Source organism: Rhodococcus sp. IEGM1428, assembly GCF_050321865.1.
Lineage (GTDB): Bacteria > Actinomycetota > Actinomycetes > Mycobacteriales > Mycobacteriaceae > Rhodococcoides.
Genome location: NZ_JBNQFW010000001.1, coordinates 1,671,406 through 1,786,748, shown reverse-complemented (window position 1 = coordinate 1,786,748; position 115,343 = coordinate 1,671,406). Strand labels below are relative to the sequence as shown.

Annotated in this window: 106 protein-coding genes, 1 pseudogene and 1 riboswitch (2 of these 108 only partly in view); of the genes and pseudogenes, 53 read left to right on the top strand and 54 right to left on the bottom strand. The window is 63.9% G+C overall.

The annotated features are described in order from the left end of the window. Positions 1 to 1,585, top strand: the 3' portion of a protein-coding gene (locus ACQR3T_RS08210; protein ID WP_428692977.1) for a TerD family protein. Its footprint begins 407 nt before the window's first position; only the last 1,585 of its 1,992 coding nucleotides appear in the window; its start codon lies off the left edge, out of view; it ends in the stop codon at positions 1,583 to 1,585. Positions 1,586 to 1,731: 146 nt separating this feature from the next. Further along, the gene (locus ACQR3T_RS08205) at positions 1,732 to 2,196 is read left to right on the top strand and encodes an SRPBCC family protein (RefSeq protein WP_037173634.1); all 465 of its coding nucleotides are present in this window, start codon (positions 1,732 to 1,734) and stop codon (positions 2,194 to 2,196) included. A gap of 68 nt (positions 2,197 to 2,264) precedes the next feature. Here the strand turns inward: ACQR3T_RS08205 and ACQR3T_RS08200 are convergent, their stop codons facing one another. The 5 genes from ACQR3T_RS08200 to ACQR3T_RS08180 all read right to left on the bottom strand — a co-directional run bounded on the left by ACQR3T_RS08200 (position 2,265) and on the right by ACQR3T_RS08180 (position 7,992). Beyond that, positions 2,265 to 3,083 carry an Fpg/Nei family DNA glycosylase gene (locus ACQR3T_RS08200; protein WP_428692976.1) on the bottom strand — a complete coding sequence of 273 codons (819 nt, stop codon included), beginning with the start codon at positions 3,081 to 3,083 and terminating at the stop codon, positions 2,265 to 2,267. 106 nt (positions 3,084 to 3,189) lie between these two features. Further along, entirely contained in the window at positions 3,190 to 3,558 is a 369-nt protein-coding gene (locus ACQR3T_RS08195) for a VOC family protein (RefSeq protein WP_032377986.1), read from the bottom strand. Next, complete coding sequence (locus tag ACQR3T_RS08190; RefSeq protein WP_428692975.1) at positions 3,555 to 5,165, bottom strand: MFS transporter; 1,611 nt, start codon at positions 5,163 to 5,165, stop codon at positions 3,555 to 3,557. The genes ACQR3T_RS08195 and ACQR3T_RS08190 overlap by 4 nt, the downstream gene beginning before the upstream one ends. A gap of 66 nt (positions 5,166 to 5,231) precedes the next feature. Further along, positions 5,232 to 6,053, bottom strand: coding sequence for an alpha/beta fold hydrolase (locus ACQR3T_RS08185; RefSeq protein WP_428692974.1), 822 nt, complete (start codon positions 6,051 to 6,053; stop codon positions 5,232 to 5,234). A gap of 121 nt (positions 6,054 to 6,174) precedes the next feature. After that, positions 6,175 to 7,992 (bottom strand): sensor histidine kinase, encoded by a 1,818-nt coding sequence (locus tag ACQR3T_RS08180; protein ID WP_428692973.1) that lies wholly within the window; start codon positions 7,990 to 7,992, stop codon positions 6,175 to 6,177. Between the two features lie 75 nt (positions 7,993 to 8,067). Between ACQR3T_RS08180 and ACQR3T_RS08175 the strand changes: the two genes are divergently transcribed. Beyond that, positions 8,068 to 8,436, top strand: a complete 369-nt coding sequence (locus tag ACQR3T_RS08175) for a response regulator (protein ID WP_428692972.1) — start codon at positions 8,068 to 8,070, stop codon at positions 8,434 to 8,436. A 7-nt stretch (positions 8,437 to 8,443) separates the two neighbouring features. On the opposite strand, the gene ACQR3T_RS08170 is transcribed toward ACQR3T_RS08175, so the two are convergent. Together ACQR3T_RS08170 and ACQR3T_RS08165 are read right to left on the bottom strand one after the other, a co-directional pair. After that, positions 8,444 to 9,112: a response regulator gene (locus tag ACQR3T_RS08170; RefSeq protein WP_032377981.1), complete on the bottom strand. Its 669-nt coding sequence runs from the start codon at positions 9,110 to 9,112 to the stop codon at positions 8,444 to 8,446. Between the two features lie 53 nt (positions 9,113 to 9,165). After that, the gene (locus ACQR3T_RS08165; protein ID WP_428692971.1) at positions 9,166 to 9,606 is read right to left on the bottom strand and encodes a carboxymuconolactone decarboxylase family protein; all 441 of its coding nucleotides are present in this window, start codon (positions 9,604 to 9,606) and stop codon (positions 9,166 to 9,168) included. A gap of 147 nt (positions 9,607 to 9,753) precedes the next feature. Between ACQR3T_RS08165 and ACQR3T_RS08160 the strand changes: the two genes are divergently transcribed. Further along, positions 9,754 to 10,173 (top strand): hypothetical protein, encoded by a 420-nt coding sequence (locus ACQR3T_RS08160; protein WP_428692970.1) that lies wholly within the window; start codon positions 9,754 to 9,756, stop codon positions 10,171 to 10,173. A gap of 701 nt (positions 10,174 to 10,874) precedes the next feature. Here the strand turns inward: ACQR3T_RS08160 and ACQR3T_RS08155 are convergent. From ACQR3T_RS08155 to ACQR3T_RS08145, 3 genes are all read right to left on the bottom strand, one after another. Further along, positions 10,875 to 12,938 (bottom strand): AMP-binding protein, encoded by a 2,064-nt coding sequence (locus ACQR3T_RS08155; protein WP_428692969.1) that lies wholly within the window; start codon positions 12,936 to 12,938, stop codon positions 10,875 to 10,877. A gap of 222 nt (positions 12,939 to 13,160) precedes the next feature. Continuing rightward, a complete protein-coding gene (locus tag ACQR3T_RS08150) occupies positions 13,161 to 14,483 on the bottom strand; it encodes a flavin monoamine oxidase family protein (protein WP_428692968.1) in 1,323 nt (440 codons plus the stop codon). 28 nt (positions 14,484 to 14,511) lie between these two features. After that, positions 14,512 to 15,909 (bottom strand): serine/threonine-protein kinase, encoded by a 1,398-nt coding sequence (locus tag ACQR3T_RS08145; RefSeq protein WP_428692967.1) that lies wholly within the window; start codon positions 15,907 to 15,909, stop codon positions 14,512 to 14,514. A 156-nt stretch (positions 15,910 to 16,065) separates the two neighbouring features. Between ACQR3T_RS08145 and ACQR3T_RS08140 the strand changes: the two genes are divergently transcribed. From ACQR3T_RS08140 to ACQR3T_RS08105, 8 genes are all read left to right on the top strand, one after another. Continuing rightward, positions 16,066 to 17,319: an EAL domain-containing protein gene (locus ACQR3T_RS08140; protein WP_032377977.1), complete on the top strand. Its 1,254-nt coding sequence runs from the start codon at positions 16,066 to 16,068 to the stop codon at positions 17,317 to 17,319. Between the two features lie 356 nt (positions 17,320 to 17,675). Then, entirely contained in the window at positions 17,676 to 18,662 is a 987-nt protein-coding gene (locus tag ACQR3T_RS08135) for a fumarylacetoacetate hydrolase family protein (protein ID WP_428692966.1), read from the top strand. Next, entirely contained in the window at positions 18,659 to 19,783 is a 1,125-nt protein-coding gene (locus ACQR3T_RS08130) for an FAD-dependent monooxygenase (protein ID WP_428692965.1), read from the top strand. Before ACQR3T_RS08135 ends, ACQR3T_RS08130 begins: the two co-directional genes overlap by 4 nt. Continuing rightward, a complete protein-coding gene (locus ACQR3T_RS08125; RefSeq protein ID WP_428692964.1) occupies positions 19,783 to 20,799 on the top strand; it encodes an amidohydrolase family protein in 1,017 nt (338 codons plus the stop codon). The genes ACQR3T_RS08130 and ACQR3T_RS08125 overlap by 1 nt, the downstream gene beginning before the upstream one ends. Further along, a complete protein-coding gene (locus ACQR3T_RS08120) occupies positions 20,796 to 21,734 on the top strand; it encodes a VOC family protein (RefSeq protein ID WP_428692963.1) in 939 nt (312 codons plus the stop codon). Before ACQR3T_RS08125 ends, ACQR3T_RS08120 begins: the two co-directional genes overlap by 4 nt. After that, positions 21,731 to 22,705: a fumarylacetoacetate hydrolase family protein gene (locus ACQR3T_RS08115; protein ID WP_094618467.1), complete on the top strand. Its 975-nt coding sequence runs from the start codon at positions 21,731 to 21,733 to the stop codon at positions 22,703 to 22,705. Before ACQR3T_RS08120 ends, ACQR3T_RS08115 begins: the two co-directional genes overlap by 4 nt. Further along, the gene (locus ACQR3T_RS08110) at positions 22,698 to 23,423 is read left to right on the top strand and encodes an SDR family NAD(P)-dependent oxidoreductase (protein WP_094618466.1); all 726 of its coding nucleotides are present in this window, start codon (positions 22,698 to 22,700) and stop codon (positions 23,421 to 23,423) included. Before ACQR3T_RS08115 ends, ACQR3T_RS08110 begins: the two co-directional genes overlap by 8 nt. Then, positions 23,420 to 24,397, top strand: coding sequence for a cyclase family protein (locus tag ACQR3T_RS08105; RefSeq protein ID WP_032377971.1), 978 nt, complete (start codon positions 23,420 to 23,422; stop codon positions 24,395 to 24,397). Before ACQR3T_RS08110 ends, ACQR3T_RS08105 begins: the two co-directional genes overlap by 4 nt. Here ACQR3T_RS08105 and ACQR3T_RS08100 read toward each other — a convergent pair. Next, positions 24,390 to 25,337, bottom strand: a complete 948-nt coding sequence (locus ACQR3T_RS08100) for a LysR family transcriptional regulator (RefSeq protein ID WP_032377970.1) — start codon at positions 25,335 to 25,337, stop codon at positions 24,390 to 24,392. The two genes, ACQR3T_RS08105 and ACQR3T_RS08100, sit on opposite strands and share 8 nt — an antisense overlap. Before the next feature lie 65 nt (positions 25,338 to 25,402). Then, complete coding sequence (locus tag ACQR3T_RS08095; protein ID WP_428692962.1) at positions 25,403 to 26,596, bottom strand: MFS transporter; 1,194 nt, start codon at positions 26,594 to 26,596, stop codon at positions 25,403 to 25,405. A gap of 167 nt (positions 26,597 to 26,763) precedes the next feature. Here ACQR3T_RS08095 and ACQR3T_RS08090 point away from each other — a divergent pair, with 167 nt between their 5' ends. Together ACQR3T_RS08090 and ACQR3T_RS08085 are read left to right on the top strand one after the other, a co-directional pair. Then, positions 26,764 to 27,396: a GyrI-like domain-containing protein gene (locus tag ACQR3T_RS08090; RefSeq protein ID WP_428692961.1), complete on the top strand. Its 633-nt coding sequence runs from the start codon at positions 26,764 to 26,766 to the stop codon at positions 27,394 to 27,396. 13 nt (positions 27,397 to 27,409) lie between these two features. After that, positions 27,410 to 28,681: an MFS transporter gene (locus tag ACQR3T_RS08085; protein ID WP_428692960.1), complete on the top strand. Its 1,272-nt coding sequence runs from the start codon at positions 27,410 to 27,412 to the stop codon at positions 28,679 to 28,681. Positions 28,682 to 28,699: 18 nt separating this feature from the next. Here the strand turns inward: ACQR3T_RS08085 and ACQR3T_RS08080 are convergent, their stop codons facing one another. The 3 genes from ACQR3T_RS08080 to ACQR3T_RS08070 are packed head-to-tail and all read right to left on the bottom strand — an operon-like array spanning position 28,700 to position 30,675. Beyond that, positions 28,700 to 29,119: a VOC family protein gene (locus tag ACQR3T_RS08080; protein ID WP_428692959.1), complete on the bottom strand. Its 420-nt coding sequence runs from the start codon at positions 29,117 to 29,119 to the stop codon at positions 28,700 to 28,702. A gap of 58 nt (positions 29,120 to 29,177) precedes the next feature. Further along, positions 29,178 to 29,495 (bottom strand): hypothetical protein, encoded by a 318-nt coding sequence (locus ACQR3T_RS08075; protein WP_428692958.1) that lies wholly within the window; start codon positions 29,493 to 29,495, stop codon positions 29,178 to 29,180. Positions 29,496 to 29,514: 19 nt separating this feature from the next. Then, a complete protein-coding gene (locus ACQR3T_RS08070) occupies positions 29,515 to 30,675 on the bottom strand; it encodes an NAD(P)/FAD-dependent oxidoreductase (protein ID WP_428692957.1) in 1,161 nt (386 codons plus the stop codon). 79 nt (positions 30,676 to 30,754) lie between these two features. Here ACQR3T_RS08070 and ACQR3T_RS08065 point away from each other — a divergent pair, with 79 nt between their 5' ends. Then, the gene (locus ACQR3T_RS08065; RefSeq protein ID WP_032377967.1) at positions 30,755 to 31,318 is read left to right on the top strand and encodes a dihydrofolate reductase family protein; all 564 of its coding nucleotides are present in this window, start codon (positions 30,755 to 30,757) and stop codon (positions 31,316 to 31,318) included. Positions 31,319 to 31,333: 15 nt separating this feature from the next. Here the strand turns inward: ACQR3T_RS08065 and ACQR3T_RS08060 are convergent, their stop codons facing one another. Then, on the bottom strand, positions 31,334 to 31,630 hold the full coding sequence (locus tag ACQR3T_RS08060; protein ID WP_032377966.1) for a DUF503 domain-containing protein: 297 nt from the start codon (positions 31,628 to 31,630) through the stop codon (positions 31,334 to 31,336). A gap of 97 nt (positions 31,631 to 31,727) precedes the next feature. Here ACQR3T_RS08060 and ACQR3T_RS08055 point away from each other — a divergent pair, with 97 nt between their 5' ends. The 4 genes from ACQR3T_RS08055 to ACQR3T_RS08040 are packed head-to-tail and all read left to right on the top strand — an operon-like array spanning position 31,728 to position 36,593. After that, positions 31,728 to 32,402 (top strand): GntR family transcriptional regulator, encoded by a 675-nt coding sequence (locus ACQR3T_RS08055; protein WP_032378522.1) that lies wholly within the window; start codon positions 31,728 to 31,730, stop codon positions 32,400 to 32,402. 57 nt (positions 32,403 to 32,459) lie between these two features. Next, positions 32,460 to 34,283, top strand: a complete 1,824-nt coding sequence (atzF, locus tag ACQR3T_RS08050) for an allophanate hydrolase (RefSeq protein WP_428692956.1) — start codon at positions 32,460 to 32,462, stop codon at positions 34,281 to 34,283. Next, positions 34,280 to 34,993, top strand: a complete 714-nt coding sequence (locus ACQR3T_RS08045; RefSeq protein ID WP_428692955.1) for a cysteine hydrolase family protein — start codon at positions 34,280 to 34,282, stop codon at positions 34,991 to 34,993. The genes atzF and ACQR3T_RS08045 overlap by 4 nt, the downstream gene beginning before the upstream one ends. A gap of 10 nt (positions 34,994 to 35,003) precedes the next feature. Continuing rightward, a complete protein-coding gene (locus ACQR3T_RS08040) occupies positions 35,004 to 36,593 on the top strand; it encodes a regulator (protein WP_428692954.1) in 1,590 nt (529 codons plus the stop codon). 41 nt (positions 36,594 to 36,634) lie between these two features. On the opposite strand, the gene car is transcribed toward ACQR3T_RS08040, so the two are convergent. Beyond that, complete coding sequence (gene car, locus ACQR3T_RS08035) at positions 36,635 to 40,162, bottom strand: carboxylic acid reductase (RefSeq protein WP_428692953.1); 3,528 nt, start codon at positions 40,160 to 40,162, stop codon at positions 36,635 to 36,637. A 317-nt stretch (positions 40,163 to 40,479) separates the two neighbouring features. Between car and ACQR3T_RS08030 the strand changes: the two genes are divergently transcribed. Then, entirely contained in the window at positions 40,480 to 42,276 is a 1,797-nt protein-coding gene (locus ACQR3T_RS08030) for an acyl-CoA dehydrogenase (RefSeq protein ID WP_428692952.1), read from the top strand. A 27-nt stretch (positions 42,277 to 42,303) separates the two neighbouring features. Further along, positions 42,304 to 43,065 (top strand): SDR family NAD(P)-dependent oxidoreductase, encoded by a 762-nt coding sequence (locus ACQR3T_RS08025; RefSeq protein ID WP_037173652.1) that lies wholly within the window; start codon positions 42,304 to 42,306, stop codon positions 43,063 to 43,065. A gap of 6 nt (positions 43,066 to 43,071) precedes the next feature. On the opposite strand, the gene ACQR3T_RS08020 is transcribed toward ACQR3T_RS08025, so the two are convergent. The 3 genes from ACQR3T_RS08020 to ACQR3T_RS08010 all read right to left on the bottom strand — a co-directional run bounded on the left by ACQR3T_RS08020 (position 43,072) and on the right by ACQR3T_RS08010 (position 44,855). Beyond that, positions 43,072 to 44,334 carry a cupin domain-containing protein gene (locus ACQR3T_RS08020; protein ID WP_428692951.1) on the bottom strand — a complete coding sequence of 421 codons (1,263 nt, stop codon included), beginning with the start codon at positions 44,332 to 44,334 and terminating at the stop codon, positions 43,072 to 43,074. Continuing rightward, positions 44,331 to 44,588, bottom strand: coding sequence for a hypothetical protein (locus tag ACQR3T_RS08015; RefSeq protein ID WP_032377961.1), 258 nt, complete (start codon positions 44,586 to 44,588; stop codon positions 44,331 to 44,333). Before ACQR3T_RS08015 ends, ACQR3T_RS08020 begins: the two co-directional genes overlap by 4 nt. Positions 44,589 to 44,690: 102 nt before the next feature. Beyond that, positions 44,691 to 44,855: a hypothetical protein gene (locus tag ACQR3T_RS08010; protein WP_428692950.1), complete on the bottom strand. Its 165-nt coding sequence runs from the start codon at positions 44,853 to 44,855 to the stop codon at positions 44,691 to 44,693. A 44-nt stretch (positions 44,856 to 44,899) separates the two neighbouring features. Here ACQR3T_RS08010 and idi point away from each other — a divergent pair, with 44 nt between their 5' ends. The 12 genes from idi (at position 44,900) to gcvP (ending at position 55,569) form a co-directional block, all read left to right on the top strand. Next, positions 44,900 to 45,523, top strand: coding sequence for an isopentenyl-diphosphate Delta-isomerase (gene idi, locus ACQR3T_RS08005; RefSeq protein ID WP_428692949.1), 624 nt, complete (start codon positions 44,900 to 44,902; stop codon positions 45,521 to 45,523). A gap of 10 nt (positions 45,524 to 45,533) precedes the next feature. Next, on the top strand, positions 45,534 to 46,169 hold the full coding sequence (locus tag ACQR3T_RS08000; RefSeq protein WP_428692948.1) for an NUDIX hydrolase: 636 nt from the start codon (positions 45,534 to 45,536) through the stop codon (positions 46,167 to 46,169). 59 nt (positions 46,170 to 46,228) lie between these two features. Continuing rightward, a complete protein-coding gene (locus ACQR3T_RS07995) occupies positions 46,229 to 46,831 on the top strand; it encodes a CDP-alcohol phosphatidyltransferase family protein (protein WP_032403481.1) in 603 nt (200 codons plus the stop codon). Between the two features lie 125 nt (positions 46,832 to 46,956). Beyond that, the gene (locus ACQR3T_RS07990) at positions 46,957 to 47,808 is read left to right on the top strand and encodes a DUF881 domain-containing protein (protein ID WP_428692947.1); all 852 of its coding nucleotides are present in this window, start codon (positions 46,957 to 46,959) and stop codon (positions 47,806 to 47,808) included. Continuing rightward, complete coding sequence (locus ACQR3T_RS07985; RefSeq protein WP_371832100.1) at positions 47,808 to 48,248, top strand: small basic family protein; 441 nt, start codon at positions 47,808 to 47,810, stop codon at positions 48,246 to 48,248. Before ACQR3T_RS07990 ends, ACQR3T_RS07985 begins: the two co-directional genes overlap by 1 nt. 3 nt (positions 48,249 to 48,251) lie before the next feature. After that, positions 48,252 to 49,001 carry a DUF881 domain-containing protein gene (locus ACQR3T_RS07980; RefSeq protein ID WP_428692946.1) on the top strand — a complete coding sequence of 250 codons (750 nt, stop codon included), beginning with the start codon at positions 48,252 to 48,254 and terminating at the stop codon, positions 48,999 to 49,001. 40 nt (positions 49,002 to 49,041) lie between these two features. Next, on the top strand, positions 49,042 to 49,446 hold the full coding sequence (gene gcvH, locus ACQR3T_RS07975; RefSeq protein WP_032377956.1) for a glycine cleavage system protein GcvH: 405 nt from the start codon (positions 49,042 to 49,044) through the stop codon (positions 49,444 to 49,446). 212 nt (positions 49,447 to 49,658) lie between these two features. Beyond that, positions 49,659 to 50,156, top strand: coding sequence for an oxoglutarate dehydrogenase inhibitor Odhl (gene odhI / locus ACQR3T_RS07970; RefSeq protein ID WP_032377955.1), 498 nt, complete (start codon positions 49,659 to 49,661; stop codon positions 50,154 to 50,156). After that, positions 50,153 to 50,890, top strand: a complete 738-nt coding sequence (locus tag ACQR3T_RS07965; RefSeq protein WP_032377954.1) for a MerR family transcriptional regulator — start codon at positions 50,153 to 50,155, stop codon at positions 50,888 to 50,890. Before odhI ends, ACQR3T_RS07965 begins: the two co-directional genes overlap by 4 nt. 97 nt (positions 50,891 to 50,987) lie before the next feature. Continuing rightward, complete coding sequence (locus ACQR3T_RS07960) at positions 50,988 to 51,461, top strand: bifunctional nuclease family protein (RefSeq protein ID WP_032377953.1); 474 nt, start codon at positions 50,988 to 50,990, stop codon at positions 51,459 to 51,461. 394 nt (positions 51,462 to 51,855) lie between these two features. After that, positions 51,856 to 52,413, top strand: a complete 558-nt coding sequence (locus ACQR3T_RS07955; RefSeq protein WP_428693092.1) for a MerR family transcriptional regulator — start codon at positions 51,856 to 51,858, stop codon at positions 52,411 to 52,413. Between the two features lie 11 nt (positions 52,414 to 52,424). After that, positions 52,425 to 52,522, top strand: a riboswitch (glycine riboswitch). Positions 52,523 to 52,716: 194 nt separating this feature from the next. Next, entirely contained in the window at positions 52,717 to 55,569 is a 2,853-nt protein-coding gene (gcvP, locus tag ACQR3T_RS07950; protein WP_428692945.1) for an aminomethyl-transferring glycine dehydrogenase, read from the top strand. A 60-nt stretch (positions 55,570 to 55,629) separates the two neighbouring features. Here the strand turns inward: gcvP and ACQR3T_RS07945 are convergent, their stop codons facing one another. From ACQR3T_RS07945 to ACQR3T_RS07905, 9 genes are all read right to left on the bottom strand, one after another. Beyond that, a complete protein-coding gene (locus ACQR3T_RS07945) occupies positions 55,630 to 56,769 on the bottom strand; it encodes a metallophosphoesterase (protein WP_428692944.1) in 1,140 nt (379 codons plus the stop codon). A gap of 3 nt (positions 56,770 to 56,772) precedes the next feature. Then, positions 56,773 to 58,437: a substrate-binding domain-containing protein gene (locus ACQR3T_RS07940; protein ID WP_428692943.1), complete on the bottom strand. Its 1,665-nt coding sequence runs from the start codon at positions 58,435 to 58,437 to the stop codon at positions 56,773 to 56,775. Between the two features lie 67 nt (positions 58,438 to 58,504). Beyond that, positions 58,505 to 60,679: a malate synthase G gene (locus ACQR3T_RS07935; protein ID WP_428692942.1), complete on the bottom strand. Its 2,175-nt coding sequence runs from the start codon at positions 60,677 to 60,679 to the stop codon at positions 58,505 to 58,507. A gap of 67 nt (positions 60,680 to 60,746) precedes the next feature. Beyond that, the gene (locus ACQR3T_RS07930; RefSeq protein WP_428692941.1) at positions 60,747 to 61,658 is read right to left on the bottom strand and encodes a 3-methyladenine DNA glycosylase; all 912 of its coding nucleotides are present in this window, start codon (positions 61,656 to 61,658) and stop codon (positions 60,747 to 60,749) included. Further along, entirely contained in the window at positions 61,659 to 62,801 is a 1,143-nt protein-coding gene (locus ACQR3T_RS07925) for a hemolysin family protein (RefSeq protein ID WP_032377948.1), read from the bottom strand. It abuts the gene before it with no gap. After that, positions 62,794 to 64,173 (bottom strand): hemolysin family protein, encoded by a 1,380-nt coding sequence (locus ACQR3T_RS07920; protein WP_037150354.1) that lies wholly within the window; start codon positions 64,171 to 64,173, stop codon positions 62,794 to 62,796. The genes ACQR3T_RS07925 and ACQR3T_RS07920 overlap by 8 nt, the downstream gene beginning before the upstream one ends. A gap of 345 nt (positions 64,174 to 64,518) precedes the next feature. Continuing rightward, entirely contained in the window at positions 64,519 to 65,955 is a 1,437-nt protein-coding gene (locus ACQR3T_RS07915) for a GuaB1 family IMP dehydrogenase-related protein (RefSeq protein WP_032377946.1), read from the bottom strand. Between the two features lie 11 nt (positions 65,956 to 65,966). After that, on the bottom strand, positions 65,967 to 66,866 hold the full coding sequence (locus tag ACQR3T_RS07910; protein ID WP_428692940.1) for a DMT family transporter: 900 nt from the start codon (positions 66,864 to 66,866) through the stop codon (positions 65,967 to 65,969). Next, entirely contained in the window at positions 66,863 to 68,107 is a 1,245-nt protein-coding gene (locus ACQR3T_RS07905; RefSeq protein ID WP_428692939.1) for a DEAD/DEAH box helicase, read from the bottom strand. The genes ACQR3T_RS07910 and ACQR3T_RS07905 overlap by 4 nt, the downstream gene beginning before the upstream one ends. A gap of 262 nt (positions 68,108 to 68,369) precedes the next feature. On the opposite strand from ACQR3T_RS07905, the gene ACQR3T_RS07900 reads away from it, so the two are divergent. Then, the gene (locus tag ACQR3T_RS07900) at positions 68,370 to 68,831 is read left to right on the top strand and encodes a DUF4262 domain-containing protein (RefSeq protein WP_428692938.1); all 462 of its coding nucleotides are present in this window, start codon (positions 68,370 to 68,372) and stop codon (positions 68,829 to 68,831) included. Positions 68,832 to 68,897: 66 nt separating this feature from the next. Here ACQR3T_RS07900 and gndA read toward each other — a convergent pair whose 3' ends face one another. The 4 genes from gndA to ACQR3T_RS07880 all read right to left on the bottom strand — a co-directional run bounded on the left by gndA (position 68,898) and on the right by ACQR3T_RS07880 (position 73,945). Next, positions 68,898 to 70,349 carry an NADP-dependent phosphogluconate dehydrogenase gene (gene gndA, locus ACQR3T_RS07895; protein ID WP_428692937.1) on the bottom strand — a complete coding sequence of 484 codons (1,452 nt, stop codon included), beginning with the start codon at positions 70,347 to 70,349 and terminating at the stop codon, positions 68,898 to 68,900. 184 nt (positions 70,350 to 70,533) lie between these two features. Beyond that, positions 70,534 to 72,270 carry a DEAD/DEAH box helicase gene (locus tag ACQR3T_RS07890; protein ID WP_428692936.1) on the bottom strand — a complete coding sequence of 579 codons (1,737 nt, stop codon included), beginning with the start codon at positions 72,268 to 72,270 and terminating at the stop codon, positions 70,534 to 70,536. A 278-nt stretch (positions 72,271 to 72,548) separates the two neighbouring features. Then, complete coding sequence (locus tag ACQR3T_RS07885; RefSeq protein WP_032403466.1) at positions 72,549 to 73,505, bottom strand: M56 family metallopeptidase; 957 nt, start codon at positions 73,503 to 73,505, stop codon at positions 72,549 to 72,551. A 23-nt stretch (positions 73,506 to 73,528) separates the two neighbouring features. Next, positions 73,529 to 73,945, bottom strand: coding sequence for a BlaI/MecI/CopY family transcriptional regulator (locus ACQR3T_RS07880; protein ID WP_032377940.1), 417 nt, complete (start codon positions 73,943 to 73,945; stop codon positions 73,529 to 73,531). Positions 73,946 to 74,146: 201 nt separating this feature from the next. Here ACQR3T_RS07880 and ACQR3T_RS07875 point away from each other — a divergent pair, with 201 nt between their 5' ends. After that, positions 74,147 to 75,448 carry an alpha/beta hydrolase gene (locus ACQR3T_RS07875; RefSeq protein ID WP_428693091.1) on the top strand — a complete coding sequence of 434 codons (1,302 nt, stop codon included), beginning with the start codon at positions 74,147 to 74,149 and terminating at the stop codon, positions 75,446 to 75,448. Between the two features lie 128 nt (positions 75,449 to 75,576). Continuing rightward, entirely contained in the window at positions 75,577 to 78,099 is a 2,523-nt protein-coding gene (locus tag ACQR3T_RS07870; RefSeq protein ID WP_428693090.1) for a bifunctional lysylphosphatidylglycerol flippase/synthetase MprF, read from the top strand. A 6-nt stretch (positions 78,100 to 78,105) separates the two neighbouring features. Here the strand turns inward: ACQR3T_RS07870 and ACQR3T_RS07865 are convergent, their stop codons facing one another. The 3 genes from ACQR3T_RS07865 to ACQR3T_RS07855 form a co-directional block, all read right to left on the bottom strand. Next, the gene (locus ACQR3T_RS07865; protein WP_428692935.1) at positions 78,106 to 78,975 is read right to left on the bottom strand and encodes an ABC transporter ATP-binding protein; all 870 of its coding nucleotides are present in this window, start codon (positions 78,973 to 78,975) and stop codon (positions 78,106 to 78,108) included. Then, complete coding sequence (locus ACQR3T_RS07860) at positions 78,972 to 79,967, bottom strand: FecCD family ABC transporter permease (RefSeq protein WP_230592516.1); 996 nt, start codon at positions 79,965 to 79,967, stop codon at positions 78,972 to 78,974. Before ACQR3T_RS07860 ends, ACQR3T_RS07865 begins: the two co-directional genes overlap by 4 nt. Positions 79,968 to 80,068: 101 nt before the next feature. Continuing rightward, a complete protein-coding gene (locus ACQR3T_RS07855; protein ID WP_428692934.1) occupies positions 80,069 to 81,544 on the bottom strand; it encodes an iron chelate uptake ABC transporter family permease subunit in 1,476 nt (491 codons plus the stop codon). A 179-nt stretch (positions 81,545 to 81,723) separates the two neighbouring features. On the opposite strand from ACQR3T_RS07855, the gene ACQR3T_RS07850 reads away from it, so the two are divergent. The 8 genes from ACQR3T_RS07850 to ACQR3T_RS07815 all read left to right on the top strand — a co-directional run bounded on the left by ACQR3T_RS07850 (position 81,724) and on the right by ACQR3T_RS07815 (position 88,971). Continuing rightward, positions 81,724 to 82,485 (top strand): hypothetical protein, encoded by a 762-nt coding sequence (locus ACQR3T_RS07850; RefSeq protein WP_032377936.1) that lies wholly within the window; start codon positions 81,724 to 81,726, stop codon positions 82,483 to 82,485. A gap of 223 nt (positions 82,486 to 82,708) precedes the next feature. Beyond that, positions 82,709 to 83,170 (top strand): PaaI family thioesterase, encoded by a 462-nt coding sequence (locus ACQR3T_RS07845; protein ID WP_032377935.1) that lies wholly within the window; start codon positions 82,709 to 82,711, stop codon positions 83,168 to 83,170. Positions 83,171 to 83,175: 5 nt separating this feature from the next. Continuing rightward, positions 83,176 to 84,444 carry a DUF6986 family protein gene (locus ACQR3T_RS07840; protein ID WP_428692933.1) on the top strand — a complete coding sequence of 423 codons (1,269 nt, stop codon included), beginning with the start codon at positions 83,176 to 83,178 and terminating at the stop codon, positions 84,442 to 84,444. Positions 84,445 to 84,529: 85 nt separating this feature from the next. Beyond that, a complete protein-coding gene (locus ACQR3T_RS07835) occupies positions 84,530 to 85,162 on the top strand; it encodes an urease subunit gamma (RefSeq protein ID WP_052065074.1) in 633 nt (210 codons plus the stop codon). Beyond that, positions 85,162 to 86,883, top strand: coding sequence for an urease subunit alpha (locus ACQR3T_RS07830; protein ID WP_428692932.1), 1,722 nt, complete (start codon positions 85,162 to 85,164; stop codon positions 86,881 to 86,883). Before ACQR3T_RS07835 ends, ACQR3T_RS07830 begins: the two co-directional genes overlap by 1 nt. Continuing rightward, complete coding sequence (locus ACQR3T_RS07825) at positions 86,883 to 87,539, top strand: urease accessory protein UreF (RefSeq protein WP_032377933.1); 657 nt, start codon at positions 86,883 to 86,885, stop codon at positions 87,537 to 87,539. The genes ACQR3T_RS07830 and ACQR3T_RS07825 overlap by 1 nt, the downstream gene beginning before the upstream one ends. 52 nt (positions 87,540 to 87,591) lie before the next feature. After that, positions 87,592 to 88,296: an urease accessory protein UreG gene (ureG, locus tag ACQR3T_RS07820; protein ID WP_032403459.1), complete on the top strand. Its 705-nt coding sequence runs from the start codon at positions 87,592 to 87,594 to the stop codon at positions 88,294 to 88,296. Positions 88,297 to 88,302: 6 nt separating this feature from the next. Further along, complete coding sequence (locus ACQR3T_RS07815; RefSeq protein ID WP_032377931.1) at positions 88,303 to 88,971, top strand: urease accessory protein UreD; 669 nt, start codon at positions 88,303 to 88,305, stop codon at positions 88,969 to 88,971. Between the two features lie 85 nt (positions 88,972 to 89,056). Here the strand turns inward: ACQR3T_RS07815 and ACQR3T_RS07810 are convergent, their stop codons facing one another. The 6 genes from ACQR3T_RS07810 to dapA form a co-directional block, all read right to left on the bottom strand. Then, positions 89,057 to 90,460 (bottom strand): NAD(P)/FAD-dependent oxidoreductase, encoded by a 1,404-nt coding sequence (locus ACQR3T_RS07810; protein WP_428692931.1) that lies wholly within the window; start codon positions 90,458 to 90,460, stop codon positions 89,057 to 89,059. 107 nt (positions 90,461 to 90,567) lie between these two features. Beyond that, complete coding sequence (locus ACQR3T_RS07805; protein WP_428692930.1) at positions 90,568 to 91,368, bottom strand: HugZ family protein; 801 nt, start codon at positions 91,366 to 91,368, stop codon at positions 90,568 to 90,570. A gap of 22 nt (positions 91,369 to 91,390) precedes the next feature. Further along, entirely contained in the window at positions 91,391 to 92,068 is a 678-nt protein-coding gene (locus tag ACQR3T_RS07800) for a GAP family protein (RefSeq protein ID WP_428692929.1), read from the bottom strand. A 19-nt stretch (positions 92,069 to 92,087) separates the two neighbouring features. Then, on the bottom strand, positions 92,088 to 92,642 hold the full coding sequence (locus ACQR3T_RS07795; RefSeq protein WP_428692928.1) for an isochorismatase family protein: 555 nt from the start codon (positions 92,640 to 92,642) through the stop codon (positions 92,088 to 92,090). A gap of 42 nt (positions 92,643 to 92,684) precedes the next feature. Beyond that, complete coding sequence (locus ACQR3T_RS07790) at positions 92,685 to 95,069, bottom strand: ATP-binding cassette domain-containing protein (protein WP_428692927.1); 2,385 nt, start codon at positions 95,067 to 95,069, stop codon at positions 92,685 to 92,687. Positions 95,070 to 95,075: 6 nt separating this feature from the next. Further along, positions 95,076 to 96,020 carry a 4-hydroxy-tetrahydrodipicolinate synthase gene (gene dapA / locus ACQR3T_RS07785; protein ID WP_428692926.1) on the bottom strand — a complete coding sequence of 315 codons (945 nt, stop codon included), beginning with the start codon at positions 96,018 to 96,020 and terminating at the stop codon, positions 95,076 to 95,078. A gap of 72 nt (positions 96,021 to 96,092) precedes the next feature. Here dapA and ACQR3T_RS07780 point away from each other — a divergent pair, with 72 nt between their 5' ends. Beyond that, positions 96,093 to 96,992: a LysR family transcriptional regulator gene (locus tag ACQR3T_RS07780; protein ID WP_037173691.1), complete on the top strand. Its 900-nt coding sequence runs from the start codon at positions 96,093 to 96,095 to the stop codon at positions 96,990 to 96,992. Here ACQR3T_RS07780 and helR read toward each other — a convergent pair. The 6 genes from helR to ACQR3T_RS07750 all read right to left on the bottom strand — a co-directional run bounded on the left by helR (position 96,953) and on the right by ACQR3T_RS07750 (position 103,755). After that, positions 96,953 to 99,130, bottom strand: coding sequence for an RNA polymerase recycling motor ATPase HelR (gene helR / locus ACQR3T_RS07775; RefSeq protein WP_428692924.1), 2,178 nt, complete (start codon positions 99,128 to 99,130; stop codon positions 96,953 to 96,955). The genes ACQR3T_RS07780 and helR overlap by 40 nt on opposite strands. Before the next feature lie 290 nt (positions 99,131 to 99,420). Next, positions 99,421 to 99,837 (bottom strand): hypothetical protein, encoded by a 417-nt coding sequence (locus ACQR3T_RS07770; RefSeq protein WP_428692923.1) that lies wholly within the window; start codon positions 99,835 to 99,837, stop codon positions 99,421 to 99,423. 225 nt (positions 99,838 to 100,062) lie between these two features. Continuing rightward, on the bottom strand, positions 100,063 to 102,258 hold the full coding sequence (locus ACQR3T_RS07765) for a sensor domain-containing protein (RefSeq protein WP_428692922.1): 2,196 nt from the start codon (positions 102,256 to 102,258) through the stop codon (positions 100,063 to 100,065). 218 nt (positions 102,259 to 102,476) lie between these two features. After that, on the bottom strand, positions 102,477 to 103,139 hold the full coding sequence (locus tag ACQR3T_RS07760) for a class I SAM-dependent methyltransferase (RefSeq protein ID WP_428692921.1): 663 nt from the start codon (positions 103,137 to 103,139) through the stop codon (positions 102,477 to 102,479). Positions 103,140 to 103,181: 42 nt separating this feature from the next. Then, positions 103,182 to 103,376, bottom strand: coding sequence for a hypothetical protein (locus ACQR3T_RS07755; protein WP_428692920.1), 195 nt, complete (start codon positions 103,374 to 103,376; stop codon positions 103,182 to 103,184). Positions 103,377 to 103,593: 217 nt separating this feature from the next. Beyond that, positions 103,594 to 103,755 (bottom strand): hypothetical protein, encoded by a 162-nt coding sequence (locus ACQR3T_RS07750; RefSeq protein WP_428693096.1) that lies wholly within the window; start codon positions 103,753 to 103,755, stop codon positions 103,594 to 103,596. On the opposite strand from ACQR3T_RS07750, the pseudogene ACQR3T_RS07745 reads away from it, so the two are divergent. From ACQR3T_RS07745 to ACQR3T_RS07725, 5 genes and pseudogenes are all read left to right on the top strand, one after another. Next, positions 103,735 to 103,860: pseudogene (locus tag ACQR3T_RS07745) on the top strand (tetratricopeptide repeat protein); the annotation flags it as partial. The gene ACQR3T_RS07750 and the pseudogene ACQR3T_RS07745 overlap by 21 nt on opposite strands. A gap of 25 nt (positions 103,861 to 103,885) precedes the next feature. Beyond that, complete coding sequence (locus ACQR3T_RS07740) at positions 103,886 to 104,203, top strand: hypothetical protein (protein WP_428693095.1); 318 nt, start codon at positions 103,886 to 103,888, stop codon at positions 104,201 to 104,203. Between the two features lie 105 nt (positions 104,204 to 104,308). After that, on the top strand, positions 104,309 to 105,493 hold the full coding sequence (locus ACQR3T_RS07735; RefSeq protein WP_428692919.1) for a GNAT family N-acetyltransferase: 1,185 nt from the start codon (positions 104,309 to 104,311) through the stop codon (positions 105,491 to 105,493). Between the two features lie 78 nt (positions 105,494 to 105,571). Beyond that, complete coding sequence (locus ACQR3T_RS07730) at positions 105,572 to 105,916, top strand: nuclear transport factor 2 family protein (protein ID WP_428692918.1); 345 nt, start codon at positions 105,572 to 105,574, stop codon at positions 105,914 to 105,916. Next, positions 105,913 to 106,752: an SDR family NAD(P)-dependent oxidoreductase gene (locus ACQR3T_RS07725; RefSeq protein ID WP_428692917.1), complete on the top strand. Its 840-nt coding sequence runs from the start codon at positions 105,913 to 105,915 to the stop codon at positions 106,750 to 106,752. Before ACQR3T_RS07730 ends, ACQR3T_RS07725 begins: the two co-directional genes overlap by 4 nt. 13 nt (positions 106,753 to 106,765) lie before the next feature. On the opposite strand, the gene ACQR3T_RS07720 is transcribed toward ACQR3T_RS07725, so the two are convergent. The 4 genes from ACQR3T_RS07720 to ACQR3T_RS07705 all read right to left on the bottom strand — a co-directional run bounded on the left by ACQR3T_RS07720 (position 106,766) and on the right by ACQR3T_RS07705 (position 109,651). Continuing rightward, positions 106,766 to 106,891 (bottom strand): hypothetical protein, encoded by a 126-nt coding sequence (locus tag ACQR3T_RS07720; RefSeq protein ID WP_428692916.1) that lies wholly within the window; start codon positions 106,889 to 106,891, stop codon positions 106,766 to 106,768. Further along, the gene (locus ACQR3T_RS07715; protein WP_428692915.1) at positions 106,888 to 107,772 is read right to left on the bottom strand and encodes a TolB family protein; all 885 of its coding nucleotides are present in this window, start codon (positions 107,770 to 107,772) and stop codon (positions 106,888 to 106,890) included. The genes ACQR3T_RS07720 and ACQR3T_RS07715 overlap by 4 nt, the downstream gene beginning before the upstream one ends. A 125-nt stretch (positions 107,773 to 107,897) precedes the next feature. Then, on the bottom strand, positions 107,898 to 108,353 hold the full coding sequence (locus ACQR3T_RS07710) for a hypothetical protein (RefSeq protein WP_037173700.1): 456 nt from the start codon (positions 108,351 to 108,353) through the stop codon (positions 107,898 to 107,900). A 26-nt stretch (positions 108,354 to 108,379) separates the two neighbouring features. Continuing rightward, on the bottom strand, positions 108,380 to 109,651 hold the full coding sequence (locus ACQR3T_RS07705; RefSeq protein WP_428692914.1) for a DUF6745 domain-containing protein: 1,272 nt from the start codon (positions 109,649 to 109,651) through the stop codon (positions 108,380 to 108,382). A 259-nt stretch (positions 109,652 to 109,910) separates the two neighbouring features. On the opposite strand from ACQR3T_RS07705, the gene ACQR3T_RS07700 reads away from it, so the two are divergent. The 3 genes from ACQR3T_RS07700 (at position 109,911) to ACQR3T_RS07690 (ending at position 113,365) form a co-directional block, all read left to right on the top strand. Next, positions 109,911 to 110,111, top strand: coding sequence for a hypothetical protein (locus ACQR3T_RS07700; protein ID WP_428692913.1), 201 nt, complete (start codon positions 109,911 to 109,913; stop codon positions 110,109 to 110,111). Positions 110,112 to 110,534: 423 nt separating this feature from the next. Beyond that, positions 110,535 to 112,127 (top strand): TPM domain-containing protein, encoded by a 1,593-nt coding sequence (locus ACQR3T_RS07695; protein ID WP_428692912.1) that lies wholly within the window; start codon positions 110,535 to 110,537, stop codon positions 112,125 to 112,127. Positions 112,128 to 112,273: 146 nt separating this feature from the next. Beyond that, positions 112,274 to 113,365: a diguanylate cyclase domain-containing protein gene (locus tag ACQR3T_RS07690; RefSeq protein WP_428692911.1), complete on the top strand. Its 1,092-nt coding sequence runs from the start codon at positions 112,274 to 112,276 to the stop codon at positions 113,363 to 113,365. Positions 113,366 to 113,472: 107 nt separating this feature from the next. On the opposite strand, the gene ACQR3T_RS07685 is transcribed toward ACQR3T_RS07690, so the two are convergent. Continuing rightward, positions 113,473 to 115,110 carry a cation:proton antiporter gene (locus tag ACQR3T_RS07685; RefSeq protein ID WP_428692910.1) on the bottom strand — a complete coding sequence of 546 codons (1,638 nt, stop codon included), beginning with the start codon at positions 115,108 to 115,110 and terminating at the stop codon, positions 113,473 to 113,475. Between the two features lie 206 nt (positions 115,111 to 115,316). Then, positions 115,317 to 115,343: the 3' portion of a tellurite resistance TerB family protein gene (locus ACQR3T_RS07680; protein WP_027497122.1), read on the bottom strand. Its footprint extends 429 nt past the window's final position; only the last 27 of its 456 coding nucleotides appear in the window; the start codon falls outside the window, past its right edge; its stop codon occupies positions 115,317 to 115,319.

The window sequence follows — 115,343 nt, the reverse complement described above, 5'->3', positions numbered from 1 at the left end:
ACGTGCGTTGGTGTTCGGAGAGGTGTATCGGCGGAACGGAGCGTGGAAGCTACGCGCGGTCGGGCAGGGCTGGGAATCCGGATTGGGTGGTTTGGCACAAGACTTCGGCGTAGACGTCGACGACAGTGAGCCCGAAGCGTCAGTGAACGATGTGGTCGTTGTCGAGGTCGCGGACTCGCACGTGCAAGCCGTCGACACGACCGGTGAGATCGTCGACGTCTCGGTTGTCGATGTCGAACCCCCGAAACGCGGCGTTCGCACCAAGAAGCCGATTGCCAAGAAGGTCGCGCCGCCTCAGTTCACCCTGGCCGGGGGAGAAGGGTGGCAGACGGCTCGCCTGTTCTCCGTTTCCGGTGTCGGGTCCGGTGAGGAGCAAGAGAAGAGGGCCACCTCGGCACTGATCGCGACGATGCAGGCGGTTCGTCCGTTCGCTCGCGCCATCTGCGCACACGCCGGAGCGCCGTCCGGTCCCTTCGAGGGATATCTCGAAGTGCAGTTCGTCAAGGGCGAGGGCAAGGTCATTCCCGACGGTGTGTTCCGAGTATCTCGCGCGGGCCAAGTGTGGACCGCGTTGCTGGAAGTGAAGACCGGCACCGGCAAGCTACAGAAGGAGCAGCTCGAGAACTACCTCGACGTCGCGAAGCGTCACAGGTACGAGACCGTTCTGAGTTTGTCCAACGACATACCGGCCTCCGCCGGTGAGCTCCCGGTCCAGGTGAACAAGACCAAGCTGAACAAGGTATCGCTGCGGCATATCTCGTGGTCCGAGGTTATCCACGAGGCTCGAATGTTGTTGTCACACGGTGACCTTGCCGATTCACTGCAGGTATGGATTCTGAGCGAGTTCGTCCGATATCTGACGCACCCGAAGTCCGGCGCGACGGAGTTCGTCGACATGGGTCGCCACTGGGTGACAGTTCGTGACTCCGTCACCGCCGGTACCCTCCGTTCGAGTGATGTCAAAGCCATGTCGGTGGCGAATACATGGGCGTCGCTGTCCAGGCACCTGGCGCTGCGGATGACGGCCGACCTCGGCGTTCCGGTGAAGCACCACCTCCCGAGGAAGTTCAGCGGAGATCCCCAAGCGCGCAACGAGTACATCGTCGAGCAGCTCGTTGTCTCCGGCTGCCTTGCGGCCACGTTGCGCATCCCTGATGCCGCGGGAGATGTCACCGTCGAAGCAGACATGCGCACCAACAAGATTCAGTGCCGGACCGCGATAGACGCGCCGCCCGACGGGACTGCTCTTCGACGCGCGTCGTGGCTACTCAAGCAACTGAAGAACGCTCCCGCCGACATCCTGGTCGAGGCCGTGTTCGCAGACCCGGGCGAAGTGTCGTGCGAGAACCTGGCGACCGTGCGAGCGGATGCCAAATCGTTGACTGCAGGCCGAGTCAGCGAGCTGCAGTACTTCACGCTGACGTCACCGACCAAGATGGGCAGCAAGCGCTCCGGATCGGCGGCCAGTTTCATCGGCAGCGTGACCGACGGTCTCGACGCCTTCTATCGGGATGTGGTGCAGCCTCTGAAGCCATGGGTTCCTTCGGCACCGGAAGTTAGTTCTGTCGAGACTATGGATGACTGAGTAGCCGAGATGTCGGAGTGCCCCACGACGGGATGCGCCACAACCGACCCGTCGACTACACGGTTGAATGTTCCGTCGGTTCAGGTCAAACCAGTTAGGTGCGAACGTCATGATTGAGGATGACGCGCAGTGGGCACCCGGTACGCATGACAGACAATGCCAAAGTCACAGTCGAACGCACCATCGAGGCACCCGTCGACGCAGTATTCGACGTCCTGTCCAATCCCGAGCGTCATCAGGCGCTCGATGGGTCAGGCTTCGTACGCAGCGTGGACCACGCCGATCGGATTCAGAAGGTCGGCGAGAAGTTCACGATGAACATGCAGGGCGATCACATGGGCGGCGAGTACCAGACCGACAATGTGGTGAGCGGCTACATCAAGGACAAGCTGCTCGCCTGGAAGACAGCACCCGCCGGCAACGAGCCTCCCGGCTGGGAGTGGTTGTGGGAGTTGGAGTCGCAGGGTCCCAACGAGACGTTGGTGCGCCATACCTACGACTGGTCCAAGGTCACGGACAAGAAGCTGCTCGAGCAGATCAAGTTTCCGTTGGTGACAGAGGATCAACTGAACGACACGCTTGCTCGCCTCGCAGTGGAAGCGACGTCCTGATCGACTGAGATAGAGATCGATCGACAATGAAGGCCGGCCCCTCGGGGCCGGCCTTCTGTATGTCCCGTTCAGGCCTGCTCGCGTGAGCACCACCAAGTGGTACGTCCGCCGACTGTCCCGCGAGTCATGGGCGCACCACACCGAGGACATGCCGCATCCGCCTTACGGAACGGAATGATCTCGCCGGTGTGCACGCCACCCTTCTTGATCGCCGATCTGATCGCGCGACGCAGAATCACCCGAAGCTCGTCGAGTTCCTCTGTCGTCAGCGACTTGGCGCGTCTGGACGGCGATTGTTCGCTCTGCCACAGCACCTCGTCGGCCAACAGATTGCCGACTCCCGCTATCGCCGCTTGATCGAGCAGTCGTGCCTTGAGAGGTGCACCGCTGGAACCGATTCGGTGCCGAAACTCGTCGCGCATGATCTCCGCGGCATCCGGGCCGAGAGCCTCGATGTCCGGCTCGAGTCTAACCCGGCCGAGGCGTCGCTTGTCGAAGAGCCGAAGCTGGCCGCCATCGTCGAACGTCATGGAGAAGCGTGTCCACTCCGGCTTGTCTGTTGCACGCTCACCGACGTGAGGATCGCCTCCGCCGTACTTCGACGTCCGCTCGCCGTCGGGAGCGGTGACGATGATGCGTCCACCCATGCCGAGATGAATGCCCAGCGTCGGTCCGGGGGAGCCGTCGGCCGTGACGGTTTCGCACCACATCGCCTTCCCCCGTCGGCAGGCCTCGGTGAGCTTGCCGCCTGTCAGGGCGCGGGCAATGTCTCCAGGCGTGTGTGGTCGACACTCGAAAGTGTCGGTGTCATCGATGTCGACTATGACGCGACCGAGTGCCTTCTCGACAACCTGACGGGCGTTTTCGACTTCGGGGAGTTCGGGCATGCATCCGGTGTACCCAATTCGTCAGCAGTATGCGCGGATCCGTCGATCCGAACGCTGAGTTCCAGCGGGGTCGATGGGCGTCGGGATCGTCGGTGACGGCTGGATCTCAGTGGACCCGACGCCGTTGCCTGAAGCCGATCAGGTTGCCGAAGGGATCGAGTACCTGGCAGAGCCGCTCGCCGGTGAACACGGTCTTGGGTCCCCGATGCGCGACGCCTCCGCGGCTGACGCAGTGTGCGACCACCGCGTCCACGTCGTCGACATCCCAGTAGGACACCGAGCCGGCTGTCCCTCCCGGCCGGTTGTAGGTGTCGGTCAGGTGGACGGTCAAACGCGTTCCGGATACGTCGAAGGCTGCGAGTTGCGGATGCTCGTCGACGGGGTCACTTCCCAGCAGCGCTCGGTACCACTCGACGGCGGCGGGGAGATCCTCGGCGAAATAAAAGACGTTTCCTACCCCGGAGATCGAGGTCATGATCTTCCTTTCCTGTTGGTGCGCAATGGAATCGCAATGTCGTGTGTCTCGGTTTGGGTGGCTTCTCCGACCGCGTGGGCCAACGCGTTCTGCATCACTTCGTGGTCGGATCCGGTCCATCGCTCCTCTCGTTGACGCCGGTACTGGTTCCAAGACTGGATGGTGAATTGCTCGACCATCGTGTCGTCCACGTCCAGGCTGCGGTACAGGTTCCAGGAATACGCACCTGTTCGTTTCCGTGCGGCACCCACCGGTGCCATCGACGAGATGAAATCATCGGCAGCATCTTTCATGACTCGATAGGTGATGGTGACGCGCACCGGTCCGTCCTCGGGCACGGGTTCGAGCAGAACCGTAGGGGTGGGCCATGCAACGGAGACAGCTCGGTCGAGAGTCCCCGTCTCGGGGTGCAAGGGGAGCACCGCGACACTGGCCGCCACCACTACGAGGACACCGACCGCCACCGCCAGTGCATCCACTATGCCGATTCTCGACGCCAGCCAGCCCCACGCCAGTGAGCCGACAGCCTGCGCGCCCATGAACACCAGCAGGTACACCGACATTCCGCGAGCCCGCACCCAGGACGCAAGCGACAGTTGGATCGATGCGTTCAGTGCTGTCAAGGTAGTGATCCACGCGATGCCCGAGACTAGCAGCGCCGGAACCACCAACCACAACGGTAGCCACGCAACTGCCGCCATCCCGACTGCGTACCCGACGGCCGAACCGATGAGGAGGGTGTTCGCGCCGAAGTTCTTCCTCAACACGGGCGTCAGCGCGACGCCCGCGATGGCTCCGACACCCAGGACACCCAACAGCATTCCGTACCCGACGGCCCCGAGCCCGAGGACCGCCGACGATGCCGACGGAAGAAGCGCCCAGAGCGCGGACGCCGGAAATGCAAACAGCGCCGAGCGCAGGATGATTCGCCGAATCACCGGACCGGATCGGATGTAGCGCACCCCGGAGACGATCGACTCTGCCAAACCCTCCCGGTCCACGACGACGTTGCGGGGGCGCCTCCACGCGATCAAGACACCCAACGTGGCCAGGAAGGACACCGCGTTGATGGCGAACACGAAGGTCGGACCGGCGACGGCTACCAGGACTCCGGCGAGTGCCGGCCCGATCGCTCTCGCACCGTTCACGGTGACGCCGCCCAGCGCGGACGCGGCCGGAATTTGCTCACGCGGAACCAGTTCCGGCTGAATCGCTTGCCACGCCGGAGCGGACAGAGACGACCAGCAACCAAGGACGAACGTGCACGCGAGCAGTCCCCACGGCGACAGGATGTCGGTCCATGCGAGTGCGGTGAGAATGCCTGCAGTGAGCATCGATGCAAAACCGACGACTATCAGGAGGACCCGGCGATCGAGCGCATCGGCCAACGCCCCAGCCAACAGGGCCAACAGTAGCGTGGGGAACAGACTGGCCGTTTGTACAGCGGCGATGACGGTGGTCGACGCTTCTCGCTCGACCAGAAACCACTGCGCGCCGACCGTCTGCATCCACCCACCGATGTTGGAGACCAACTGCGCGATGAACAGGCTGCGGTACATGGTGTTTCGTAGCGGAGCCCATGCCGATGTACCAGCAATCGTGTTCATTGATCGTCTCTCTCTTTCCGAGATGGACCCAGGTGGCGACGGTGGTCGCCACCTGGGCGGTTCTGTCTACTTCGAGATGAAGGCGAGAATGTCTGCGTCCAGTGCCTTCTGGTAGTTGCCGTAGATGCCGTGCGGCGCGCCGGGGTAGACCTTGAGGGTGCCGTCCTTGACGAGCTCGACAGTCTTCAGTGCTGCCGCGGCGATCGGAACGATCTGGTCGTCGTCACCCTGCGCGATGAACATCGGAACGGTGAGCGCTTTGAGATCCTCGGTGAAGTCGGTCTCCGAGAAGGCCTTCACACAGTCGTAGGCAGCGGACAGGTTCACCAGCATGCCCTGACGCCAGAAGTCGTCCTTGGCTCCCTGCGAGACGTTCGAGCCCTCCCGGTTGGCTCCGAAGAACGGATCGGCCAGATCCCTGTAGAACTGCGAGCGGTCGGTGAGAACGCCGTTGCGGATATCGTCGAGGGCTTCGATCGGGGTGCCCTCCGGGTTCGATTCCGACTTCACCATGATGGGAGGAACTGCGCCTGCGGTGATGATGCGAGCAACGCGACTGCCACCGTGCTGTGCGGCGTAGCGCACCACCTCGCCGCCACCGGTCGAGTGGCCGATGAGGGTGAGCTCCTGTAAGTCGAGTGCCTCGACCAGCTCGGCGAGATCCTGTGCGTACGTGTCCATGTCGTTGCCGACGGACGTCTTGGACGACCGCCCGTGTCCGCGGCGATCATGGGCGATGGCGCGGTAGCCGGCGTCGGCGAGCAGTTTGAGTTCGAGCTGCCATGCGTCCGAGGACAACGGCCAACCGTGACTGAGCAGCACAGGCTTTCCGGTGCCCTGCTCGGTGTAGTAGATCTGGGTTCCGTCGGTGGTGGTGATGTACGGCATGGTGTGCTCCTGCGTGTCGGTGTTCCTTCGGGGTACCGACTACATTCGTCCGAGGCTGCATCGAAAGCGTCGCTGCTGGCGTCCAACTCGGGGGAGTGGATACCGGCGTCGGCACTACCGGCTACCCGGTAGTGAGGCCGATCCGCACCGAGAGCACGGTGCCGACACCGGGCGGACTGGTGATGGTCAGAGCTCCACCGACCGCGGCCACCCGATCCTGGAGGCCGATCAGACCCGACCCGTTGTTCGGATCCGCGCCGCCCCGACCGTCGTCGACCACCGAGAGTTCGAGGTTCCCGTCGATCACGCGCGCCGTGATCTCGACGTCCGTGGCACCGGCGTACTTCGCGGTGTTCGTCAATGCCTCGGCGACAACGTAGTACGCCGCTACCTCCACGGATTCGTCCAAGCGAGAGGGGATATCGGTGGTGAGGGAGACCGGCACAGGGCTGCGCCGTGCAAGGGTCTTCAGCGCGGGGGCCAATCCACCGCGGGAGAGGATCGCGGGGTGGATGCCGCGCGATAGCTCTCGCAAATCGGTATGCACCTGAGACAGAGTTTCGACACTGCGTTCCAAGCTGTCCCGCAATTCGCCGAGGTGTCCGGGAACCGCAGCTTGAGCAACCCGCAGCTCCATTCCCAACGAGACTATTCGTTGCTGCGCACCGTCGTGTAGGTCACGTTCGATACCGCGTCGCGCCTGGTCTGCCGCGGCGACGACACGAGATCGGGACCGCGTCAGCTGGAGCCGTGTGTCGTGGTTGTAGACGGCGGTGGCGATGAGGTCGGCGAAGTCGGTCAATCGATCTCGCACGCCATCGCCCTCGAAGTCCCGAACAGTGGTGGTGCCGAGAATGATTGCTCCCCACGTGGCACCGTCCACGGAGATCGGTACGCCCTCGGACTGCAGAATTCCTCGACCGTCCAGCCGAACCGCGATGTCTCCTGTCGCAGTGGTGAAGTCGATAACAGCGGGTCGGCCCGTCTCCGCAACGATGGTGGCGACATTGCGGCCACCGAGCGGCAGCTGGTCGCCGACGGTCAGTGAGTGTTCGACGTCGTCGCGGTGGGCCACGATCGTGTAGTAGCCCTGTGCGTACCGCACCACGCAGACGTGTTCGTTGTCGAGACCGTCGGCCAGTTCGTGTGCGACGGCCGCGAAGACATCGTCGGGTTCGGCGCGCAGCGCGACCAGGGTGGCAACTCGTCGCAGCGACGTTTGTTGTCGCGCAAGTGCAACGGTACGGCCGTGCATGTCTTGGCGCTCGCGCGCGGCGGCCAGCAGAGCCTCTAGTGATGGCACGACCCGTCGGATGCGGCGAGACACCGTCGGATCCAGATTCGCGGGTACGACGAGGGACGCCGTCACGACCGGCCCGTCGTGCATCAGGATCTTCTCCTGATCCGACGACACGGGAGCGTCTTCGGATCCCAACGCCGCGTAGGGCAGGTCGAGTACGGCAGCCAGTCGGCTGCTGGCGGCGTCGAGCATCTCGGGCGTGTAGTCCGAGCGCAACATCGTTCGCGCGAACAATGCGAGCAGGTCTGCTTCACGGCGTCGTTGATCGGATTCGGCTGCGCGCAAACGTGATTGACCGACGAGCATGTTGGTGAGCAGTGCCAACGCAAGAAAGACGATGACCGCAGGGACGAGGCTTTCACTACTCTCGATGACGTGGATGTAGGCGTATGCGGCAGCGCTTGCCGCCGACGTCGCAATCGACAATCGGAAGCCCCAACCCGCCGACACCACCAAAACGCCGAACAGGAAGACGGCTCCGAAGGCGTTCTCGGGGGCAACTCGTTTGAGGAGCAGCACGATGAATACCTCGGCCCCGATCAAAGCAACGGCCAGTACCGCTCCCCACACAACCGGGGGCGAGCTCGGTCGCAGAATGAGGGTCGTGAGTCGGTCGCGGAGTGCGGCGTCGGCGGTCATCGCCGAATCCGGGGGTCGATAGTACCGTTAGCCGGAATGCCGGGCCCCGCGATTTCTGACACCCTCGATGGAGTGATGTCTTTTGGCCTGCGGTGTTTGATAGTCGACGACAGCGACGCGTACTGCGTCGCTGTGAGTCGGTTGCTCGAATCGGCGGGCATTGTCGTGGTCGGAACGGCATCGACATTGCTCGACGCAGTTCGCGCCGCACAGTCGACACACCCCAGTCTCGTACTGGTCGATATAGATCTAGGCACCGACAGCGGCTTCGACGTCGTCGAAGCGCTCGATGCGGTAGCCCTGACACCGAAGCCGGCCATCATTCTGGTCTCCACGCACGACGAGGACGACTTCGTGGACCTGGTAGAAACGAGCTCGGCGGTCGGGTTCCTTCCCAAGTTCGAACTCTCGGCCGCCGCCATCGACACCATGCTCCGCCCATGACCGGGTGTCATCCGACGGTGTCGAGGTAGAGGATCACGGCCCGTACCCGACGATGGTCGTCGGCAGTCTCCGCCAGATCCAGTTTGGTGAGAATGCTGCGCACATGTTTCTCGACGGTTCCCTCGGTGATCCACAGACGCTTACCGATGCCGGAATTCGACAGTCCCTCGGCCATCAACGTCAGAACGTCGCGTTCGCGAGTACTCAATGCGCCCAACGGGTCTCCGCGACGCTTCGCCGCCACCAACTCGTAGACCAGCGCCGGATCGATCACCGATGCGCCGGCAGCGACGCGATCGATCGTCGAGACGAAATCGGCCACATCGGTCACCCTGCTCTTGAGGAGATATCCGATGCCCTTCGCGCCGTTGTGTCCACTGTCGAGAAGCTCGAGTGCATGGTCGACCTCGACGTGTGCGGACAGCAGCAACAGCGCTACGTCCGGGAATTCGGACCGAATACGCAATGCCGCGTCGAGCCCCTCGGCGGTGTAAGACGGTGGCATCCTGATGTCGATGATCGCCAGGTCGGGTTGGTCTCGAGTGAGCAGCGCCAGCAGTTCCTCGGCATCGCCGGCTCGGCCGACGACGCTCAGACCCGCCTCGGTGAGCAGGCTGGACATGCCCTCACGCAGTAGTACGTCGTCGTCTGCGATCACCACTCGAATGTCGGACATCGTGCTCCCTGGACCGCGTCGATTCGCAACATCCTAAGCGAAAGGGTGTGCCGTCATCGGTCGTTCGACCCACGTGCGGGACCGAGTGGTCCTAATTCGGCGTCGAGCACTTTCTGTACGACGCGCATCGCAGCGAGCGCGGCCGGTGCTCCGCAGTAGCCCGCTGTGTGAATGACGGTCTCGGTGATTTCCGTTCTGGTGAGGCCGTTGCGAAGCGCTCCGCGCACGTGGCCTGCAAGTTCCTCGTTCGCTCGCAACGCGATGAGGATTCCGAGATTGAGCAGACTGCGGCTGCGGTGATCGAGTCCGGGGCGCGTCCACACACCTCCCCACACCGTGTCGGTGACGAAATCCTGCAGTGCAGCGGAGTCGGTGTTCTCGGCATCGGCGAAGGCCCGCTCGACGAACTCTTCACCCATCACGTGTTGCCGAATGTCGAGTCCGTCCTGGAAGCGCGGGCCTCTGTTCTCGGTGGAGAATTGGTCGTCGATCATGCTGCTGCCTTTCGTCTGCCGTGGTGTCGTCAGATCATGTCAGGCGCAGATGGGCGAGGTCTCGATTCGGCCGCGACCCTTGTTCCAGCGATGAAGGGGGTGGAGTATCGAACACGCTCGCTTACCGAACCTTTGGAGGCTGCCTACATGAAACATGTTCGTGCACTTGTATTTTTCGCATCCGTTGTCCTCGGGTCGGCTCTGGTGACGGTGGGTACTGCGTCCGCGGCAACAGCAGTACCCTTTCAGATCAACCCTGCGCCGTTCGGAAATCCCAACGGAAGTTTCGATGCGCCCTCGGTTCGATGTATCGCTGTCGTCGGAGAGCAGGCCGGCACGATCAGAATCACCGGTGGCAAAGAACGCGGGTGGGGCTGCCTCATCTCGTCCCAGGTGTACTGGGTCAACCTGTCGAGCGGGGCGGTCGGCACCGCCGTGACCTCGGCGGGCCTGCAGGGCTTCGTTCCTGAAGCGACCCTGGCGACCGGTCCCGGTCAGGTTGTGATCACGATTGTCTCGAACGGCGGCATCGTCACTCCGGGCCTGGCGACGGTGTCCGTTCCGTAGGGGTGACCTATTCCCGCGACGCGTCGGGTCGACCTGTGTCCGTAGGTGGGTCGCCACGATCGGGTGGGACAATCCCCGGCTTGCGTGTAGCTCCCATGAACGCCGAACCGCCGACCGAGCTTTCGATTCCGTGAAAAGTTCCGCTTCGCATCCTGGCGCGAAGTAAGCGCGCGATCGCGACGAAGACAACAAGAACCGCGACGACGGCGGCGACCACCAACGCAGTGTCCACAGCGGCCCTCCCTGTTCGTCCGTACTCCCTACCGTCGGACATCGTCGCGTCGCTGTCGAACGCCTATGGATCTGTCGAGCTCGAGAACGCGGCCGATCCGATCAGCGACGACCAGTCGATCCGTCGTCGTGCGGGGACGCGTATTTACCGGGTGGTTGTTCCTCGCGAGTGGCTTCGAGGAACAGCTGGAGAAAGGACGAATGTTCGGGGCGTTTCTGGGTGGATTTCTTTCCGTGAGGCTCTTCGGATTGCTGTCGCATTTCGATTCGCGCCCTCCCGTATCGGCTGCTCGGAGAGCTCACGTCATTGCTGACTCCGGCAAACAGTCTCAGATTTTGAATAGTCAAACAACTGAGATAGTACCGAAGTGCCGAGGAGAACGACCGACTACCGATGTTCGGCGGCGGCGAGGAATGTTGTTTCGACGATTGTCAGGAGGCGAATCCGGTCGGTCGTAGGCCCACAGGGTTCACATTCCGGCGGCAGTCGGGGGTTCGATCAGCATTCTCTTGATGACCTTGCCGGTCGCGGTGCGGGGGAGTTCGTCGAGGAACGTGATGTCCCGCGGAACGCAGAAGCGGCTCAGCCGGTTTCGAATGTAGGCACGCACCATGTCTGCATCGAGACCTGCGGCGCCGCGTCCGACGACGAACGCTGCAAGACGTTGTCCGTACTCGCTGTCGGGCACACCGACAACTGCGACCTCGCCGACCTGGGGGAGATTGGCGATTGCATCCTCGACCGGTCCCGGGAATACGTTCTCGCCACCGGAAATGATCATCTCGTCGTCCCTGCCGCACACGAACAACCGCCCGTTGCAGTCGATGTACCCGAGATCTCCGGTGTCCATCAACGCGGCTCCACGTGCAGATGCGGTGGGCGGAGGTTCGGCGTTGGTGTAGCCGTCGAACAGCATGTCGTTCCCTACGAAGATTCGGCCGAGGCTTCCCACGGGTAGGGTCGCACCCTCCGCATCGAGCACCGCGATCGTCGTACCGAGCGGTGGCCGTCCCGCGGTGCCTGGGGAAGCTCGCAGGTCGTCGGGGGTAGCGATCGTGGCCCACGAGACCTCGGTGGAGCCGTAGAAGTTGTAGAGAACATCACCGAAGACGTCCATGAATCGGCTGACGGTCGATCCGGTCAGGGCAGACCCGCTGCAGGCCACGACTCGGAGACTGGAGGTGTCGTACCGAGATCGCACCGCCTCCGGCAGATCGAGGATGCGCTGAAGCATGATCGGCACGGCTATCAAAGAGGTGCAGCGGTGCGTCTCGATTGCGCGCAGACAGTCTTCTGGATCGAACCGATCCTGGAGAACTACCGTTGCGCGCAGGGGCGTGCTGATCTGCAGTGCAGCCAACCCCCAGCTGTGAAACATCGGGGCCGCGATGAGCATCCGCTCGTTCATCCGGAGAGGCATTCGCGACAGCATGGCCGCGATGGTGCCGAAGCCCCGTGGTGTGGGACGGAGTGCGCCCTTCGGCGACCCGCTGGTCCCCGATGTCAGGACGACGACCGATCCGGGGCGATCGGGTCTGACGAACGTGGCGGACGGCGATGCGACGAAGTGCTCCAAGGTACGTCGACGCGGAACGGCGGTGTGCGCGGAGAGGCTGACTCGGGTGACGTCCTCCGGGAGGTACCGAATCATCGTGTCGAATTCGTCGTCCAAGAACAACATCCGAAGCTGGTGGCGGGCGGCGATCGCCTCGATCTGACGGGCCGCGAGGCCGGTGTTGAGTAGCACTACCTCGACGCCGAGCATGCCGCACGCGACGGTGCATTCGATCATCGCCGAGTGGTTTCGGGCCAGTATCCCGACGGTGCTTCCCGGGCGAATGTCGGATGCTGCGAGACCTGCAGCGATGCGATGCGACCGGTGGTGGATCTCCGAGAACGTGCGGGTTCCACGGTCGTCGATCACGGCGATCTCATCGGGTGACTTCGCTGCCGCTGCCGCGAATCCGCCACCCAGAGTGAAGCCCCACTTCGACAGGGAGTTCAACTGTCTGTACGCGCGGTCGGGGCGCGCAGCACGAACGACACCGGTCGCGACCATCGTCTTCAGAATCGCCAGTTGTAGCGACCGCGAGTCTCCACTGTTCGACACTATCGACGTCGGGGTACCGGAAAGAGAATTCTCCAGTCTGCGAAGACCCCCCACGACCCAATCTACGACAGCGCGGTTGTGTTCGGGCTGGGGTGCATACGCCCCGCCGAGACCTGCCCTGAACACGGTCACGTCGATCTTGGTCTCGCCGGCCGATCGTCTCGTCAGGGTGAATCTGATGAAGCCGCCGGACTCGGTGTGCTCGATCGTGATGATCGGTTGATTACGCCGGTTCACCACGAGCTCGAGGTTGTGCTCGACGCCGCCGACGCCGCATCGATACCCGGTGGCGGTGTCACGCAACGTGCAGTATTCGAGACCGGCGAAGTAGCGTGGGAACAACTCGACCGCGCTCAAGACCTCGCACACCTGCTCGAGGTCGTGTGCGAACACAACCTTGCAGTCGATGACGTCCGAAACCATTCCCCACCCCTGTACCCGCCGAGGCGGACGACAACGCCGCATCAGCACCGACCAGGGGATGGCGGCGAGCGCTTGGAACGGGTCATCCGCCTGGATGAAATCGCTATGGTAATCCCGGTGCACGGTTTCGGGGGTGGAATCGGCCGAACTCGGTTCTCGACAGCCGACAACTCGGTGCGAACCCTGAGCGCCCGATCGTTGCGAGACTTCTGACGCGTCCGACTAGGTCCAGACGTCGCTGAACGGAACGGTACGGCCCAGGATTCGTTCTGCGGCGCGATGGCCCGACTTCATTGCTGCGGTGACCGTTGCCGGGTCGTCGGTCCAGGTGGCCTCACCCGCGAGATGCAGCACACCTCCGATCGGCGTGGCGAGATCGTCGTGATCGCGAGTCCGGGAACCGACCGTCATGTAGGAGTACGAACCGTACGAGAACGGATCGTCCTGCCACCGAGTGACATACACACTGTCCGGCGGGACGACGCGGTCGCCGTAGATGCCACGCAACGTGCGGATGATCGAGTCCCCGATACGTTCGTCCGACCAGTGTCGGGTCTGCTGTGCACAGGGCCCTGCTGCGAACGTCAACAGCGTGGGTCTGCCATTCGGCTGGGTCACGTCGTACCACGAGTGCCACCAGCGCCCGGCTTCGCCCTGCTGCCGTATTGCGTAGACGTTCTCGTCCCAGAACTTGACCGGGAACCGGAGGAACACTTTCTCGAAGGCGTTCATGTCGAGCCGGTCGAGAGCACCCGAAACTGGTTCTGGTAGCGGAGGTTCGACGGTAAAATTCGGCGACTTCAGTACCCCGATCGGCACTGTCACCACGGCGCGATCAGCCGAGAACGAGCCTGCTGCGGTTGTCACGACCACTCCCTCGTCGCCCCAGCGGACCTGCGTGACCTGATGTTCGAGTCGGACGTCCAATCCCTCGGTGAGACAGACGGCGAGTTCGTCGTAGCCGTCGGGAAACACGACTTCGTCGCCGTCGATGGCGTCGTCGTCCAAACCGTGTGCGTCGAGATCCCCCTGGGCTACCCCCAGCTGTTCCTCGGCTCGATGGCCGAGAAATTCGCGCACTCGGTCCAGGCGGTCGATGTCCCAATTGAGTCGAGTCAGAGTCGCTTCCACCGCATCACCGAACGATGTCCGTGGAGAGGCCTGGTCAACGGTCCTGGCGAACAGACCGTCGAAGTCGTGAACGTCGGCGGCGAATCGTGCGGCGGCGGACTCGCTCAACCTGACACCGGTAGGGGAGTAGTACGCAATGGGTCGGCCATCGGGTTGATAGCTACCCACGGTGAACTCGACTGTCTGCATACCGAAAGCTCGCACGGCGTCGGCGAGGGGGTTGTCGTCGATCCCGTGAATCCAGGACGCACCGACGTCGAAGGGGTTGCCGTCGCCGCGCACCGTCCACACACGACCGCCCACGCGATCGCGAGCCTCGAGAACCACTACTCGCCGACCCTCACCGTGCAGAATCCTGGCTACGGTTGCACCGGAGATTCCCGCTCCCACCACGATCGTGTCGAAATGGGTCATAGCTGCTCCGATCACGTGGTGGGCCTGCTCAGTTTCCTCGACCGGGATTGCCCGGACCTGAATTGCCGTTGCCGGGGTTTCCCGGACCCGAACTGCTGTTTCCGGGGCCTGAATTGCCGTTGCCGGAGTTGCCGGGGCCTCCGTTGCCGGGGCCCGAGTTGCCGTTGCCGTTGCCGTTGCCGTTGCCGTTGTTGGTGCCGGGGCCTTCGTTCTGCTGTGGTGCGGCTGGTGCGGCGGGTTGGACCAGCACCGGATTCGACGACGGTGTCATTTCGGCGTCGGTCGGGTTCGAGAAGATGGTTGCCGAAGGCTGCGGCAACTGCGTCGTGGGCACCGCGATCGTCGACTCGTTCGGTATCGGTGTCGCCGGTGTAGCAGGCACCTGACCCGGGTCGTCGCTCGCGCTGGACGCGATCCAGATGATGCCCGCTCCGAGCGCAAGGACGAGCGCGGCCGCCGCCCCAGGAACCATCCACCGTCGACGCGGAGGACGGTGTGCGGTGCCGACCGGGTCAGCAGCCGCAACCACGTGTGTGCGCTCGACAGGTATCACGGCAGTCGGGGGGAGCGGGGTTGCACTTCGGAGGATCCTGCGCAGTCGGTGCGCGACCGCAGCTGCGTCCGGGCGGTCCTCCGGCTGCCGAGACGTCATGGCCGTCAGCAGCGAGTGCCACTCCGGCCCGAGCTCCTGGGGAACGGCGGGATCGCGGTGCAGTCGCGCTACCGCGGCGGCCACCGCGCTGCCCTCGAATACCATTGTGCCGGTGAGGCACTCGATGAGAACGAGGCCGAGCGTGTAGATATCGGTCGGCGGTCCCGCAGACGTACCGGTCGCCTGTTCCGGGCTGAGATAGTGCGCGGTGCCCACTGTGGTGCCGTGCTCTGTGAGTCGATCGGAGTCGACGATGCGGGCGATGCCGAAATCGGCCAGTTTCGCGCACTGCCCCGCCCCTGAGTCCGGGACGTGCGCGATCAGGATGTTGGCTGGTTTGATGTCTCGGTGCACCACACCCCGGTCGTGGATGTACGCGAGCGCCTCCGCCAGCTCGCTTCCGATGCGCGCGACGTGGACGGCGTGCATCGCCCTGTTCTGGCGAAAGCTGTTCAGCGTCGGTCCGTCGATCAATTCCATCACCAGATAGGGCGACGGAATTCCTGTGGCGTCCGGCGCAGTCCCTGCGTCGTACAACGTGACCAGGCCCGGATGCGACAGCGACGCCAAGGTTCGAATCTCCGCGTCGATCCGTCGAACCGTGTCCACCGGCTCGCCGTGGCGGAATATCTTCACTGCCACGGACCTGCCGAGGACCTGGTCTTCTGCGTGCACCACGTCGGCCATCGCGCCGCGCCCCAGCACTGCGCCCAGTCGATAACGATCCGCGAACAGACGATCCTGAGCAGCGCGGAAACGGGCATCCTCCTCCATCGTGATTCACCCGCCGTTCGTCGACTACTCCGAGCACCTTATAGCCAACCGATCGTCGTTCGGAGTGCAGTCCGTTCTCGACACTGCGGTTCCGTCGGGCATGATGATTCACCGGGTGGGGGACAGACCGAGCAGGCGTCGAGGAAGGTCCTACCCATGCGTCCCCAATCGACGAATGCGCAGATATCGCCGATGTCGATCGACATCACGTCGGCTTACCAGCCGATAGTGTCTTTGGACGACCGCGCCGTGGTGGGGTACGAGGCCCTCGTGCGGACCAGGGGCGACGGTCCGTCCATTGCTCCGCCGGAGCTGCTGCGCGTTGCACGGGAGCAGCGTGTGACCGCCGACTTCGACTGGCGGTGCAGAGCGAGCGCCCTGCACGGTGCCGTCGAGGCCGGTTATCCCGATGAGCTGGCGCTGTTCGTCAACGCCGAACCCACCGCACTCGACAGTCCGCCACCCGGAGACCTCCTGCCGCTGATCGCCGAGGCAGCGCGGCTGTCGATCACCGTCGAAATCACCGAACGAGACCTGATGGGCGATCCGGCCGGTCTGCTGAGGGCGGCCGAGCACGCCCGAAATTTGGGTTGGCGGGTCGCAATCGACGACGTGGGTGCAGACTCGTCCAGCCTGGCGTTGATCCCGTTGTTGCGCCCCGACGTGATCAAGCTCGATATGGCCCTCGTGCAAGAGCGTTCGACCGACCAGACCGCTGCCATAGTCGCTGCCGTCGCCGCCGAGGCCGAGCGAACCGGTGCCCTCGTGTTGGCCGAGGGAATCGAAACCGACACACACGAAAGCTGCGCACGCGACATGGGTGCCGTTCTGGGGCAAGGTTTTCTCTACGGCGCTCCGGGGCCACTACCGGACTTCGACGACGTTTCCCACCACGCTGGATCGCTCGAGCTCGATGCGACTGTCACCGTCCGCGCTCCGGTCGCGGTAACACCCTTCGGTCTCACCCACCATCTCGGTGCCCGCAGGCATGCCGAGACAACGTTTCTCGAGGCCATCGAGAACAGCCTGCTGAACAGTGCGTTCGGCACCGGACCGTCGACGGTCGTGTTGACAACAGTGAACGTGTCGAACCGGCTGACGCCCGTACGTGCCGCCGTCCTCGACGAGCTGGCTGCGCGCACCGCTCTCGTGACAGTTTTCGGCTCCGATCCAGCGTTGATGCAGCACCGCTTTCGGTCGGTGCCGGTGAGGGAGAACGAGCCGTTGGCGCTGGAGCGCTCGACAGTGATCGTGGCACCGATGTCGAGCGCGGCATTGATCGCTGTCGAATGTGGTGTCACGGACGATGGCGCGACGCTCTACGACTACCGCTTGACCTACGACCGCGACGTCGTACTCGACGCGGCCACAGTGCTCCTCAGGCGAATTCCTGCTCGGCTCACGCCATGATTGCCTGATCCCTTCGGTCGAATTCAGGTAAACATCAACTAGAAAAAGGTAAGCGGCTTCGATTGCGCTCCCCGTGCTGTGCACTCGTAGGTGTGAGCTCTCACCCCCTCGGCAGCGACTTTCTGGCCGCGGATGGAGGCGACACTCAGCTCCATCGAGACTGCGATCAACAACGCGTTCGATCCGATCTCCACTGTGTGACGGCTCGAACCGAACCGAACCGAATCGAATCGACGAGACTGGCCAAGGTATCAGTCTCGCCGATTTCGGCTATCAGCTATATCTCTTTGACTGATGTTCCATAGTGATCGACAGTGGTGGTAGTCACATACACGCCACAACGAAAGTCGGCCTTCGTGGACATTTCAACGATTTCTCTCCCCATCTTCGCGGTTGGGACCGCTGCAACGGGCGGCAAGCCGCACGCCGTTCTACTGAAGAGCGGTCGGCTGCTGGATCTCGACTCGGTGGCAGATCGGCTCGGCCTTTCGGCACCCATCACGACCCGTGATCTGCTCGACGTCTGGGATCGGGTACTGCCGGTCCTGCGTTCCTTCGACGATGCAGACGGACAATGGACCGACGCCTCCGATGCCACGGTGCACGCGCCGGTCGAACCCCGCCAGATTCTGCAAGCCGGAGCCAACTACCGCACTCACGTCATCGATCTCGCGGTCAAGCACGCCGACACTGCCGACGGCAGGACCGAGGACGAGGTTCGCGCCGAGACCGCGGCCATGATGGACAAGCGTGCGGCGGAGGGCGAACCGTATTTCTTCGTCGGGTTGCCCTCGGCGATCACCGGGCCGTACGACGAGGTCGTTCTGCCTCCCGGCACGTCCAAGAACGACTGGGAGCTCGAACTCGTTGCCGTCGTAGGACGTTCGGGTTACCGCTTGCATCGGTCCGAGGCTCTCGACGTGGTCGCCGGCTATACGATCGGAAACGACCTGACCACGCGTGAGTTGGTGTTCCGGCGCGATATGCCCGAGATCGGCACCGACTGGCTACGGGCGAAGAACGCACCGGGCTTCCTGCCCCTCGGTCCGTGGATCGTGCCGAAGGACGACGCGGGCGACGTCGCGCAGATGCGGCTGACCCTCGAACTCGACGGCACGACAATGCAGGACGAATCCACCGCGGACATGCTCTTCGACGTGGCCGCACTTGTCTCTGCCGTCTCACAGACGGTACGACTGCTGCCCGGCGACCTCGTTCTGACGGGCAGTCCGGCCGGCAACGGAATGCACTGGGGTCGGTTGCTGCGCGACGGCGACGTGATGACCTCCACCATCACCGGTCTCGGCTACCAGCAGACACCGGTCGTGGGAAGCGCGTCATGACATCGGTCTTGGTCATCGGAGCCGGAATTGCAGGGTCGGCAGTGAGCATCGCACTGGCTCGAGGCGGAGCGTCCGTGGACGTCGTCGAGGCCGCGCCACGGTCGAGCGCGAGCGGATCCGGGATCACGTTGCAGGGCAACGCGTTGCGCGCACTGCGAGCGCTCGAGGTGTGGGACGACGTTCGGGCCTGCGGCTACGGATTCGACACCATCGGGATCCGCGCCCCCGACGCCGACGGCACTGTCATCGTCGAGATGGACGACGCCCGCACCGGTGGGCCGGATCTTCCGGCCGGAATGGGTATGGAACGACCCGTTCTCGCCGGGATACTGCACGAGGCTGCCGAACGCGTGGGAGCCAAGATTCGATTCGACACTGTCGCCAATGGATTGGCGCACAGCGAGACCGGTACATCGGTTACATTCTCGGATGGCACCGAAAGCCATTACGACCTGGTGATCGGCGCGGACGGAGTGCGGTCGTGGACGCGCCGCACACTCGGGATCGAACTCGAGACCGAGCGCACCGGAATGGGCATCTGGCGTCTGGTCGGACCACGTCCGGCAAGTGTCGTGCGCACCGAGCTCTATTACGGCGGAGCAGCTTTCATTGCCGGCTACTGCCCGACCGGTGAGGACTCGCTGTACGCCTACATCGTCGAGGCCGCGCAGGACCACACGCATTCGACGGCAGAGGAACGCCTCGCGGTGATGCAGAACCTGGCCGCGCAGTATCACGGGCCCTGGGACGAGATCCGAGAGCAACTGCGCGATTCGACGAAGATCAACTACACCTGGTTCGAGAGCCACGTCCTCGAGGGACGGTGGCATCGAGGCCGCGTCGTGCTGATCGGCGATGCGGCACATTGCTGTCCACCCACCGTCGCTCAGGGCGGGGCGCAAGCGCTCGAGGACGCACTGGTGCTCGCCGAGATGGTGCTCGCCGCCGACGCCGTCGACGACGCGGTTCTCGATGCCTTCGTCGCGCGCAGACTACCCCGTGCGAAACAGGTGGTGGAGGCATCACGACAGATCTGTACCTGGATGCTCGAGTCCGATCCTCACACAGACGTACCCGCTGTGATGGGGCGCGTGTCCGCACTCGTCACCGAGGTGCCCTGATGCATCCGATCATCGACGTCCACGCACATACCATCGTTCCCGAGGTCGAGGCCGTGGTTGCAGGCCACCCTGGCCTGGTTGCGCACCGCGCACTCGATGCGCTGCGCAACGGTGCCGAGTCGCAGCAGGTTTCGGGCCGGATGGTGGCGTCGAAGATTCCGCAGCTCACTACGATCGATCGTCGGCTCGCGGACATGGATGCCGCAGAAATCGACGTGCAGGTGGTGTCTCCCTCGCCCTCTCAGTATCACTACTGGGCCGATCGAGAACTGGCCGAAGTGGTGACGGCGAGTGCGAATCGTGGAATCGCCGCACTCGTCGCGGAGGAGCCCAGCCGATTGACCGGTCTGGGACTGATCGCGCTGCAACATCCGGATACAGCCGTCGATGCGCTCGACGATGCTGTGCTCACCTGTGGTCTGGCCGGTGTGGAAATATCCTCGTTCGCACCGGGTGTGGAGCTGTCGGACGAACGTCTCGAGCCGTTCTGGAGCCGAGCCGCGTACCTCGGTGCAGTGGTCTTTCTGCACCCTTTCGGATGTTCGCTGGACGAGCGCCTGGACAAGTACTACCTGTCCAACACAGTGGGGCAACCGGTGGAGAACGCGGTCGCCCTGTCCCATCTGATCTTCTCCGGTGTACTCGATCGCCACCCGGACCTGAAAGTCGTTGCCGCGCATGGCGGTGGATACCTTCCCGCGTACCTGGGCAGATCCGACCATGCGTGGCGGGTCCGACCCGAGGCTCGGCGCTGTGTGCTCCCGCCGAGTGACTATCTCGGGCGCATCGCGTTCGACAGCCTCGTCCACGGTCCCGGTGCGTTGCGTGCGCTGATCGATGCCGTGGGGCCACAGTCCGTGGTTCTGGGCTCGGACTACCCGTTCGACATGGGCAACGAAAACCCGGTTGCCGAGCTACGCGCGGCCGATCTCTCGGCCGACGTCGCCCGATCCATTCTCAGCGGCAACGCCGATCGCCTCGGATTGTCGCCTGCATCAACAGGAGTGAACTCATGAACGAATACGCCTTCACGCACCTCCGTCATGTGGATCTCGCAGTACCGGACTTCGACAAGCAGCACGACTTCTACACTCGTCAGTGGGGGCTGACCGCGGTCGGAACCGACGGCGACATCACGTATCTCGCCGCCGAAGGTTCACCCGAGCAGTACGTGGTTCGGATCCGCAAGGATTCCGACAAGCGACTCGACCTGGTGTCCTACGGGATGTCGGACGCCGCAGCGGTGGACGCCTTGGCGGAGCGCCTCGCGGTGGGAGGAGTGCAGTTGGTGAACGAGCCGAACACCCTGCAGACCATGGGCGGCGGATACGGGTTCCGATTCTTCGACATCGACGGTAGGACGATCGAGGTGTCGTCCGACGTGGCCGTGCGCCGACATCGCAAAGTCGAAGAGGGCGAATCCATTCCGGTTAAACTCTCGCATGTGGTTCTGAACTCGCCCGACCCCGAGAAAACCGTGGAGTTCTACGACAGGTGGTTCGGCTTCAAGCTTTCCGACACCCTGATGCATCCACGGATGGGCAACATGATGTGGTTCCTGCGCACCAACGCGCAGCACCACAGCATGGCCGTCGCCCGCGGACCGCACGTTTCACTGCACCACGCGTCCTTCGAGCTTCGTGGGCTCGACGAATACATGCGCGGCACCGGCCGGATGCTGAGGGCGGGGGTGGAGAAGATCTGGGGCCCCGGCCGTCACCAGGCCGGAAACAACACCTTCTCCTACTTTCTCGATCCCAACGGAAACACCATGGAGTACACGACAGAACTCGAGACTCTCGACGAGGACACATGGCATCCCCATCTACTCGACTTCTCGCTGCCGGAGGTCTCCGACCAGTGGGGCACCGCGAATGCGATGAACGAATTCGTTGCCACCCGATCCTTCAACGATCCGGACAAGGGTCTGTTCGTGGCGCCGCCGGCATGATCCTCGCAACGTACGTTCACGGCGGCGAGGCGACGGCCGGCGTCGTCGCCGACGGCATGGTCCACTCGTTGGACTGCACCATGGCCGAGATGCTCGCGACAGGACTGCCCGCGGCGCTCGAGGCAGGAGCGCGGGCGGTCGGAGCGCACGGGGTTCCGATAGCGGATGTTCGCCTCCTTGCACCGTTGCAGCCGTCCACCATTCGAGACTTCGTGACGTTCGAGGAACACGTCGAAGGAGTGCGCCGCAGCGTCGACGGTCAGGCCGGTGTGGTCGACGCGTGGTACGAGGCACCTCGGTTCTACTTCACCAACCCGTACACGGTGCACGGGACCGGCGATACCGTTTGTCCGCCGGAAGCATGTGTCGATCTAGACTTCGAGCTGGAAGTCGCTGCGGTGGTGGGCAAATCGGGCTCCAGCGTGTCCGTGGACGATGCCGGTGGGCACATCTTCGGATACACGATCCTCAACGACTGGTCGGCTCGCGACATTCAGCGACGCGAGATGCAGGTGAGCCTGGGGCCCGCGAAGGGCAAGGATTTCGCCAACACGCTCGGCCCCTGGATCGTCACGGCCGACGAGTTCGACGCATATCGCATTGAGGACGGATTCTTCGAGGTCGGCTGCTCGGTGGAGGTCAACGGTGAGGAAATCGGACGTGATTCGCTCGCGAACATGGGGTGGACCTTCGATTCCATGCTGGCCTACGCCTCACGTGACTCCTGGGTACATCCGGGGGACGTGCTGGGCAGTGGAACAGTCGGCAACGGTGGGTGTCTGGCCGAACTGTGGGGTCGCAGGGGAGAGCAGAGTCCCGAGCCCCTGGCCTTCGGGGACGTGGTGACGATGACGGTCGACGGAATCGGATCGATCACGAACATCGTCGGCAGACCGCGATCGACGCCGCGCGTGCCGCCGGCGAGGCGTCCCGATCGTGAGCAGAATCGAGCACGGACGAGTCATGTCTGATCTGACGGGACGGGTGGTCGTGGTCACCGGTGCCGATGGAGGCATCGGACATGCGGTGGCCGCGTGCGCGCGGGACCACGGCGCGACGGTCGTCGGGGTGGACCACGTAAGCGGATTCGACGTGACGAGCGAGCAGGATTGGGCCGCGCTGATGGACTCGATCGACGGCCCCGTACACGGGCTGGTGAACTGCGCGGGCATCACGTGGCGATCCCGACTCGCGCACGTGCGGCCCGACGACATGGCGAGGATCTACTCGGTGAACGTGATCGGAACCCTGCTGGCTGTCCAGGCCGTCGGGGCTCGAATGCCCTCGGGCAGTTCGATCGTGAACGTGGGATCGCTTGCGGCACTGACCGCGCACTACCCGGTCGCCTACACCGCAGCCAAATGGGCCTTGCGTGGATTGACCAAGGCTGCCTCCCTCGAATGGGGATCACGAGGTGTGCGAGTGAACATCGTGCATCCGGGATTCATCGATACCGCGATGACCCGCTCGGCTCCCGGGGTCTTTCGCGAGGCATCGATTGCGGAGACACCGCTGGGTCGAGCAGGCGAACCCACGGAAGTCGCGCGAGTCGCTGTGTTCCTGCTCGGAGACGAATCGTCGTTCGTCACGGGTGCGGAAATCCCCGTCGACGGCGGAGCGAGTTCGCACGGCGGCGTCAAATCCATCGCGGACGCGCTCCGCGCCGAGAATCGAAAGGAATCGACATGAGCGATGTCTCGCTCGATCGAACCGATCCCGAAGGTGAGATCGCCGCCGCGGCTACGCGAAACTCGAACTGGGGCAGATGGGGTGAGACCGACGTCCTGGGAACCATGAACTTCCTCACCGACGAGATACGCAGCGATGCAGCGAGTCTCGTCCGCTCCGGCGTGTCGTTCTCGCTGTCTCAGAGCTTCGACATGGACGGCCCTCAGCGCGGCTGGCGGCGGCGAACCAATCCGGTCCATACGATGCTCGACACCGGTACCGACGCCGTCAGCGGAATTCAGGGCTTCCCGCACGGACTCGGGGGAGCGGACGACGTCGTGTCGATGCCCCTGCAGTGCTCGACGCAATGGGACGGGCTGGGGCACATCTTCGATCACGGCAAGGCGTGGAACGGACGCGACGCCGACAAGGTCGTCACCTCGCTCGGCGATGCAGTGACCGGAATCGAAACCGTAGCCAACGGTATCGTCGGACGCGGAGTCCTGCTCGATGTGGGTCGGCACTGTGGTGAAAGCGGGGAACTACCCGACGGGTTCGCGATCACCACAGCGCATCTGCATTCCACCATCGAAGTGCAAGGACCATCGTCGACGGTCCGGCGGGGAGATCTGGTGTTGGTCCGTACCGGGCAGCTCACCCGCGCGCGCCGCTGCGGTTGGGGTGAGTACGCGGGCGGTCCGGCACCGGGTTTGTCGTTCACGACCGCAGACTGGTTGCATGACAGCGAGATCGCCGGAATCGCAACCGATACTTGGGGGTTCGAGGTTCGGCCGAACGAGTTCGACGTGGCGTTCCAGCCGCTGCACCAGGTGGCGATCCCCAACATCGGCTTGTTCCTGGGCGAGATGTGGGACCTCGATGCCCTGGCGGAGCACTGTGCGGGGGACGGTACTTACGACTTCTTCCTTACGGCCGCACCGATTCCGGTGACGGGTGCGGTGGGGGCTCCGGTGAATCCGATAGCCGTCAAGTAGGCCAGGGGGCGTTGGGCTCGTCGGTAGCCATCGAGGCTGCTCGGGTGACCAGATCGCGGAGAAACAGGTGTTCGGGATCTCGCTCGTAGACCGGATGCCACCACATGGCCTCCACCAGTTCCCCGACGTCGACGGGGCATGCGACGGTCCGGAGACCGATGTTCAACGGCAGCAAGTGAACCAAGCGCTCCTGCAGTAGCGCGATTCGCTTGCTGCCGACGACGAGTTGGGGCACTGTGAGGAAGCTTTCGGTGATCACCTGCACGGTCGGCTCGATCCCGAGCATGCGCAACTGGCGCGCAGCAGGCGTCGATGCGGTTTGACCGTGATAGACCACGACCCAGGGCGATGTTCTCAGATCGTCCGTCGTCATCGATTCGCCCACGTCGTCGTTGTCGGACGAGAGCACCATCACCCACCGATCCCGGTACAGATCGCGGTGGGGGAGATCGGTGACAAATCCATGCGGAACCAGCATGAGGTCGGATCCGAGTAAGGAATGCTCGGCGCGGGCAACCAGGTCCGGACTGGTAGGGCCGAATCGCAAACGCGCTCGCGGCGCGGCCTCGGTAAACAGACCTGCCAGTGTGTCGCCCAGAACTCCGATCCCGTAGTCGCTCACCAGAATACTGAATTCGCGAGTACTCTCCGCCGGGTCGAAATCAGGCTGTGCGGAGAAGACGCGTTCGACGCCGTCGAGGGCGAGGCGCACACGTTGCCGTAGCTCGGCAGCCAAGGGACTCAGGTGATACTCGTTGCCCACGCGGTAGAGCAGGTTGTCGTCGAAATGCCTGCGCAGCCGGCCGAGTGAGGCCGACAGCGCAGGCTGGCTCAAGCCCAGTTGGTTCGCTGCCTTCGTCACGCTGCGATGCTGAAGCAGCGCATCGAGTGAGACGAGAAGATTGAGATCCAAATTGGCGACACTGTGCACTTCCCGCATGGTGCAAGCCTATCTCTGCTCGACTGCGTGAAGCAGCGGGTTCGGTATCTGGGGCGCAGCGGATGTCACGGTTGTAGCGACGGTTTCCGTACGAACTGCGAACTGCGGAGGAGGAGCGCAGTGAGCACAGCCAGAACTCCCAAAGCTGAAAGGGCTGCGGTCAATCCGCCCAATGCGAGCGCAAAGGCCAGAACCACGAGCGGGCTGAGGAATTGCCCCAGGAAGATCGAAGCGGTGAACGCTCCCGTACCGCGAGCTCGTTGCGCGAACTCCAGCCCACCGATTACCCACATCAGCAGGGTCGGCAGCAGCATTCCCGATCCGCCGGAGGCAACGATTCCTCCGGCGGCAACCATCGCTGCACTCGGGGCAAGCCCCACGACAACCAGTCCAACACCGGCGACCCCGAATGCTATGGGCAGCAGTACTTTCGTGCCACGGTCGGAGATCCGTCCGAACACGAAGGCAGCCGCCGCGGTCGCTACCGCGACGATGGCGCTGATCGCCCCGATCGTCCCCGGGTTGTCGATACCGACGTCGTCGAGTTTGAGCGGTATCTGGACGATCGGTGTGTAGAAGACGGCCCCACCGAACAGGGTGACGGTCAGTGGCAAGGCGAGGGGACGCCATGCGAGGCCGTGCACCGTGCAGGCCTCCGTATCTGCGTTGGGTTGCCACAGCGCGAACGGCACGATGGCGGCGAAGACGACGCCCACCGAGTAGAGCCAGAACGGTGTCCGCCACGTGTCCTGCGCCAACATCCCACCGAGTGCGATGAAGACGACTGCCGACAACGAGGTGAACGCAATCTGCAGTCCGAAGTACCGGGCCCGCTGTTTCCCCGTGAAGTAGTCGGCGATCAGGGTGGTGCAGCACGTCATGATCCCGGCTTCCGCAATTCCCACCCCGAGACGGGAGAGGACGATGAGAAGCAGGGAATCGAGCAGAAGTGGGGCGATGCCGCACACGGAATACAGGACGAGGGCAACGGTGAGTAATCGTATGCGGCCGAGGCTGTCCGCGATTCGTCCCGCCGTAAACGCGAGAAGACCGATCATCAGCGCTGGAGCGGTAATCGTGAGTGGCACGAGCGCATTCACGCCAGCGGTCTCGGAGAAGTGCTCGAGCATCTGCGGTTGCAGCGGCGCGAGCAGAACAGCCCCGAGAACGGGTAGGCAGCTCATCGATACGAGAAACAGCCCGTGGCTGCGGCCGGCCTGCCTCTCGGTGGATTCGAGTCCGGATCCAAGGTGTGTCATCGACGATCTCCAGGAAATAGAGTGAGGCGCATCACGGTCGAATCACAGTCTCGGACGCACCGGGCGATCAGGGAAGTAGTGATCGCTGACGGTGGGTATCAATCGAATCTATGGGGCCGATCGGACTGGACGAGTGTGAGCGAGAACTCGATCGAGGGAGGCGAGCGATGAAGGTCGATTTCAAGAAAACCCTCGACGCATATTCGGCGCGACACAACACCTTTCGTATCCTCGTCGTTCCGCCGCTGACCTACCTGATGATCGACGGACACGGCGATCCGAACACCGCTCCGGAGTACGCCGAAGCAATCGGGGCGCTCTACCCGGTGGCGTACGCACTGAAGTTCGCCAGTAAGAACAACCTCGCCCGCGACTACGTCGTCCCGCCGCTCGAGGCGCTGTGGTGGGCCGAGAACATGGTCGCGTTCACCACTGCCCGCAACAAGGCCGAGTGGAACTGGACCGTCATGATCATGGTGCCCGACTGGATCGATCGAACGATGTTCGAGGCGGCGGTGGCGTCCGCCGGCGCGAAAGGCACGTCCGAGGCGTCGACCAGAGTTCGGTTGGAGACCCTGAACGAGGGACTCTGCGTGCAGACGCTGCACATCGGGTCATACGACGAGGAGACGCCGGTGCTGGCCGAACTTCACGATCGGTACATCCCCGATGCCGGACTGACGATGACCGGCCGACACCACGAGATCTACCTGAGCGATCCGCGCCGGGTCGAGCCCGCGAAACTCCGGACTGTTCTCCGTCAACCGGTTGTGCGTTCAGCGGGGTCGACGACGCTCTGACACGATGGCCGACATGACCAATGCGGTGCGTCCGGCTTCGTTCACGGCCGGAACCCTCACCTTGCTCGGGGCTCTCTACTTTGCGCAGGGACTGCCGTTCGGATTCTTCACCCAGGCACTCCCGGTTGTGCTGCGGGAGTCGGGATTCTCGTTGGTGAAGATCAGTGCCACCGGTGTGCTGTTTCTGCCCTGGGCGCTGAAATTTCTCTGGGCGCCGTACGTCGATCGCTACGGATCCAGACGGCGGTGGCTGCTGTCTCTGCAGTGTGCGGCTGCGGTGGTGGCTCTGGCGTTGTCGCTCCTCGACCTGTCGTCGACGTTGCGTTGGTTGTTCGTCGGCATCTTCGTCATGAATGCTCTCTCTGCCACACAGGACATCGCGACCGACGGCATCGCGGTCAGAACGCTGACCGCGGCGCAGCGAGGGCTGGGCAACGGCCTCCAAGTCGGTGCCTACCGAATCGGAATGGTGTGCGGCGGTGGACTGCTGTTGTGGCTGTTCACCTTTGCCGGGTGGCGGGTGCTGTTCGTCGCGATGGCATTGCTCATCGCATTGACGACTGTCCCGGTGTGGTGGATGCGCAGGCAACTCGACGCGGCGGATGCCGCCTCCGATCGGCACACCGAATCGGAATCGCCGGTTCGGCTTGCTGTTGCCTGGTGGTCCAGGCTCCGCAGGCCCGGCATGGTGGCGTTCATACTGCTGATCATCGGGTTCAAATTCGGAAACTCGATGGGATCGGCACTGGTGGGCCCGTTCCTGTCGGACAGTGGATTGTCCCTGCCGCAGATCGCGCTGGTCGAGGGTGGCCTCTCCTCGGTGGCAGCGCTCGGGGGTGCGGCCCTCGGGGCGTGGATGACCTTCCGGCACGGACGTCGCCGGGCGTTGCTGATAGGCGGAGTGAGCCAGACCATGAGCCTTGCGTTGTACGTCATCGCCTCCCTCGGCATCGGCGGATTTCCACTGCTGATCACGGCGAACATCACCGAGCACGTGCTCGGTGGGGCGGCCACGGTCGCGGTGTTCGCTCTCATGATGGACGCATCGGAGAAGCGTTTCGCAGGAAGCGATTACACGTTGATGGCCTGTGCGGTCGTCTTCGCGCAAGGAGCGGCAGGAATCGCAGCCGGTGTGGTGGGAGACCTGTTCGGCTACACAGCGATGTTCGGTTCTGCCCTGGTGTTGTCCGGTATCGGCTGTGCAGCATTGCTTGTCGCACTCGACCGTGGCTGGGGCCCCGAAGGTCTCCGGCAGGTTGTCCCTCCGAAGACCTTCGCCGGCTAGGGACGATTGAACCGGCGCTCAGCTACCGGGTGTGGATCCCGCGATGTTCACCATCCACTGCACACCGAACTTGTCGGTCAGCATGCCGAACGTATCGCCCCACGGAGCCTTGTCGAGGCCCATGGTGAATTGCGCATCGACGGCCAGCTTGTTCCAGTAGCCCGTCAATTCGTCCTCGTCGTCGCCGCTGAGCGAGACGCTCATTGCGCTACCGGGAGTGTGTTCCATCGAGGACGGCGTGTCGGCGCCCATCAGGGTGAATCCGTTGGGAGTGGTCAACTGGCCGTGCATGATCTTGTTCTCATCGGCGGGATCCTCGCTGGCGTGGGCCTCGCCGAGCGTGGTGGCAGTGAGCTCACCCCCGAAGACGGACCGGTAGAACTCCATGGCCTCGCGGGCGTTGTCTCGAAACGAAAGATACGGATTGAGAATGGACATGGCTGGCTCCTTTTCGCTGATGTACACCGACGGCATCCGTCGAAACGGTAGACCGGCGTTACGACGAAAAGTCACCGGAAGAGGTATCGGTGTCTTCCGGCGTCGGTACTGCGGACTCCCATCTGGCCCGTCGTTCGTCGTCGGACTGCTCCCACCACGGTGTTCCCCGTTCGCCGAGAGCGACCTTGGTCGCCTGTACACCTGCGCGAGATTCCGGGGCACCCGACGTGCGTTTGACCTCCCTGCGCCATGCCATGAGGATCGACCGCAGTTCTGCGTTCCGATCCTCGGGTATGTCGGGATCCGTTGCGCGCCAACGTCGGCCCTTGATCACGATGTAGTGACCGTCTTCGGTGTGTTCCGGTTCGTCAGCCATGAGTCCACCCTGCCACGGGTCAGCTGCTCAGGTACTGCGGAACTTCGATCGCGTCCAGTCCGAGGGCCACGGCAGCGCGAGCGGTCACCGACCCGACGAGATTGCCGGTTCCGTTGTAGCCACCGAACGCGATCACTCCGTCATCGACGTAACCACACAACGGCCGCCCGTCCGCGGTGAACCCCACCGACGCTGCCCACCGTGCGTTCACGGAGACATGTTCGCCGGCAAACAACTCGGCGAGCGAGTCGAGGTAGTTCTGCACTCGGGCCGTCGGTTCGCTGGAGAAGGTCCACTCTTCCTCGACGAAAAAGTCGCGGCCACCCCCGACGTACAGGCGTCCCGAGGCGTCCTGCTGTGCGTAGTCGTACCCCCACCGTCCGTACACGGGACACGGCAACCGACCCGCCGTGACAGGAGCGGTGGCGAGCATCTGGAGGCGGGCCGTCCGAACTCGACCGTCGAGCTGGGGGAGTACGCGTTCGAGGCGACCGTCCACTGCGACCAGTATCAGATCGCAGCGGATCACCCCGGTCGGCGTCGTCACTGCTCCGGGCTCGATGCCGACAGCGGGTGTGTACTCGTGGAGCCTGGCGCGACCGGCAAGCGCTGCCGCCATTCCGAGTGCGCGACGGGCAGGATTCATCACCGCATCGTCGGGCAAAAAGACGCCGTCTCCCAGCTCGCCCGAATACTCTTCGACGGCAATATTGTTCTCGCGCAGGCACTTCACCAATTCCGCGCAGTCCCGCGCATCGGCGGGGTCGGCCTGCGTATCCGGGACGCCCGCAAGCCTGATGGACCCGGTGCGCCGGATAACGGACGATCCGAGCAGCGCTTCCAACGAATCGATCTCGGCGAGGGTCGCACGATAGAGATCGACGGCGCACGGCCCCCACATCGACAGTGCGGTGTGCAGAAACGTTGCGGGGCCGCCCAGCAGAAAGCCGCCGTTTCGACCCGCAGCACCGGCTGCGACTCGCCCTGCATCGATCCCGACGACGTCGAGGCCGCGGCCGAGCAGGTCAGCGACAGCGGCCAGGCCCGAACCGCCGAGACCGACGACGCAGACGTCAGCAGAGCAGTCGCCGTCCAACGTGGGCAAGCCCCGCCAACCGGACACCGCGGAATCGTCGTCCCACGCCGGACGGGACATGTCGATGGGGACGGTGCCGATCATGCCGACGATGGTATCCGTCGACCGGCACTGCATGGTTTACGATTCCGGCACCCGACACCCTTGACTGTGAGGACCGCCAATGCGCACTCTGATCGTGACCGCGTTCGTTTCGCTCGACGGCGTGATGGAAGGACCCGGTGGCGAAGCGGGCTACCGCAACTCCGGGTGGACGTTCCAGGACATCGAGTTCGACCCGGCGGCTTACGAAATCAAGGGCCGTGAGCAGAGCGAAGCGTCGGCGCTGCTACTCGGCCGCACCTCGTACGAGGCCTTCGCACCGATTTGGCCGACGATGGACGATTTCGCCGAATACAATGCCATGCCCAGATATGTGGTGTCGACCACGCTGGAGCAGGATGATTCACGTTGGCCCGCAACCATTTTGCGCAGTGTCGACGATGTCGCGGAGCTCAGGAACACCGACGGTGGGCCCATCTCCGTGCACGGTAGCGCCACATTGGGCCGGAGTCTTGCCGATGCCGGTCTGGTCGATCGGTACCACCTACTGGTGTTCCCGCTCCTGCTCGGTGCAGGAAAGCGGCTGTTCAGTGCGGCGGACAAGGACACCACGCATCTCGAATTGGTAGAACACGAGGTGTACGGAAACGGAATCCAGAAGCAAGTTTTCGACGTTCGCCGTTAGTCCGTCGGGCAGGGCTCAGACGTCGTCGCTTCGGATGGTGCGCCGGCGAACCGATACGAGTTGGAGCTCGGGCCGGGACGCTGCAACGCGCTCGAGCCGGTCGAGAACATCGGTGACGTGATCGAGGTCGCCGGCCACGACCGAAGCGCCGATACCTGCTCGCCGATGAAGTTCACGATGGTCGGTCTCTGCGACCGATACCGCAAATTTGCGGTGCATCTCGGAGATCACCGGCCGAACAACGGAGCGTTTCTCTTTGAGTGAGTGCACATCGCCGAGAAGGAAGTCGAATTCTATCCATCCAATCCACATAGGCCTGCCAGTGTAGTGCCGGCGGCACCCGAGTGCTCTCGACCCGCGATGGCCGTGGATGCACACCATTCGACGCTCGTGTTCGTACACTGGCCTCATGGCTGCGCGGGATGGACACGGATCCTTGCCGCCGAGCCTTGTCGAAATGGCAACCCGCCAGGTGCGATCCGAGGTGCTCAGCGGTGAGCTGGAGCCCGGATCTCGGGTGGTCGAGGAGACGTTGTGCTCGCGCCTCGGAATCAGCCGGGCACCGGTGCGGGAGGCGCTGCGGCTGTTGGCTCAGCAGGGCCTCGTCGAACATCTTCCTCGCCGCGGGTTTCGGGTGACGGTGTGGTCCGCAGAGGACATTCTCGAACTTTTCGAGCTGCGTCAGGTCCTCGAGCAGCACGCGCTCAGACGCGCACTCCCGGTTGCGTCCTCGTCCTTCGATTCTTTCGCTCCGGTACGTGCGGCCCTCGACGAGATGCGCGATGCCGATGCCCGCGGAGACACATTGGAGAAGGACGATGCGCATCGTCGCTTTCACGAAGCCATAGTCGGGTTGGCGGGCAGTCGGCAGCTCGACGTCGCGTATGCGCCGATCCTGCTGAAGTTGCAACTACCGATGGCCCGCAACCTCAGAGAAGAAGCGCGGGTTGCGAATCCGGTCGACGGGATCAGGCGTCACGAGTGGTTGCTCGATGCGATCGAATCCAACGACGTGTCGGTGGCGCTCGCTGCGCTGAAGCAGCACGGCGAACTCACGTACCTCCACCTCGAGAGAATTTCCTAACAGACTCGAAACATGGCGACAACCTGCTGAAACAGCAAACTGTCGACAATCGACGGTATGAAACCAGACCGTGGTCCAGTGTGTGGACCCACCGTTGCAGAGATGCTCGAGGCGTACCGAACGGGCGCGGAGACTCCATCGAGTGTCGTCGAAGCTTTCTCGGCCGCCGTCGCGTCGCGCGGCGATGACGGCACATGGATCACCGTCGTCGGACTCGCGGAACTCTCCGCCGCGGCCGCAGCTCTGGAAGCTCGGCCCGACCCGCATTTGCTTCCGTTGTTCGGCATTCCATTCGGAGTGAAGGACAGCATCGACGTGGCCGGATACCCCACCACCCTGGCCTGCCCCGACTACGCCTACACGCCGGATTCGACGGCACCCGCAGTTCAGGCACTGCTCGACGCCGGAGCCATTTTCGTCGGCAAGACCAGTCTCGATCAGTTCGCGACAGGTCTGAACGGCACTCGAACACCACACACCGTTCCGCGCAGTGTGTACGGCATCGACATGATCTCGGGCGGATCGAGCTCCGGATCGGCCTTGGCCGTCGCACTCGGGCAGGTGCCGTTCTGTGTGGCCACCGACACCGCCGGATCCGGTCGAGTACCGGCCGCGCTCAACGGAATCGTCGGATGGAAACCGTCACGTGGCCTGATCAGTACCGTCGGACTCGTACCCGCGTGCAAGTCGCTGGACTGCATCACCCTGATGGCTACCACGATCGAGGACCTCGACCTCGTGTTCGACGTCATGTGTGCCGAGGACCCGGCGGACGGTTGGTCACGTCCGCGCGGAGGAAGGTACGACGGGCGAGAGATCACCGTCGGACTACCGGACCTGCAGCAGCTGGACTTCTTCGGCGACCCGGCCATGGCCGACGCGCATTCGGCTGCGCGGGAATCGTTGCCCTCGTACGGACTGCGCACGGCAACGGTCGATCTCATGCCGTTTCTCGATGCCGGCTCGTTGCTGTACCAAGGGCCGTGGGTTGCCGAGCGACTGGTCGAGTTCGATGAATTCCTCACCGAGAATCCAGATTCCATCGTCCCCGTCGTCCGCGAGATCTTCCTGGGAGGGCGCCAGTACAGCGCAGTCGATGCCTTCCGTGCACTGCAGACGTTGCAAGACCTTCGCGCTCGCGTCGCACAGCTCTGGACGTCGATGGACGTGATGATCGTGCCGACCATCGGCACCACCTTCACCGTTCCGGAGGTACTCGCAGACCCCATTGCGTGCAACACGAAGCTCGGTCACTACACCCACTTCGGGAACCTTCTCGACCTGACGGCGGTGGCAGTCCCCGCGGGGCTCACCGTGGACGGTCGACCGACCAGTCTCATGGTGATCGGGCCCGCGCTTGCCGACGACACGGTGCTGGCGGTCGCGGCCAGGATCATCGGCGAACGACGGATCGTCTCGGCGCATACTCCGGCCGAAGAATCGCCTGTCGACATCGTCGTCGCGGGGCACCACCTGTCAGGGGAGCGGGCCAATCCGCAGCTGCTCGAACTCGGCGGAACCCTGGTGGAGGCGACGACCACCGCACCGACGTACACACTGCTTCGGATCGGAACCGACGATCCGACACCCGGCTTGCTGCGAGTTCCATTCGGCGGCAGCGCAATCGACGTGGAGAGGTGGCGTCTGCCCGCCACTTCTCTTGCGGTACTCGCGGGCAGACTGCCGGCGGTGCTCGCTCTGGGACGAGTACTGCTGGCTGACGGTTCCGACGTTCTCGGCTACGTCTGCGACGCGACTGTCCAGACCGGCGCGGAGCGTCACACCGTCGACGACATCAGCGAGTTCGGTGGCTGGCGGGCATATTCCCGGGCGATCACTTCCGCCCACGACACTTCCACGGCAGCACAGGAGATCTCATGACCTCGACACACAGACCCGAATCGACGATTGCGACTGCATCACCATCGGAGTTCACGATCGATGCCGCACGGACGGCACTACTCGTGATCGACATGCAGCGGGATTTTCTGCTGCCCGGAGGGTTCGGGGAGAGCCTCGGCAACGACGTCGGCCTACTGCGAAGCGTCATCGAACCACTCGCAGGCCTCATCTCGGCAGCCAGGGAATCCGGGATACCCGTGATTCACACCAGAGAGGGTCATCTACCGGATCTGTCCGACTGTCCACCGGCAAAGCTGCGTCGCGGCACCCCGTCGCAGCGCATCGGCGACCCAGGAGCGTTCGGCCGCATCCTGATTCGCGGAGAGTACGGTCACGACATCGTCGACGAACTGGCACCGATGGACGGCGAGACCGTCATCGACAAGCCTGGAAAGGGGGCGTTCTACGCGACCGAACTGGCCGAGATTCTGATCGCCGCCGGAATCACCACGTTGCTCGTCACGGGCGTGACGACCGAGGTATGCGTGCATACGACAGTGCGTGAAGCCAACGATCGCGGATACGAGTGCCTCGTGGTGACGGACTGCGTCGGTTCGTATTTTCCGGAATTCCAGCGCGTGGGCCTCGAGATGATCTCGGCTCAAGGTGGAATTTTCGGGTGGACCGCGTCGTCGGAGGGCGTCGTGGCTGCGTTGTCTGCTTTCGTCCCCACCTCGGCGAGTCGATAGGACCTCGGACATGACCATGGACGTCAAAGATTCACCCGCTGCCGACCCGTCGTCTCCGTTCGCTCTTTCGTGGTGGACCAAGGGAGACACCAACGCGTTCTTCGGACTCGGTTTCAACATCCTCGTCAATGTGCTCACTCTGACGACACTCAGTATCGCCGTGGTCGGGATTCCGTCGAGTGACGTCCTCGGGACCCTGCTCCCCGCCCTCGGTATCGCATTGATTCTGGGAAACCTGTACTACATGGTTCTCGCCCGTCGATTGGCCAAGCGCGAGAACCGAACCGACGTGACGGCGCTGCCCTACGGGCCGAGCGTTCCGCACATGTTCATCGTGGTGTTCGTGGTCATGTTGCCGGTCTATCTGGCAACGGGCGACGCGCTGCAGGCGTGGGCAGCGGGGTTGGCCTGGGCGTTCATGATCGGCATCATCGTCATGATCGGCGCATTCGTCGGGCCGTACATTCGAAGGATCACCCCGCGCGCTGCCATGCTGGGCACCCTTGCCGGCATCTCCATCACGTTCATCGCCATGCGTCCGGCCGCTCAGATGTGGGAGGCAGCCTGGATCGGATTGCCCGTTCTCGCAATCATTCTGATCGGCTTCTTCACGGACGTGAAGCTGCCCGGCAACATCCCGGTCGGTCTCGCAGCGCTTCTGGTAGGTACAGCGATCGGCTGGATCGGCGGATACATGTCGGTGCCGGACGTGACCGAGGCAGCGAGCAACATCGCACTCGGCTTACCCGATCTGCGCCTCGATCTCCTTCTCGACGGTCTTGGTAATCTGGCCCCTCTGCTCGCTACCGCAATTCCGTTGGGGGTCTACAACTTCACCGAGGCGATGAGCAACGTCGAAAGCGCATCCGCCGCGGGAGACAACTACAACCTCCGCAGTGTGCTGCTCGCCGACGGATTCGGTGCGATCGTCGGCTCGGCCTTCGGCTCGCCGTTCCCTCCTGCGGTGTACATCGGCCACCCCGGCTGGAAGGACGCGGGCGGCCGAACCGGGTATTCGCTCGCGTCGGGCATCGCGATCGGACTCATGTGTTTCCTCGGGCTCTTCGGATTACTGGCAACGCTGCTGCCGATTCCAGCGATCGTCCCGATTCTGCTGTACATCGGCTTGCTGATCGGTGCTCAGGCGTTCCAATCGGTGCCGAAGCTCCACGCCATCGCTGTGGTGGTCGCGTTACTACCGAACCTGGCGGAATGGGCAGTGGGGTTGATCGACAATGCACTCAGTGCTGCCGGTACATCGGCGACGGAGGTCGGTGACGAGGCGCTCGGCCAGGCGGGCGTCGTGTACGAGGGGCTCGAGACGTTCGGGTCGGGCGCGGTGCTCGCCGGACTGATGTTGGGCACCATCGTCACGTTCGTTCTGGACAAACGATTTGTTGCCGCTGGTGCAGCAGGCGGGGTTGCCGCGGCATTGTCGTGGGTCGGCTTGATCCACTCACACGAGGTGGGATGGGCCGCCAATCCCCAAGTGGCCCTGGGCTACCTGTTCTTCGGGCTGGTGTGTTTGGCGTACTCGCGGCTGATTCCCGGCACGAAGCGGACGGACGAGCCGCAACCAGTCGGTGAGCCAGGGGAGTAGTGCTCCCGATGCGGGCCGCTCGGCCCGCATCGGGAGATGCTTCAGCGCTCGCCGACGAGTCCGAGGGCCACGAGATCGGACAGATACTTCTCGATCAGTCCACGCCCGAGGTGTGGAATCTTCCCGACCGCCGCAGCGAACTCGTCCGCCGGCAACATCGCACCCGACGACGGCTGCTGCGGGTGTGCGTACGACTGAATCAAAGGCAGCAGGGAGTGTGAGCGCTGCTTCTCCGGAAGAGCCTCGACTGCAGCGCTGAAACGCTCGAACCATTCGTCGTAGTCGTCGACGACCTCGATGTCGCGACCCGCCTCACGGATCCAATCGACGAACGTGTCCAGCGAGATGTTGTCGTCGTGTGGGTTGAGAATGTCGAAGGTTCGGTAACCCGAGACGTCGGCACCCGCAATCGTTGTGATGGCACCGGCGCTGAAATCGGCGGGAAGCCCGTCGTAATGGGCTAGGGGACGCCCATTTTCGTCCGTCGGCGCACCGGTTCCCGTGGCGTAGAACGTCCGAGGAGCCAGTCCGGTTGCCACGACCGAGAGGATCAGACGCGTGAATACATCCGGTACGTTGAGCTGGCCCGACCACCTGCTGTGCGCGAGGATCATATCGGAGCGAAAGACCGACACCGGCAGACCGAATTCGTCGAATGCGTTGCGCAACAACACTTCGCCGGCCCACTTGGAGTTGCCATAGCCGTTGGCGTACGAATCGTCGACAGCCCGCGCAGGACTGTCGGTGCGGATGTCGCCGTTCTCCCGGAAATTGTCGACGCCCACAGCGACGGCGACCGTCGACAGGTAGGTCACCGGCTTGACGTGGTCGGTCAGCGCGAGCCGGATCACCTCGGCCGTACCGACGACATTGGGACCGAACAGGTGCTCGTACGGAAGAGCGTGGTTGACCAGCGCAGCGGGGTGAACGATGCGATCGATCCGCTCGGCCAGAGCCGCGAACTGGTCGTGGTCCAAGCCGAATCGAGGCGTGCCGAGATCTCCTGCCACGACCTCGAGGGCAGAGTCTGCCAGAGCTCGGTAGTGAGCGGACAGCTCTGCGTCTCCACTGTCGAACGCTGCATCGAGTCGGGAACGCGCGTCGGAATCGGAGCGTCCGCGAACCAAGCACACCACAGTTCCGCCGACCTCGGCCATACGCTCGAGCCATTCCAGGCAGAGGAAGCGGCCGAGGTATCCGTTGGCACCGGTCAGCAACACCGTTTCGGTTCGGGTGCGAGGGCCCGAAACATGATGAGCAGTATCGAGGAGCGTCTCGTCCAGGAAGGCAGACAGGCGCAGGTCGGAGGCGTGCGCAACCGTGGCGTCGCGTCCGTGCACCGAGGCGAAGGTTGCTGTGTCGGAATCGTTGTCCCGGGCCGAGGTGATGTAGTCGGCCAAGGCAGACAGATCCATGGCCGGCCCGGTGATCACTCCCACCGGGACGTCCACTCCGTAGATGTCCCGCAGGAGCGTCGAGAACGTCAACGCCGACAACGAGTCTCCACCGAGATCACTGAAATGGGCGTCGGGTCGGACGTCGGATCCGTCGCATCCCAGCAGTGCCTGTGCCGCATCGCCGACGGTGGTCAGCACCGGGGCGTCGGCACCGCTGCGTCGAAGCTCGCGTAGGCGTTCGTTCTGACCCGACTCGAGTTCTGCGTAGCGACGCTCGAGATCGGCGCCGTAGCGTTCGACGAGTTTCGGCCGTAGTTGCTTCCCGGCACCGGAGAGCAGCCCGTTGTCCTGCGTGAACGGCTGGTGCTCGATCGTCACGTCGCGCGGAATTTCGTACGAGTTCAGCGATTCCGTACGAGCGATTTCTTGCAGTGACTCGATGATCGAGGCTGTGGTCGTATCCGGCCGAGCCGGGACGACGACGGCCAGGAGATATGCGCGTTGGCTGTTGCCGTAGAGGAATATCTGGTCGACGAGTTCGCTGGTACCGAACACTGCCTCGAGACGGGCCAGGGCCACGAACTCACCCTGGGCCAGTTTGAGAACGTTCTTGCGGCGGTCGACGTAGGCAAGTCGGTCCGGCTCGATCTCGGCGACGACGTCTCCGGTGCGATAGAAGCCCTCGGAATCGAACACGTCCGCGGTGACGTCCGGGCGCTTGTAGTACCCGGGAATGATGGACGACGTCTTGAGTAGGAGTTCGCCGCGCGGATGCGGTGTGTCGGCGGAGAAGTAGCCGAGCTCGGGTACGTCGTCGAGTTTGTACTCGATCACCGGGGGGCGCGCGATGACGCCGTCGTGCAGCACCATTCCGGCTTCGGTGGAGCCGTAGTTGTCGCGGACCTGGATATCGAGCAGCTCGGTGATGAAATCCTTGACCTCGGTCGCGATCGGTGCAGTGCCGACCATCGCCGCCAGGATGCGTCCGCCGAATTGCCCGTTCCGGTAGCGCTCCAGAACCTCTCGCCGTATGGCCACTTCGTCTCCCACAGTGGAGCGCTCGACCTCTCGGTCGATCTCGGCGAGAACGTTGTGTCGAATCATTTCGCACACTCGGGGGATCAACAGTGCCATCGTGGGCCGAGCGAGCGCGAAGTCCTCGAACAGTGTGGACAGGTCGCTGGCACCGGCGAAGTGCACCGTCCCGCCGGCAGCGAGCGCCGAGAACACGAGGCCACGGCCGGCCAGGTGACTCATCGGAAGATAGTCGAGTGTGATCACGGGGAAAGCAGGCCGGTCAACGGATTCGGAGGAAGCTCCGGTGTGGTGCCAGGCTCCGGTCCAGGCTCCGCAGACGATTCGTTCGGTGTGCATCGCCCCTTTGGGAGTTCCGGTGCTGCCGGAGGTGTAGATCAGTGTCGCGAGTCGGTCGGGATCTTCGGCATCGGGTAGCGGAACCTCCGGTAGTTTCTCGCCGTCGCGAACCAGCTCGGTGAGGGGCCGGATGACGACCCCGACCTGTTCGGCATCGTTGTGCGCGGACTTCATGATCCGTGTGTGCACGTCGATGGCGGCGTCGTAGTCGAGGACGACGATTCGCCGAATGGACCGGCACTGCGTGGCAACCTGGACCGCGACGGACAGATTGTCGACATCGGCTGCGAGGACGACGGGTTCGACTTCGTCGGCGATGGCCGAGAGCTGGCCCGCGGAGGCACCGGCCTGCAACGGAACGGCGATTGCGCCGAGTCGGATCGTGGCCAATTCCGCGATGACATAGTCGGCACTCGCAAAACCCAGGGTTGCGAAGAAGTCACCGGGAGCGATTCCGAACGAGTCGTGAGTCAGAGCCGAGGCCAGTGCACCGGCATCCTTCCAGGCTTGCCCGTAGGTGACGGTATCGAAGCGCGGGAGCAGGCGAAGGGTGTTTGCGTCGTCGACTCGGGCGATGTCGCGAGCCCGACTACCCAGGGCCGGTCGATCCGAGTAGCGCGTCATGATCTCGGCAACCACGCGGGCGAGGTTGGGCGACAACTCCTGGGCGGCGTCCGCCACCGAGCTCTCCGGTTCGGCGGCTCGAAACTCCTGGTCGGACTCGTGCAGCTCCTGGAATCGACTGCGTTGCCTGCTCTCTCGATCCTGTCGGCTGTCGACGGCCAGTGTGTGCGTCATGCTCGACTCCCTCCGACGACACGCACCGGTTGTCCGGAGCGCCTCGCAATTGTCCGCTTCATATCGTTATCAAAGGTAAGTATATGCCGTCGAGGTCTACACCAATCGTGACGCTCCTCATAGTCCGGTAAGTCGTAAAAGTCTGGCTGGCTGCGTTTTTGGAGCCCGGATGGCGAACGCGGATCGGCGGTGACAGATCGCGTGGGTACTCGGTGAACGCCGGAGATCGCGACTTGTATGGTGAATCCACAGTCATGTGCGTCACAGTGCTCGTCACCATCGTGCGCGCGTGTCACCCCTCGCGATCGGAGAAGTGAATGTCGGACGTCCTCTCGCGGCGCGACCTGGATTTTCTGCTGTACGAGTGGTTGGACGTGGCCGGCCTGACCACTCGTCCCCGCTTCGCCGAACACTCGCGCGAGACCTTCGATGCAGTACTCGACCTCAGCGCAGATATCGCCCGCAAACATTTCGCGCCGCACAACAAGAAGGCCGACACTCACGAACCGACCATGCATCCGGACGGCTCGGTGAAGCTGATCCCCGAGGTCAAGGAAGCACTCGACGTGTATGCCTCGGCAGGTCTGATCGCCGGGCAGTTCGACGAGTCGATCGGCGGGATGCAGCTGCCTGCGACGGTCTCTCGGGCCGCGATGGCATTCTTCCAGGCTGCCAACGCCGGGACCTCCTCCTACCCGTTCCTCACCATGGCCAACGCCAATTTGATTGCGACGTACGGCACGCCGGATCAGGTACGTGATTACGTGCGGCCCATGCTCGACGGTCGGTGGTTCGGAACGATGTGCCTGTCGGAGCCACAGGCCGGGTCATCGCTGGCGGACATCACGACCAAGGCGGTACCGCAGGACGACGGCAGCTTTCGTATCACCGGTACCAAGATGTGGATCTCCGGCGGCGATCACGAACTGACCGAGAACATCGTCCACCTGGTGCTCGCGAAGACACCGGGAGGTCCTCCCGGTGTCAAGGGGATCTCGCTGTTCATCGTGCCCAAATTCCTCCCGAACGGCGACGGCGGTGCCGGCGAGCGCAACGACATCGTGTTGACCGGCCTCAATCACAAGATGGGCAACCGCGGCACCACCAATACCCTGCTGGCGTTCGGCGACGGAACCCATTCTCCCGCAGGGCAACCCGGTGCAGTCGGTTTCCTGGTCGCCGAGGAGAACCGCGGACTGTCGTACATGTTCCACATGATGAACGAGGCCCGTATCGGGGTCGGGTTCCTGGCCATCGCGCTCGGGTACGTCGGCTATCTGAAGTCGGTCGAGTACGCGAAGACGCGCACCCAGGGGCGGCCGCTCGGCGCAAAGGATCCAGCAGCACCTCCGGTCGCACTGATCGAACATGCCGATGTTCGCCGAATGTTGTTGGCCCAGAAGTCCTATGTCGAAGGTGCGCTCGCGCTCGGACTCTACTGCTCACGTCTGGTCGACCTTCAGGACTCGGCGTCCGACGACGCCGAAGCGGCGCGCTCGACCCTGTTGCTCGACGTCCTGACTCCCATCGCCAAGAGCTGGCCGTCACAGTGGTGCCTCGAGGCCAACAGCTTGGCCATCCAGGTGCACGGCGGCTACGGATACACACGCGACTACGACGTCGAACAGCACTACCGTGACAACCGGCTCAATCCGATTCACGAAGGCACGCACGGTATTCAGGGGTTGGACCTGCTGGGGCGCAAGGTCGTGATGCAGGGCGGCGCGGGATTGGCGCTACTCGGCGAGCAGGTCTCGGAGACGGTCGCGCGGGCTGACGCTGCCGGCGGTGACGCTGCCACCTTCGGCGCGGAACTGCAGATCCAATTCGCGAGAATCGTCGAGGTCACCGCGGCAGTATGGGGGACCGGTGACGCAGCTCTGGCTTTGGCGAACTCCACTGCCTACCTCGAAGCCATGGGGCACATCGTCATCGCCTGGATGTGGCTCGAACAGCTACTGGCCGTCGGCGCGAAGTCCGGAGACTTCTACGACGGAAAGCGTTCTGCAGCGCAGTACTTCTACGTCTACGAGTTGCCGAAGGTGACGGTTCAGCTCGATCTGCTGGCGCGACTGGACCGCACCACCCTCGATATGTCACCCGCCTGGTTCTGACCACGACCTACAAGGAGATTCACGTACATGTCGATCTTGGACAAATTCCGCCTCGACGGTCGAGTCGTCATCGTCACCGGCGCATCCTCCGGCCTGGGTGTTGCCTTCGCGAAAGCAGCGGCCGAGGCCGGGGCGGACGTCGTGCTCGCCGCACGCCGCGTGGACAAGTTGGCGCAGACCGCGAAGCTGATCGACAGTGTCGGAGGACGTTCGATCTCCGTCGCAACCGATGTGGTCGATCCCGACCAGTGCACCGCGATGGTCGAGGCCGCAGTGGCAGAGTTCGGCAAGGTGGACGTGCTGATCAACAACGCTGGAGTCGGCACAGCCTTCCCGGCGACTCGCGAGACTCCCGAGCAGTTTCGCTCGGTGATCGACATCAACCTGAACGGGTCCTACTGGGCAGCCCAGGCGTGCGGACGGGTAATGGCACCAGGCAGTTCGATCGTGAACATCTCCAGCGTGCTCGGGCTGACCACTGCGGGCCTACCGCAGGCCGCGTACAGCGCAAGCAAGGCCGCCATCGTCGGGCTCACCCGCGACCTCGCGCAGCAGTGGGGCGCGCGAAAGGGGATCAGGGTCAACGCGATTGCGCCGGGCTTCTTCCAGAGCGAGATGACCGACTCCTACCAGCCCGGGTACCTCGATTCGATGGCTCCTCGAATGATCCTGGGCCGCAAGGGTGACCCCGAGGAACTGGCCGCTACCGCGATCTGGCTCGCCTCCGACGCCGGGGGATACGTGACGGGTCAGACCATCGCGGTCGACGGTGGAGTCACGATCACCTGACGGCTGCTACGGCGCTGTCGTCACTGCAATTCCCTCGCGGATGAGTCTGCGCGCAACCACCAGCCCATCGTCGAGGTCGAGGCCCGGCAGCGAATCGAGGCGGCACGGAGCGCCCTTCATCAGGCTCTCGATCGCGTCGGCGCATTGAGACGGCAGCGTGACCGTTTTGTTCCGAAGCACCATCGAGACGCCGTCCTTCGTGTGCGCGATCCGCGCGAAGATGCCGGGCCGCAATCGAATCGAATCCTCGCCCCGTAACGCACCCATCGCGGCGACGCTCGCCAGTGGGCGCACCGGTTCCGGTCGGACGAGGTCGTCGTGACGATCTGCGACGCGTTCGGCGAGTCGGCGTACTGCGTCGGGGTCTCGGTCGATCTCGTCGAGCGCGGCGCGCATCGCGTCGACAACTCGGTGTACGTGCGGAACGATGGCATCCGGGTCGGAGTGGTCGAGGCCGGCGGGGAGGGGAGCACGCAGACTCTCGACGTCGCCGAGCGCTTTCAGCACGTGGTGGGCGAGGTCGTAGTCGTTGTACGACGCGACGCCGATGGTCAGGTGCACGGTGGTGTCGCCGAGCGCTTGCGCCGAGTGGATCCACCCGCGCGGCAGGTAGAGCACGTCGCCGGGCTCGAGGACGATGTCCAGTTCGGGAGTGTTCGATGCGTGGTCTTCGACGGCCGACCGTCGGTCCGACCACGGTTGATTGTTGAGTGGATGCACGTGCACCGGCGAGTGAATGCTCCACCGCTTGGTGCCTGCGATCTGCACGACGAACACATCGTGCACGTCGTAGTGCGGTGAAAAGCCTTGTGACGCAGCCGGTGTGACATACGAATTGACCTGCACCGGATGGCCCAGCTCGCGAACGAGGTCCCCGACGAAATGAATCAGCGGGGGCCACAGTCGATGCAGGCCCTGAAGTACCAGCGTATTTCCGGCCGCGAAGGCCGCCAGCACCGCTGCGGAGTCGACCTGGTCGGTGACCTCGGCACCGAAACCGCCGGACGCGGTGAACTGCGACTTGTCCAGCAGCCGACCGTCTTTGGCCATTCGCACGAACGGAGTGCGTACTCCGCGTTCGGAGATCAACTCGTCGACCGCATCGAGCGTCATCAGATCGTCGAACGAGTCCGAGAGATCGACGGATCTGGTCAGCTTGGGAGCAACGCCCCAGAACCGATCTGCGAACGTCCCCAGGTCGATACCGGTTAGACGACGGAGCGCGGACCGGTGACCCGATCCGCGCTCGCCGCTCAGCTCAGTGCTCAAGCGGTGCCGTCCGCACCGCCGTCGTGCCCGTTGGGGTTGGATCCGCCGTCGGCCGGGCCTTCGCCTGCTCCGGCGGGGCCGTCTGCTCCGCCGTCATGGCCGTCGGGGTTCGATCCGCCGTCGGCCGGGCCCTCGCCTGCTCCGGCGTTGCCGTCTGCTCCGCCGTCGTGACCGCCCGGGTTGGATCCGCCGTCAGCAGGCCCTTCGCCTGCGGCTCCGCCCGTGGTGGTGATGTCGTCGTCGTTGATGCTCATCGATATCCTTCCGGTCGTGGAGGTTCGTGTGCCCGCGCGGCGCGAGAACATCGGGGGTATTGACGCGAACCAAGTTTTTCAAACAGCAGTGATGTGGAATTTTCAGTCGGAGTCCTCGGCGATCTCGGGCGCATTCTCACGTGTCGCCATCCCACCGCCGCCCCCGCCGTCCGCGGGTCCGGGTCGCCCACCCTTCGGCGAATCCGATGTGCTCGATTTCTTGTTGTCGGTCGGTGTCTCGTCGCCGGCGTTCTCTGTGCGTCCCATGGTTCGACAGTAGACCGGGAATTCGACCGTGGGACCATGGAACGATGGATCGATCACCGGCGCAGCACGTGGTGCTGCTCGACGACGAAGGCCGCGCCGTCGGCACACAGGACAAGACGACGGTGCACACGCTGCAGACGCCGCTGCATCTGGCGTTCTCCAGCTATGTGGTCGGATCGGACGGTGCGGTACTGCTCACGCGGCGAGCGTCGAGCAAGACGACCTGGCCCGGCGTGCTGACCAACACGTGTTGTGGTCACCCTGCCCCCGGCGAAGACCTCGCCGATGCGGTGCTGCGACGGATCGGCGAAGAGTTGGGGCTCCGCGCACGCTCGGCCGAACTGGTTCTCCCGCACTTTCGATACCGGGCCGTCATGGACAACGGCATCGTGGAGAACGAGATCTGTCCCGTGTACCGCGTGCGGGTGGACAAGAGCGCGACGCTCGACCCCGACCCACTCGAGGTGGACGAGACCCGGTGGGTGTCGTGGTCGGAATTCTCTGCCGGCGTGCTCGACGGAACCGTCGACGTATCACCCTGGTGTCGAACACAGGTGGAACAATTGACGATTCTTGCCGACGACCCGCTCGGCTGGCCGGTTGCCGCCGACGACCTGCTTCCGCCCGCCGCCCGCCGACATCGCCCGCCGACATCGCCGGGGCTCTAGTGTTCGTGCTGTGAGTGACGATACTTCCGCGGAGTCGGCCGAGGACCTGCTCGATCGGCATTCCGTTGCGCGCGAACTCGCACGTTTCACCCACCGCACCGCCGAAGCCGACGGCCTGCGCGCCGCTGCGGTGGCCGTCGCTCTCGGCGGAGCGCCGGGGGACCGGCGCATGCTGCTGACGAAGCGGCCGACTCGATTGCGCGCGCACCCGGGCCAGTACGCCCTGCCGGGCGGCGGCGTGGATCCAGGTGAATCCGCCATGCAGGCGTGCCTGCGGGAATTGCACGAGGAGCTGGGCATCAGTGCTGGATCGGCCGACGTGCTCGGGAGGCTGGACGACTACGTCACCCGCTCCGGCTACGTCATCACCCCGTTCGTCGTGTGGGTTGGCGACTACTCGTCCACGTTGCGTCCCAACGAGGACGAGGTATCCGAGGTGTTCGAGGTGACCGTCGACGAACTCGACGTCGACGCGCAGTTCGTATCGATTCCCGAATCGTCCCGCCCGGTGATTCGATGGCCGTACCGAACCGGATCCATCCATGCTCCGACCGGCGCGATCGTCCATCAGTTTCGCGAGGTGGCGATGCACGGTCGACACACCAGAGTCGCGGACTTCGAGCAGCCCGTGTTCGCGTGGCGCTAACGTGGCCGAGGACGCTGCCCGAACGCACGACGAGCAGAAACGACAGGAGGTGATCGTCGGTGACGGACAACCGTGAGCTCGAGGTATCCGATCGCATTGCGACCGTTCCGAACCTGCTCAGCGCCATCCGGCTCGCCGGCGTTCCGCTGTTCCTGTATCTGCTGCTCGGCCCGGAAGCGGACGGGTGGGCACTGGTCATTCTGCTCGTCAGCGGCGGAACCGATTGGCTGGACGGCAAACTCGCTCGCATGCTCGGACAGGCATCGAAGTTGGGTGCCGTACTCGATCCGTTGGTCGACCGGCTCTACGTCGTCAGTACCCTCGTCGCCTTCGTTCTGCGCGGCATCATTCCGTGGTGGGTGGCAGCGATACTGATCGGGCGAGATGCCGTGCTCGGATTGACGATGTTCGTCTATCGACGTCGATCTCTACCTCCTCCGGACGTCATCTACCTCGGCAAGGCCGCTACCTTCGTCGTCATGATCGCGCTACCGGTGCTGCTGGTCTCCGCAGGCACCAGTTCGGTGGCCGACGCGGCAGGACCACTCGGGTACGCCCTGCTCATCTGGGGCACCGCGCTGTACACCTGGACCGGTCTGCTGTATCTCGGTAAGGCCATCGCGGTCGCCAGGGCAGTCGATCCGACCGTGGCCGGCACCTGACGGTGGAGCGTGCGGAACCGGCAGGAGTGGAGCCTGCGGAACGACCGGGGTCAGGAGTGGAGCCTGCGGAACGACCGGGGTCAGGAGTGGAGCCTGCGGAACGACCGGGGTCAGGAGTGGAGCCTGTGGAACGGTCAGGGGCTCGGGTCAGGAGGAATCCTGTCCCGTCGCTGCTGACCTCGTTGCTGACCGACCACCTCGATCCGGGATACGCAGCCGCGGCAGCCGAACGCACAGCGCAACACACACGTAAGCCGCGAGTACCTGCTGCCTTGTGGTTGCTGACCGGTGCCGTCGTGGTGGGTCTGATATTCGGTGTCGCTCTCTCCCAGTTGGCATCCGGTGCTGCCGAGGTCGATCGCGCAGGTGCCGATGCGTCGGCAGCCGTCCGAGCTGCCCAGGGCCGAAGCGCCGACCTGGAATCGACGAGAGACGAACTGGCCGAGCAGGTGTCGACCGAACGCGATCGAGCCCTGCAGTCCGACGCCGCGGGCAGCGCGCTGCTGGACCGATTGAGTGCCGTCGAATCCGCGGCGGGTATCGACACGGTCTCGGGTCCGGGACTGTCCGTGGTCGTCACGGAGCCGACAGGTGCGAGCGGTTCGTCGGCTCGCACGGGTTCGGGCGCTGCAGTCCTCGATCGAGATATCGCCGCAATTGTCAACTCGCTGTGGGCCAGCGGTGCCGAGGCGGTGTCCGTGGACGGCGTTCGAGTCGGCCCGAACGTGACCATCAGGCAGGCCGGAGGGGCCATGTTGCTGGACAACCGCCCGATCGACTCGCCGTATGACATTCAGGCGATCGGACCCCCGCAACGTATCCAAGTCCAATTCGTCGTCAGCGACGCGTATCTCCGAATGAGCACTGTTGCGCAGTTGTACGGCGTCGGGTTCTCGGTGCGCCCTGCCGATGATCTCGAACTCGGTCCAGCCGCTGTGAGAGAGTCGTTCGAGGCAGAGGAGGCAGGCCCACGATGATGGAGCACGACCCGACGAAGGCCGTACCGGTCGAGCAGGACGGCGAGGCAACCGGCGCCGACACAACTGTGGACACCCCGATCACCACCACTCACGGGGCATACGCCATTGCCGCTCTTGCTGCCCTGATCGCTGGAGTGGTCATCGGTACGGTTGCCGGACCACAGGTGCCTGCCGTCGTCGCGCCTTATCTGCCGATCGCCGTCGTCGCTGCGATCGATGCGGTATTCGGTGGTCTGCGTGCGTTTCTCGACGGAATCTTCGACGCCAAGGTATTCGTCGTCTCGTTCGTCTTCAACGTCCTCGTCGCCGCCCTGATCGTGTGGCTCGGTGATCAGCTCGGTGTGGGAACCCAGCTGTCCACTGCCATCGTCGTCGTTCTGGGAATTCGTATCTTCGGCAATGCGGCGGCGTTGCGCCGCCGTCTGTTCGGTGCTTAGGAGATGACGGCACGAACCGGGCGGCACGGCTGGCGCGCTCGAGCCCTCGATACAGATCGACGCAGGCGCGGAACGGCGTTCGGCATTCTTGCGCTCGCCCTGCTGTGCGTCCTCGGAATCGGTCTCGCCACGCAGGTGCGAGAGACGAGTACCTCCGACAATCTGGAGAATTCCCGGCCGGAGGACCTGTTGGTCGTGCTGGACACCCTCACCCGGCGCGAGGCGTCGATTCGCGACGAGATCAGCACACTGCAGGCCACGTTGGCGACTCTGCGCCAGTCCGGCTCGGGATCGGAGGCGGCAGTGGCAGAGGCGCAGGAACGATTGTCCGCGTTGTCGATTCAAGTCGGTACGGTTGCTGCCCAGGGCCCGGGCGTGACCTTGGTCGTCGACGACCCGAATTCGGGCGTCGGGTCCGAGGTGTTGCTCGACGCCATGCAGGAGTTGCGTGCTGCCGGTGCCGAGGCACTCCAGATCGAGGGTGGCGGTAGTGCCGTCCGCATCGGCGTCGATTCGTGGATCGCGGGGCCTGCCGGTCGAGTGGTGGTCGACGGCCGCGAACTGCGAGCCCCGTACACGTTCACGGCAATCGGAGACTCGCCCACGTTGGCGTCGGCGCTGAACATCCCCGGGGGCGTGGTGGACACCGTCACGCGCAACGGGGCGTCCTCGAACATCACGCAGTCGGACCAGGTCACGGTGTCCGCCTTGCGGGATCCGCGCCCGCGTCAATACGCTCAGCCAGGTAACTGACTGCCCGACCGCCCGGGCCACGATCGAAGGGAATGCCGCGTTGAGCGACATCGACACACCAGCTGATCTGTACTACACGCCCGAGCACGAGTGGGTGCAGCGCACGGGCCCGGCGGCAGTGCGAATCGGTATCACCGATTTCGCGCAGTCTCAGCTGGGGGACGTGGTGTTCGTTCAGCTTCCGGCTGTCGGCGACACCGTCACCGCGGGTGAGTCTCTCGGAGAAGTCGAGTCGACCAAGAGTGTGTCCGACGTGTTCAGCCCCTTGACTGCGAAAGTGATTGGCGTGAACCAGGATTTGGACGGCGAACCGGAGAAGGTGAATTCGGGACCGTACACAGGGGGCTGGCTGATCGACCTGGAGGTTTCGTCGCCGGAGGAGTTGGACGCGGCACTGGCGCAGATGCTCGACGCTGCCGGATATGCTCTCATCACGGCCGAGTGATCGGCCGGCTGTCGACACCTGCCAACCGGCCACACGGTCCACACTGCGCAGGGTACGGTCGACACCGAGCGAATACCCTGTCGGGGCGAAGGTCCAGCAAGCTGTACAGACGTAAATAGAACCAGGCGCAACGCAATACCAGATGTGAAGACCATGTACTGCGTTACCCGCGGCGTCTACTGCCCGGGTGAACGGACTGAGAAGGAGTAACGGTGAGCCAGAACGACAACGACAGCAACTACGGGGAGTCGCCGGCAGAGACCACCTCGGTCTTCCGTGCAGATTTCCTCCAGGAGCTGGACAACTCCGCGGCCGCCCAGAGCACCGAAGCTCCGGTCTCGGGTGTCGAGGGGCTGCCTGTCGGTGCCGCTCTGCTCGTCGTCAAGCGCGGCCCCAATGCCGGATCGCGGTTTCTGCTCGACCAGCCGACCACCTCCGCCGGACGGCATCCCGACAGCGACATCTTCCTGGACGACGTCACAGTCAGTCGTCGGCACGCCGAGTTCCGGCAGGACGAGGACGACTTCCAGGTCGTCGACGTCGGCAGCCTCAACGGCACCTACGTCAACCGGGAGCCGGTCGACTCCGCAGTTCTGGCCAACGGCGACGAGGTGCAGATCGGTAAGTTCCGGTTGGTGTTCCTGACCGGGCCGCGGGGCGGCAACGGATCTCAGGTCGGCGACGCGTCTGCGGGTGCAGGAAGCCAGTGACCGCCGTCGGGCAGCAGTCCAACGGGGGGATGTCGATTGGCTCCGTCCTCGATCGACTTCGGCCCGACTTTCCGGATGTGACGATCTCGAAGATCAGATTTCTCGAAGCCGAGGGTCTGATCTCTCCGGAACGTACGCCGTCGGGATACCGGCGGTTTTCCATTGCAGACTGCGAACGGCTCCGATTCGTTCTGACCGCCCAGCGTGACCAGTACCTGCCGCTCAAGGTGATCAAGGAGCAACTCGAAGCTATCGATCACGGTGTTGCGACTGTCGAGCGAGCCGACGCATCGGTCAAACGGCCGCGGTCTCTGACGCTCGCCGCGGGCGAGGTGTCGCCCGAGGAGTTCTTGCCGGACCGAGAGGTGCGGATCAGCAAAGCAGATCTTCTGGCGCAGGCCGGTATCGACGACGCGTTCCTGACCGAGTTGCTGCGGAGCGGGTTGATCACTCCCGGGCAGGCCGGTTTCTACGACGACGGAGCCGTGACGCTTGCACGCACGGCACACGCCATGTTGCAGTTCGGTCTCGAAGTGCGTCATCTGCGTGCCTTCAAACTCGCGGCGGACCGCGAGGCCGGTCTGGTTGCACAGATTGCCGGACCGGTCGCCAAGGGCCGCGACGCCGGCGCGCGTGATCGCGCGGAAGAAATGATTCGGGAGCTCGCGGCGTTGTCGTTGACGTTGCACACCTGTCTGGTCAAAGCGGCGGTGCGCGGTGCACTCGACCGGTAAGGCTCGCTCGCGTCGGTTCGACTTCCAATAGACTCGGCTGCGACGAGCTGAACGAGCGAAGTGCAGCCCGGATTTCTCGAGGTGAGAGGCAGACACGATGAGTGAGATGCGTGTGGTCGGTATTCGTGTCGAACAGCCGCAGAATCAGCCCGTGCTGCTGCTGCGTGAGGCCGATGGTGATCGGTACCTGCCGATCTGGATCGGTCAAACCGAGGCTGCTGCAATTGCTTTGGAGCAACAAGGTGTCCAGCCTGCCCGACCGCTCACCCACGATCTCGTCAAGAACCTGATCTCGGCGTTGGGTCGCGAGCTCAAGGAAGTGCGCATCGTGGACCTTCAGGAGGGCACCTTCTACGCCGATCTCGTGTTCGACAAAGACGTCCGAGTTTCTGCTCGTCCGTCGGATTCCGTCGCCATTGCACTGCGAGCCGGGGTACCGATCTTTGCCGAGGAACCCGTGTTGGCCGAGGCCGGCTTGATCATGCCCGACGAGCGTGAGGACGAGGTCGAGAAGTTCAAAGAGTTCCTCGAATCGGTGTCGCCGGACGACTTCAAGGCCACCGACGGGTAACAGAAGAGTCTCAACCTCAACTTTAGGTTCAGGTTTACGGCGCGTTGCGTTGAATCTGCGCGGTTGCCCCCATAACGTTCGTGCCAGTGAAGTTCATCGCCGCCGCTGGTCGGATTCGGTGCAGTTTCGCGCCTCTCGCAGACCTGGCGAGGCGTACTCTGGCCTGGTACACGGTATGACTTCACGCGAGTACACCGAGGCGTTCAGGTGCCCCGGACGGATCGCAGTACTGACTCGATCCGAACGCAGTGAGACATCCGAGAGGGAGCAGTCAGTGGGAGATCAGCCGCAGCAGCATCACGGCAGTCGAGAGTCCGAAGCCGCAGGCCGGACCGAGGACGCGTCCGTCTCCGATGCTCGGGTCGACACCCCCGACCAGGCGTCGAACGGCCGGATCGACACGCCTCAGGACATTCAGCCGGGATTGTTTCCCGATGATTCGGTGCCGGACGAGCTCGTGGGTTACCGAGTGCCCAGTGCCTGCCAGATCGCCGGCATCACCTACCGTCAGCTCGACTACTGGGCCCGCACCGGGTTGGTCGTCCCGTCCATTCGCGGCGCAGCAGGCTCAGGCAGTCAGCGGCTGTACTCGTTCAAGGACATGCTGGTTCTGAAGATCGTCAAGCGACTGCTCGATACCGGTATCTCGTTGCAGAACATCCGCGTCGCCGTCGATCACCTGCGCCAGCGCGGGGTGGGCGACCTCGCCAACATCACCCTGTTCTCGGACGGCACGACCGTGTACGAGTGCACGTCCGCCGAAGAGGTGGTCGACCTCCTGCAGGGCGGTCAGGGAGTGTTCGGTATCGCCGTGAACGGCGCGATGCGCGAGCTCACCGGCACCATCGCCGACTTCCCGGCCGAACGAGCCGATGGCGGTGAAAGCCAGCCGAGTCCCGAGGACGAGCTGGCCTCACGCCGCAAGAATCGCGCGAGCCGCAAGACCGGCTAGACTTTCCTCGTCGCGCCCGTGCGGGAGAGTTCCGAGGCAGCCAGTCTCGGACGCCGAAGGAGCAATACCTCCCCGTCAATCTCTCAGGCACACGGACCGTGTGGGCTTCGACAACTCTGGAAAGTGGTGGGAGTACCCACCCGCCCAAGGGGAAAGGTGCCGGCGCAGTCGACATGACGCGCCGTGTCCGACCGAATCTCTCAGGCGCACGCGTCAGCGGGCACACGACAGAGGGGGAGGAGCGGCCGGCGCGTATGCCTCGGTCGTCCGACGCCTCGTCTTTCCGGCACCTGGGAGAACATCGTGACCGACCGAACTGCCTCGTCCGCACACACTTTCGTCGATCGACACATCGGGCCCGACGCGACCGAACTGGTGCGCATCCTCCACACCATCGGCGTCGACGACCTGGACGAGCTGGCCCGTAAAGCCGTGCCGTCCTCGATCCTCGACACCGTGGTCGACGGCGTGCCCGACGGATTGGCGACGCTCCCGCAGGCTTTGAGTGAGCACGAGGTACTGGCTGCATTGGCCGACCTCGCCGCCCAGAACACCGTCGCGACGTCCATGATCGGCCTGGGTTACTACGACACACTCACTCCACCGGTGCTGACCCGAGGGATCTTGGAGAACCCGGCTTGGTACACCGCGTACACGCCGTACCAACCCGAAATCAGCCAGGGTCGGCTCGAGGCGTTGCTGAACTTCCAGACCATGGTCTCCGATCTCACGGGCATGGATGTGGCCAATGCGTCGATGCTCGACGAGTCCACTGCGGCAGCCGAATCCATGACTCTGATGCGACGCGCGAACAGAGCGTCGAAGTCGCCTCGGCTGCTCGTCGATTCCGACATCTTCCCGCAGACGGCTGCCGTTCTCGCCACTCGTGCCGAGCCGCTCGGCATCGAGCTGGTGTATGCCGATCTGGCCGACGGCCTGCCGGACGGCGAGTTCTTCGGGGTGTTGACCCAGCTGCCCGGTGCGTCCGGCCGACTGGTCGACCACACAGCCACCATCGAGTCCGCGCACGAGCGGGGTGCGTTGGTGGCCGTGGGCGTGGACCTGCTGGCAGCCACCGTCGTGACTCCGCCCGGTGAGATCGGCGCGGACGTCTGCTTCGGCACCACCCAGAGGTTCGGGGTTCCGATGGGATACGGCGGGCCGCACGCCGGGTACCTGGCGGTGCGTTCCGGTCATTCTCGTCAGCTCCCCGGACGACTCGTCGGGGTTTCGCTCGACGCGGACGGCCACCGGGCCTACCGATTGGCGCTGCAGACCCGCGAGCAGCACATCCGCCGCGAGAAGGCGACGTCGAACATCTGTACCGCTCAGGTCCTGCTGGCCATCGTTGCCGCGATGTACGCCAGTTACCACGGCGCAGACGGGTTGCGCGCCATAGCAACTCGGGTCAACATGCATGCTCGATCCCTGGCTGCCGGCCTGCAGGAGGCAGGCGTCGAGGTGGTGCACACCGACTTCTTCGATACCGTCCTCGTGGCGGTTCCCGGTCGGGCAAAGGCCGTCACCGACGATGCCAAGCAGCGCGGGATCAATGTCCGACTGGTCGATGCCGATCACGTCGCAGTCGCGTGCGACGAGGCGACGTCGTCCGACACGATCGCAGGAGTGCTCGCTGCGTTCGGTGCCGAGCCCGCCGGGTCCGGTGCCGAGTCGGTGCCGGCGAACATGGCTCGCACATCGGAATACCTCACGCATCCGGCCTTCACTCGGTACCGCACCGAGACGGCGATGCTTCGTTACCTGCGCGCGCTGTCCGACAAGGACATTGCGCTCGACCGGAGCATGATCCCGCTGGGCTCGTGCACGATGAAGTTGAACGCTACCGCGGAGATGGAATCGATCACCTGGCCGCAGTTCGCCCGCCAACACCCCTTCGCTCCGTCTTCGGACGTACCCGGCCTGCTGCGCGTGATCGACGACCTCGAACGGTGGCTCGTCGACATCACCGGCTACGACGCAGTGAGTCTGCAGCCGAACGCGGGAAGTCAGGGCGAGTACGCGGGTCTGCTGGCCATTCGTCGGTACCACCTCGCCAACGGCGACGCCGAGCGCGTCGTGTGTCTGATCCCGTCGAGCGCCCACGGCACCAACGCGGCGTCGGCCGTGATGGTGGGCATGCGTGTCGTGGTCGTTGCCTGCCGCCCGAACGGCGACGTCGATGTCGACGACCTGCGCGCCAAGATCGCCGAGCACGCCGACACGCTCGCCGCGATCATGATCACGTACCCCTCCACACACGGCGTCTACGAACACGAGATCTCCGAGATCTGTGCGGCGGTGCACGACGCGGGCGGCCAGGTGTACGTCGACGGTGCCAACCTCAACGCCCTTGTCGGACTCGCACGCCCCGGCCGGTTCGGTGGCGACGTCAGCCACCTGAACCTGCACAAGACGTTCTGCATCCCACACGGCGGCGGCGGGCCAGGAGTGGGACCCATCGGTGTTCGATCGCACCTGCAGCCCCACCTGCCGGGCCATCCGTTTGCCCCGCAGCTCGGTTCGGGACCGACGGTGTCCGGAGCCCCGTACGGCAGCGCTTCGATCCTGACGATCACATGGGCGTACATCGCGATGATGGGCGCGACGGGACTCCGGCAGGCGACGTTGACGGCGATCGCGTCGGCCAACTACATCGCTCGCCGCCTCGACGAGTACTTTCCGGTGCTCTACACCGGTGACAACGGCATGGTCGCCCACGAGTGCATTCTCGATCTGCGAGGTCTGACGAAGGACACCGGCGTCACCGTCGACGATGTGGCGAAGAGACTGGCGGACTACGGATTCCACGCCCCGACGATGAGCTTCCCGGTTCCTGGAACCCTGATGGTGGAGCCCACCGAGAGCGAGAACCTCGAGGAGATCGATGCGTTCTGCGATGCGATGATCGCAATCAGAGGCGAGATCGATCGCGTTGGATCCGGCGAATGGACCGTGGACGACAACCCGCTTCGGGGAGCGCCCCACACTGCCCAGTGTCTGGTAGCGGACTGGGATCACCCGTATTCACGGGAGCTGGCGGCCTACCCTGCCGGTTACGACCGTCCGAAGGTGTGGCCGGCGGTGCGGCGCATCGACGGCGCACACGGCGACCGCAATTTGGTGTGCTCGTGCCCGCCGATCGAGGCATTCGCCTGAGCCGAGTACAGAGCCCGCCACGTCGACGTGGCGGGCTCTGTCGTATTCGAGTCGGAGCCCTCAGCCCCGAGTGAGTTCGAGCATCGCGATCTCGGGCGGGGCGGCCACCCGCACCGGTGGACCCCACGCGCCGGCACCGCGGGTGGTGTACAGCGTGGTGTTGCCGATCGTGTCCAGCCCTTCGACACTGGGCTGCTGCAGCGGCACCAGATAGCGGATCGGCCAGATCTGGCCACCGTGCGTGTGCCCGGACACCTGTATGTCGACTCCGAAGTCCGATGCCTCCAAGGCTTGCTTCGGTTGATGTGCCATCAGCAGTACGAATCGATCGGGATCGATCCCGTCCAATGCCGCAGCGAGATCGGGTTCGTACGGAGCCGGTGCGGTGGCGTCGTTGATGCCGGCGATATCGATTGCAGCGTCGCCACGAGTGATCGTCGTGCGTTCGTTTCGCAGCACGTCGATGCCGAGCGTGGACCAGAAGTCGAGCCATTCGCCGCCGTCGCCCGCATAGAACTCGTGATTGCCGCTGACGGCGAACACTCCCAGCGGCGCGTCGAGGTCGCGAAGCGGCTCGAGATCTTCTCCCACCAGAGCAACCGTGCCGTCGATGAGATCGCCGTCGAGTAGCACGACATCGGGATTCTGGGCGTTGACCGAATCGACGACCGTACGAACGAATCCCGCACCGCGGGAGGGACCGGCATGCAGATCCGACACCAACGCCACTCGTACTCCGTCGAATTCGGCCGGCAGCCCGCCCAGCGCAACGGCGGTGTTCGTCACGCGCGGAGTCGCAGCTTCTACGAGTCCGTATCCCACTGCGGCAATGCTGACGAGCGCAGTGATCGCCGAGCCGACCCTCGACACCCGCAACCGCGCATCGGCCGAATCGCGGCGCATCACCGCGAAGACAACTCGAACGACTGTGCAGACGAGCCCGACGAGCACCGTTCCGAGGAACAGGTACAGCACGACGGCGAGCCAGGTGAGGCCGACGAACGCCGGACCGCGAGCCCAGGACGGATCGAATACGACACCGCTGCCGAATCCGATCAGCGCGCACAGCCACAGAAGTAGCAACACCACATCCGCCGGCCGCTTCAGCCGAGTCGGTGCTCCGGTGACAGACAGGAACCGCCAATGGAGAAAGAGGGTGACGAGCAGCAGGAAGACGGCCACAAAAAGTACGCGAGTCATGTTCTAGTACAGCAACTTTCCGAGTCGATCGATGAGGTCTGGTGAATCCGATGTCGATACTGCTTCCACGGTGCCGCCGGTTTGGGCGGCGATGTCGTCGAACGCGGAGGCATCGGAGTTGTCCCCGATCCGCACGATGTTCACCGCGACCGGACGCGCCGGATCGGCCGCTGCGGTCAGGTCGGTGAGCAAATCCTGCGTGGACAAGGACGAGTCGTCCGGGCCGTCAGCTATCAGCACAACGGAATTGACGCGGCCGGGAACGTATCCGGCCACGGCGTCGCGATATGCGACCAGTACGGACGCATACGTGAACGATCCGGTTGCCGGCGTCAACGCGGCCGCGGTGGAATCGAGTGCAGCGCGTCTGGGGGTGGTTCCGACCGGAACCGTCATCGGCCCGGTCGGAACGTCCACTCGGAAAGGCAGCGAGTTGTTCAGATTTTCGCTGAAGCTCCACAGACCCAGCTCGGTGGCGTCGGGCACGCGCTCGAACTGCTCGCCCAGGGCGCGAACGGTGTTCTGCAGTCTCGTCGCGCCCCCTTCAGCCGTACCCATCGACTCGGACACGTCGAGCAGAACGGTGGCGCGTCGCGGCAGGACGGGATTGCGCAGCACGTCGAGCAATGCATCGGCAACCGGTCCCGACGGTGGGGCGACGACCCCGGCGGACTCGACTTCGTCGACGTCGAACCCAGCGTCTCGGAGTGTCTGCGCGCCGTCCGCTCGACGGACGAACTCGACGAACGTACTTGCGGCGCGGGTGGACGTCTCGTCGCCGGTGAGGACGACGGCTGGATGATCGGCGACAGGCGTCGGACCCTGCGGTCTGACCGCGATCAACGTCGACGAATCGGTCGACGCCAGTTGCTGTTTTGTCACGGGAACAGCATGAACAGGGGCCTGCGGGCCCGCGGCGTTCTCGAGGCCGGCCAGGGCGTCGTACGTCGTCGACGCGGACAGCGCGGCAGTGTTCGTATCGGTGAAAGCCAGCTCCGACATCGCCGAAATCAGCTCCCTCGACGAGACCTGCTCGACGGTCAGCGGCGTGGTCGGGTCGCCCCGTACGCCGGCTGCGATCGCAGCCACCGCGAGAGTGGTTGCACCGGTGTCGGAACCCGTCGGGACAGCGAGACGGAGCCCGCCCCATTCACCCAATCCGAGAGCCTGTGGGTCGCGTTGCAGCCGGACCAGGTCGGCCCAGCTCGAGCCCGCAGCGGTGACGGCGTCGGCGACGGCGGCCGGTGCCGCGAGTACCACCGGGCTCGACGCCAGCGACCGCGGAGTGCCGTCGACGGATCCGCGTGCGGTCACGGCCTCGACGTCGGCCGTGGACTGAGGTATCCACAGGCCCGGTCGGTCGCCGAGCGCACCGGCATCCCACGAGTCGATACCGGAGTTCAGAGCGGACCGCACCACGTCCGAGGACGTGGCTCGAACCTGCACTGTCACACAGTGATCCCGCACCACCGGAGCGGTGTCGTTGAACCGCTCGGCCAACTGTTCGACAGGACCGGATATGTCGGGATCGGCGGCCACAGTGAGCACCGCCGACCCCTCCACACACTGGCTCGCAGCTTCGACCCCTTGATCGGAAATCCGATCTCGTAGCTGAAACCAACCGAACACGGCCGCGACGATCAACGCGATCGCGATCACGACGATCACGGGTCCCGCGGCTATGGACCGCCCGCGCCCTGTGTTCCGATGTTCACCCACGAGCTCGACAAGTCCGTCAGGCGTTGACGGCCTTGTACTCCCGTCGGCGGCGGTGCAGGATCGGCTCGGTGTAGCCGTTGGGCTGGCTGGTGCCCTGGAAGATCAGGTCGCTGGCGGCCTGGAATGCGATGTTGGTGTCGAAGTCGGGAGCCAACGGCTTGTACGTCGGATCCGATTCGTTCTGACGGTCCACCACCGGGGCCATCCGCTTCAGCGACTCGCGCACCTGGTCCTCGGTGACGATGCCGTGGCGCAGCCAGTTGGCGATGAATTGGCTCGAAATGCGAAGCGTCGCACGGTCTTCCATGAGTGCGATGTCGTTGATGTCGGGAACCTTGGAGCACCCGACGCCGTGGTCGATCCACCGCACGACGTAGCCCAGAATCGACTGCGAGTTGTTGTCGAGTTCGTTCTGCTTCTCCTCGTCGCTCCAGTCGGTGGACGGAGCCAGAGGAATTTCGAGAATGTCGTCGACGGTGGCGCGTTTGGCCTGAGCGATCTCGTGCTGACGGGCGAACACGTCGACCTTGTGATAGTGCAAGGCGTGCAGCGTCGCGGCCGTGGGGGAGGGAACCCACGCGGTGTTGGCGCCGGCCTTGGGGTGACCGATCTTCTGCTCGAGCATGTCGTGCATCAGATCCGGCATGGCCCACATACCCTTACCGATCTGCGCCTTGCCTTCGAGGCCCGCGGCCAGCCCGGTGTCGACGTTGAAGTCCTCGTACGCGGCGATCCACTTCTCGCCCTTCATCGCACCCTTGCGGACGACCGGACCTGCCTCCATCGAGGTGTGGATCTCGTCGCCGGTGCGGTCGAGGAATCCGGTGTTGATGAACACGACGCGCTCGGACGCCGCCTGGATGCACGCCTTGAGATTGACCGTCGTGCGGCGTTCCTCGTCCATGATTCCGACCTTGAGCGTGTTGGCGGGCAGCCCGAGAACCTCTTCGACACGGCCGAACAGCTCCGCAGTGAAGGCGACCTCGTCCGGTCCGTGCATCTTCGGCTTCACGATGTACAGCGAACCCGTGCGCGAGTTGGACAGCACGTTGTCCTCGGTCAGCGAATGCAGACCCGCGAGCGAGGTGAACAGCGCGTCGAGAATGCCCTCGGGGACCTCGTTGCCGTCGGCGTCGAGGATCGCGTCGGAGGTCATCAGATGACCGACGTTGCGGACGAACAACAGTGAGCGTCCGTGCAGCGTCAGTTCGGAACCGTCGACCGAGGTGTAGGTGCGGTCCTTGTTCAGCGCGCGAGTGAATGTCTTGCCGCCCTTGGAGACCTCTTCGGTGAGATCGCCCTTCATCAGTCCGAGCCAGTTGCGGTAACCCAGAACCTTGTCGTCGGCGTCGACTGCTGCGACCGAATCCTCGAAGTCCATGATCGTGGTGACCGCAGACTCGAGGAGCACGTCCTTGACGCCCGCTCCGTCGGTCTTGCCGATCGGGCTCTCGGGATCGATCTGGATCTCGAAATGCAATCCGTTGTGCACGAACAGAATTGCGGTCGGCGCGTCGGGTGTGCCCTGGTATCCCAGCAGCTGTGCCGGCTCCTTCAGACCCACTGTGCTGCCATCGGCAAGCGTCACCGTCAACGAGGCGGCGTCGACGACGTAGCCGGTGGTGCCGACGTGCGAGCCGGAGCTCAACGGCAGCGCCTCGTCCAGGAAGTCACGAGCGAAGGCGATCACCTTGTCGCCGCGAACCTTGTTGTAGCTCGATCCCTTCTCGGCACCGTCTGCCTCGGGAATGGCGTCGGTTCCGTAGAGGGCGTCGTAGAGCGATCCCCATCGCGCGTTGGACGCGTTGATCGCGAACCGGGCATTGAGTACCGGCACCACGAGCTGGGGACCGGCTGTGGTGGTGATCTCGGTGTCCACACCAGCCGTGCTGATCTGGAAGTCCGCCGGCTCGTCCAACAGGTAGCCGATCTCTTTCAGAAAGGCCTTGTATGCGGCGCGGTCGTAGTTCGGGCCCGCGTGTTCGCCGTGCCAGGCGTCGACCTTGCCCTGGATCTCGTCGCGAACGGCCAGCAGAGACTTGTTCTTGGGAGCGAGATCGGCGATCACCGACGCGGCACCGGACCAGAAGGCACCGGAATCTACACCGGTACCCGGCAGCGCCTCCTTCTCGACGAAATCGAATAGGACCTTGGCGACCTGAAGTCCACCAGCCTGCACACGATCGGTCATGAATTCCTCACTCTTTCCGGTCTCGGACACCGAAGACGGTGTCCCCACGACAACGATGTCGATGTTACTAGGCAGTAAGTCCGTCGCCGAACTCGCCGCCGATCAGTAAATTCTGGCATCGAGCCATCAACGCCGAGCGTAGAGGTGCCGCTTCGGTGGACAGTTCCCCCTGCGCACGCACATACTCTGCTCGACCGGCCGCGGTCTCGATCCGAATGGGTTCGAGGTCGTAGTCGCTCAGATCGTAGGGGCTTGCCCGCATATCGATCGTGCGCGCGTGCAGCGCCAGCTCGAAACAGTCGGTCAGAAACTCCGAATCGATCAACGGCCCCATCTTGTAGCACCACTTGTACAGATCCATGGAGGCGTGGATGCACCCGGGCTGCTCGGAACCCACTCGCGACTCCGGGGAGAGCGTCAGCGCGTTGCGCGGTGCGGCGTCGGGGGTGAAGAACCGGAAGGCGTCGTAGTGGGTGCACCGCAACGACATCGAATCGACCACAGCATCGGTTCCGTCACGGCCGAGGCGCAGTGGAACCTGCTCGTGCCGCTGGGCCGAGATTCCTCCGCGGTAGACCATCGCCCACTCGTGCAGGCCGAAGCAGCCGAGCAGGGGTGCTCGCTCGGCGGTGGCGGTCAGCAGTCCCAGGATGAATTCGATACTCGCGCGACGGCGCTCGACGAGATCGGACCGCACCCGGTAACCGACGCCCCGGTCGGTCTGTACCTGTTCGTAGGACGCGAACTCGGCATATTCGCGTGCACGTTCACCGGTCAGGACGATGCCGTGACCCGGATTCCACCGGCGTAGTTGACCAGGGCGGTGACTGTAATAAGTGAACAGGAAATCCAGCACCGGATGGGTGTTGCCACGTCCTCGGTCGGTCAGATAATCACCGACGAGATGCTCGACCCGCGCCGCGTGCCCAGCCCGTCTTGTGGTCCACTCCGCTTCGGTCATCGACGCCGGGACGGACATCTACGCGTTCCGCGGGGGAGTGCTCGACGAGCTCGGCCCGATACTCGATGCAGATTGACCCGGCCGAGGTCCGGCCACGCGGTGCGTGCCGTCTCGAACGGTACCGACGAACTCCTCGACCAAATCTTCCAGTGCGACGATCCCGACCGTGGCTCCCGTCGCGTCGTGCACGGCTCCGAGGTGGCTACTGGCGCGTCGCAACTTGGTCAGTGCATCGTCGAGCACCGTGTCGATGGAGACGACGGGCAGTGCCCGAACGTCGCTTCGTGGGATGACCGTGTCCGGTCCGGCCGATTCGTCGGCCATGTCGTCGAGAACGTCTTTGAGGTGCAGATAGCCGACCAGCGCGCCGGCTGCGTCGCGGACCGGGTAGCGCGAGAAACCGGTCTCGATGACGGCGCGTTCGACGGAGCCCAATGTGGGTCCGAGAGTGTGATCGGGCCCGGACAGCTCGATGCTGCGAACCTGGTGGGAAGGGATCAACACCTCGCCGACCGTCCGACCGGACGTCTCGAGAGCCTGCCGCAGTCTGCGGTGCTCCTCGGCGTCGATCAGTCCCTCGGACCGTGATTCGCCGATCATCTGCGACAACTCCACCGCCGAGACCGAGGAACTCAGCTCATCCTTGGGCTCGATACGCAGCATCCGGAGTGTCAGGTTGGCGCACAGGTTGTAGAACGAGATCAGCGGCAGCGCGACCTTGATGAACACGAGGTGGATCGGCACCAGAATCATGGCGGTGCTCTCCGGACCCGCGATCGCGATGTTCTTGGGAACCATCTCGCCGACCAGGATGTGCAGGACGACCACAAGAGTCAATGCGATGGCGAAGGCGATCGGGTGCAGGAACGACTCGGGGATTCCGACGGCGTCGAGGGGGACCTCGATCAGGTGCGCCACCGCCGGCTCGGCTACCCGGCCCAGGAGAATCGAGCAGATCGTGATGCCGAGCTGGGCAGCGGCGAGCATCTGCGACAGATTCTGACCGGCCTCGATGACACTCTGTGCGCGTTTCTTCCCCTGGGCGAGTAGCGCTTCGAGTCGATCGCGCCGAGCGGAGATCAAAGCGAACTCGGCGCCGACGAAGAATGCATTTCCGGCCAGCAGGAGAACGGCGAGACCGACTCCGAACAGGTCACCCATCGATCTCTCCCTCCGATCTCATTCGAGCCACCGTTGCGGCGTCGACGGGCAACAGCAACACCCGATCTATCCGACGACCGTCCATCCGTATCACCCGTGCCACCCAGCCGCCGTCTCCGTCGAGCGGATCCTCGCTCGCCGGCGGCGGGAGGAGAACCGCGTCCCCCTCGCTCGGGATACGTGCCAACTCGGACAGAACCAGACCACCGATGGTTTCGTACTCGCCCTCCGGGGCGGAATAGCCTGTGGCCGACGCCACTTCGTCGATACGCAGTAGGCCGGCGCAGTCCCAGCCCTCGCCGGAACGCGAGACATCGAGTTCCGGCTCGTCGTGTTCGTCGCGTACGTCACCGACGATCTCCTCGATGAGATCTTCCATCGTCACCATGCCTGCGGTACCGCCGTACTCGTCGACGACGAGCGCCACCTGCATGCCGTCGGCCCGTACCCGTTCCATCACCGCGTCGCCGTCGAGGCTCGACGGCACGACGGGGACATCGCGTGCCAGGGACTCGACCGTTGTCGTACGACGGAGCGCTCCGGCGACGGTGAACGCGTGCTTGATGTGGACGACGCCGACGGTGTCGTCCAGATCGCCGTCGACCACCGGGAAGCGTGAAAAGCCGGTGCGCGCCGCAGTTTCGATCAGATCGGCCACGGTCGAGTCTGTGGCGAGCGTCTCGATCTTGACTCGTGGTGTCATCAGCTCCTCGGCTGTGCGATCGCCGAACTGCAACGACCGATCCACCAGTCGAGCCGTGTTTTCGTCGATCGATCCCTGCCGCGCGGACGTGCGCACGAGCGAACCCAGCTCCTGTGGCGATCGAGCCGATCTGAGTTCCTCGGCCGGCTCGATTCCGAGCCGTCGAACGAGCCAGTTGGCAGATCCGTTGAGCCCGTTGATCGCCCACTTGAAGATCAGCGAGAACCCTGCCATGGCGCCTGCGGTGACGCGGGCCGTCGACATCGGTTTCGCGATCGCAATGTTCTTCGGGACCAGCTCACCGAAGATCATGGAGAACGAGGTGGCCAGGATCAGTGCCACGGCAAGTGAGATGCCCGACGCGAGCGTCTCGGACGCGCCGAGCGCATCGGCCACCGGCCGAATGAAGCCGGCCAACACCGGTTCGGCGAGATAGCCGGTGATCAGAGTTGTGATGGTGATGCCCAGTTGAGCACCGGAGAGTTGGAACGACAGGGTCTTGTGGGCGTGCAGAACCTGGCGCGAGCGCATGTCGCCGTTCTCGGCCTGAGACTCGACCGCACTGCGTTCCAAGGCAGTGAGGGAGAACTCGGCCGCGACGAACAAAGCGGTACCGGCCGTCAGTGCGACGAAGCCGAGAAGGCTGACGATGGTGAGAAGAGTCGCCATGTCTCAACTCCGTCCGAGCCGGGGCCGTCGAAGCTGAGACAGGAGCATCGCGCCGCCGGACTGCGCGCGGCTGCTGAAATCGGTGTCGCCGGGTTTCTCTCCCGGCTCGATAGAGGATCCCTCCGAAGTGGAACTCTCGTCGTGCTGCTCTGCAGTTGCCGGACCGGCAACCGAAATAGTGGGTGCCTCGGGCACCTGATTCCCTTCTGTATGGTCCGCGCTGTGACCCCACCCGTGCGGGACCTACGATTCGACGGCACCCAGGCACTTGAGTGATCGGCCTCGGGCGCACAGCGAGCGCGGACAACTGTGATTGCTGTTGAAGAGTCTAACCGTGAACCGGGGTCACCACCCGGACGGCAGGGGGCGCCCCTCGGCGAATCCGGCTGCGGACTGAACTCCCAGAACTGCGCGTTCGGCCAACTCGGGGAGACTGCGGGCCCCTGCGTAGGTGCAGGTGCTCCGAACTCCGGCACAGATGTGATCGATCAGATCTTCGACGCCGGGGCGATCGGGATCCAGGCGCATCCGAGAACTGGAAATGCCCTCCTCGAACAAAGCCTTACGGGCCCGGTCGAACGCACCGTCGGTAGCGGTACGTGCGGCAACCGCCCGCTTGGACGCCATGCCGAAGCTCTCCTTGTAGCGATTGCCCGACGCGTCAACCCGTAGGTCGCCGGGAGACTCGTAGGTTCCGGCGAACCACGAGCCGATCATGACGTTCGCGGCTCCTGCGGCCAGGGCGAGCGCAACGTCACGGGGGTGCCGCACGCCGCCGTCGGCCCACACGGATGCTCCCAGTTCTGCTGCTGCAGCGGAACAGTCGGCCACTGCCGAGAACTGCGGGCGCCCGACGCCGGTCATCATCCGCGTCGTACACATCGCGCCGGGACCGACACCGACCTTGACGATGTCCGCGCCGGCCTGCACCAGATCTCGCGTGCCTTGCGCAGACACCACGTTCCCGGCAGCGAGGGGCACTCCGAGATCGAGAGCGCGTACTGCAGCGAGAGCGTCGAGCATCTTCTCCTGATGTCCGTGGGCTGTGTCCATCACCAGAACGTCGGCACCGGCTTCGACGAGTGCGGTCGCCTTCTCCGCCACGTTGCCGTTGATGCCGACAGCCGCGGCGATTCGCAGGCGCCCCGATGCGTCCACGGCAGGGGCGTAGATGCCCGTCCGAACCGCGCCGGTTCTCGTCACGACACCCGCCAGCGAGCCGTCGTCCTCCACGACGACAGCAAGGTGTGCATGGGCCGCTTCGATCTTCTCGAACACTTCCTTGGGTGACGCGTGGCGGGGAACGCGCACGAAGTCGGCGGACGCCACGGAACTGAGCCGGGCGAATCGGTCGACGTCGGTGCAGGCGCTCTCTGTGACGACTCCGATGGGCTTGCCGTGCTCGACGATCACGATCGATCCGTGAGCTCGCTTGTGCACCAGCGCCAAGGCGTCGGACACGGACGCGTTCGGCCCGAGCACCACCGGTGTGTCCGCGATCAGGTCACGGCTCTTGACGAATGCGACGGTGTCGGCGACGGCCTCGGTGGGCAAGTCTTGAGGGATGACGGCGATGGCACCGCGCCGGGCGACGGTTTCGGCCATTCGCCGACCCGATACTGCCGTCATGTTCGACACCACGATCGGAATGGTCGTTCCCGAGCCGTCCACCGTGCTCAGGTCGACGTCGAAACGCGAGGTGACATCGGTTCGGTTGGGGACGAGGAAGACATCGTCGTAGGTGAGATCGTAGGGCGGCTGGTGACCATCGAGGAACTGCACGTTGATCGAGACTACCGGTCGGATGAAGCTCCTGTGTTAGACGCCCGGTCCGACGCCGTCGAATCGGCAGTGTTCGCCGCCTGAGTTCGCGACAGGAGGACGGTGGTGACGATCATGACGGCCACCGCCACCACGATCGTCGCCAGGGCTGCGCCCTCGGTTCTGATTCTCTCGTCCAGGACCGTCACTCCGATGAACGCTGCACCGAGGGGTTCGCAGATCGTGACGGCCGGCATCGATGCGGACAGCGGCCCCACCTGGAACGCGCGTTGCTGCAAATAAAATCCGACAATGCCGGATCCGATCAGGGTGTAGGTCTGCCATGCCGTCAGTGCTGCAAGTGGATCGGCGTCGACGAGATCGGTCACGAATTTGGTGAGAGCTGCAGCAAGTCCGAACAACAGACCTCCCGCAGCTCCGAGAAGCAGTGCCCGCAGGCCAGGTGAGGACAGCACCAGGCCGCCCACTGCCGCGCCGCCGATCACGACGGCGGCGACGATCAGAGGCACGATCCACGCTGCGAGAGGAGCATCGGTTGTGCCTTCGCTCGGGTCACCCACCACGATGAAGACCGCGAGAGCGGCGGCGAGGAGAAGCGCGAGTGCCCAGGTCGACCCAGGCAGGGATCTGCGCGCGAATTTCGCCGACATCGGCAGCGCGAACAACAGGGCAGTGACGAGCAGCGGCTGCACGACGAGGACCGAACCGACCCAGAGCGCCGCGATCTGTACCGCATAACCACCCCCGTCTCCGACCACGCCCATCCACCAACGGGGACTACGAACGAGGGCAGACACCAGCGACGTTCCCTCTGGAACAGATGCAGCGGCGCTCTGCTGCGCCACCGCCGCACACGCGAACAGGAATGCCGAAATCAGAGCGAGTACAACCGACAACCAGGGCGAGGTCACCCGCGTCGTCCTCGGCCGGTGCCCCGACTGCCTCCGGTTCGGCCCCGTCGTTCGTGCCGCGCGGGGGCGGCCCCCCGCCGTGCCCCACGCTCCGGCAGATCATTGCGAACGGATCCAGACGTGTCGGCCGGATTCGACAGTGGTCTGCCGATGGGGGTGCGAGCGCCGGTCATGCGGCGCCACGAGACGGGGTCCGCTTCGGTATCGACGACGGTGGCCGAGATTCCCGCTTCGTCCGCCATCGCACGCACTCGAGCCAACTGATCTTCGGTAGCCAAGGTCACGACGGTGCCGCTGGCCCCGGCTCGTGCGGTTCGGCCTGCGCGGTGCACGTAGTCCTTGGAATCCATCGGCGGGTCGACGTGCACCACCAGCGTGACGTCGTCGACGTGCACACCGCGAGCCGCGACGTCGGTTGCGATGAGAGCGGCCGAGCTGCCGTCCGCGAATGCGGCCAGCGAACGCGTGCGGTGCGCCTGAGTCTTGTTGCCGTGCAACGACGATACGGCTACACCCAGTCGGCGACACTCGTCGGTGAGTCGATCGACCGCGTGGGTGGTACGGACGAACAGCAGCGTTCGACCGTCTCTGTTGGCAAGTGCGGCAGCTACTTCGGTCTTGTGCGCGCCATCGACCTCGAACACGTAGTGCGCAATGTCGGGCACGCTCACCGATTCGGCAGTGGAGTGCTCAGCCGGATCGTCCATGAACCTCTCGACCAGGCGGTCGGTGTCCTGGTCGAGGGTTGCCGAGAACAACAACCGCTGGCCGTCGGGCGGAGTGGCGGCCAGCAGCGATTCGATCTGGGGCAGAAACCCCATGTCCACCATTCTGTCGGCTTCGTCGATCACGGTCGTCTCGACGCGATTCAGCGCGATGGAACGTCGCTCGAGCAGGTCGTTGAGACGGCCGGGGGTGGCGACCACGATGTCGACACCGCGCTGAATCTCGCGAACGTTTCGTTCGAGGGGGACACCGCCCACGACACAGACGGTGCGCAGGCCGAACGTGGCACCGTGCAGGTCGAGGACCTCGTGGATCTGAAGTGCGAGTTCCCGAGTCGGTGCGAGCACGAGCCCACGCGGTGCCGCTGGCTCGCTTCGACGACCTGCCAGCCGTACGAGCAGTGGTAGTCCGAACGCAAGCGTCTTCCCCGATCCGGTCGGGGCGCGTCCGAGTACGTCCCGGCCGGCAAGTGCGTCGGGGACGGTAGCAACCTGAATCGGAAAGGGGTGGGACACACCCGCATTCTTGAGCGAATGTACGAGAACCACCGGGAGCCCCAGGTCTGCGAACGATGAAGCGGGTGGAGTGGAGCCTGCAGAACGCCCCTTCGGTGATTGACCCGGCATAGCTGTGACCTTACCGCCGCGTCGAGCGCGCATGGAATCTTCTTGTCGGTGCCGCGCGCAATACTCTGCAGTAGAACGCACGTTCGAATGCGTTCGACATCGCGGTTGCCGTGGGGGTGACCGCTTGCCGAGTGGGGGAGCTATGTGCAGGATGTGTGACGGCTACGGCGTCGACGAGTACATCGGAGATGTGAAGAGCGCCATCGATCGATTCGGATGGGCCTTGCAGTACGTCGAATCGGAGGTCGACCGGGACGGTATCCATCCGGCGTTCTGCTACACCGTCGGTCTCACCGGTTTCGGAAGTCCGGAGATCGTCGTGACGGGTCGCGACCCGAACGAGTCTTCACGAATACTGAATGCGCTCGGCACTTCGGTAGCGTCGGGGCTTTTGGAGGTCGAAGCTGGAATCGGCTGCTGGGCAGCAGGATTCGAGCTTTTCACCATCGACGTACCGGATTGTGTCGACATTCTCCACGCGGCATCGGACGTGTACGGCAAGGGATGCTTCAGCGCCGTTCAGGCCGTGTGGAAGGACTGCGACGGTTCGTTGCCGTGGGAGGGTATTCCCTCGACGGTGGTCCAACCGGTGCTCGGTCCGTTGCCCTCCTGACTGCAGTCGTCCATGAACCGGTGGCGCCGCGTGAAGCACGCTGCGCCACCGGCGGACGAGGGTCGGTCAGGCCTCGATCTCGGAGCGATCGCCACTCCAGAGGGTGTGGAACTTTCCTTCCGAGTCGGTTCGCTCGTAGGTGTGGGCACCGAAGAAGTCACGCTGACCTTGAGTCAATGCCGCAGGCAGACGCTCTGCCCGCAACGCGTCGTAGTACGAGAGAGACGACGCGAACGCGGGGACCGGAATGCCCAGCGAGGCCGCAGTGATGACGACCCGACGCCAGCTGTCGATGGCGTTCTCGATGGCGTCACGGAAGTACGGTGCCAGGATCAAACTGGGCAGCTCGGCGTTGTCGTCGTACGCGTCCTTGATGCGGTCGAGGAACCGCGCGCGAATGATGCAACCGCCTCGCCAGATCGTGGCCAGGTCTCCGGGATGCAGATTCCAGTCGTATTCGGCGCTGCCCGCGGCGATCTGGTCGAAGCCCTGTGCGTAGGCGACAATTTTCGACGCGTACAGCGCCCGGCTGATGTCGTGTGTGAACTGCTCCGCGTCGGTGGGCTTGTCCGCAAGGGCACCCGAGGCCAGCCCGACGGCCGCCTTGCGCTGCGCCCGCGATCCCGACAGCGCCCGGGCAAAGACTGCTTCGGCGATACCGGTGACCGGAACACCCAGATCGAGTGCAGCCTTGACGGTCCAGCGGCCGGTGCCCTTCTGCTCTGCGGCGTCGACGATCACGTCCACCAACGGCTGACCTGTCTTGGCGTCCACCTGGCGGAGCACCTCGGCGGTGATCTCGACCAGGTAGCTCTCCAAATCGCCGTTGTTCCACTCGGTGAACACGTCGGCGACCTGCGCCGGGGTGTAACCGAGGGCATCGCGGAACAGGTTGTACGCCTCGCCGATGAGCTGCATATCGGCGTATTCGATCCCGTTGTGCACCATCTTCACGAAGTGACCGGAGCCGTCGGGTCCGATGTGGGTGCAGCACGGCGTGCCGTCCACCTGTGCCGCAATGGACTCGAGCAGCGGACCGAGTGCCTTGTAGGACTCGGCCGGGCCGCCCGGCATGATCGAGGGGCCGTTGAGAGCGCCCTCCTCGCCTCCGGAGATTCCGGCACCGACGAAGAGCAGGCCGCGCTCCTTCATGGCAGCCTCTCGACGGATGGTGTCGGTGTACAACGCGTTGCCACCATCGATGATGATGTCGCCCTCTTCCATCGCGCCCGCGAGTTCCTCGATCACAGCGTCCGTCGGGTCGCCCGCCTTGACCATGATGAGGACCCGGCGCGGCTTCGCGAGCGCAGCGACGAACTCCTCGATGGTTTCGGTACGGATGAAGTTTCCCTCGCTGCCGTGCTCGGCGATCAACGCATCGGTCTTGGCAACACTGCGGTTGTGCAACGCGACGGTGTGCCCGTGATGCGCGAAGTTGCGTGCGATGTTGGAGCCCATGACGGCGAGTCCGGTGACTCCGATCTGAGCCAGTTCTTTCGGTTCTGCTGCTGAGGTCATACAGACAGCTTTCCCTGCCGAGCGGCGTCGCGCGAGCCAACCCCTCCAGCAGAACTCAAACCTGGCCGCAGACAACGACAAAAGGTGCCGCATTCGCGAAGAATGCGACACCTCATGTCATCGAAATATGCTCCGGCCGATTCACGACCGCACGGTTACGAACCGATCAGTGGCTACGATTTGATCAGTGGCTGCGAGCCGGACCGTCGAAACCGTCGTACGAGCGACGTTCCGTGCGGCTGCGGAAGCCACCCGACCGGTGCTCGTCCTGGCGGGGAGCGGATGCCGGGCGACGGTTGTCCGAGCCCCGGTTGTCGGAGCCGCGTCCTTCGTAGCCCCGGCTCTCGGAGCCGCGGTACGAGCTCGAGTCGGTGCGACGCGGGCGGTCACCCTGGTAGCCGCCCTCGCTGCGCGGGTTGGAGCCCTGGTATCCGCCGCTGGAGCGCGGGTTCGAGCCCTGGTATCCGGTGCGGGGGCGGTCACCCTGGTAACCGCCTTCACTGCGCGGGTTGGAGCCCTGGTATCCGCCGCTGGAGCGCGGGTTGGAGCCCTGGTATCCGCCGCCGCTGCGGGGATTGGAGCCCTGGTATCCGCCGCTGCTGCGGGGGTTCGATCCCTGGTAGCCGGGACGGCTGTTGCGATCGCGGGGCGAGGACTCGGCGCGCAACGGCTCACCGGTGGGCTTCTTCGCGCCGGTGATGCTGTTGAGCTCGGCCGAACCGGGCGAGACGTTGACAGCAGTGGCCTTGACGCCGGCCATACCGGTCAGACGCAGAACCTGACGACGTTGGTTGGGGAGCACGATCGCGACGACGGTGCCCTTCTCGCCGGCGCGTGCCGTACGTCCTGCGCGGTGCAGGTAGTCCTTGTGGTCTGCGGGCGGATCGACGTGAACGACGAGGTCGATACCGTCGACATGGATTCCGCGAGCGGCAACGTCGGTGGCGACGAGGACGGGGGTGCGGCCGTTCTTGAAGCGCTCGAGAACCCGGGTGCGCTGATTCTGTGCCTTGCCACCGTGCAGTGACTCCGCGGCGATACCGAGCGCACGAAGGCGATCGGTGATTCCGTCGCAGCCCAGCTTGGTACGCGCGAACATGATGGTGCGGCCGCCTTCGCGGGCACCGATCTCGGAGAGAACCAGATCCTTCTGACCCCGGTCGACCATCAGGACGTAGTGGTCCATGGTCCGGACGCTGGCCTTGCCGTCCTGAGTGGAGTGCTCGACGTGGTCGGGCAGGAACTGGCGGACCAGCGACTGAACTTCACGATCGAGGGTTGCCGAGAACAGCATGCGCTGTCCGTCTGCCGGAGTGTCGGCGAGGACGGCACGCACCTCGGGCAGGAAGCCCATGTCGGCCATCTGATCGGCTTCGTCGAGTGCGGTGATCTCGATGGAATCGAGGATGCAGGTGCCCTGACGAAGGTGATCGGCGAGGCGGCCGGGCGTGGCGACGAGTACGTCCACTCCGCGTCGGAGCTGCTCGACCTGCTTGTTGAACGGAGTGCCGCCGACGGCAGGCATGACGCGCAGGCCCTGCGCGTTGGCGTAGGGCGCAAGGGACTCCACGACCTGGAACGCGAGTTCCCGAGTGGGAACCAATACGAGCGAACGCGGGCGCTTGGCGGCCGGTCGATCGGTGTGCAGCGACAGGCGCTGAAGGATCGGCAGGCCGAAGGCGAGCGTCTTGCCCGAACCTGTCTGTGCCCGGCCGAGAACGTTCTTGCCGGCGATGGCGTCGGGAAGGGCCTTCTCCTGGATGGGGGACGGCACGGTGATCGAGTTACGCGCCAGTGCGGCGACGACAGCCTCGGGCAGTCCGAGCTCGGCGAAGGTGAAGGCCGGTGCCGCTACGGGCGTCGGGACTGCCGTGGAGTCGGAAGTGGTGGAAACGGGTGTGTTGGAAACAGCGTGGGTCACGCAGTAAAGCCTCTCCGGATTACGGGCACGCCAATAAGCCCGAAGCTGAGAGCACCCGAACGAGAAGGGAAACACGAAAAACAGCCAGAACACATTGATACGAGCCAGGGCACTGTCACCTGGCCATCGATATGCGGATGAGAACCGCATAAAGTGGGGCTGTTTGTGCCATTTCGATTGCTAGGTCGCGATGGCGACCGAGGTCCACTCTACGGGATGGATCGCGAATTGTTCACCCCGAGTCGATGTGACCTGTGCGACGCCGAACAGCCGAGGGCTCACCCGACCAGCTTGCTCAGTTCCTCGAGCCAAGGCATCGCCACATAGATCGTCGGAAGTACGAGGATCACCACAGCGGTCGCGTAGGCAACCGCGGCGATGCGGACGTCGCTGCCGGGACCGCTCAACCGCTGCACCCTGATCAGGGTGTGAGGTCCTCCGGCCGCCATGGCACCTCGCGGTGCGGTGGACCCTGCGCACGCGACCAGTGCCCGAGCCAGCGGGGTGGGTCCGGTCACCTTGACCGCCGAGTCGTCGGCCAACAGCTCGACCAACAACTGCACGCTGCCCAGTGCCGACTTGCTTCGCACGATTCTCGGGAATGCCTCGTTGACCGCGGTGAATGCTTCGAGGACCAAATCGTGGCGGGCACGAAGGTGCGACCGTTCGTGGCTGAGGATGGCGGTGATCTCGGCTTCGCAGAGATTGGCGAGCGTTCCCCGACTCAGTACCACCCTCTGACGCAGACCTGGCAGGCAGTACGCGATCGGCTCGGCAGCGTCGAGTACGCGGATATCCGCATCGCGCAGACTACGAAAGGGATTCTCGTTCAGGTTGTTTCGATCCAGCAGGTCGACGAGCATGCGGTGCCGAGAGCGGCGACGACGGGTTCGGACCGCCACCTGAACAACCGAGAACATCAGCTTGGCACCGATGCCGAGGGTGATCGCGAGTACGACCACGTACAGGATCCACAGGGGAAGGCCGAGCGCGTCGATTTCGTCGGTGGGTGCTGTGGTGGGACGACCGTCCGGGCCGGGAACCAGAAGCAGTCCGCCGATGGCGAGACCTGAGCTGAATGCCGAGAGCACGGCGGCGAGCGCAATTGCCTGCCACAGAACCAGCGCTGCACGCGGGGACCGATACGGCCAACTGGCGCGAGCGAGCACGGCTGGCACCGGCCCCGCCAGAATCAGCGCGAGTACCGCGAATACCAACGCAGTCGTCGAGTTCATGTCCTCACTTACTACGGCGAGCGTCAGTCCGTCGGACGGCCTTCTCCAGCCGAAGGGGACTCTCTCGTCGATTGTGCCACTTCCAGAGCGGCGAGTGCCTCACGGAGTGCGGCGGCTTCGTCGGCCCCCACCTGTCCGACGAAGTGGACGAGTGCGGCAGCGCGTCCACCGGACGCGGGTGCCTGCGACAACGCGTCGACCATCAGGCTCGCAACCAGCTCGTCTCGTCCGTGGAGGGGCGCATACCGGTGAGCTCGGTCGTCGCGCTGCTGAACGACCAGCTTCTTCTTCGCCAACCGCTGCAACACCGTCATCACCGTCGTGTACGCGAGCTCGCGATGCGTCGCGAGTGCCTCGTGCACCTGTCGAACGGTCTGGGGATCCGTCGACTCCCACAGATGGTCCATCACTGCGCGCTCTAGTTCACCAAGACCAGCCATTCTTCTTACTCTACGGCTACTCCGACGCTGATGCGTACTACCCGTGGTAGTACCTACCGTCAGGGCAGTGTGGGTTCGGTCATAGTCCTGGCGTCTCGATTCGACGGGTCTCCACGGGGAGCGCCTCGGGGCGAATATCCTTCTCACGTGATCGTGCCGCCCCGCGGCCCGACTCTTCGAGAAGTGAGCGGAGATGCAAGAGTGGAGTGGTTCGATTCTCTGTCGTTGATCGACGGCCCCGTACCGGTGATCGTGTCCGTTCTCGGCGCGCTCGGTGGAGTGTGGTTGGTCGTCTCGTCGTCGCGGCGATACTCGAGACGGGCACTGCCGATCGCGGCGACGGTTGCGATCGTTGTCACGGCTGTCGGTTACGTGGTGGTAGAGAAGGTATGGCGACCGTTTCCGGATCCGATAGCCACCTCGATCTACGTCTGGATCGGCGTGGGTCTCGCCGCACTGTTCGCGGTGATCTCCCGCTTGCTCGCAGCTCGTGGGGTGCTGGGCAAACTGACGACGGTGGTGGCGGCGGTCCTCGTGGTCGCAGCTGCGGCGCTGCACGTCAACCTGGAGTTCGATGCATATCCCACCGTGGGCAATGCCCTCGGAGTCGAGTCCGCTGCCCGTATTCAATTCTCGGATGTGCCGGCCGCAGTGGCGCAGACCGTCAGCGGTTCGCCCCTGGATTCGGTGTGGACCGCACCTGCTGATCTGGCGACCGCAGGACGTGTCACCTCGGCACCCATCCCGGCCACCGCGTCCAACTTCTCAGCTCGGGACGCCGAGATCTATCTCCCGCCCGCGTATTTCGCCGATCCTCGGCCGTTGCTGCCGGTCCTGGTGTTGCTCGCCGGTCAGCCGGGTGCGCCCGAGGACTGGCTCAACGGCGGAAAGCTCGCCCAGACCATGGACAACTTTGCCCGTGACCATGCCGGTCTTGCGCCCGTCGTGGTTGTCGCGGACGGCACCGGGTCATCGATCGCCAATCCACTCTGTGTCGATTCGCCGCTGGGGAACGTGGACACGTATCTGTCCCGGGACGTTCCCGATTGGATCGACGCCACCTTGCAGGTGGACCGCGATCGCGCTCACTGGGCAATCGGTGGATTGTCCTACGGTGGCACGTGCTCCATTCAGATGGCGACCAATCACCCCGACGTGTATCCCACCTTCCTCGACCTGTCGGGTCAACGCGAACCCACCCTCGGGGATCGGGATCGAACCGTGCAGCAGGCCTTCGGCGGCAATTCTGCGGCATTCACCGCCATCAACCCGCTCGACCTGCTCAAATCGCGTCGGTACCCCGACTCGGCCGGTATTTTCGTCGTGGGCGCAGACGACAAGGATTACAAACCGGGTCAACAAGAGATGTACGACGCGGCGAAGGCCGCTGGAATGGATGTGCAGTACGTGGAAGTACCTGGCGGACACAGCTTCGCGGTGTGGTCGGAAGGCCTGCGTCGTGAACTCCCATGGCTGGCAACGAGAACAGGGCTGACTTCGTGAACGTGACCGAGCCGGAGCTACCCGCGACAGCCACCTCGTCATCGGCAGAGGCCGACGCAGGCGACGTCGCCGGACCTTCGTGGATATCGAAGCGAACCAAGGCGTTGAAGTTGGGATCGTCCGCAGCGATGCGTCAGATTCGCAGATTGTGGTCGCTCATCGTGTTCGGAGCGGTGGGGGCCCCGGTCAGTTTCACGTTGCTTGCGATCGTGTGGTTGACCGGTATCGCTGCGGCCGTGTTCGACGATCGTGGCGAATTGGACAAGTACTTCGCCGTGGGCATCATGCCGTTCGAGCACTGGCACCTGTGGACCCCACTGACCTCGGGATTGACGGCTCCCAATATCGCCGGTTGTGTGGTGGCGACTGTTGCGGTTCTGCTCGCCGCTGCGCCTATCGAGCGCCGGACAGGGTCCCGTCGCTTTGCCATCGCTGCATTCGTCACCCAGGCAGCCGGTTCGCTACTCGGTCTCGGTCTCGCCGCTCTGGCCAAGACCTTCGATGCCGATTGGGGTTTCCGGCTGCACGTCGGAACCGCAGTAGGTCCGACGACCTGGATCTTCGGCGTGGTGCTGGTTGCGACCTCGCGGATGGATACGTTGTGGCGCAGACGGATCCGCGTCGGCGTGCTGGCACTGCTGGTGACGTTGGCCCTGTTCGGTGGGCACCTGCAGGACGTGGTTCGACTGGCCGCCGCGGTGATCGGTCTCGTCGTGGGGCCGTGGATCGTCGGTCGGTCGGCGCGTGGCCCTCGATTGGCGGGTACTCAACGCGAAGGCCGCGTGCTGGTTGCGCTCATCGTTGCTGCGAGTGCATTGGGTCCGGTTCTGGCGGCCCTGAGCCCCAACGCTGTCGGTCCGTTCGCCGTCCTTCGAGATGTTGTTCGAGGAGTTCCCTACACGGCAGCCGAGGTGCGCGAGATTTGTGCCGATGCGACCACCGATCCGGTGGAGTGCCGTCGTGGTCTGCTCGATCTCAGGCTCGGCGGCGTCGGTCCGACGATTCTGAGCATCATGCCCTCCCTGTTCTTGCTGGTGATCAGCGACGGCCTTCGGCGTGGCAGGCGTTTCGCGTGGGCTCTGGCGATGGTCTCCCAGTTGATCCTGCTCGCACTGTCGGTGGCCAACTTCGCCATTCGGTTCCTGGAGGCCGGCGACGACCAGTCGCTGTTCTACGGGCTCGAATCACCGACTGCGTATCGCACCGCGGTGCCGTTCTTGCTACCACTGATCGTGCTGGTGGTTCTCTTGGTCACGCGCAAGTTCTTCGACGTGTCGGCGCCCTCGGGCACCTACCGGCGGTGGGCGGCGTCGGTGATCGGGGTCGGAGTCGGGCTCGGCGTGGTCTACACGATCGGTGGGTACCTTGCGCGCGGCGGCTTTGCCGATTCGCCGTCGTTCGGTGGTTTGCTGTCGGACTTCCCGCAGCGCCTGATTCCGCCTGTCTACCTGCAATGGCTCGAACCCGCTCTGCTGCCACAGAGCATTCCCACCACCTTGCTGTTCGAGTGGACCGGCGTGGTGTTCTGGTCGGTGGTCTGTGTTTTTGCTGCGAGCACCTTCCTGACTCCGGTGTACGGGACGGAAACCGACGCGACCGAACGGGCGCGCGGACTGCTCATGGCGAGCAGCGGTTCGGCGCTGTCGTGGATGACGACCTGGCGCGGAAACAAGTACTGGTTCGGCCCCGACGGCCGCAGTTACGTCGCCTACCGCGTCATCTCGGGTGTAGCTCTGACCACCGGCGATCCAGTGGGTCCGCGAGAGTCGTTGCGGGACAACGTCGTCGAATTCGCCGAGTTCGCGTCGAAGAACGGCTGGATACCGTGTTTCTATTCCGTCACCCCCGATGTTCGCCGGATCACCGATTCTCTCGGCTGGGGCGGAATCCAGGTGGGTGAGGAGACGGTGCTCGATCTGGACGGAATTGCCTTCACCGGCAAGCGTTTTCAAGACGTGCGCACGGCACTGAATCGGGCGAAGAAGGCGGGTGTCGTAGCCGAATGGATTCGTTTCCCGTCGGCACCACTGGCCATCACCGATCAGATCACCGCGATTTCGGAGGAATGGGTAGCAGACAAGGGCATGCCCGAGATGGGGTTCACCCTCGGCGGTCTGGAGGAGGTCGACGACGAGAACGTCCGCTGCCTGATCGCGGTAGACGAACATCGGACCGTACACGGCGTGACCTCGTGGATGCCGGTGTACGAGAACGGCGTCATCGTCGGATGGACGCTCGACTTCATGCGTCGTCGTTCGGAGGGCTTTCGGCCGACGATGGAATTTCTCATCGCGTCGGCTGCTCTGTTGCTCGAGCAGGAGGGTGCCAGATTCCTCAGTTTGTCCGGCGCACCGCTGGCAAAAGTCGACGAGAAGCAACCCGAACACGTCTCCAGCGCCGAGCAGTCGACGCTGTCGGGACTACTCGAACGGTTGCTCGACGTGCTCGGACGCACCCTCGAACCCGTCTACGGATTCCGTTCTCTCCTGGCATTCAAATCCAAGTTCCAGCCTCGCTACGAACCGATGCACATGACGTTCGCAGATCCGGCAGCACTGCCCAGTATCGGTAACGCGATCGGTCGGGCCTACTTGCCCGACGTGTCGATCGGGCAAGGGTTCAAGCTGGTGCGCATCATGATCGAGCGGTGACGGCGGCTAGACGGCTGTGGATGGGCCCGCGGCAGAGTCGTCCGCGGACCTGACAGGCCCTCCGGCCGACCCGTACACGTGCCGGGTCCCGATCGGAACGATGAGAGGTCGATCGGACATCGGGTCTTCGATCACGGTGGCCTCGAGGCCGAAGACGTCGAGCAACAACTGCTCCGATATGACGTCCTGAGGTCGGCCGGAGGTAACGATCTGCCCTTGCTTCATGACGATCAACCGGTCGCTGTAGCGAAGTGCCAGATTGAGATCGTGCAGCACCATCACGATCGTCCGTCCGAGCTCGGCGTGCAGTCGATCGACGAGATCGAGGACCTCGATTGAGTGTGCGAGGTCGAGGTACGTCGTCGGCTCGTCCAGCAACAGGATGTCGGTGCCCTGGGCCAGCGCCATGGAGATCCACGCTCTCTGACGCTGACCACCCGAGAGTTCGTCGACGGGTCGGTCGGCGAGGTCGCCGACTCCGGTCAACTCGAGTGCGTTCGCCACCTCGGCCTCGTCGTCGGAGCTCCACTGCCTTATCCACGATTGGTGGGGATGCCGACCACGTGAGACGAGGTCTGCGACAGTCAGACCTTCGGGGGCGGTCGGGGCCTGCGGCAGCATGCCGAGAGTCCGGGCAACCTCCTTGGTCTTCATCGAGGAGATCGCTCGGCCGTCGAGCATCACACTGCCGGCCTTGGGCTTGAGCAGGCGACCGAGCGAACGCAGGAGCGTCGACTTCCCGCAGCCGTTGGGTCCGATGACCGTGGTGATGACTCCGGTGTGAATTTCGAGGTCGAGGTGCTCGACGATGGTGCGATCGCCGTAACCGAGGCTGAGATCCTGCGCGATCAGACGCGAGGGGTGGCTGGTGGTCATACGGAAGCCTTTCGATTACTGCGAACGAGAAGGTACAGAAGGAACGGTCCGCCGAGGGCCGAGGTGACGATGCCGACCGGAAGTTCGACCGGCAGAATCGTTCGAGCGATCAGATCGCTCGCTACGACGAGTAATCCACCGAGCAGTGCCGACGCAATGATGGGCGGGCCAGGCGTTCGCAGGATTCGGAGTGCGATCTGCGGCGCTGCCAGCGCAACGAATCCGATGGGTCCGGCCGCGGCGGTCGCGATGGCGGCGAGAGCGACGGCAGCCAAGAGCATCATGGCCTGGCTGTGTTGTAGGCGTACTCCGAGCGATCGGGCGTTGTCGTCACCCAGGCGTAGCGCGCCCAGGGTGAACGTCGCGATGACCGTGCCACCGCCGACGAGTACGACAGCGGCCGCGACCGGCCAGACCGACGCCCAGTTGGCACCGTTGAGCGAGCCGTTGAGCCACACCTGAGCGCGCGAGACGTCGTTGATGTCGGCGCTGATCAGTAGCCATCCGATGACGGCAGTAAGCATGGCGTTGACCGCAATTCCCACCAGGATGAGCCGGAAACCGTCGACACCTTTTCGCCAGGCGAGGGTGTAGATCGCGATGGCGGTGAGCACACCGCCGATCAGGGCCGCAAGCGGCAGGCCCAGAGTGGCGAGCAGACCGCTGAAGCTGCCGCCTCCGCCGAGCACGATCAGCGCGACGGCTGCGGCACTGGAACCGGCGGTGATACCGAGGATGTCGGGGCTGGCGAGCGCGTTGCGGGAAATCGACTGGGTGATGGCTCCGGAGATACCGAGGGCAGCTCCGACGAGGAGGCCGGTGAGCGATCGAGGCAGCCGCAGATCCATGACGATGAAGCGCTCGATCCTCGAGCCGCCTCCGAGAAGTACGTCGAGAACCTGTGCGATCGACAGAGGAAAGTCACCACGTCCGATGTTGATGCACATCACCAGCACGAGGGCTGCCGCCAGCAGGACGGTGGCGATGACCATCAGCGGTCGTCGGACCAAGGAAATGGGGCCGAGACGAAACGCGGGTCGGGCGCGAACGACGCCCTTGTCGGACGACGGCGGTGTCGACTGCAGATCGGTTGTCACAGGCCGACCAACTTCCGACGACGAACGAGAGCGATGAAGAACGGTGCGCCGATCAGGGCCAGAACGATGCCCACCTGGAGCTCACCCGGGCGCACGACGACCCGTCCGACGACGTCGGCGATCATGAGCATCACACCGCCCATGAGGCCTGCATAGGGGACCAGCCAGCGGTAGTCGGGTCCGGTCACCGCTCGGGCGATGTGCGGTACGACGAGGCCCACGAAGGCGATCGGCCCGCATGCTGCGGTCGCTGCCCCGGTCAGCAGGGTGATAGCGAGGATCCCGACGGTACGGGTGACCGCAATGTTGGTCCCCAGTGAGCGCGCGACATCCTCACCGAGGCTCATGACGTTCAGGCCGGGAGTGCTCGCGACTGCGATGAGGACGCCGATCACCAGGAACGGCAATACCTGCCACAACACGTCCAGGCCGCGTCCTGCGACCGATCCGACCACCCAGAAGCGGTAGCCGTCCAGACTGGTCTGATCGAGCAGGACGACGGCGTTGGTCATCGCCGAGAGGAAGAATGCGACGCCGGCCCCGGCCAACGCGAGATTGACCGGACTCGATCTGCCCGACCCGATCGACGACAGTCCGAACACGACGACGCTCGCCGCCGCCGAACCGGCGAACGCGAACCACAGGTACTGACTCGGCGAGGTGAACCGGAACAGGTAGATGGCCATCACGACGAAGAACGCCGCGCCCGAGTTGAGGCCGAGCAGGCTGGCGTCGGCCAACGGGTTGCGTGTGTGCCCTTGGATGAGAGCGCCTGCGATGCCGAGCGCAATACCCACGACCAGTGCAAGCACAGTGCGGGGAACTCGCAGCGTGCGCACGATGATGTCGGTGTCGGTACCCGTCGAATTCAGCAGGGCGTGGGCTATCTCGGCGAAGGTCAGGGGTCGAGCGCCGATGGCGATGCTGGCGAGAATTCCGGCCACGAGAGCGGCGACGAGTACGGCCAGGCCAAGCAATCTCCGGCGCCGAATGGCAGCGACCGAACCGTCCTTGGGAATGGGCTCGAATCCTTCTGCTGCAGCGACCTTTTCGCGCACCACCTCCGACGACGCAGAGCCGATCCGAAACTGGCGACGCAGCGCTCGACGTGCGCCGATCGGGCCGTGGGTGACGGTGTCTCGCAGCGTCAGCCCCAGCCATCGCTTGCCGGTGCTCTGGCCGTCGTTGCCGTCGCGGTACCCGCGGTTCCAGACGAACAGAGCCAGAGCGACGCACACCGAAATTGCGCCGAATACGAATCGGTCCGCTTGTCCGCCCCCGTTGTCGTCACGCAGTGCGTCGACGATCGACCATCCGACGAACAACGGGACCACGACGATCAGGGCGTCGATGGCGCCTGCCGCGATGCAGGAGCTCCGCGGCGGCGGGCCGTCGGGCACGTTCTCGGTCCCGTACTGCTCATCGGGAGACCGGCGAGCGCCGTGCGGGCCGAGTAGCGGAGCTGTGGTCACAGTGTCGTGACTCCTCGCTGTATCGAAGGGACTCGTTTAGGTTACGGAACCCTTGCTTTCCATGTGAGGTGAGGTAAGGGTAGCGGTACCTGATTCCCAAAATTATCTGGTTAGGCTAACCTACATAACGAGTCGGGGTGCGACGCATCCACCCGCCACGAACTACAAGGAGCGATCAGGTGTCAGTTGCAACGGCGGCATTCTCCAGCTGGGCCGATGTTCATCGATTCTCGAACCGATCCGATGGGACGGCCCAGTTGGCCGACTCGTGTGAGACTCTTCGCGCGCTCAATCCCGACTACCCGCGGATGTACGCGGTGGCTGCCATGGCGAACGAAGGTAAGCGCCGGTGGTGGCAGTTGGCCGTCGGTCTCACGGACGGACGTGTCGAGCGGATGTACAGCCGTTCGCTCGAGGATCTGGATGTGCCGGAGGCTGCTGCAGTTCAGGTGGCCACTGCCTTGATTCACGCTGTGGTCGGCCGAGTATCTGCGCTGCTGGTCCTGGAGGCTCGGGCGTGGGATCCGGGCATCGACAACATGTGGATCCACATGGACAGCGACGGTGGAATCGACTGGGCGGGTGTCGCGTCGCCGATCCTGAGGGTGCTGCCCGAGGATCCCTCGGCGGGTGAGCCCGGCACCGTCACCCTTCCGTGCGAGGAGGCTCTGCTCGTCTGGACGGCGCATCGCTGCACGACGTCGCTCGGTGCGGTGTTTCGCGCGATATCGGAGCGCGCTCCGCTCGATGTTCGCGTCTTCTGGGCACTGGTCGGGGACGCGATTCTCGGCGCGTCGACGTACGTTCCGATTCTGGCCGGGGCGAGCGCGTCCGACGGAGCTCGTCGGGGTCAAATGCTGCTCGACGCCATGGTCGACGCAGGCGCTCCCGTCCGGTCACGCGCCGGGGTTCCCGGACGAGCGAGACTTCGGGTGTCCTGAAGCTCTTGCGCCGCTACTAAGGTTTGCCTATGCTGACTACATACCAACGGACCGCGCCGGAGTCCTGAGGGCTGCAGTGACTCCCGGTCCTTGCCACGGTGGGCCTCTCGTTCTTCACGAACGGGAGGCCCACCGATTTTCGTGGGTCGACTGTCGTGTAATTCTGATGGAAAGTCGGCTGCACGGTCGGCCCACATGTTTCGACGCAACCGGAGGCAGTGCAATGACGGACTCGAACGGCACCACGGAAGAGACGCCTTTCGACGCCTTGACGCCGGAACAGTTGACTGAGCTGTGCCACCGTGGATTCGACGGAGTCGTCGGTCTGAAATACCTCGCGGTGTCCGGCGAGGACGTGCGCGCGGAGTGGACAGTGACTCCGCAGCTCCATCAACCCGCAGGAATCATGCATGGCGGCGTCCTGTGCGCGGTGGTCGAATCGGTGGCCAGCATCGGCGGATCGGCCTGGTTCGGGTCACGTGGACACGTGGTCGGCGCCAACAACAACACCGACTTCCTGCGAGCCACGCGATCGGGAACCTTGGCCGCACACGGACATCCGATTCATCGTGGACGCACCCAGCAGCTGTGGCAGGTGGACATCTCCGACGAGACCGGACGCTTGGTAGCTCAGGGCAGAGTCCGACTGGCAAATATCGAAAACACTGCACATCTGGGACAGTGATGCCCATGACGGGCTACAACCAGCATCCAGATTCACCGGTCACCGCGCTGACTCCCGACGCTCTCGATCGCCTCGAGACACTCTTCGGGCCGATCGACGAGGATCTGGCGCGGCACTATCCCGGGGACCGCATCGGCGGGCAGCCTTCCCACACCGTGTACGTCTCGGCGGCGGAAGCCTCGGCGAATGTGCCCGCCGAGTGGGGCGCTGCATCCTCGGCGATTCTGGACGCTCACCCCGAGGCATTCGCCGAACTCGACACTGCGAACGTTCTGCCCCTGGTTCGTGCGCGATTGAGCACGGCCCCCATCCAGGACCTCCGATTCGATTTCGAGGACGGGTACGGATGGCGGTCTGACGTCGTCGAAGACCGTCATGCAACGGCCGCGGGTGCAGCGTTGGCGGCCTTGGCGAAAGATGCCGATGGTCCGACCTGGTTGGGTATTCGTTCCAAAGGACTTGCAGCACACGAGCGTCGGCGCGGGATTCGCACCCTCGAGCTCGTTCTGGACGGGGCCGGGGGAGTGCCCGACGGTTTCGTGTTCACCGTGCCCAAACTGCGCGCCACCTCGCAGGTGGCCGCGGTGGTCGCGTTGTGCGAGGAACTCGAGCGCGCGCACGGCCTGCCCGATCGCGCCCTTCGATTCGAGTTGCAGATCGAGAGTCCCCAGGCGGTCATCGGGGCCGACGGTACGACGACTCTCGCGCGGGCGATCACGCGCGCCGACGGCCGCTGCACGTCACTGCACTACGGAACCTACGATTACAGCGCCGCGTGTGGGATCACGTCCGCGCAGCAGTCGCTGGCACATACGGTGGCGGACCACGCGAAGAACGTCATGCTGGTGGCAGCCGCGCAGACCGGAGTGTGGGTGTGCGACGGTTCGACCCAGGTTGTTCCCACCGGCAGCCCGGAGCAGGTTTCGGCGTCGGCGCGGCGGCACTTCGATCTGGTGACGAGGTCCCTCGAACGCGGTTTCTACCAGGGCTGGGACATGCATCCAGGGCATCTGGTGACGCGGTGGCTGGCGACCTTCGGTTTCTTTCGCCACGCCATGCCGGTCGCGGCTGCTCGACTCGGGGGCTACCTCGATCGTCAGGGCGGTGAGGTGATGGACGAACCCGCCACCGCGCAGGCGTTGGCCGGCGTGCTGGTGCGAGGCCTCGACGCGGGTGCGTTCGGCCTCGCCGAACTGCAGGCAATTGCCTCGGGAATCGACCGAGACGTCCTGCGGGGACTGCTCGATCGATCGGTGACCGTGCCCCTCGGGTGAGGCGCGAACCGGCGCTCCGCTGCCGGGCTGCCTCGAGCGTGTCAGAATTGCCGAGCACCATCACCGATCGGGACGGAGAACTCCAATGCGGTTGTCTCCGCACGAGCAGGATCGACTGCTCGTCAGCTATGCGGCCGAGCTCGCGCGTCGTCGTCAGGCTCGAGGCTTGAAGCTCAATCATCCCGAGGCCATCGCGGTCATCACCGATCACCTTCTCGAGGGTGCCCGGGACGGGCGATCCGTTGCAGATCTGATGTCCTCGGGGCGCGAAATCCTCACTGCCGACGATGTCCTCGGTGGGGTTCCCGAGTTGCTTCCCGAGGTGATGGTCGAAGCGACCTTTCCCGACGGCACGAAATTGATCACAGTGCACGAGCCGATCTCACCCAAGCGAGGTGACGGTCACCTGATTCCCGGCGAGATCATCACCGTCGCAGGGGACATCGAGATCAACGAGGGTGCCGAGGTGATCACGATGGTCGTCGTGAACGGCGGAGATCGGCCGGTTCAAGTGGGCTCACACGTGCACTTCCCACAGTCCAACACCGCCCTGCAGTTCGATCGTGAGCGTGCCCACGGCCACCGCCTCGATATTCCGGCGGGCACAGCGGTACGTTTCGAGCCCGGCATCGAACAGACAGTTCGGCTCGTGCCTCTCGGTGGCACGCGCGAGGTCCACGGTTTGAGCATGACACCTCCCGGAAAGTTGGACAGCTGATGGCGCGTCTGAGCCGTAGTCGATACGCACAGTTGTTCGGGCCCACCACGGGTGATCGAATTCGCCTGGCAGACACGGATCTTCTGATCGAGGTCACCGAGGACCGCAGCGGCGGCCCGGGCAACGCGGGGGAGGAAGCGGTCTTCGGCGGCGGCAAGGTGATCCGCGAGTCGATGGGTCAATCGCGTGCTACCCGCGCAGACGGAGCTCCCGACACGGTGATCACCGGGGTGGTTGTCGTCGACTACTGGGGAATCATCAAGGCCGACCTCGGTATTCGCGACGGGCGCATCGTGGCATTGGGCAAGGCAGGCAACCCCGACACCATGACCGGAGTCCATCCCGATCTGGTGATCGGGCCCTCGACCGAGATCATCGCGGGCAACGGAAAGATCGTCACGGCCGGCGGCATCGACTGTCACGTCCATCTGATCTGCCCGCAGATCAAGGAGGAAGCTCTCGGCGGAGGCATCACCACCGTGATCGCCGGCGGCACCGGACCCGCCGAAGGAAGCAAGGCCACCACGGTCACCCCGGGTGCATGGCACCTGTCCCGGATGCTCGAAGCTCTCGACGACTGGCCGATGAACATCGTGCTCCTCGGCAAGGGCAACACTGTCAACCCCGACTCCATGTGGGAGCAATTGCGTGCAGGCGCATCAGGATTCAAGCTGCACGAGGATTGGGGCTCGACCCCTGCTGCGATCGACGCGTGCCTGCGAGTGTGTGAGGACGCCGGTGTGCAGGCCGCGCTCCACTCGGACACCCTGAACGAGGCCGGCTTCGTCGAGACCACTCTCGCTGCGATCGACGGCCGTGGAATTCACGCTTATCACACAGAGGGCGCGGGCGGCGGGCATGCACCCGACATCATCACGGTGGCCGCGCAAGGGCACGTGCTGCCCAGCTCGACCAACCCGACGCGTCCTCATACCGTCAACACCCTCGACGAACATCTCGACATGCTGATGGTGTGTCATCACCTGAGTCCGTCGATTCCGGAGGATCTGGCCTTCGCCGAAAGTCGTATCCGGCCGTCGACCATTGCGGCCGAGGATCTGCTGCACGACATGGGTGCGATCTCGATGATCGGCAGCGATGCGCAGGCAATGGGCCGGATCGGCGAGGTCGTTCTGCGTACCTGGCAGACTGCGCACGTGATGAAGTCTCGTCGGGGCTTCCTGCCCGGAGACAACGGGGCCGACAACAACCGCGTCATGCGGTACGTCGCCAAGTACACGATCTGCCCGGCCGTGGCCCACGGGCTGGACGACGAGATCGGCTCGATCGAGCCGGGAAAATTGGCCGATCTGGTGCTGTGGGACCCGGCGTTCTTCGGCGTCCGTCCGCACATGGTCGTCAAGGGCGGAATGATCGCCTGGGCGGCTATGGGCGATGCCAACGCGTCCATCCCGACCCCGCAACCCGAGCTTCCGCGTCCGATGTTCGGGGCCTCGCCCAAAGCAGCTGCCGCGACATCGCTGCACTTCGTCGCTCCCCAGGCAATCGAAGATGGACTTGCCGGCCGCCTGAACTGCGATCGCCGGCTCGTTCCGGTCAAGAACGTCCGCAGCGTCAGGAAGTCCGACATGGCTCTGAACGACGCCATGCCCGACATCGAGGTGGATCCGGACACCTTCACGGTGCGCATCGACGGCGACGTGTGGAAAGAACAGCCGGCAACCGAACTGCCGATGGCGCAGCGATACTTCCTCTTCTGATGACGGCTGCTCGTCTGCAGGTGACAACGCTTCTCTCACTTGCCGACTCACGTCTGCCCACCGGTGGACACGTTCATTCCGGTGGAGTGGAGGAGGCGATCGCCTCGGGTTTCGTCCGAGACATCGCGACACTCGAGGCTTTCTTGCGACGTCGTATCAGGACCTCCGGTGCCACTATGGCGTCGCTGGCTGCAGCGATCGTCCACGGCTCGCTCGGCACGGAAGGTGCCGACGCCGAGTGTGACGCTCGGACGCCGTCTCCGGCGGCCAGATCCGCGTCACGCGCGCAGGGTCGCGGTCTGCTCCGATTGGCCAAATCGGCTTGGCCGCATCATGATTGGACATCGATCGGCCGTAAGCCGCACCTCCCCGTGGCTGCAGGGCACGTGGGACTCGCGTGCGGGCTGTCGGTTGCCGATACAGCGGCTGTGCAGGTGTACATCACCATGACCGGTTCGGCGATCGCGGCGCAGCGTCTGCTGGCGCTCGATCCGGCCGAGGTTGCCGCATGCACCATCCGGTTGGGCGACTTCTGTGACGACGTGACCGCCTCGGTGTGCGAATGCCTACCCGAGCTGATGGAGTTGTCGGATCCGTTGCTGGACATGTTCGCCGAAGCCCACGCCGTCCGCGATCGTCCGTTGTTCGTATCCTGAAATTGCGATCCACTGTTTCGACCGACTGTTCTCGAACAATGAAGGAGATGTCATGCCCCCGCACCTGATCGACGGTGAGCCCCACGACCACGGACTGGATCGTCCGAAACGCGCGCGGGAGGCAGGCGAGGCGCTGCGAGTGGGAATCGGTGGACCGGTCGGTTCCGGAAAGACCGCTTTGGTGGCTGCCCTGTGTCGCCAGCTTCGTGACGAGCTGTCGCTGGCTGTTCTGACCAACGACATCTACACGACCGAGGACGCCGACTTCCTGCGTCGGCATGCGGTGCTGCCGGACGAGCGCATCACGGCCGTACAGACAGGTGGCTGCCCGCACACCGCCATTCGCGACGACATCACGGCCAATCTCGACGCCATCGACGACCTGATCGAGAACAATCCGCCCTTGGACCTCATTCTGGTCGAGTCGGGCGGAGACAATCTCACCGCGACGTTCTCGTCCGGTCTCATCGATGTGCAGATCTTCGTCGTCGATGTCGCAGGCGGCGACAAGGTTCCGCGCAAGGGTGGACCCGGTGTGACCTTCTCCGATCTGTTGGTGGTCAACAAGACAGATCTGGCCCCCTACGTCGGGGCCGATCTGGGTGTGATGGAACGCGATGCGGCACAGGTGCGCGAGGGTCGACCGACTGCCCTGATCTCACTCACCGACGACCCGGCCGCGACCACGGTACTCGCGTGGATTCGCGAGCAGCTGAAGGTCGTTGCCGACGCCGACGCGCATGCCCACACGCACTGAGCGTCGATGCACACCGAGCTCTGCATCGATGCGAGCCTGCATCGCAGCCCACGCATCACCTCGGTGGGCGGCCTTGCCGGTCGGCAGACCGGGCCGGATACGGTCCACCTGATCGGAACCGCCGCAACGCCACTCGGTGGTGACACCATCACCGTCAGAATCTCCGTGGCGGCCGGCGCACACCTGGAGGTTCGCAGCGTCGCGGCGTCGCTGGCGATGCCCGGTGGGCAGCTGCGTCATTCGTCGGCGCAGTGGCACGTCGAGGTGGGTGCGGGTGCGTCTCTGATCTTCGATCCCGAGCCGATGGTCGTCGTGTCGGACGCGTCGCATTCGGTGGTCAATACTATTGCGCTGCAACAGGATTCGAACTTGTGGTTGCGCGAGCGGACGCAGATCGGGCGTTTCGAGGAAGCGTCGGGTCGGTGGACCAGTGCGATGCGCTGCGACGTCGGAGACACTCCGTTGTTGCGCCACCGGGTGGAACTGGGCGAGGGATCGATCTCGCACGACGCGTTGTGGGCTCCACTGTCGATGTCGAGTACGTTGCAATACCCCGATGATCGTGCGTCCGAGGTCGATCTGCGCGGCGGAAGCGTTCGGCTGGCTCTGGCAGGAGGCGGCTCGCTGACTACTTCGGTGGGGCACCGCCTGCCGCCCAGTGATTCGAGTACGTGAGATCGGCACGCCGAACGAAGAATCGCATCGGCCGACGGTGTTCGGTCGGCCGATGCGATGTCTCGAAGCTGGGGTCAGCGGTGGGTCAGCCCGCTGCCTTCTCGCGTTCCTGTTCCGTCTCGGCGGTGTCCGGCTCGACGGCACCCGCGCGTTCGAGAGAATTCAGTTGTTCGATGGCCAACCTCGCGAACACCTGCTGTTCGGTCGATGCCATCTGGGCGCGACCGCGGCCGAGGAAGGTCACGAACCAGGAGATGACGGTGGTGATTCGACTGCGGTAGCCCACGAGGTAGTACAGGTGCAACGCAAGCCACATCAGCCATGCAATGAAGCCACCGAACTCGAGCTTGCCGACCTTGGCGACTGCGTTGAACCGCGACACCGTTGCCATCGAGCCCTTGTCGAAGTACTTGAACGGCGCACGCTGAGCAGGGTCGTCCTCGCCCTTCACCGATGCCTTGATCCGCTTGGCGGCGTACGTCGCTCCCTGAATGGCACCCTGCGCCATGCCCGGTACATCCTTGACCGACATGAGGTCGCCGACCACGAACACGTTCGGGTAGCCCTTGACGGTCAGATCGGGTTCGACGAGCACACGTCCGGCCCGGTCGGTCTCCGAACCGGACTGATCCGCGAGCTGCTTGCCGAGGGGGCTGCCCTGAACGCCTGCCGACCAGACCTTGCACTGCGCCTCGATGCGACGCGTCGTGCCGTCCTTCTCCTTGACGGTCAGGCCGTCGTTGTCGACGTCGGTGACCATCGCGTTGAGCTGGATTTCGACGCCGAGCTTCTCGAGTCGCTCGGCAGCCTTGCGGCCGAGCTTTTCGCCCATCGGCGGCAGCACGGCGGGCGCTGCGTCGAGCAGGATGACGCGGGCGTCGCGAGGATCGATGTTGCGGAAAGCTCCGTCGAGGGTGCGATCGGCGAGCTCGGCGATCTGCCCGGCCAGTTCCACACCGGTGGGGCCGGCCCCGACGACGACGAACGTCATGAGGCGGTCCTTCTCCTCCTGATCATCGGAGAGCTCTGCCTGCTCGAAGGCACCGAGGATGCGTCCGCGTAGTTCCAGTGCATCGTCGATGGTCTTCATGCCGGGCGCGAACTCGGCGAAGTGATCGTTGCCGAAGTAGGACTGCTGCGCTCCGGCCGCGACGATCAGGCTGTCGAAGGGAGTGACGGTGATGCGTTCGAGCAGCTTGGACGTCACCGTTTTGGCCTCGAGGTCGATGTTCAACACGTCGCCCAGCAGCACCTCGGCGTTCTTCTGCTTGCGGAGAATGACGCGGGTGGTGGGAGCGATCTCGCCGACGGACAAAATGCCCGTCGCGACCTGGTAGAGGAGCGGCTGAAAGAGGTGGTGCGTCGTCTTGGCGACGAGGGTGATGTCGACGTCGGCCTTCTTGAGCGCCTTGACGCCGAACAGACCTCCGAACCCGGAACCGATGACGACGACACGATGACGCTTCGATTCGACCGGTTGGATGCTCATTACCTGCTCCCTAGACGTTGAGATGTAAGCACAACGGTAGCCGCCATCGTTCGCGGCGTCTCGGCGAGGTGGCTGTACCGGTACAGACGGGGGAGCGCAGCGGAAAACTAGCGCCCGCCCACCGCTCGCTTCGCCAGTTCCACCGTTGCGGCCCGTAGTTCCCCAGCCGAGTCGATCGGAGCCGCGTAGCCAACCCTGGTGTACGCGACTCCGCGCGGCGTGAGCACCTTCAGATCGAGTCCGTAGCGATCCGCGGCGGTGCATTCGGCGGACGTGGCATCGGGATAGCCACCCAGTGCGCGTGCCATCGCCGTCAGAGACGTCGAGTGGTCGGCGTTCAGGTGCTCGATCGCGTATGCGGAGCTGGGCGATACCGGATCGGCTGCGGCCTCGGCGTAGTCCTCGGCGGTTGCCGAATCCATCCGCCCGTATCCGCCGACCCATCGGACCCGATGCACGCGCATGATCCAGAGCGTGAAGTCGCTGTAGTCGAGGTAGTACTTCGCCGCGGGCACCCCCGCGAGATGCGCCTCGCGGGCAGCGGCCAGCTCGTCTCCCTCGGGGCGTTCGACCACGCCGGCCAGAGTGATTCGGCCGGACGCCAACGGATCGGTCTGCGATTGCGGTGCCACGATCGACAGGCTCGCGCGCTGATCGCCTGCGAGGTTGCGCCCGTGCTCGGCCATCCGCGACACACACAGAACCGGAGCGCCGCCGTGCAATCCGTACGTGACGAACGATGCCCAGGGATCGCCGTGTGCGGTCAGGCTCGCAAGGGTCGCAATGTTGGTGGACGCCGCAATCGTACGCGCCTCCTCGGCCGCCGAGGGACGACGGTCGGCGACCACGGGAGACAGGGGAGGGGGAACGGACGGAGCGTCACCGGGGTCGCCGTGATCGAGTGCCATGCGCAGAAGCTTAGGCGACGACCTACAGGAGGTCTCGGGCATGAACCAGAGCGTCGGCGAGCAATGCGACACCGAGCACGACGAAGATGACGCGCACCGTCGGCGGGCCGTACCGCGTCAAGCCACGCACGGTGGTGACGAACGCCCGCCTGGAACGTCGACTCTTCCTGGACGCCAGAATCAGGACGAGGATGGGCGGAATCAGTGCGATCAGGCAGTAGACGAAGACTATGGCAGGCCACCACTGCGGGCGGGGAACATAGGTCGAGAGCATCGTCAACCCGGCGAGGTACGGCACTGCCGTCGGGCCCTGCACCACACCGATCGTCAACCCTGTCAGGGCGACCACGGGAATGCTGGAGCCGGCTCGGGCGGCCCATGCCGGTGGGCGACGCTCGGCGGTGCGCAGCGCGCCGAGGCTGATCAGGACCAGCCCGACGACGAACTCCGTGCGATACCGGACCGTGGGAGTGACGGTGAAGTCGAACAGATCCGTGACGAAGTCGATGCCGAGAACGGTGACAATGCCGAACGCCGTCGTCGCCGTGAACACTCCGCCGACGAAGGCCAGCCCGGCTCGGAACGGCGACCGCCGGGTGGTTCTCGAGTGCACCGCAATAGCGGCAGTGACGCCGATCAGCAAGACGTCGAGCGAATCGAGTATCGCAAAGCCGACGAGCGCGAGCAGCAAAGTCACCATGGAAGGTTCAGGGTATCGGTCAGGTGAAGGCGATATCTTTCGTCGCCACTGCCGCCGCGGTACGTCCGGGCGCGGTCTGGTTGTCCCAGTACAGATTGGTGTGTGCGATGACCTGTTCGGGCAGGGGAGCTCCCCATTTCGTCAGATCTTCCGTCGTGTGTGCGTCGCTCGCCAGCGTCACGTCGTATCCGCGCACCAGAGCGCCGTGAAGGGTGGATCGGACGCAGAAATCGGTCTGCGCGCCTACGACCACGACATGCCCGGCTTCGGCCGCTGTCAGCTCGGCCTCCATCGTTGTGTCCTCGAAGGCGTCTCCGTGTTTCTTGTGCACGATCGGGTCGCTCGAAGCCACAGGTAGCACCTCCAGAAGCTTCCACCCGTCCGTCCCGAAGTGCAGTTCCTCGTCGGCCGCGTGCTGTACCCAGATCACCGCAGTACCCGTCTCCCGTGCGCGGGTCACCAGGGACACGATGTTGTCGATCACGCGTTCTCGCTCGTGCACACCCACCATCACGTCGTTCTGTACGTCGACGATCAGAAGTGCGGTTGTGTGGCGGTCGGGCAGGGTGGTCACAACAATTCCTTCCGAAAGATGTCTCGTCCGAGTGCCTGCACGTCAACTCCCGACGTACGCGGCCAGATGTCGGCCGGTGAGCGTGGAACCGTCCGCCACCAGATCGGACGGCGTTCCTTCGAACACCACGAGCCCGCCGTCGTGTCCGGCACCGGGGCCCAGATCGATGATCCAGTCGGCGTGTGCCATCACCGCCTGGTGATGCTCGATCACGATCACCGACTTGCCCGAGTCGACCAGTCTGTCGAGGAGCCCGAGCAGCTTGTCGACATCGGCCAGATGCAGTCCGGTGGTGGGTTCGTCCAGCACGTAGACCCCACCCTTGCCTGCCATGTGTGTGGCGAGCTTGAGGCGCTGGCGTTCGCCACCCGAGAGCGTCGTCAGCGGCTGTCCGATCTTCAGGTAGCCGAGCCCGACGTCGTTCAAGCGCTGCAGAATCTTGTGCGCTGGGAGCAGTTTGGCTGCGCCGTCGGAGAAGAACTCCTCGGCCTCTGCGACCGACATGGACAGCACCTCGTCGATGTTGCGACCGCCGAAGTGGTACTCGAGTACCGAAGCTTGGAACCGCTTGCCCTCGCACACCTCACACGTCGTGGCCACCCCGGCCATCATCGCGAGGTCGCTGTAGATGACGCCTGCGCCGTTGCACGTCGGGCACGCGCCTTCGGAGTTGGAGCTGAACAGAGCCGGTTTGACGGCATTCTCCTTGGCGAAAGCCTTCCGTATCGGTTCGAGCAAGCCGGTGTACGTCGCGGGGTTGCTTCGCCGTGAACCACGGATGGCACCCTGGTCCACCGACACCACATCGTCTGTGCCCGAGAGCGACCCGTGAATCAGCGAGCTCTTGCCCGAGCCTGCGACGCCGGTGACGACGACCAGCACTCCGAGTGGAACGTCGACGTCCACGTCGCGCAGATTGTGTGAGTTCGCACCGCGAATTTCTAATACTTCCGAGAACCCACGCACCGAGTCCTTGAGCGACGCTCGATCGTCGAAATGCCGACCGGTGACCGTGTCACTGTGTCGCAATCCCTCGAAGGTGCCCTCGAAGCACACGTGCCCGCCCGCGCTGCCGGCACCTGGACCCAGATCCACCACGTGATCTGCGATCGAGATCGTCTCGGGCTTGTGCTCGACGACCAGCACCGTATTTCCCTTGTCTCGCAACTGCAACAGCAGGTTGTTCATCCGTTCGATGTCATGCGGGTGCAAGCCGGTCGTGGGCTCGTCGAACACGTACGTCACGTCGGTCAGCGAGGAGCCGAGGTGGCGAATCATCTTGGTACGCTGGGCCTCTCCACCGGACAACGTCCCCGAGGGACGATCCAGGCTCAGATATCCGAGCCCGATCTCCACGAACGAGTCCAGGGTCTCGCTCAGCGTCGTCAACAATGGTGCCACCGACGGTTCCTTCAGGCCTGCAACCCATGTGGCCAAATCGCTGATCTGCATCGAACAGGCGTCGGCGATGTTGATGCCTTTGATCTTCGACGATCGCGCTCCCGCGTTGAGTCGGGTTCCGTCGCAGTCGGGACATGTGGTGAAGGTGATCGCGCGTTCGACGAAGGCGCGGATATGCGGCTGCATTGCCTCGACGTCCTTGGACAGGAACGATTTCTGAATCTGAGGTACGAGTCCGGAGTAGGTCAGATTTATGCCCTCGACCTTGATCTTCGTGGGCTCGCGGTAGAGCAGATCGTCGAGTTCCTTCTTCGTGTACTTCGCGATGGGCTTGTCTGGGTCGAAGTAACCGCAGCCGCGGAAAATTCGGCCGTACCAGCCTTCCATGCTGTAGCCGGGAATCGTGATGGCGTTCTCGTTGAGGGACTTGCTCGCGTCGTACAGGGCGGTGAGATCGAAGTCGCTGACCGAACCTCGACCCTCGCAGCGTGGGCACATGCCGCCGGTGACGGAGAAGGACTTCTTCTCGGTGGTCTGACGGCCACCCTTGTCCACCTTGTAGGCACCTGCACCGGAGACCGATGCAACGTTGAACGAAAAAGCTTGTGCTGAGCCGATATACGGTTTACCGACTCGACTGAAGAGAATGCGAAGCATGGCATTGGCGTCGGTGGCCGTACCGACGGTGGAGTGAGGATTGGCACCCATGCGCTGTTGATCGACGATGATGGCCGTGGTGAGCCCGTCCATGACGTCGACGTCGGGTCGGGCGAGTGTCGGCATGAATCCCTGGACGAAGGCGCTGTAGGTCTCGTTGATCATCCGCTGCGATTCCGCAGCGATAGTGCTGAAGACCAGTGAGCTCTTGCCGGAGCCCGACACACCGGTGAACACGGTGAGCCGTCGCTTGGGCAAGTCCACGTCGATGTCCTGGAGGTTGTTCTGCCGTGCTCCCTGTACACGAATCAAATCGTGACTATCGGCAGCGTGCGGTTCCGAGACCTGCGTGACCTTCTTCGTCGCCATGAGCAGTCAGGCTAGTCGCACCGGGATGTCCACGCTTCTCGATTCCTGATCGATTCCGGTGGCGCACAGTGCCGCGTCCAATCGCCTCAGGTCGGTTGTCGACGACTCGAGGAGTGGACGGCGGACGGTTGCGCCGGACAGCACACCGATCCTGACCAGTGCAGCCTTGGCCATGATGGCTCCTTGCGTCGTACGCATGACGGCGTCGGTGAGCGGCAACAGTGCCCGCTGTACTGCGTTTGCCCGATCCAGGTCGCCGGTCCGTACGGCTTCGATCATCTCGGCGTACCGGTCGGCCACGGCGTTGCCGGTGACACTGACCAAACCTGTTGCGCCACAACAGAGGTAGGGGAGAGCAAGCTCGTCGACTCCGCAGTAGTAGGCAAGCTCCGTCGAGGCCATGACAGTCATGGCTTCGTAGAGGTCGCCCTTTGCGTCTTTGACCGCCCTGATCGAGGGATGTCGGGACAGTTCGATCAACGTCGCCTGCTCGATGGCGATGCCCGTGCGCGCCGGGACGTCGTACACCATGACGGGAAGCCCACCGGCTCCGGCGATGTCGACGATGTGCGCCGCAATGCCTGCCTGGGTGGGGCGCGAATAGTGGGGGGCGCTGATCAGTAGTGCATCGGCACCGGCCGCTGCAGCGGACCGAGCCATGTCCGTTCCCGCCGCCGTGTCGTTGGTACCGACTCCGGCGATCACCCGAAGGGCATGGTTCGAGTGCACTCGGGCCTGCGTGATCAGCTCCGACATCTCGTGAGAGGTCAGAGTCGGTGCTTCACCGGTGGTGCCACCGACGACGACTCCGTCGCATCCGGTCGACAGCAGGTGCACGAGCAGTGCGTCGAAGCCGGAGCGATCGATAGTTCCGTCCGGCTGCATGGGCGTCACCATGGCGACGAGATTGGTGCCGAAAATCGACGAGGAAGAAGGCGCGGAATTGGTCACCAGGTGAGTGTGGTCGGCCCGACACCTACGGTCCAGCGATGGATTATCGGCATTATTGCGTAGTGTTGCTTCATGATCGATGTGAGCGCACTCCATGCATTGCGCGCGGTCGCTGCCCTGGGAACCCTGGCCAGGGCGGCCGACGAGCTCGGATACACCTCGTCTGCGATTTCCCAACAGATCAAACGACTCGAACGGCAGATCGGGACGCCGGTGTTGGCGCAGGCCGGCCGAGGCGTCGTACTCACCCCGGCCGGTCGAGCGGTGGTCGACTCTGCGGACGAGGTGTTCCATGCCCTAGAGCGCTGCGTGGAGTCGGCACGCTCCGCGGACGAAGGCGTCGCTCGTGGGGTCGTGCGCCTCGTCGGCTTCTCGACCGCCCTTCGCGGTCTGGTGGCACCTGCGCTGAGCCGACTGCACCGGCGGTATCCCGATCTGACCGTCCACATCAGCGAGGAAGATCCCGATCGCGCCCTGCACAGCGTCCACGCGGGTACCGCCGACTTGGCGCTGGTGCACGACGCGGACGGTGTACCGGCGGCGGCGCCGCCCTCGATCGTCCGACGACCGATCCATACCGACTACGGCGACGTGATCATGAAGCGTACTCATCCACTCGCCGGACGGGAGTCTGCGCTGACCCATTCCGAACTCGCCCGCTACCCGTGGGTGACGAGCCCGGCGGGAACGGTGTGCCATCAGTGGTTCCGTCGGCTGTTCGCCGACACACCCACCGACGTAGTAGTTCGCCATCTCGTCGATGATTTTTCGACCCAGCTCGCACTGGTCGAAGGGGACGACGTTCTTGCGCTCGTTCCTCGTCTCGCACGGCCGGTTCTGAGCGTCGGCCTCGTTGCAGTGTCACCGGCACGCACTCCCACGCGTGAGGTGCAGGCGGCCTGGAGGCACAGTGCGAATGCGAGCCCCGCAATTCACGCGGTACTGGACGTCCTGAACCCGGCCTCGAGCTGAGAGGTCAAAATTGTCAGCCGCCCGGTAGCTCGTGTCATTGCCACGTAGCGGTCGACGGCACCGGCGATTCCGGGCCCGAACGACTCCGGGTCGACGAGGACGACCAGATCGAATTCGAGCCCCTTGGTCAGTTGGGGCGTCAGTGAGCGTATGCGTTCGGATCCCGCGAACGTAGAATCGCCTATGACACAGCCGATTCCGATGGTGTTCGATTCCATCCACCTTTCCAGGATCGACGACAGATCTGCCGAGTTGCCGTACTCGACAGGCACACCGCTGCTGCGAATCGACACCGGGACGTTGGCGTCCGGCAACACTGCACGGATCACCGGCTCGGCCACCGCCATCACTTCTCGCGGGGTGCGGTAGTTGACGCCGAGGGTGGCAACGTCGATGTGGTCGATCCCCACTCGTCCGAGCCGTTCGAGCCAGGATTCGGAGAACCCACGACGCGACTGCGCGCGGTCTCCGACGACTGTGACGCTGCCCGAAGGGCAGCGGCGGCGCACCATGTGCCACTGCGCATCCGTCAGCTCCTGAGCCTCGTCCACGACAATGTGTGCGAACGGTCCGGCCAGTGGGTCGATGGGGATCTCCTCGAATCCGGCTCGATCGACGAGCGCATCGCGAATTCCGTCCTGGCGAAGCTGTGCAGCCATCATTTCGTCGTCGTCGGCAGCCATGAGTTCGTCGACGACGCGATCCATCCGCGTCCGCTCGACTGCCGAAGCTGCCTCGCGGCGTTGCATGCGCCGCGCATGCTCGGGATCTCCGAGCCGCATGCGCGCGGCATCGAGCAGGGGTAGATCGGCCAGTGTCCATCGCGTCGGATCGGTTCGTTGCAGCATGCGCACCTGCTCGGCACTCAGCCAGGGTGCACATCGACGGAGATACGTCGGCACGCTCCACAAGTCGGCAACGAGGTCGGCGGCCTCGATGATTGTCCAGGAGTTTTCGAGCGTCCGACGTAGATGCTTGTTGCGCTGCAGAGACCGTCGTACTTCCTGGGTGGACTCGTCGCCGTCGTATCGCTCCGTGAGAATTGTGAGGAGTAGGTCCCAGATCTGTTCTCGTGCCTCGTTGTGCGGGGTACCGGGCTCGGCTGCCCCGAACGCTTCGATCCAATCGTCCGGAGTGAGTCTCAGGTCGGCCCATTCTGTTTCCACGATCATGTTCTGGGTGGGCGGTTGCTCGTAGAACGCGACGGCCGCGTCGATTGCGTCGATCATTCCGAGAGTGGACTTCAGTTGCGCCACAGAAGAATCGGGCTCTTCTGTTGCGTACGTTCCTTCTGCAACGAGGTCTCGGAGGGTGCAGGTCTGTACACCGTCTTCGCCGAGACTCGGCAGGACGTCGGAGACATAGGCGAGGTACGGCTCGTGCGGGCCCACGAACAAGACTCCGCCCCGGTTGTGTCCGATGCGTGAATCCGTGTACAGAAGATAGGCAGTACGGTGAAGAGCGACAACCGTTTTCCCGGTTCCCGGCCCACCGTCGACGACAAGCGCTCCGCGCGCATCTGCTCGAATGATCGCGTCCTGATCTGCTTGTACTGTGCCCAGTACGTCCCGCATCCGCGCCGAGCGTTCGGTACCCAAGCTGGCGATGAATGCCGATTGATCGTCGAGCGCCGCATCGGAGTCGAGCCCTGTCGAGTCGAAGACCTCGTCCCAGAAGTCCGTGATGACGCCGTTCGTCCATCGATAGCGTCGGCGACTCTGGAGCCCCATCGGGTTTGCGTGGGTCGCACCGAAGAAGGGCTCGGCAGCGGGGGAGCGCCAGTCCACCAGAAGTTGCTCGCCCGAGTTCCCCAACAGTCCGAGGCGCCCGATGTACACAGGCTCGTCCGAGTCGACGGGCACGATGCGACCCAGACACAGATCGATCCCATAGCGATGCAGTGAACGAAGACGCCCGCGCAGTCGATGGACCTCGAAGTCTCGCTCCATCACCTCCTGACCCATCCGGCCCGACGACTTCTGGATGGTGTTCAGCCGATCCGTCGTATCGGATCGAGACGTCTCGATACTCGAATAGATTGCTGAAAAGTGTTGCTGATCAACCTCGATCAGCTCTGGATCGCGCTTGCGAGAGAGACTATCGGGCAGGTCGAAGACGCGTGGGCGCACAGGATTCACAGAACTCCGATCGACTGATTCATGACGGTAGCGAGCCATTCTGAGCCCTGTACGGGGTCTTGCCGCAAGCCCCGGGGTGCGCTATACATTGAAAGTGGAAAGAGGTGATCCTCGCTTTCCGAACCCATGGCCCGATCGCATGTCTGTGCTACTGCCTGGATGTCTTCCTCTTGCCGGAACCGGCTTGCTTGCCGCTGGCGCAGTTCAACTCGCGCGGAAATCCAGGATTACACGTCGTCTGCAGCGACCATCATCGAAGAGACTGCGAAACAACTCATACGATTCCAGGATCACGCTACGAGACCTCTGCCGCGATGAAGTTCGAGTCGGTAGATGATGCCGCCGAACAGGATGCGTTGCACGGTCTCGTCGGCGAAGTAGCTGTCGATGTCGTTCGGCTGCAGTGTCGGATTGTCGTCGAGGTGTTCACGCAGCACGATCAGCACACTGTCGACGGTGAGTACGAACCGCTCGCCGCCGAGGTCGGTTATCGCCGCCCGAGCGACGCCGTCACATTCCTCGACACGCGCCCAGTGGCGAATTCCGCATCCCTCCACGGCCTCGATCAGCAGGCGCTCCGCGAAAGGCGACAACGATGCGCGATCGGCACGGGCCGCTCTCACCGACGTCAGAGCCTGACGGTAGGGGAGCAGGTGCGATTGTGCGTAGGCTCGTGCTGCTCGCTTCTCGGCGTGGTTCTTGGTCACCGTAGTTCCGAATTCTGTGCAGCGGCCCCGCGGCACCACTGCACCGGTCGGAGGTCGAGGACACGGCGTGCAGCAACGAACAAAAAGGTCTTCGATCGCAGATCCGTAAAAGACCTTGCCCGTCGAGCGCTGGCGGAGGCGACGCGGGTGCCTGCTGCAGCTGGGGTGGCTATGCGAGTAGCTCTGCTTCGGCACGCTATCACGAACGTGGTCGCTGCTCGCCACTCATGGATCGGTGAGCAGTAAATCTGCGATCGCGTCGGCATCGACCGGTCGTCCCAACAGGAACCCTTGGGCGAAATCGCATCCGGCAGCGGCCAATGCCTCGAGTTGTTCCTCGGTCTCGACCCCTTCCCCGACGACGGTGACATCGAATGCCCGGGCGAGTGCGACGATCGCCGAGATGATGGCGCAGGCGCGTGGGGCCGGCAGTCGGGCGATATACGACCTGTCGATCTTGAAACTCTCGAACATGGGATAGCGGTCGAGATACGACATGGAACTGTGTCCCTTTCCCATGTCGTCGAGCAGCAGAGTGACACCCATCGAATGCAGCGTAGAGACGGTGTCGGCAACTCGTTCGGTGTCCGCGACCCAAACGGTTTCGGTGACCTCCAAACCGAGGGCGAAAGCGGGAAGTCCAGTGTCTGTCAACACGGACGCAACCTCTTTCGGAAAATCCGGATCTCGAAGTTGGAGTGCGCTGACGTTGACGCGAACGACGATGTCGGAGAACGTGCGCCATCGTGCCGCAGCGGCACACGCGGTGCGAAGAGCCCAGGTGCCCAACGGCGTTGCAAGGCCGGTTCTCTCGGCGACGCTGACGAATTCGCTGGGTTCTATCGGTCCGAGGTGGTGGTGATTCCATCGAGCCAGCGCCTCGACCGCAACGACCTTTCGAGTCGCGATCTCCACCAGCGGTTGATAAGCCAACGTGAGTTCGTTCGCTTTCAGGGCCGCCCTGAGATCTATCGAGAGTGACCTGATGCGATCGGCGTCGTAGAGATCGGTCGGATCGAAGACGGCATGGCCGCCCGTACCGCTGTCCTTCGCGCGGTACATGGCCAGGTCCGCACGGTGAATGAGCTCCTGTCGCGTCGAATTTCGGTCGGATACAGCGATGCCGATACTCGCGCTGAGGGGGATCGGAACATCGACGGCAGAAAACGGCACCGCGATCGAACTCGAGATGTGCCGCGCGAGTTCTTGCGCATGCTCGACGCTGTCCACTCCCTCACACACGATCAGGAACTCGTCTCCGCCAAGGCGCGCAACTGTATCGGCTTCTCGAATTGCCGAGGCAAGTCGATCGACGAACTTGACCAGCGCCCTGTCACCGGCATCATGGCCCAGGCTGTCGTTGATGATCTTGAAGTCGTCGATGTCGAGCAACAGCAGCGCAACAGTGCCGAGCTGTTGCCGCGCGCGAACCAGCGCAGCGTCGATGACGTCGTAGGCGAGCGTTCGGTTCGGCAGACCGGTGAGCGCGTCGTGTGTACTGCGTCGTCTCAGCTGGCGTTCCAGGTCGATCCTTCTCATTGCCGCGGAGACGATCCCAGCGACGGAACCGAGAAACGACACCTCCTCGTCGCGGTAGAGACGGGCCTCCACGCTGTGGATTGTGAGCACACCCCAGGCGGCGCCTGCAACGTCGAAGATCGGAACTCCCACTCCGCTGCGCAGCCCGAAAGCAGCCATCGTTTCAGTGCGAAAACGCGTCTCGACTGTGCGGTCGTTGCACACGGCCGGCTCGGAGTTCGCCAGGACGAACCCCATCAGCGAACCGTCTCCCGGTGGAACATCGTGCCGTATACCGAGTACACCGCTTGCTGCGTCCATGGTCAGGTAAGGATCGTCGGGGCGTTCGAGATGGGAAATTGCCGAGTTTCCGACACCGATCAAGGTTGCGGCGGTATCGGTCGCGGCGGTGAGCAGTGTCGGTAGGTCGGCGATGACGGCGAATCTGCTGAGGTCGGCAAGAGCTTTCTGTTCTCGAGCATGCCGACCTGCGACGAGTACGTCTGCGGCCATCCGAGCATTGCGCTGTTCGACGGTGTGACGATGGCGAATGATGGAAGCAACCAAGTCGGGCCCACCGTCGCCGGAATCGATCGAATAGGCGGTGACCATCACCGGAATTTCGGCACCGGTCATCTGATGGCGTAATTCGCAGTATCCCTCCCACTTTCCGTCGATGCGCAGACCGTCACCGATACCTGCCGCGAGATCGAGCCCACCCGGGGTGAGGAATTCGAGCGCACTCAACTCCATGGCAGCGGATAGGCTCGTCGATCCGGTCAGTTCCAAGCCTGCAGGATTGATATAGAGGATCTTTCCCGAGAAGTCGGACAGGGAAACGAAGTCCGGGAATCGATCGAGAAACGACCGAAGGCTCACCGGATCGCCCGTGAGATCTTTCACCGGTCCTCCGATCCGGCTCGCCCGTGATCCGAGCGCCGCCGAGTCAATGCTATTCGGCGGGTGCGGTGAGTGTGCACGATTGCCACGACGGGCCCCGAACTATCTGCTCGACACGCATGGATCAGAGCGACGGCCGGCGTAGTGGACAAGACTCGTGCACAGGCGGCGTTGATAGCAACGGGTGCGGCTCCGGAGGCGCACCGACGGTCCTTCTGGGCCTATGGTCGTGTGCGAGGCCGTCGAGCCACGAAGATCGCGACGTTGCCGACCATCGTCACCTCGATTTGCTCGAATATTTCGAACAGTGACCGGCGAAGGCCGGGCAGATCGTCCTGGCGATTTCCGAACACGCCGGTTTGGTTGTAGGCGAACATCAGCGCCTTGCCGAGGGCGGTGAACCTCTGGTCGACACCGATCACGGTCGATCCGAACAACACTCCCTCCGGCGTCAGCGTCTCCGCCAGGTTTGTCAGCGCGACGGCCTTCGTGGACCAGTCACCGGGAAGACAATGCAGAACATAGTTGATCGACACCGAGTCGAACTTCTCGATGCTCTCGTCCAATGGCACCAGAACATCGTGTTCGATCAGCGTGAGAGCAACATCCAGTCGGGATGCAGTGTGTTCGAGTGAGTTGGCGTTGAGGTCCAGGAGGGTGAGGTCGATATCGGCAGGGAGGTCGATGTTGGCGAGGGCCCAGCCGGATCCTGGGCCGACCTCCAGGTGGCGGTGACCGATGTGCCGTCGGTAGAGATCGACGAAATGAGCTCTGTTGCAACGCCATCCGAAACTGTTCGAAAGTCGGATCACCCACAGGTCGTACAGTCGTAGGACAAGCTTGGTGTACGGGGCCGCCCCAGCTCGGGTGGATAGCGATGTCATGTGGTGGTTCGCCTCTCAGAACTTCCGGGAGTTACGCAAGTGTCACCACACCACAGTGGTGTCTTCGACGCGAACTCGACCGAAGTATCTGTTCGTGATGTCGTCCCCGGAATGGTCGAAGCCGGCGACGATCGATGCGAGCTCGTCCACGAGAGCGCGAAGCGCAGGGGAGTAGACCCGGCATCTGGTCGACTGGAGCGGAGACTGTTCCATCGGACGACCGATAGTCGAGATCACGTCCGATCTCGATGAAACACGCTCCAGGAAAATAGCTTTCGTGCTATTTCGAACGCGAACGCGAACTCGTCAGTCGGCAAAGGGGTCGGGTGCTACCCTGCACCAGTCGGCTGTATCAGCGCCGAAATTCTCGAGCTTTCGCTCGATCCGCCATGAATTGCTGTCACATCCCCGCAGCGCCGTCGCCCACCTCGTTCAGTGGCATCCACGGCGTGGTTCACCCACCGGGTTCCGCTGCCCACACCACAGGAGGAATCGCATGATCGACGCCCAGGACATCCGTGACATGGCTGATCGCGGGTGGAAATCCGCACGCCGCGAGGCAGCCGAGTCCACCGTCGCCTATTTCGACGATCTCGTGGACAGATGTCCCGAGCATCCAATCGCCCTGTTTCATTCGGCACGATCGCACGACTATGCCGGTCACCCCGCGATTGCGGCACCGCTGTACGAGCAAGCATTCGCCGCCGGACTCGACGGCGAGGAACGTCATACGGCCCGAATCAGCTATGCAAGCACGCTCCGCAACCTCAACGCGAATCGACGAGGCGATCGACGTTCTGGCCGAGGCCCGCCACGACCGACCCGACGACCCACTCGTCGCCTGCTATCTGGCGCTTGCCCTCACCAGCGCAGGAAAGGCAGTGCCTGCGGTTGCTCTCCTTCTGGAAACGGCGGTGAACCACATAGCCGACGAGCCCCTCCAGAACGGCCGCTGGGCGCTGACGAATTACGCCCAGGCGCTGCGGTACGGGTACTGGTCACCGGAACCAGGCACACAAGCGACGTCCGCTGCGGCGAGTAGCGCCCCGTCCAACGATCGCTGATCAGGTTCGGTCGACTCCGCGTTCCCATTCCAGCAAGGAATGACCCCGTACCGAGATTCGGACGCGTTGCGGGGTGCACTGGGAACAGTCCAGACTGAAGCAATCATGACGAACGACGACTTTCGAGCAAATCCGCGCACAGTGAGGACGAGACGGACGGCACCGCTGGAGGCAGGGGTCGAACTGACGTCCAGTGGCGTACCTGTTTCCGAGCGTGACTTCTTCATCGAAGAGTTCCGTGGGGTCACCATCGTGGTTGCCTTACCCGTCGTGAGCGCCGCTGGGCTGCAAGCAGTCAGCCGCACGGTGGGTGAGTTCGGTACGGGGGATACGCGGTTCATTTTTGTCGTTCCTTCCGACTGTGTTTCGAAGACCGCCATTGCGATCGGTGGTCTCGCCATGGACGGTTCGACGGCGTGGACCGACGAGGCAGTTGCCCGTCTGTGGCTCGCTATCGCGGACTCGGAATGCGTCGTGATCGGGACCGAGGCTTCCGACGTCGCGCGCACCGCCGGGTCTGTGGCTGCAAGCGTTCGGGCATCCAAGATGGTGCTCACCGATCCGGGCGGTGGCTGGGGGACTCCACCTCGAAGCTTCGCGGATATCGACGTGCACCGCGAACGTCTGTCCCGTCACCTGGCCGAACGAGGGCTCGAAGATTTCCCGTACGCGGCACAGGACGCGCTTGCAGGCGGCGCGTACAGTGTAAACCTCTGCCGTGCAGAGGATCTCGAATTCGAGCTGTTCACCTTCGACGGCCGCGGCACCGTCCTGACTCAGGGGCGGTACCTCCACTTGGCCTCGCTTCAGGTGGACGATTTTCCAGCAATCGAGGCGCTGGTCGCGCAGGGAGTCCGCGAAGGTGTTCTCAAACGGCGCAGCCGGATCGAGATTGCGAGGATGGCTGCCGGTGGGCTCGGAGCTCGGGTCCTACGCACCGGACACCTGGCCGGTATCGTCGGGTTGGAGGTCGACCGGTACGCCGGAACCGGATTCGGCGAGGTGTCGGGCTTGATCACGGTCGCAGAGTTTTCCGGTCTCGGCGCTGGGGGCCTACTGATCGACGGATTGATGGATCTCTGTCGCGAGCGGGGGATCGCGAACCTGTTCGCAGTGACCGTCAGCGGTGAGGCTGCAGATTTCTTCGGCCGACGGGGATTCCGTGAAGTGGGACGCCAGGATGTGCCTGCCGCGAAATGGAATCACTACGACGCCGATCGGCTGGAGGTCGCTCGTTGTTTTCTGCGGTCCGTCCCAGCAACCGCGGGGAGTGTTTCCCAGACCACGTGAAGGCGAGTATCGGGCGTGTACACCGGTGTGCCGACCTCGTGTTGACCTTCCCCCTGGGGGAGGCATCACCGTGGTGTCATGACCACAGAATGGGATGAACTCCCGGACACCGTAAAGAAGTTCATGACCGCACTCGACGCCCGACAAGGCACCCGAGCGCTCACCGTGTTCACCGCAGATGCCGTGGTGACCGATGAGGGCCACGCCCACTCGGGCCGCGACGAGATCGAGGCCTGGCTGACTGCCTCGATCAGTGAGAGTGAGTACACCTACACAACAGAGTTCACCGGAGCGACCACGACCGGCACGACTGTCGACGTCACGCAGCACCTGGAAGGCAATTTCCCAGGGGGAGTTGTCGATCTGCACTATCGCTTCACCCTGGACGGCGCACTGATCGATCGGTTGGTGATCGAGCCATGAGCAAACGATGGTTCATCACCGGTGGCACACCAGGCGGCTTCGGTATGGCGTACGCCGAGGTGGCGCTGGAGGCGGGGGACCGCGTGGTACTCACCGCCCGGCGTCCAGGGGAACTCACGTCGTGGGCCGATAAGTACGGTGACCGCGTTCTCGTCGTGCCCATGGATGTTACCGACGCGGCACAGGTATTGCGGGCCGTACGAACAGCCGAAGAGCATTTCGGCGGCATCGACGTGCTGGTCAACAACGCAGGCCGAGGCTGGTACGGATCGATCGAGGGAATGAACGAAACCTCGATTCGTGCGATGTTCGAGCTCAATTTCTTTGCAGTACTGTCCGTCACGCGAGCAGTGCTACCAGGGATGCGCACCCGCGGAAGCGGGTGGATCGTCAATGTGTCCTCGGTGGCCGGGCTTCTGGCGGCGGTCGGATTCGGCTACTACAGCGCCACGAAGTACGCGATCGAGGCCGTCACCGACGCGCTGCGCCAAGAGGTCGCCGGGCAGGGCCTCTCTGTGTTGGCGGTCGAACCAGGGGCTTTCCGCACGAACGCATACGCCGGATTCGCCGACGAGCCCGTCGCGGAAGCGATTCCGGAATACCACGACATGCTGGACGAGGTCCGTGCCGCTTTCGTCGGCGTGAACGGGGTGCAACCGGGCGATCCTCATCGTGGTGCTCGTGCGGTGATCGCAGCGATGGCCCAAGACCCGCCGCCACGCCGGCTGATCCTGGGCAACAGCGGGTACGACGCTGTGATCGACGCGCTGGAACAGAACCTGAGCGACATCCGATCGAACGAAACGCTAACTCGTAGCGCGGATTTCCCCGCCTGACCGAGCTCGACGATTACACATTCGATACCGCCTGTCCGCTGCGCTGATCGACCGATCCAACGGTGGTGACGGCCAGGTCGTCCTCGACGACCTGTCCGTCACCACTCCACAGCAACAGCGATTGTCGCTCGCGGGTCAACGTCCCCCGCCCACGGTCGGCATCTGACCGCTCAGAGAGCGTGGAGTCAGCCGTTTCTGGTCGGACCCGTCGGGGTTCATCGATGCAATCTCAGGCCGAGAGCCGGTGGCGACGTCGGTCACCAGTTCACCTGCCTGTGTGACCGCCCGGTCGTACAGGATGCGCGAGCCGTCAGGCGTGAACTTCGGGTGTACGGCGTAGGTATCGGTGAGAGGAGTGATTTCCCCTCCGCCGGAGGGCATTGTGTAGATCTCGGAGCCGTTGTTGCCGCCTCGGTTACTGGAGAAGACGAGCGTCGACCCGTCGGGAGAAAAGGCCGGGTCGGAGTTCCAGAACTGGTCGCGCAGAAGCACTGTCGATTCTCCGCCGTCGACAGACACTTCGTTCAGGTAGCCGCCGGTGACGTAGACGACCCGTGAGCTATCCGGGGAGAATGTCGCTCCGAAGGCCGACTCTTGTTGTGCGATGACGTGTGTGTCGGATCCGTCCACGTTCATGATGTTGATGCTGCCGTTCGAGGTGAACGCGATCTTGGATCCGTCCGGTGAGAAAGCCGGTTCGTAGCCACCTTCGTGCACCGACCTCGATTCACCCGACTCGAGGTCGAGGATCTCGATGAACCGGCCTCGGGCGTACGCGAGCTGCTTGCCATCGGGGGAGAGGGCGGCGTCGTTCCCGTAGTTCGGGTCGTGGCTGTCTTCGCCCACGGTCGGGGTGACCTGGCGCAAGCCGGAGCCGTCGATGTTCATGATGAACAGCTGGCCCCATCCGTCGTCGAAGGCCACGACCACCGGTGTCGGCTCGGGTGGAGGGTGATCGGCGCATGCTGCCGCGAGCAGTGTCGGCGCGACGAGCGCGGAGATCAGCCGGATTCGATGCATCGGGCAATCATCTCAGAATCGCAGTATGCAGAACCCTGGTACACGGCCCTGCCTGCTGTTGAGGTCGTGGCTCCTTGCCCATTCGTATTTCCGAATGGGCAAGGAGCAGCGCGGACGAGCCGCACTCAGTCGGCGACCAACTGCGTCGTTTCGAAGTACCCACCTCGAGCACGCTCACGTTGTCTGCCGATGACGTAGCGGCCCGGGGCAATTCCGGTGGCTCCGTGTTCGGGGTGGATCAGGTAGGCGGTCACTGCGTTGTCGAGAATTCCGAGTGCCAGACGCCGCGTATCGCTCACCGGTGTCGACCACGTGCATCGGCCGCCGTCGGCTACGAGGCTGTGGGGATTTCCGCCCGCTGCGCTACGCAGCAACTCGATTCCGGACAGGGGCACGGCGTCGATGCGCGTCCACACCCCGGTGGAGACGACGCCTTCGAGTAGCGCGTACGGAACCACGATGAGGTCGCCTTGGGCTTGCATGCCGTCGATGATCGGCACCGAGATCTCCTTGTCGAGATAGTCGAAGACATCGAGGCCGGTCATCGATGTCAATGTGGACAGGGTCATGTTCTGGTTCATCTGAGTCACCTTGTGTGAGAGTAGGTTCAGGTTCGGCGGAGCAATTGGGCGTAGTTTTCTCCGCTGAGGCCGTAGGTCCAGCCTGCGGCGTCGAGGGCCGAGGAGAATTCACCTGGAACGTAGAGGCCGTAGTGTCTGCGCTGGCCGTCGCGTTCGCGAGACCCATTGACAGCGACAAGCACTCGACCCTCGCCGCCCCAGCCGGCGGGGGTGGCGAACAGCTGCAGGGTGCAGCCGTCGTTGCCAGGATCGTCGGTGTTGTCGACCAGCGCGAGTCCTGCAGCGTCGATGTAGTTGTCCCACCCGATGCGTTCGATTGCGGAGCGGCGGATCTCGACGTTGCGTTCGACGGTGATGCGTTCGACGCTCGGGTCGAGCACCACCCAATCCGGCACGATTGTGCCGTTCAGGACGTATGCCGCACTGCCGTCAGCGAATTGGAGCGCCGGTTCGTCGTGGTGGTGCAGCCGTCGTTCACCGTGTACTCGATCGGGAATGGGTTCGGAGTGCAGCGCGGTCGGTCGTTCGGACATGACGCAGACGTCGTCGAACGCCCACCACCATCCCGTCGATTCGGTCAGGGCAACAAGTGCGTCGAGCAGTTCGTTGTCCTGTGGTTGGAAGGTTGCGAGGCCGAGGCGGCGGTATATGTCGTAGTACGCGATGCGGTGAGCTTCTTGCTGGCCGTACCAGGGGATTCCGCCGACAAGGGGCGGCATCAGTGTCCTTATTGCTGCTGCGACGCCGTCGAACAAGCTGGTGCGCAACGAGTCCCACACCGTCGATCGGATGATCGGGTTGAGTCCGATGCCCGCGCGGACCGACATTTCGGGTGGCTGATTTCGTACCGCAGCCGCTGTGCGACCTTGAGCTGCTCTGAGCGCCTGAGACTGGATCGTCATCGGCCACCGGGGTGGTGGCCGTTCGCTCACCGGCAACCGAATGCATGCGTCCATTCGGGACCGTGAAATGGAGAGCAGTGTCGCGATGCGAGCCGATGCACAGGTGGGGCCCTCGACGGCAAAGGTCACAGCGTAAGCCAGGTTGTCCTCGGCGATGCGGGCCGCTGCAGCAGCCGGAGACAGTTCCCATACGAAGCGGGGAACGGGGAGGTCGGCATGTCGATACAGCTGTGCCACAGCAGATTCGGCAGAGTGTCGATCCGATGGTCCGGCGCGCATTCCGTGACCGAGATAGGTATCGCGCTTGGACACGACACTGCGAATGAGTTCTGAATGTGGGTCTTCGATGAGTGTCCCGTGCGACGAAGAAGTCGAGGGGATCCGCACGGCGCTCACGCGATGGAGGCTGTGTCAGCCTTTCCGGTAGTCATACGAACAGAGTGACATAAATGTTGCGTCGCCGCTAGTGTTGACTTGTTTATTCTTTGAGGGCCATTGCATTTCGACGGCTGTGCGTGGCCCGGAAACGCGGGTGGGCCGCGCAGCACGGGTCGCGAAGTCGCGAGCGGGGTAGCGTTCCATGTCATCGAGCTTCCTGTCGGGCCGTGTCGATTTGGATACGTCAGACCTACGAACAGACTTGGAGGCCAGCAACGTGAGCGATCGAAACCCCTCGACAGACGACGACTACGACACCGGCCTGGAAGAACCCGCCATCGACGGCGATGAACCAACGTCGACCCGTGAGCTGATCGAAGACTCTCGGCCCGATTCCAACACGGTTGACGACGGGCTTCTCGCAACCGACACGGAAGAGGCAGTGCCAGGGGAAGGCTGGACCTCGCACGGGAAATAGGCAGGCCAGGAGTGCGCGAACTGCACGATCGGTCAGCGTTAGTTGACATAATGTTGATTATCGGCAAAACTTCGACGTGCAGTTCGCTGAACCCGGACAAGTTTCCCTCGAATTGTTGATTCGAGCGTAGCTTTTCACTGTTCGGTTTCGAGTCGATGTGATTCCGCCCGTCGGTGTCGTCATGCAAGCGAGGAATGTGGCGCGCATCGAGTGAGCAGCTCTCGCAGCCGCCGGCCCTTGTCTGTCCACTGTCATGGGATCGGCTCACTTCGGCTCGGACGGTACGCCCTCACCTCCACTCGCCCGCTTGGCCTTAATTCGTCACTGTGACGAATTAAGGCCAAGCGGGCGAGTCTCGATATTCACTGTCGCTTCGGTCGAATGTGCTGGCTACCGCACAAGACCTCTGGTTAGCATTCGTCGATGGACGCGTTTACTGAGACATTCCGTCGTCGGAGCTCGAACCGCCGGGTTACCGCGGTGCTGATCGCCCTCTTCGCGGCACTCGGCCTCGTCGGTTGCTCCGACGACTCGTCCGCCGACGCCGGTTTCGACACGCTGACATCGAGTCAGCGTGTCTACGACCGAACGGGTTACTCGCTGGATCCGTCGCAGATCTCGGACATCCAGCGTCAGTTGGAGATCGTGAAATCCGAAACCGGTGCTGACGTGATCGCGTACGTGCGTGAACTCGATGCGGATTCCGATGACACGCTGGATCAGGTCGAAGACCTGCAGCAGAGATGGGTGTCCGCGGCAGGCGTAGACCAGGATACTGCGGGCGCGATCCTGATAAACCGGGTGCCGGGAAAGGTCGACGAGGCTCGCGCGGGCATTTTTCTCGGCAGCACGTACGACGACGGCAACGTTCCGCGGGACGAGCAAGAGGCCATCGTCGAGGACGCACTGATTCCGCCGCTGCGAGATGGTGACGTCGCTGGCAGCCTGACCGCAGGGATAGACCGCCTGAGGTCCGACATCAGCAACGGTCCGCCAGTGACGGCCCTGGACAGGGTCGCCGACGGTCCCGGCTCGACATGGCTGCCATGGGCCGGTTCGGTGATCGCGCTTCTCGGGCTGCTCGTGGTGGGAACGGTGTTTCGTACCCGCGCGAAACCGACTGTCTCCCAACAATCCCCGACCACGGTCCGACCGGACCAGGCCACCGATGCAGCGTACGCGACCGCCCTGGTGCACCGCAGCGCGCAGCCCGGCGGCGTACCGGGGACGGTACTGGCGCTTGCCACCGCCGATGCGCTCACCTTCGAGCAAGACAAGAAGCCGGGAAAGTTCGACAAAGGAACGGTCAGGATCAGACTTCTCGATCGAACCCGTGTCCAAGGAGAGATCCAACAGGCGGTCTGGTCGATGCTCGCAGAACGTGCAGAAGACGATGTCGTCCACGGCGACGAGTTGACGAAGGTCGCGCGGGGTCCCGGCGCAACGAAAGATCTCGTGGACAGCAGACTGCACTCCAGCGGATTCGTTGCCGACCACACAGGTCGACGCCGGGCAGCGCTGGCCGGTCTGGGCGTACTCGGCGGAACGGTCGCGATCGGAGGAATCGCCGTTGCGACGTCGGGTGCCCCGACGATGTGGCTTGCGGTAGTGGCATCAGCCTTGCTCTTCGTTGCGGGACTGTCGACGGCGATCGTGTACTCGCGGTTCTCGGTCGCAGGCCTGGACGCCTCCCGCCCCTGGGAGGCATACCGAGACGGACTGAAACAGGCCGCCAAGGACAACGATGAGTCGGTCGATCTCGATGGAGCTCTGCCCGACATCGTTGCATTCGGCTTGGCCCCCTATTTTCGCAAACGACTGGAGGCCGCAACCGACCCCGGGAATGACACGCCGCTGCGAGCTTTCACATCACCCGAGGGTGCAAAATACGCGACGGGCGGGCCCGCGGTGCTCCCCTGGGCGGCGTTCTCCGGAGTGTTCGTGTCCGGTGGTAGCGGATCTGTTGCCTCGGGTGGAGGTGCAGGTGGAGGAGGCGGAGCGGCAGGCAGTACCTGATCGATCGGTCGATGTCCCACTTCGTTCGGAATGATGACGATTCTGCATTGCAGCGAACAGGGAAAGAGATCATCGGGAAAGCCCGATCCTGCAACTCGTTTCCGGTTACGGTTCTCGGAGGCGCACAATCTCTATCAGGGGTTTTCATGATCGCTGTACGCGCACTCTTCGCTGAATCGGTTCATTCGTCCGAATCTCGACGGGACAATCCAGTTGTGCTCGACCTCGATGCCGGTCGAGTCACAATCGCGCAATTCTTCATCGGAATGGCCACAGTCATCATCGGGCTGATCGGACTCCTCAGTGCGCCCACCGAGGAATACGACGGGATCGGTGTCGTCGTCGTGGTGCTCGTCAGCCTCACCACGTTTCCCGTGTCTGTTCGATGGTTTATCGGTGGGTGGCCGACGCCGAAGGCACTCGTTGCCTACGTGGTCTATGCCGACGTGTCGATAGGTGCCTGCCTGCTGCTCAAGCAAGATCTACTCACCGCAGTCGGCGGCACCGTGCTGTTCGCAGTGGTCACCATGTTCGCTGTCATAGCCGTGCGGCCGCCTGTGTATTGGATGCACATGGCCGCAACCGTCGTCGTTCTCGTGATCGTTTCCGTCAGGGCAGCCCTGAACGATGCCGCCAGTGTGTGGGTCGTGGCGGCTCACTCGCTAACCATGCTGCTCATGTTCGCGGCACCGATGATCCTGGTCATCTATGTCAGTGAATTGCGTTCCCGTGCACAAGAATCGCTGGTCGACCCGCTGACCGGCTTGCGTAATCGTCGCGGGCTTTTCGCCGCGGTCGAAACGACATTGCTGAATTCGCAGAAAGATCGATCTGCTGTGATGAGTGCTGTGGTTCTCGACGTGGACGGTATGAAGCACGTGAACGACACTCTCGGTCACCACACCGGCGACGCTGTTCTGGTGGATCTGGCGCAACATTTGCGTGCAGTCACCGCAAACAAATGGGTGGTCGCTCGACTCGGCGGAGATGAATTCGCCTGTGTTTCCGTAGCGGAACCGGGGACCACGGAGCCGTGCATCGAGGCCCTGGTGGCTGCGTTGTCCGACACACGAATGATTTCGGGGCTCTCGGTCAGCGTGGGCTCGGCTACCACCGACGTGAGCGTCGGCGACGCGGAACAGGCCGTACTGCTCCTGCTTCGAACCGCCGACGCCGAGATGTACCGAGCGAAGAGCGCCAGGAGACAGGCCGACTACGGCGGCTCCGCGCCAGGCTGACTACTCCCCCACGCCCCGCAGCAAGACGTACATGTCCGACGCCTCTACGGGCAGACCGGGCAAGGTCGCCACACTCGGCGAGCGGCTGTAGGACTCGACCCGCTGGCTCATCTGGAGTTGCCCGGTATGTGCGGCTCGTCGGACTCGGGGTCGACTCCGTCGCCGAGGGGGCTTGGGGAACCGTGTCCCACTTGATCCGCCAGCTCCAGTCCGGCACCGGCGTAGACGTTGAACGCGATGTCCACACCGTGTTCCTTGGCCCACTGAACTTCGTCGTCGTAGCGGGCGACGGCCGCGACGGTTCCGCTGAATCCGGATTCGCGGAGACAGGCGAGTGCTGTGACGTTGGCTCCGTGACGTGGCATTGCCAGCACCGCGATCCGCACGGATTCCGAGTGCCGCAGTTGATTCCAGAAATCGAGATCGGTGGCGTCCCCCTCCAGCACTCGCAGACCCTGTTCCGCGAGACGACGAATTCGAGGACCGTCGTAGTCGACCCCCACCACGCTGAGCCGGTAGTGCTCGGTAAGCCGCTGATACGCCGCGAACCCGACACGCCCCATCCCGATCACGACGACCTCGGCGTCGCCTGCGTCCCCGGAGCGTTCCTCCGGGTGCAGGCTCTGATCGTCCTGATCAGGCAACCGCGCCGCGATCTTCTCCACCATCAGGTGCCCCCGGCCGTTCACCAGAGCCGACACGACGAAGCTCAACGCCACGGCGATCGACATCTCGACCAGCCACGCCGGTGCCAGCAGCCCGGTCGTCACTCCCACCGAAACGACGATCAGACCGAATTCGGAGTAGTTCATCAGGCTCAATCCCGCGAGCAGCGCGGTTCGATACCGCAGTTTCATCATGGCGAACAGCGCCAGGTACAGCACCGATTTGAGCGGCAGTAGGAGCACCATCAGCAGGGCGACGCCGAGGCTGGGAACATCGGGCAACCCGGAGAGGCCGATGGAAACGAAGAAGCCCACCAACAGCAGTTCCTTGATATGAAACAACGATCGGGACAGCTCGGAGGAAGCCGGATGCGATGCCAGAAGAACGCCGATGATCAAGGCTCCCAGATCGCCTTTGAGCCCCAGCGTGGAAAACAAGGCGTAACCCGGAACGAGGGCCATCACGATGCCGAAGAGCGACTGCATCTCGCCGTGGCCCAGCCCGCTCCATACCTTTCGGAGGATACGTGTCAGGGGCCACAGGAGTACGAGAGTCACCGCCCAGGGACTGGGCAGTGTGCCGCTGGTGACGGTAAGGAACACCACGGCAACGATGTCCTGCATCACGAGCACACCGATGGCCACACGACCGTAGAGTGCGTGCGATTCGCCTCGTTCTTCGAGAACTTTGACGACGAATACTGTGCTCGAGAAAGACATTGCGAACGCGAGCAATGCGATCGTCGTCGTGCTCTGCCCGGATAGCATGGCCATTCCGGCGACGGCCGCGAGCCAGAGGACGGTGGTACCGAGCACCACGCTGATGACCAGATGGATCGACGTCGTCAGCCACACTTCTCGGCGCAGCAGAATTCGCACGTCGAGCTTGAGACCGATGGCGAACAGCAGCAATGTGACGCCGAGGTCTGCCATCAGCTCGAGTTGGGGCAGATCACCGATGTCGAGGGCATTGATGACGAAGCCGGCCGCCAGGAAGCCAACCAGTGGAGGTAGCCGGACAGCCATGGCGAGTCCGCCCAAGCCGAAGGCGATGACGAGGTAGATCGCGGCAACTGTCATGCACGGTCTCTCTGCTGGTGGGTCGCAACCGGATCTCCAACGGCGCGACGACATCGGCATATGCAGTCGGAGTGACCCAAGTATCCCGGCATTCCGGCTATTTCACAGCGCACACCGTCCCGACGACAACGGCGACCGGCGAAGGCGTACCTTCGCCGATCGCCGTTGCTGCGATCGAACGTTCGTCCTCTATCGGTCGGAAGGTCTCAGAGCTCGAATTCGGCCGGATCGAT

Coding starts and splice junctions, on each gene's coding strand:
- ACQR3T_RS08170 (WP_032377981.1), bottom strand. CDS start 9,112: ATGTCCGACATTCGAGTGGTGATCGCAGACGACGACGTACTACTGCGT.
- ACQR3T_RS07960 (WP_032377953.1), top strand. CDS start 50,988: ATGAGTGAGATGCGTGTGGTCGGTATTCGTGTCGAACAGCCGCAGAAT.
- ACQR3T_RS07840 (WP_428692933.1), top strand. CDS start 83,176: ATGACGGGCTACAACCAGCATCCAGATTCACCGGTCACCGCGCTGACT.
- ACQR3T_RS08195 (WP_032377986.1), bottom strand. CDS start 3,558: ATGACCTCGATCTCCGGGGTAGGAAACGTCTTTTATTTCGCCGAGGAT.
- ACQR3T_RS08150 (WP_428692968.1), bottom strand. CDS start 14,483: ATGACCCATTTCGACACGATCGTGGTGGGAGCGGGAATCTCCGGTGCA.
- ACQR3T_RS08115 (WP_094618467.1), top strand. CDS start 21,731: ATGATCCTCGCAACGTACGTTCACGGCGGCGAGGCGACGGCCGGCGTC.
- ACQR3T_RS08165 (WP_428692971.1), bottom strand. CDS start 9,606: ATGATCGACGACCAATTCTCCACCGAGAACAGAGGCCCGCGCTTCCAG.
- ACQR3T_RS07730 (WP_428692918.1), top strand. CDS start 105,572: ATGACCACAGAATGGGATGAACTCCCGGACACCGTAAAGAAGTTCATG.
- ACQR3T_RS07805 (WP_428692930.1), bottom strand. CDS start 91,368: ATGGCACTCGATCACGGCGACCCCGGTGACGCTCCGTCCGTTCCCCCT.
- ACQR3T_RS08010 (WP_428692950.1), bottom strand. CDS start 44,855: ATGGGACGCACAGAGAACGCCGGCGACGAGACACCGACCGACAACAAG.
- ACQR3T_RS07900 (WP_428692938.1), top strand. CDS start 68,370: ATGTGTGACGGCTACGGCGTCGACGAGTACATCGGAGATGTGAAGAGC.
- ACQR3T_RS08155 (WP_428692969.1), bottom strand. CDS start 12,938: ATGGTTTCGGACGTCATCGACTGCAAGGTTGTGTTCGCACACGACCTC.
- ACQR3T_RS08125 (WP_428692964.1), top strand. CDS start 19,783: ATGCATCCGATCATCGACGTCCACGCACATACCATCGTTCCCGAGGTC.
- ACQR3T_RS07860 (WP_230592516.1), bottom strand. CDS start 79,967: ATGGTCATCGCCACCGTCCTGCTGGCGGCAGCCCTCGTGCTGGTGATG.
- atzF (WP_428692956.1), top strand. CDS start 32,460: ATGAAACCAGACCGTGGTCCAGTGTGTGGACCCACCGTTGCAGAGATG.
- ACQR3T_RS08080 (WP_428692959.1), bottom strand. CDS start 29,119: ATGTCCATTCTCAATCCGTATCTTTCGTTTCGAGACAACGCCCGCGAG.
- ACQR3T_RS08190 (WP_428692975.1), bottom strand. CDS start 5,165: ATGAACACGATTGCTGGTACATCGGCATGGGCTCCGCTACGAAACACC.
- ACQR3T_RS08060 (WP_032377966.1), bottom strand. CDS start 31,630: ATGTGGATTGGATGGATAGAATTCGACTTCCTTCTCGGCGATGTGCAC.
- ACQR3T_RS07865 (WP_428692935.1), bottom strand. CDS start 78,975: ATGACCACCAGCCACCCCTCGCGTCTGATCGCGCAGGATCTCAGCCTC.
- ACQR3T_RS08015 (WP_032377961.1), bottom strand. CDS start 44,588: ATGAGCATCAACGACGACGACATCACCACCACGGGCGGAGCCGCAGGC.
- ACQR3T_RS08160 (WP_428692970.1), top strand. CDS start 9,754: ATGAAACATGTTCGTGCACTTGTATTTTTCGCATCCGTTGTCCTCGGG.
- ACQR3T_RS08055 (WP_032378522.1), top strand. CDS start 31,728: ATGGCTGCGCGGGATGGACACGGATCCTTGCCGCCGAGCCTTGTCGAA.
- ACQR3T_RS07925 (WP_032377948.1), bottom strand. CDS start 62,801: ATGGGTGACCTGTTCGGAGTCGGTCTCGCCGTTCTCCTGCTGGCCGGA.
- ACQR3T_RS07870 (WP_428693090.1), top strand. CDS start 75,577: ATGCGTCAGATTCGCAGATTGTGGTCGCTCATCGTGTTCGGAGCGGTG.
- ACQR3T_RS07710 (WP_037173700.1), bottom strand. CDS start 108,353: ATGAACCAGAACATGACCCTGTCCACATTGACATCGATGACCGGCCTC.
- ACQR3T_RS07685 (WP_428692910.1), bottom strand. CDS start 115,110: ATGACAGTTGCCGCGATCTACCTCGTCATCGCCTTCGGCTTGGGCGGA.
- ACQR3T_RS07815 (WP_032377931.1), top strand. CDS start 88,303: ATGCACACCGAGCTCTGCATCGATGCGAGCCTGCATCGCAGCCCACGC.
- ACQR3T_RS08065 (WP_032377967.1), top strand. CDS start 30,755: ATGCGCACTCTGATCGTGACCGCGTTCGTTTCGCTCGACGGCGTGATG.
- ACQR3T_RS08095 (WP_428692962.1), bottom strand. CDS start 26,596: ATGACACACCTTGGATCCGGACTCGAATCCACCGAGAGGCAGGCCGGC.
- ACQR3T_RS08130 (WP_428692965.1), top strand. CDS start 18,659: ATGACATCGGTCTTGGTCATCGGAGCCGGAATTGCAGGGTCGGCAGTG.
- ureG (WP_032403459.1), top strand. CDS start 87,592: ATGCCCCCGCACCTGATCGACGGTGAGCCCCACGACCACGGACTGGAT.
- ACQR3T_RS07725 (WP_428692917.1), top strand. CDS start 105,913: ATGAGCAAACGATGGTTCATCACCGGTGGCACACCAGGCGGCTTCGGT.
- ACQR3T_RS08025 (WP_037173652.1), top strand. CDS start 42,304: ATGTCGATCTTGGACAAATTCCGCCTCGACGGTCGAGTCGTCATCGTC.
- ACQR3T_RS07985 (WP_371832100.1), top strand. CDS start 47,808: ATGGAGCACGACCCGACGAAGGCCGTACCGGTCGAGCAGGACGGCGAG.
- ACQR3T_RS07760 (WP_428692921.1), bottom strand. CDS start 103,139: ATGACATCGCTATCCACCCGAGCTGGGGCGGCCCCGTACACCAAGCTT.
- ACQR3T_RS07980 (WP_428692946.1), top strand. CDS start 48,252: ATGACGGCACGAACCGGGCGGCACGGCTGGCGCGCTCGAGCCCTCGAT.
- ACQR3T_RS08090 (WP_428692961.1), top strand. CDS start 26,764: ATGAAGGTCGATTTCAAGAAAACCCTCGACGCATATTCGGCGCGACAC.
- idi (WP_428692949.1), top strand. CDS start 44,900: ATGGATCGATCACCGGCGCAGCACGTGGTGCTGCTCGACGACGAAGGC.
- ACQR3T_RS07810 (WP_428692931.1), bottom strand. CDS start 90,460: ATGAGCATCCAACCGGTCGAATCGAAGCGTCATCGTGTCGTCGTCATC.
- car (WP_428692953.1), bottom strand. CDS start 40,162: ATGACGCACACACTGGCCGTCGACAGCCGACAGGATCGAGAGAGCAGG.
- ACQR3T_RS08040 (WP_428692954.1), top strand. CDS start 35,004: ATGACCATGGACGTCAAAGATTCACCCGCTGCCGACCCGTCGTCTCCG.
- ACQR3T_RS08180 (WP_428692973.1), bottom strand. CDS start 7,992: ATGACCGCCGACGCCGCACTCCGCGACCGACTCACGACCCTCATTCTG.
- ACQR3T_RS07885 (WP_032403466.1), bottom strand. CDS start 73,505: ATGAACTCGACGACTGCGTTGGTATTCGCGGTACTCGCGCTGATTCTG.
- ACQR3T_RS07835 (WP_052065074.1), top strand. CDS start 84,530: ATGCGGTTGTCTCCGCACGAGCAGGATCGACTGCTCGTCAGCTATGCG.
- ACQR3T_RS08205 (WP_037173634.1), top strand. CDS start 1,732: ATGACAGACAATGCCAAAGTCACAGTCGAACGCACCATCGAGGCACCC.
- ACQR3T_RS08145 (WP_428692967.1), bottom strand. CDS start 15,909: ATGGAGGAGGATGCCCGTTTCCGCGCTGCTCAGGATCGTCTGTTCGCG.
- ACQR3T_RS07790 (WP_428692927.1), bottom strand. CDS start 95,069: ATGGCGACGAAGAAGGTCACGCAGGTCTCGGAACCGCACGCTGCCGAT.
- ACQR3T_RS08045 (WP_428692955.1), top strand. CDS start 34,280: ATGACCTCGACACACAGACCCGAATCGACGATTGCGACTGCATCACCA.
- ACQR3T_RS08110 (WP_094618466.1), top strand. CDS start 22,698: ATGTCTGATCTGACGGGACGGGTGGTCGTGGTCACCGGTGCCGATGGA.
- ACQR3T_RS07690 (WP_428692911.1), top strand. CDS start 112,274: ATGATCGCTGTACGCGCACTCTTCGCTGAATCGGTTCATTCGTCCGAA.
- ACQR3T_RS08185 (WP_428692974.1), bottom strand. CDS start 6,053: ATGCCGTACATCACCACCACCGACGGAACCCAGATCTACTACACCGAG.
- ACQR3T_RS07780 (WP_037173691.1), top strand. CDS start 96,093: ATGATCGATGTGAGCGCACTCCATGCATTGCGCGCGGTCGCTGCCCTG.
- ACQR3T_RS08175 (WP_428692972.1), top strand. CDS start 8,068: ATGTCTTTTGGCCTGCGGTGTTTGATAGTCGACGACAGCGACGCGTAC.
- ACQR3T_RS08030 (WP_428692952.1), top strand. CDS start 40,480: ATGTCGGACGTCCTCTCGCGGCGCGACCTGGATTTTCTGCTGTACGAG.
- ACQR3T_RS07695 (WP_428692912.1), top strand. CDS start 110,535: ATGGACGCGTTTACTGAGACATTCCGTCGTCGGAGCTCGAACCGCCGG.
- ACQR3T_RS08085 (WP_428692960.1), top strand. CDS start 27,410: ATGACCAATGCGGTGCGTCCGGCTTCGTTCACGGCCGGAACCCTCACC.
- ACQR3T_RS07715 (WP_428692915.1), bottom strand. CDS start 107,772: ATGCATCGAATCCGGCTGATCTCCGCGCTCGTCGCGCCGACACTGCTC.
- ACQR3T_RS07750 (WP_428693096.1), bottom strand. CDS start 103,755: ATGCTCGGGACATCTGTCCACGAGATCGTCGAAATAGGCGACGGTGGA.
- ACQR3T_RS07930 (WP_428692941.1), bottom strand. CDS start 61,658: ATGTCCGTCCCGGCGTCGATGACCGAAGCGGAGTGGACCACAAGACGG.
- ACQR3T_RS07945 (WP_428692944.1), bottom strand. CDS start 56,769: ATGACTCGCGTACTTTTTGTGGCCGTCTTCCTGCTGCTCGTCACCCTC.
- gndA (WP_428692937.1), bottom strand. CDS start 70,349: ATGACCTCAGCAGCAGAACCGAAAGAACTGGCTCAGATCGGAGTCACC.
- ACQR3T_RS07920 (WP_037150354.1), bottom strand. CDS start 64,173: ATGGCGACTCTTCTCACCATCGTCAGCCTTCTCGGCTTCGTCGCACTG.
- ACQR3T_RS07830 (WP_428692932.1), top strand. CDS start 85,162: ATGGCGCGTCTGAGCCGTAGTCGATACGCACAGTTGTTCGGGCCCACC.
- ACQR3T_RS08140 (WP_032377977.1), top strand. CDS start 16,066: ATGCGTCCCCAATCGACGAATGCGCAGATATCGCCGATGTCGATCGAC.
- ACQR3T_RS08100 (WP_032377970.1), bottom strand. CDS start 25,337: ATGCGGGAAGTGCACAGTGTCGCCAATTTGGATCTCAATCTTCTCGTC.
- ACQR3T_RS08105 (WP_032377971.1), top strand. CDS start 23,420: ATGAGCGATGTCTCGCTCGATCGAACCGATCCCGAAGGTGAGATCGCC.
- ACQR3T_RS08075 (WP_428692958.1), bottom strand. CDS start 29,495: ATGGCTGACGAACCGGAACACACCGAAGACGGTCACTACATCGTGATC.
- ACQR3T_RS07735 (WP_428692919.1), top strand. CDS start 104,309: ATGACGAACGACGACTTTCGAGCAAATCCGCGCACAGTGAGGACGAGA.
- ACQR3T_RS07935 (WP_428692942.1), bottom strand. CDS start 60,679: ATGACCGATCGTGTGCAGGCTGGTGGACTTCAGGTCGCCAAGGTCCTA.
- ACQR3T_RS07880 (WP_032377940.1), bottom strand. CDS start 73,945: ATGGCTGGTCTTGGTGAACTAGAGCGCGCAGTGATGGACCATCTGTGG.
- ACQR3T_RS08200 (WP_428692976.1), bottom strand. CDS start 3,083: ATGCCCGAACTCCCCGAAGTCGAAAACGCCCGTCAGGTTGTCGAGAAG.
- ACQR3T_RS07740 (WP_428693095.1), top strand. CDS start 103,886: ATGCAAGCACGCTCCGCAACCTCAACGCGAATCGACGAGGCGATCGAC.
- ACQR3T_RS07845 (WP_032377935.1), top strand. CDS start 82,709: ATGACGGACTCGAACGGCACCACGGAAGAGACGCCTTTCGACGCCTTG.
- ACQR3T_RS07800 (WP_428692929.1), bottom strand. CDS start 92,068: ATGGTGACTTTGCTGCTCGCGCTCGTCGGCTTTGCGATACTCGATTCG.
- ACQR3T_RS08120 (WP_428692963.1), top strand. CDS start 20,796: ATGAACGAATACGCCTTCACGCACCTCCGTCATGTGGATCTCGCAGTA.
- ACQR3T_RS08070 (WP_428692957.1), bottom strand. CDS start 30,675: ATGATCGGCACCGTCCCCATCGACATGTCCCGTCCGGCGTGGGACGAC.
- ACQR3T_RS07825 (WP_032377933.1), top strand. CDS start 86,883: ATGACGGCTGCTCGTCTGCAGGTGACAACGCTTCTCTCACTTGCCGAC.